Genomic DNA, 115,343 nt, shown 5'->3' with positions numbered 1-115,343 from the left:
AGGATAGGTATTCCTGTAGTCTTTTTGGCATTTTACTACTTACACTGGATAAGCTTTGTTCTTTTTGTCCGCAATTGTTGGGTCAACTTTCTTCCCCTGTGCTTCACGATACTTAAAGAAGTCCATTGCAACTTGTGGGAATAGAGCATAAGAAAGGATATCTTCATCTTGTTGTTTATAAATAGCCATTTCTTTTTCAAGTTTATCAAGTTCTGGAGTGAGTAAGTCAGCAGGTCTACAAGTAATTGGCATTTCATCACCAATAATTTTTTTAACAATTTCTTCTTTGATTGGTACTGGTGTACAACCATACTCCCCACGTACAATCCCTTTAGATTCTTTAGAAACCATTTTGTAACGTTCGCCTGCAAGTACGTTTAGTACAGCTTGTGTTCCTACAATCTGGCTTGTTGGTGTTACAAGTGGTAAGTAACCAAAGTCTGCACGTACTTTTGGAATTTCTTGTAATACTTCATAGTATTTATCTTCTGCATGTTGTTGTTTTAATTGAGATACTAAGTTAGAAAGCATACCACCTGGTACTTGGTAACGAAGTGTATTAATATCTACAGCTAATACTTTTGTATTCATAAGACCGCTTGCAAGTGCTTCTTCACGCATTGGTCTAAAGTACTCAGTGATTTCACTTAATGCTTCTGTATTAATACCTGTATCATATGGTGTACCTTTAAATGTTTCAACTAAAACTTCTGTAGCTGGTTGAGATGTACCCATAGCAAGTGGTGACATAGCTGTATCAATGATATCACATCCTGCTTCAACTGCTTTTAGGTAAGTCATTGAAGCAACCCCACTTGTATAGTGTGTATGAAGTTGAATAGGAAGATTTGTATTTGCTTTTAAAGCTTTTACTAAACGTTCTGCTTCATAAGGTACTAAAAGCCCAGCCATATCTTTAATACAGATAGAATGTGCACCGATATTTTCAATATTTTTAGCCAGTTTAACATAGTATTCCAAAGTATGTACATCACTTAATGTATAAGAAATCGCAACTTGAGCATGACCATTTTCTTTATGTGTTGCCTTTACTGCTGTTTCTAAGTTTCTCATATCATTTAAAGCATCAAAGATACGGATAATATCAATACCATTTGCAATACTTTTTTGTACAAAGTATTCTACTACGTCATCTGCATAATGACGATAACCTAAAATATTTTGTCCTCTAAAAAGCATTTGAAGCTTTGTATTTTTAACTTCTTTACGAATTTTACGAAGTCTTTCCCATGGGTCTTCATTTAAGAAGCGAAGGCAAGCATCAAATGTTGCGCCGCCCCATACTTCCATTGCATGGAAACCAATTTGGTCCATTTTAGAAGCAATTGGTAAAATCTCTTCAGTTGTCATACGTGTTGCAATAAGTGATTGATGCGCATCACGTAAGGTTGTATCCATTATTTTAACAGGTCTTACAATATTCTCTGACATGTAAATGTGCCTCCCTTATTAACCGTAAATTGATAGTAGTACACCCGCTGCAATCGCTGATCCAATAACCCCTGCAACATTTGGACCCATTGCATGCATAAGTAAGAAGTTTGTTGGGCATTCTTCTTGACCCGTTTTTTGAACAACACGTGCAGCCATTGGTACAGCTGATACCCCTGCAGCACCAATAAGTGGATTAATTTTCTTACCACTTGCATAGTACATAATCTTACCAAAGAGTACGCCACCTGTTGTTCCCACGATAAATGCAAATAAACCTAAACATAAAATACCAAGTGTATTCATGTTAAGGAACTTCTCTGCACTTGTTGAAGCACCAACTGAAAGTCCTAATAAAATAGTAATAATAGACATCATTGCATTACTTGCTACATCCGCTAAACGATTTGTAGAAGCAACTTCTTTTAATAAGTTACCAAACATAAGCATACCTACTAAAGTGCCTGCTGATGGTAAAATAAGAGATACAACGATTGTAACAACAATTGGGAACACAATTTTTTCTATTTTAGAAACGGGACGGAGTTGTTCCATCTTGATCATACGTTGTTCTTTAGTTGTAAACAATCTCATAATTGGTGGTTGAATAAGTGGTACAAGCGCCATATATGAATAAGCAGATACTGCAATTGCTCCAAGTAAGTGTGGTGCAAGCTTTGTTGCTACGAAGATAGATGTAGGACCATCTGCGCCACCGATAATACCGATTGATGCAGCTTCTGGACCTGTGAATCCAAGTAAAAGTGCACCTAAGAAAGCTACGAAAATACCAAGTTGGGCTGCAGCACCTAAAAGTAAGCTTTTAGGATTGGCAATAAGTGGACCAAAGTCTGTCATCGCACCTACACCAATGAAAATAAGTGGTGGGAAGATTCCTAACTCTTTACCCATACCTATGTAGTATAAAAGTCCACCTGGTTCTAATTTACCTGTTACTTCATTCATTGCATCATGTGCTGTAATGCCCACGCCTGGTAAGTTAACAAGTAACATCCCAAATGCAATAGGTACAAGTAAAAGTGGTTCAAAGCCTTTTGCAATGGCTAAGTAAAGTAATACACAGGCAATAATAATCATGGCTGCATATTTCCAGTCCATTTGCGCAATACCCGAACTCATGCAGAATTCTTTGACCGCGTCTACGAAGACATTCAATATATTCATTTTTGTTTCCCCCTCTATAGCGTTAGGTCAAAAGATTAGTTAATAGAAACAATCACATCGTTTGCTTCTACCATAGCACCTGAAGATACATTTACAGATGCAATAGTACCTGATGCAGATGCAAAAACTTCATTTTCCATTTTCATAGCTTCTAAAATAGCAACAAGATCACCTTCTTTAATAACTTGACCTACTTTAACTTTTACATCTACGATTTTACCTGGCATTGGCGCAACAACTTTATTTTGACCTGTTGCCGCTGGAGCTGCTGGTGTCACAGGTGCCGCTGCTTTTGGCATCGCTACTGGTGCCACTGGTCTTTGAGCTACTGGCGCTGCTGATGTGCTTACACCTGCACCTAATTCTTCAACTTCTACCTCGTATGTATTCCCATTAACTGTTACTTGAAATTTTCTCATTTTTGAACCCTCCCTATTTTCTTATGCTCTATGTCTGTTAATTTGTCTTAATGAACGAACTTGTAACTGATCTGCTGTTGTACCAAGACTTGCTGCAATAGCTGCTGTAATCACAGCAACAAGTTCAAGCTCTGAAGTTTCATCTACTGCTTCTACAACAAGTACTTCTTCTTGTACTACTGTAACTGCTACTTCTTTATTAGTATCCTTCTTACTCTCAATTGTTGCAACGATCATACCTGTTACTTTGATTAAAGCAATTAATATAAGAAGCACTACGAATACCATTGACACACCGATTAAGAAAACACTTAATCCATCTACCATGGCACCAAAATTCAAACTAAATTCCATTTGGCTCACCTACCTTATACTGTTGGGTGCTTTTTAAGTGTACTTGCCACTTGTTTTGTATAAAGCACTTCAAGGGCAGCAATAACGCGTTTTCTTGTTGCAGCTGGTTCAATAATATCATCAATGTAGCCATGTGCAGCTACTGCATAAACACTACTATGAGTTGCTTCAAATTCAGCAATTTTTTCATTCATTACTGCTACTTTATCTGTAGCTTGTTCAAGTTCTTCCCCATACATGATTTTAACAGCACTTTCACTATTCATTGTAGAAACTTCAGCTGTTGGCCATGCATAAACATAGTCCGCACCTAAATGTTTACTATTCATGAGGGTGTATGCCATTCCATAAGCTTCTTTTAAGATGACATTGACTTTAGGTACAGTGGCATTTGCAAAAGCAAAAGCTAATTTACTAGCTGCCTTAATAATACCCGATTTTTCTGTTTCAACTGTGGATTCAATACGTTCAATTTGAGAGAGGGTTACTAGTGGAATATTGAATGCATCACAGAAATTTACAAACTGAGTTATTTTTTCTATTGCTTGAAGATCAACAGTTTTTTCTGTATTTGCAATCATACCAACTGTTACACCATTCATTCTTGCAAACGCTGTTAAAGCTTTTGCACCGTATTCTTTACTTACTTCTACATATGTACAGTCATCTACAATTGAAGTTACAATGTCTTTGGCATTTGCTACTTCAAAGTCAAATTGATTAAGTGCTTCATCTACACGATTTAAATCATCCACACATTGATAACAAGGTGCTTCATCGTCACTATTTGCAGGTAAGTAACTCATAAGGTTACGTACTTCTCCAATTAACACCTGTTCATCAGCTTGGCCAAAATGTGCAAGTCCGCTTTGACTTAAATGTACATTTGATGCTGCTACTGTATCAAACGATGCTTTTTTATCTTCAAGGGTATTAGGACTATTTAAGTACATCTGTCCATTTTTAGTTGAGATAAATGTAAAGTCAGATAATCCTGTTATAAAGGAAACACCACCTGCACAATCTCCGCATACTACTGAGATTTGTGGAATAAGCCCTGAAGCTTCTGACATTTTACCAAAAATCATTCCATACCCATTTAGTGCTTCAATACTTTCTTCTAGGCGAAGTCCTACTGTATCAATAAAGCCTACAACAGGTGCACCCATTTTGATTGCATCATCATATGTCTTAACAATCTTTTTCGCATGCATTTCCCCTATTGATCCACCTAATACAGCTGGATCTTGGCTATATACATAAACAAGATTGCCTTCGATTGTACCATAGCCACATACTACACCGTCTGCTGGTGCTTGTACTTTTTCCCCTTTACAAGCTGTGGTTTTACTTGTAATGAAAGCACCAATTTCAACGAAACTATTTTCGTCAAGTAAATGTGTAATTCTGTCTCTAGCAGTTAGTTTACCTTTATCTAAAACTGCTTTTTTAGCTGCTTCATCATAACCATTTTGAATGGCTGATTTGTGAGCTTCCAGTTCAGATAATTTTTGTAATGTGCTCATCTGATACCCTCCAATTAGTAAAAAAATTTGAAAAACTAAGTATAAAGATTGCCAATTACAGTATACTAAACAAAAATATAATATACAATATATTTTTATATTATATATTATATTTTGTGACATTTAACTCGACTTTTCAAACAAATCGTTATTTTTTTCTCAAAATTAAGAAACAATTAGGACAAGGCTTTTTTACATTCATTACATTCAAATGTAAAATAGAAAATTCCCTAACATGATAACTTTGCAAAAAGGTTTCAATATGTTCATGTTCATTACGGCCTTCCTCATGCCCTGGATAAGTCATAACAGCTAAAAGACCACCATCTGATAGTTTGTCCATTACCTTTTGTAAGGCTTCTAAAGTGGTTTCTGTATGAGTCACAACACCCTTATCTGCTCCAGGCAAATACCCTAAATTAAATACGGCTAAATCAATTTCGCCTTCTATATACTGCTCTAAATGATGATGAGAATCTAAAATAAGATGTACTTCCTTTGTAGAACTAACTATTTTCTCTCTACTATTATCTAAGGCTTGCTGCTGTATATCAAAGCCATAAAGGGTTGAAACCTGTTCTTGACTATGCAAAAACTCTAGGTCATAACCATTACCTAGAGTTCCGTCCATTGCTGTTAAATTTTGTTTCCCCCACATTTTGAGGTGTTGTTCAATAAGAAGATGTAAGTTATTGGTCATATTACGACTGAGCATTTTATTCACCTAATCCTTTTAAATAATTAACCTCTTGTCTGGTCAGTGGTCTATAAGATCCTGATTCTAAATCGCCAAGTTCAAGTGATCCCATAGATACACGTGTTAAACGTAGGACATCATAACCTACTGCTGCACACATTTTTCTAACTTGTCTATTACGACCTTCATGTATAGTTAAACTGAAAGTTGTTGTTGCACCATTTTGTCGAATAACTTTTGTTTTTGCTGGTGCTGTTAAATAACCATCAATGACTACACCTTGTTGAAGCTTTTGAAGTGTTGATGGACGTATATCACCTTTTACTTTAACAACATAAGTTTTATCTACATGGTGTTTTGGATGTGTGAGGGCATAAGTAAGCTCTCCATCGTTTGTTAAGATAAGAAGTCCTGTTGTATTATAGTCAAGACGTCCTACTGGAAAAATACGATAAGGAATGTTTTTTACTAAGTCTAAAACTGTTGGACGATCTTTTTCATCTGCTACAGATGTAATATAACCTGTTGGTTTATTAAGTAAGTAATATACTAATTGTTCTTCTTCTTGTACAGGCTGATTTTCAAAGAGGACTTCATCCCCTTCCTCTACTTGTACGCCTTGTTCAGTTACAACTTGTCCATTTACTTTTACTTTACCTTCTGCAATATACTGCTCACATTTTCTTCTTGATCCAACGCCACATTGGGCTAAATATTTTTGTAGTCGCATAAATCTACCCTTTCTTTTGTTACCTACTATTTTGTCTGTATTGTATGTCTATGTTATTAGGGTTGTTGCCTATTTATTCTGTGTTTATACCTTTATTTATCTTCTATATTGAAAAACTTCTTGATTTTATCCATCAAAGTAGCCTTCGCTATACTGCGATTTGCTAAAAGCTCTGTTTTTTCAATAATAGTATTGCCACATACCACTTCTAATTTACCTATCACTTGATTTTCTACAATAGGTGCTTCTATTTCATTTGGAAGTGTTTTTTTGATTTCCACACTTGCTTTTTCTTCTGCTGATAATGGCAAAATAATATCTTCTTTTGGATGCACTTCAATTTGTTCTTCTTTTCCTTCTATAACAGGAACAACACCGTAGTTCTCACCATCTTCAATAACTTGATACTTTTTATAGTTATCAAAACCATAATTCATTAATTTGATCACATCTGTATACTTACGTGATTTACCTTTATCATTCCAACCTGCCCCCAGTGAAACACCAATAAGCTCCATACCATCTTTTTTAACGGCACCTACAAAACAGTGACCTGCTTTGTTTGTAAATCCTGTTTTAACACCTTCTGCACCTTGGTATTGACTTAAAAAGCGATTTTTATTTCTAAGTTGATGAGGTTTGCTTCCTTCAACTGTTTCTGTTGGAATGCTTTTTTCAGGTGTTGTAATAATCTCAACAAATTTTGGATTTTCTAAGGCATATGCTGCAATAAGGGCCATATCATAAGCTGTTGCATGATGATTAGGACCATCTAAACCGTTAGGTGTTTCAAAACAAGTATCTTCAGCACCTAATTCTTTTGCTTTTTCGGTCATCATTTCACAAAAGCCTTCTACACTTCCGCCTACATGTTCTGCTACAGCTATAGCTGTATCGTTATGTGATTCTAACATAAGTGAATAAAGTAAGTCACCTAGTTTTTGTTTTTCACCTGTTTGAAGGTTTAATTTTACTTTAGGCGCACGTGCCGCACGGCTAGATACTGTCACAATCTCATCTAATTTACCTGATTCAATGGCTACAATACAAGTCATAATCTTTGTTGTACTCGCCATAGGAAGTGGTTCATGTGCATTTTGTTCATATAAAATACGCTTACTATCCTTCTCTATTAAAACAGATCCTTTTGAATAGATTGTTCCTGGACCTTCACTCGCATAAACACATTGTGTCATTAAAAGTGTTAACGCAACGATACTTTTAAGTCGTTTTTTCATTCTAATCGTCTCCTCAAAACCAATGTATATTCTATGATTCAGCATACCTCATACTATTCCATTTTATACATTTTAATAGGTTTATTAGAGCTTATTCTTTATCGTTTGCATCTGTTTCCTCACTATTTTCTAGCTCATTCTTTAATTGTTCATTGGCTGTTTCTTCAGAAATATAATTCATTTCTTCCTCTATTTCTTTTTTAAAACGCTCAATTAACTCTTCCTTCACTTTAGGAAGTTCTTCAATGTTTTTAAAGCCGAAGTGACGTAAGAAGCTGGTTGTGGTACCAAACAAAATAGGACGTCCAATAACATTGAGCCTTCCTACTTCTTCAATCAAATCATATTCTAAAAGTTTACTAACAGCGTGCTCACATCTTACACCACGAATGTCCTCGATTTGTGCCTTTGTAATCGGCTGAGAATAGGCCACAATTGCCAATGTTTCAAGCAAGGCTTGGGTAAGTAGCTTCTTCACTGGCTTTTGCTTGTAGCGTTGAATATAACCAATATTTCGTGGTACTGTACACATTTGATAACCATTGTCTACTTCTATGATTTCAATGCCACTTCCTGTCTTTTCATACCATTCATTTAGCCTGTAAATTGCCATATGAATGGTAATTTCTTCTGCTTCACAAATTTCTGAGAGCTTGCCACTTGGCACACTATCACCTACATAAAAAAGAATGGATTCTAATGCACTCTCAAGTTCAGTCTTTTGCATCTTCTTTCACTCCTGTAATAATAATATCTGCCAAAGGCTTTTCCTGTACAATTCGAATTTGTTTTTTATGTACTAATTCTAAGATGGACATAAAAGTTACAATACGTTCTACTTTTGGCATACTTACTGTACACAACTCAAAAAAAGATACTCTTCCATTTAACTCTAATAAGTTTAAAATGTAGAGTGCTTTCTGCTCAATTGTATAGGTATCCTTTTTTAATATAGAAGAATCAATTTTCTTAGATTTTTGATGCACCAAAATTTGCTTTTGCTTCATTAAGTTCTGAAAAGCTTCATAAAGTTGCTCAAGGGTAACATCAATTAAGATATCTTCTGTAGTTGGTACGGGTACTTCTATCTTATCGTTACTTTCATGATTTCTAAAACAGAAATCTGAAGAACCATTTTGGCGTTCATCTAATTCATGAGAAACGTACTTAATCTTTTTGTATTCTAATAGCTTTCTAATTAATTCTTCCCTAGGGTCTTCTTCGTTAACCTCTTCATTTTTAGGAGGCTTAGGTAAAAGCATTTTAGATTTAATATAGAGTAAAGTTGCCGCCATCACGATAAATTCACTCATTTGTTCTAATTCAAGTGTATTTGAACTTTCTATATAAGCTAAATACTGGTCTGTAATAGAAGAAATTTCTATATCACAAATACTCATTTTGTTCTTTTCGAGCAAATAAAGGAGTAAGTCCAGAGGACCTTCAAAATCTTCTAATTTAAATGTTACACTCATTCATTTTCTCCTTACTGACAACAATCTATTAACAGTTTAAGCTATTTCGACACCATATTGCAAGATAAACTATAAAAAAGGTAGAGACCTTTTGTTTAGTCTCTACCTTCTAAGGCATATTTATCTAGCTTAATCTGAAATAACGCATCGCCATATAAGGGAGCATATCATTAAATTTAGCTTTACCCACATCAAAAGCTGCTACAAGAGGTGCTTCACCCACCACTTCACCATCTAAGCTATAAACAATGGTTCCAAGCTTTTGATTTTTATAGACTGGTGCGATGACATTTTCATCATCATATTTGATTTCATATGAAAATTCTTTTTCTGTACGATCTTTTGGCACGACAAAGGCCATAGAGTTTTCTATTGTAAACTCTACTGCTTTCATATCACCTTTTTTAACTTTCATACTACCAAGTACTTCACCTACTTCTGGGCCCTTTTTAACTTTGTAGTTTGCAAAACCAAAATCTAAAAGTTGTGCTGCTTCACGGAATCTAATTTTACCATCTTGAGACCCCATAACAACAGCGATTAAGTTCATATCATCACGATTTGCTGTTGCACTTACACAGTGTTTGGCTTGTGGTGTATAACCTGTTTTAAGACCAGTAAGACCATTATACCATTTAATCATTTTATTTGTATTTGTAAGACCAAATTCTGTATCACCTTTACGTGTATGGTGTGTAATGGTGTCCATCCATGTTGTAAGTGTTTTAGAAATCTCTGGGAATTTGCTAATAAGTTCTCTAGACATAAGTGCAACATCATGAGCAGAAGAAACATGTCCATCTACATGTAAACCACAAGCATTTTTAAATGTTGTATGTTCCATACCAAGTTCTTTTGCACGTGCATTCATCATATCTACAAACTGGCTTTCACTTCCACCAATATACTCTGCCATTGCAACAGCAGCATCATTTGCAGATGCAATACATATTGCTTTGACAAGGTCACGTACAGGTTGTTGTTCGCCTTCTTCCATGAAGATTTGAGAACCACCCATACCTGCAGCATGGCTACTTACTGTTACAGGGTCATCCCAATTAATTTTCCCTGCTGCTACTGCTTCATGAATGAGTAAAAGCGTCATAACTTTTGTAATACTAGCAGGTGGAACTTCATCATCCATATTTTTTTCTAGCAAAATTTTGCCACTACTTGCTTCCATAAGTACATAACTTCTAGCTGTTTCAGCCATACCAGCTCCAGTTGCTGCTGGTTCTGCATATACGCTAAATACGCTAGCAAGGGATGTAAGAAGTAGTATGGTAGCAATGATTTTTTTTCTTAACATCTTTCTACCTCCTTACAATTTATTTCTATTATTTGTTATTTACGTCAAAATATACTATGTATTGTAAGAAATTAGTCTACATTTATAAAATAAATATTTTACCCCTTTCACTTTTGCTTAAATGGATTAAGAATGTGTAAACTCCTATTCAGTTAGAACACGTGAAAACTCGCTATCACTCACACACTCGCATAAACCCTTCCTTCATATTCGTTAACACATTCTAAGTCCATTCTGGAAAAAATCTACATGGAGATCACCCACCCATCACCGTACTTTTCTACTCAGCTAGGTAAGTTTTCACTTCCAGTAGTACACCGTGGTGAAGAGATAGAAGTAAATGTTTCTTCTTGGAAGGCAAAACCTTCAAGCATGTGATAAGATCATCCACACGCCCTTACACCTAACCAAGTATTTAATTGATTAAAGGGTATACAAAAAGAGAGAAGATTTTACTCTTCTCTCTGCTTGTATCCTAACGGATAGTTGTATAAATAAGTTGTGGTTTTTCCACTTTATCTTGACTGAATTTATAAGCTTCATAGATGTAACGTATTGCGCCTTCTGTATTAGATTGGTCACTGTAGTAAAGTGTTGCTAGTGAATCACCAGCTTCTACTTGATCACCAATCTTCTTATGCATAATAAGGCCTACACCTAAGTCAATAACACTTTCCTTATTTTCTCTACCTGCACCAAGTACTAAAGCCGCTTTTCCAATAAGCTCTGTTTCAATACTTTCTACAAAACCTGCTTGTTTTGCCACAACTTCCATGTCTTTTGAAGCTGATGGTAAAAGGCTATAATCACGTACTGAATCTGGATTGCCTCCTTGTGAGGCTACCCATTCACAAAGTTTATCCATGGCTTTACCTGAAGCAATAAGTTCTTCTGCAAGTTGAATACCTTCTTCTAATGTTTCAACACGATGTGCTAAAAGGAACATATTTGCTGCAAAAGTCACTGTTAAAAGTGTTAAGTCTTCTGGTCCTTCACCTTTTAATGTTTCAATGGCTTCAATAACTTCTAGACTATTACCAATGGCGTTACCTAAAGGTTGGTTCATATCTGTTACAATACCAATTGTATCACGACCTACTGCTTTACCAATACGCACCATCGTATCTGCAAGTAATTTAGCATCATCTAGTGTTTTCATAAAGGCACCACTTCCACATTTTACATCCAGTACGATTGCATTAGAACCTGCAGCAATTTTCTTAGACATAATAGATGCCGCAATTAAAGATACGTTGTCCACAGTTGCTGTTACATCGCGAAGAGCATAGATTTTTTTATCAGCTGGTGCTAAGTTACCAGTCTGTCCTACAACTGCAACACCATGTTTATTCACATTATTAATAAAGTCATCTAGACCGAGTTCTACTTTGAAACCTGGGAAAGATTCTAATTTATCTACCGTTCCACCTGTATGTCCAAGACCTCTACCTGACATTTTGGCAACTGGTACACCTGCTGCTGCAACTAAAGGTGCAAGTACAATCGTTGTTGTATCACCTACACCACCTGTACTATGTTTATCCACTTTAATACCAGAGATAGCTGATAAATCTAGCATTTGCCCACTTTTAGCCATGCATTCTGTTAAGTGAGCAGTTTCATCATCGTTCATACCTTGGAAGTAAATGGCCATTAAAAGGGCTGACATTTGATAGTCTGGTATGCTTCCATCTGTATAGCCTGTTACAACAAACTGAATTTCTTCATGGTTTAAAGTACCACCTAATTTTTTCTTTTCAATAATGTCATAAATTCTCATGGAATCCTCTCCCTCTTATTTGGATAGTTGTGAATAGAAACTTTCACCAATTTTAAGTGGTTGTAATCCAAAGATTTCGCATACTGTTTGACCAATATCTGCAAAACTATTACGTGTTCCTAAATCACGACCTTCTTTAAGTTGTTTGCTATAAGCAAGTAATGGAACATATTCTCTTGTATGGTCTGTTCCTGGGGTTGTTGGGTCACAGCCATGATCAGCTGTAATGATTAGAAGGTCATCTTCTTTCATTGCAGCCATGATTTCTGGTAAGTAACGGTCAAATTCTTCTAAGCCTTTACCATAGTTTTCCCAATCATTACGATGGCCCCACTTCATATCAAAGTCAACTAAATTTGTAAAGATAAGTCCATGACTATCTTTTTTGATTAAATCAATCGTTTGTTTAATCCCATCTTCGTTTGATTTGGTATGTGTTGCATAAGTTACACCTTGACCTGCAAAAATATCTTCTATTTTACCAACTGCGATTACATCTAAACCTTTTTCTTTAGCATAAACAAGTAAGTTGTCTGCTGGTGGTGTCACTGCATAGTCGTGACGGTTAGGTGTACGTGTAAAGTTGCCTGGTGTTCCTAAAAACGGTCTTGCAATAACACGAGATACTTCGTGCTCACCTTTTAATAGGTTTCTAGCGATTTCACACATTTCATATAATTTTTCAAGTGGAATAATTTCTTCATGTGCAGCAATTTGGAATACACTATCTGCTGATGTATAAACAATAGGATATCCTGTTTTCATATGTTCTTCACCAAGTTCATCTAAAATCGCTGTTCCCGATGCTGTACAGTTTCCAAGTGTTTTAGTACCAATAGCTGCTTCAAAAGCATCCATAATTTCTTTTGGGAAACCATTTGGGTAAGTTGGGAACGGTACTTCAGTATGAATACCAACCATTTCCCAGTGTCCTGTTGTTGTATCTTTTCCTTTTGAAAGTTCACCAAGTCTTGCATAAGTCCCAATAGGTTGATCAGCCTTATCGAGTTCTTGCATCCCTTCAATATTACCAAGTCCTAATTTTGTAAGGTTTGGTAAGCTAAGACCTTTATTCATATTATAAACATGACCAAGTGTATTTGTATCCACGTCACCATATAAATGGGCATCTGGCATAGCACCCATTCCAACACTATCTAAGACAATCCAAATAACTCTGTTCACGTCAATCACATCCTTATCCATATATTTCAATTATTTGGTTATAGTCGTATTGTATACCAAATAACAAAAAAATAACAGGGTTTTATCCCTGTTATTTTCTATTTTATAGTTTATTTAGCTATATGAGTATAAACTTGTGTTGTTGAAATATCCGAATGCCCTAACATTTGTTGAACGGATTTTAAATTTGCCCCATGTTGAATAAGGTGTGCTGCAAATGAATGCCTCAGCATATGTGGTGTAATTTCTGCTTCAATATGTGCATTCTTTGCATAGGTTTTTAATATTTTCCAGAAGCCTTGACGCGTTAATGGTAATCCATTGCAATTAACGAAAAGTGCTTCTTCATGCTGATCGCGAATCATAGCATATCGTACATCTGTTAAATAATTTTTCAATGCAGTAATGGCTGGTTTGCCAATTGGTATACAGCGTTCTTTATTTTGATCCCTACAAATAATATACCCTTGATTGAGGTTAATATCAGTCACCTTTAATGTAATGAGTTCTGTCACTCTTATCCCCGTTGCATAAAGGAGTTCTAGCATGGCTTTATCACGTATTCCTTTAATATCTGTTGTATGTGGTTCATTTAGTAATACAGATATATCATTTTCAGATAAAATTTTCGGCACCTTTTTTGTTATTTTTGGCATTTCAATAGCAACTGCTGGATTTTCATAAGCTTTACCTTCTTTAATGAGATAGAAAAAGAATGCTCGAATAGAAGCTAAGGTTCTTGAAATAGTAGATGAAGATTTATTCAAACTTCTCATATAATCTAAGTATGTTTGAATCCATTCACAACTAATGTCATTCACTTGATCAATTTGATGTTCACTTAAAAATTTAAAGAAATATTTTAAGTCACGCTCATAAGATTGAATGGTATTGACAGATGAATGTTTAACATCATTCAAATAGGATAAGAACAAAGCTAATTCATTTTGCATAAATGTGACCCCCCCTTGTCTATAATATTATTTATATATAGTATAAATATAAATTATTATGTATACAGTAATTATATCTAAAATGATTTTTTTTGTCTAGTAAAATTCATTTTTTTTATAAATTACGCATTATATTTATAAATCTCTATAGGATTTATAGTATTTATAACAATGTGCAATAAATACTTTTATTCAACCTAACTAATTATTCAGAAATTTATAGTCCTGTATTCAAGAAATTGCATAAAGTTTTTTTTACCTCTAAAATTTCAAAGTATAAGTATTAAAGTTATTCTTTTGCAAACTTTTTAAACAATAAAAAAGAGTCTAAGGCTAAATGCCTAAGACTCTTAATCATTTTATATTATTTTTTAAGCTTGTTTAATTCTTCAATTAAAGCATCATTTAATACTTTAATGTATGTTCCCTTCATACCAAGAGAACGTGATTCGATTACACCAGCACTTTCAAACTTGCGAAGTGCATTAACGATAACTGAACGTGTAATACCAACTTTATCAGCAATTTTACTTGCGATAAGTAAACCTTCTGTTCCATCAAGTTTTTCAAAGATGTGGAAGATTGCTTCAAGCTCTGAGTATGATAATGTACCAATTGCAGATTTAACAACTGCGATTTTACGAGCTTCTTCATCTGTTTCATCTTTAAGAGATGTAAGCATTTCAACAGCTACGATTGTTGCACCATATTCAGCAAGAATCATATCTTCTGTTGCATAGCTTCCTTGATTTTTTTGTTTGTAAAGTACGAATGTACCAAGTCTTTGTCCACCTGCTACGATTGGTACAACACACCCAATGTAATTTCCGCTATTTGCACTATCTGCAAAAATAGTTTCCATAGAAATGTTATCTCTTACGTCCATCATAGAGATAAGTTGGTCATTAATTGCATAACCGATATATTGTTCTTCATTAACAATGTCATTTGCAAATAGGTTATGAATACCTAACACCTTGCTTTTATTGCTAATTACTAATACGTTTGATTGAACTACATCACTGATTACTTCGCAAATATCTGAGAAGATTACGCGATCTGATCCTACACGTTGTAATAATCTATTCACTTTGCGCATTTTTTGTAGTAATTCCATTGACATAAATATTCCTCCTTAATAGTTTCTACCGTTAGTATGTTCGAAAAATTTAAACACTATACACTTTATACATTTATCTCCACTAAAAAGACAAAGTTGAATATTCAACTTTGTCCCCCCAAAAAATCATCATTTACACATAAATCATAATATCATAAATAAAAAGAAAACTCAACCCTTTCTTTTACAAAGAATTACATAAGTTTACATTTTTTCTTGTGCATTTTGTTCATTTGTCACTTGTTGACCTTTTTTTCCATAATTACAAGTGTTATTTCGACAAACTACGTGTTTATTTTTGGCTGAACCTTTTTCAATGAGTACATCACCACATACTGGACACTTATCTCCTGTCGGACGTTGCCAAGACATAAAATCGCAATTATCAGAATTATTCTCACACCCATAATAGGTACGGCCTTTTTTCGTTTTCTTAAGGATAACTTCTCCTCCACAAAGAGGACATTTTACGCCAACTTCTTCATACCATGGTTTTGTAAAATTACATTCTGGGAAATTCGGGCACCCTAAGAACTTACCATACTTTCCATAACGTACAACCATATGTGCACCACATTTATCACAAGGAATATCTGTCACTTCTGTTAAATCAATATTTTCTATTTCTGCTTCTGCTTTTAAAACAGTTTTTGCAAAGTTTGGATAGAAGGCTTTTATGATTTCTTTCCATTGTACATTTCCAGATGCAATCTCATCTAATATTTTTTCAAGTTGTGCTGTGAACTCAACATCTACAATTTCATCAAAATGAGAAAGCATAATATTATTTACGACTTCACCAAGTTCAGTTGGATAAAGTACCTTATTTTCTTTTGTTAAGTAGCCTCTTGCAAGCAGAGTGGTAATAGTTGGTGCATAGGTACTTGGACGACCTACCCCATTCTCTTCTAACGTTTTTACAAGACTCGCTTCTGAGTAACGTGCTGGTGGTTGTGTAAAGTGTTGATTAGGTGTGAGTGTAATGCATTCTAATTGATCACCTACATTCACTTTAATCGTAGTAACCTTACCGCTTTGCTCATTTTCAAGTGCATATGCTTTTAAATAACCATCAAAAAGTTGTACAGAGTAAGTTGCTTTAAAAGTATATTCACCATTTTTAATATTAATTGCATGTGATTCATAACGTGCTGGTGTCATCTGACTTCCCACAAATCTACTCCAAATCATTTGATACAGACGATATTGGTCACGGCTTAAATATTCTTTAATTTCTTGTGGCTCATACGTAATATAAGTTGGACGAATTGCCTCATGGGCATCTTGAATCTTAGCTGCTTTAACTTGCTTCTTTGCTGTTCCGTCTTGTACGTACTCTTTACCAAATTTAGATGTAATGTACTCTACTGCTTGTTCTTTAGCTGTTTCTGAAATTCTTACGGAGTCTGTACGGATATAAGTAACAATACCGACTTCCTTCTTACCTATTTTAACCCCTTCATAAAGCTGTTGGGCAATATTCATAGTTTTTTGTGTTGAAAATCCTAAGTGTTTTGCAGCATCTTGTTGCATTGTACTTGTTGTAAAAGGTAACACTGGATTTTTAACACGTTCTGATACTTTTGTTGAAATAACTTCAAAAGGTTGATTCATACAAGCATCCACAATTTTTTGGGCTTCTTGTTCATTTTTGATATCAGCTTTTTTATCACCTATTTTATCAAGTTTTGCTTCAAAACCTTTAGTTTTCCCTTGTTTAAATAAAGATTCTATCGACCAATATTCTTGTTCAATAAACTCTTGAATTTCCTTTTCTCGGTCACAGAGCAGACGTAATGTAACAGATTGAACACGTCCTGCACTTAGACCTTTACGGATTTTCTTCCATAATATCGGGCTAATTTTATACCCTACTAAACGGTCTAGCACCCTTCTAGCTTGTTGTGCATCTACTAGGTCCATATTTACTTCACGTGGATGTTTAATTGCTTCCTTTACAGCTTGTTCTGTAATTTCGTTAAAAGTAATACGGTAAACTTTTTTTCCTTCTAATTTTAAGGCATGATATAGATGCCATGAAATCGCTTCCCCTTCTCTATCGGGGTCAGTTGCGAGATAAATACATTTTGCAGCTTTAGCTTCTTTGCGTAATTTTTGGAGTAAGTCCCCTTTACCACGAATGGTAATATACTTTGGATCAAAGTTATTTTCTACATCAATACCAAGTTGGCTCTTAGGTAAATCTCTAACATGTCCAATAGAAGCTTCTACTTTATAAGTTTTCCCTAGGAATTTACTTATTGTATTTACTTTGGCAGCTGACTCCACAATAACCAAGTTATTTGCCATAATAACCTCCTAATACTCTAATTCAAACGAACATATCGCCTACCAGGTAGACGCATAATAATTCCTTTTATCTCTAATTTTAATAAGATTTTTTCTATCGTTATTTCTGTCATATTCATTTGATTTGCAATATTTACTAATTCTTTAGGTTGCCAACTTAAGTAATCATATACCATTATTTCAACTTTATCAAGTATTTGTGTAGGAATCTTTACACAATTATTTGTAAAATTGGTCATATGAATCGATATTTGAGGCATAATTTCCTGTACAATATCACTCCCACAAGTGACCAATTTCGCACCTGATTGAATAAGTCTATGACTGCCTTTACTCAGTGCACTGTTAAAATTCCCAGGCACTGCAAAAACTTCTCTATTTTGCTCTAAAGCTAAACGTGCAGTGATCAAAGACCCACTTCTTTCAGAAGCTTCTACTACGATCGTACCTAACGTCATTCCACTAATAATGCGATTCCTCTTAGGAAATTGATATGCCCTTGGTTCTGTCGGGGGTACAAATTCTGATACGACACATCCTGTATGCAAAATATCTTGATATAACTTATAGTTTTGCTTAGGATAACAGATATCTACGCTAGTGCCTAAGACTGCTAGTGTCTCTCCTATTTTTAAAGCACCTTTATGTGCTGCTTCATCAATACCTCTTGCCATACCACTTACTACTAAGAAACCTACTTTAGTCAATTCATATCCAAGTTCTATAGCTGCTTGATAACCATATTCTGAACATTTTCTTGAACCCACAATTGCTAGTGCTGGTTTATTGATAAAAGTATTTCCTTTCCAAAATAGAACAAAGGGTGGGTCAACAATCTCTTTTAGATAAATAGGATACTCACTTTCATCTATACCTATGACATGAATCTCTTGTTCTTGTATACTTGTATAGAGTTGTATAACAGTTTTATGATTTTCCTTAGTTGCTTCTATCATGTGTATATTTTCTAAATCTATGCCTAATTCTATATAAATGTTACTATCTGCTTCAAAAAAATTTTTACAACTACCTGTTTCTTGCCACCATTTATATTTGATCTTTTCACTTATTGGTAGTAGATGAAACCATAGGCAATACATCAAAACTTCATTCATTCTATTTTCCATTCAAAAAACTCCTTTAATAAATCTCTAAAAATATGATAAAGATGATTAAAACTCTAAATTTTGGGTTAAAGCTTTAATAGTAATTTTTAGAAAGGATACCCTTATGTTTTGCAAATTAATCAGTTATTGTTTAAATGGTTTAGAATCTGTACAGATGGGAGTAGAAGTTGATCTATGTGACGGGCTCCCTTCTTTTGATATTGTCGGTCTACCTGATAGTGCCGTTCGAGAATCTAAAGAACGTGTTAAAAGTGCTATTAAGAATAGTGGTTATGAATTCCCCATTAAACGCATTACCATAAATTTAGCTCCTGCTGATATTAGAAAAGAAGGAAGTCTTTACGACCTTCCCATTGCTCTTGGAATTTTAGGGTGTATGGGTATCATTGATCCCCTTCATTTTGAAAACAAAATCTTTTTAGGCGAACTTGCTCTAGATGGCACTCTAAGACATGTAAGCAGTGCTATTCCTATTGTTTATGGCAAGGCTCATACACTTCCTTATATTCTCCCCTTTGAAAACGCCTCTGAACTTCAAATTGCTAAACACCAGACTCTACTTTATTTTCATACTTTAAAAGAAGTCGTCGATTATTTATCTAGAAATATACTTCCTACCCAACCACTTCCTAGTTCTCAACTTTCTCCATCTCATTCCTCACTTGATTTCTCACTAGACTTCTCTGATGTACATGGACAAGAAAATGTTAAAAGAGGTTTAATGATCGCTGCTGCTGGTCATCATAACACACTACTTATCGGTCCTCCTGGCTGTGGCAAAACAATGATGGCTAAACGTCTTCCAACAATCTTACCACCTCTTACTGAATCTGAACAAATTGAACTCACTAAAATTTATAGTTTAGCTTCCTATTTGGACGTATCTCTTCCTATTATAAAGCATCCTTTTAGAGCACCTCATCATACAGTTACTCTAGCCGGCCTTGCAGGTGGAGGCAGGCACCCAAAACCTGGAGAATTAAGCCTTGCCCATTTGGGCGTACTCTTCTTAGACGAACTCCTTGAATTTAACAAAAAGACTTTAGAAACTTTACGACAACCACTAGAGGATGGTTGTATTACTTTAGCACGCTCTAATGATCACATGACTTTCCCTGCTCATTTTCTATTTATTGCAGCTACAAACCCTTGTCCATGTGGTTATTACCCTGATACAACAAGATGCCATTGTGATGTTCCTACTATTAGACGCTATCTAAGTAAATTGTCTGGCCCTCTCTTAGACCGTATTGATTTACATTTAGAAATACAACCTGTCTCTTTCTTATCGCTAAAAAAAGGTTCTTGTCTTTCTTCATCCCAAATTCGTGAGTCCGTAAAGCAAGCCCAGGCACGCCAAGAAGAACGTTATAAAGGTGAATCCTTTACTTCTAATCACCAAATCCCTACTCATCTTCTTAGTAAATACTGTCCGCTTGATTCTGATGCAGAGCGTCTTTTAGACCACTGGTTTCAATCCGTAGGCGCAAGCGCTAGAAGCTATGCTAGAATTCTGCGTATAGCTCGAACTATTAGTGATTTAGAAGATAAAGCACTAATTGACGAAGATGTTATGTGTGAAGCCATTGGTTATAGACTACTTGATCGCAAGTTTTATTAAATTCCTTCTATATAAATAGGGAACTATTTCTCTAATGAAATAGTTCCCTATCAATCACCTTATTTATCATGTCTTACATCTCTTGATACCTTTTCAACACCTTTTGTAATTGCTGCAATCACGTCAATTTCCATTTGTGAACTTAGTAAATGACTTTTAGCGATAACTTCACCCTTTTTTGTTGATCCATAATAAGTCGGTAAACTATTTAAAGCAATAGCAGCAATATCCCTTTTACAATAATCACATTTACATATATCTTTATATTCATCTAATACACTATTTAATATTAACTCTACAATATCTTCCGTATAATTTTTTATCCCTTCCATTAGTTCTCCTTATATTATGTATTTAACAACTACCTTCTTAGTATACTAAGAATGACTTAGCATATTTTTTATATTAACCATTACATGATATAACATATTAGATAATAATGCAAATCCTCCCTAATTAGACACAAATAAAAAGAGCTATGCATTAAGATGCAATAACTCTTTTTATTTGTGCTTTTTCTTTTTAATATTTTCAAGTTCTACTATAAATTCATCAATATCTCTAAACTTCTTATAGACTGAAGCAAATCTAATATAAGAAACTTCATCTACTTGCTTAAGATACTCCATAGCAATTTCACCTATTTCAGATGAACTTATTTCTTTTCGTTCAGATGCATAGATTTGGTTTTCGATTTCACTTACCATTGCTTCTATTTGCTCTAAACTAATATGACGCTTATTGCAGGAACGTAAAATACCCTTGAGTAGTTTATCACGGTCAAAAGTTTCTCTTGTTTGGTTAGATTTAATCACCATAATAGGCATACTTTCAATCTTTTCATACGTGGTAAATCTACGCTCACATTTTTCACACTGTCTTCTTCTTCTTATTGACTTATTGTCCTCAGTAGGTCTTGAATTAAGTACTTTAGACATAGCATATCCACAAAAAGGACACTTCATAGGTTATCCTCCTACACATGTATTATACTTTAACATAACATATGTATCTTATTAAAGTCAATATTCATCTGACTTAATTGGCATGCTACCCTGAAGTTCAACCAGTATAATATCTTCTCCGATTTTCTTAATATTTTCCCAAGGAATTAAATATTCTGTTTCTCGTCCAAATAAGCCCATTACTTTTCCTGGTCCAGGTACCACTAATTTTTTAACCTGTCCTGTTGTCCAGTCAATCTCTACGTCACAGATATAACCTAATCTTGCTCCATCTAACGTATTAATAATTTCTTTGTGCTTCATATCACCTATACGCATTCGCTAATTCCCCCTCTACTCTTTTATATATACTTCTTCATATGTTTAAGTGCTGTTTTTTCAAGTCGAGAAACCTGTGCTTGAGAAATACCAATTTCATCAGCAACTTCCATCTGAGTTTTTCCTGCAAAGAAACGTAAAGTTAAAATATGTTTTTCTCTATTATTAAGACGTTTCATTGCTTCTTTTAAAGAAATATTTTCGAGCCAAATATCATCTTGACTCTTCTCGTCACTTACTTGATCCATAATATAAAGGGCATCACTTTCATCATGATATACAGGTTCAAACAAAGAAATAGGATCTTGTATTGCATCTAATGCAAATACAACATCTTCTTTTGGTATACCAAGTTCTGCAGCAATCTCTTGTATATTTGGTTCTTTTGCATTTTGTTTTGTAAGTCTTTCTTTTGCCTGTAAAGCTTTATAAGCCGTATCTCTTAATGAACGACTAACGCGAATAGAGTTGTTATCTCTTAAATAACGTCTGATTTCCCCTATAATCATAGGTACTGCATACGTGGAAAATTTAACATTTTGTGTAACATCAAAGTTATCAATTGCTTTAATGAGCCCAATACAACCGACCTGGAAGAGGTCGTCAACATGCTCTCCCCTGTTGTTAAAACGTTGAATCACACTGAGTACTAGTCTTAAATTTCCGTAAATATACTCTTCCCTAGCGTGTAAATCACCTTCTTCAATGAGTTTAAAAAGGATTTCTTTCTTTTCATTGGAAAGGATGGGTAATTTTGCTGTGTTTACACCACAGATTTCTACTTTATTAATAGCCATGCAGATTCCTCCTAGTCATACCATTAAGTATTACATAAGCATATAAATAAGCATTTCCATCCCATATTATTTTATTCATCCAATCAACTCATTCTAGTTATTTCCTTTTTTAATCTGGATATAATCTTCTTTTCTAATCTTGATATATAAGATTGAGAAATTCCCAGTAAATCAGCAACTTCTTTCTGTGTCTTTTCTTTACCTTGAGTATTAAATCCAAATCTAAGTTCAACAATTTCACGTTCTCTAGAGGATAACTTCTCTAGTGCCTGCTTTAAAAGCGCCTTATCTACTTCATCTTCAATATTACGATAAATAATATCTGATTCCGTCCCCAGAATATCTGATAACAGCAGTTCATTTCCATCCCAATCTACATTAAGCGGTTCATCAATAGAAATTTCTATTTTTAATTTATTGGTACGGCGTAAATACATTAAAATTTCATTTTCAATACACCTTGATGCATAAGTTGCTAACTTAATTTTCTTTTCAGGATTGAAAGTATTAATTGCTTTAATAAGACCAATAGTTCCTATAGATATTAAATCTTCCATACCAATACCTGTATTTTCAAATTTTCTAGCTATGTATACAACAAGTCTTAAATTTCTTTCTATGAGTACATTTTTAACATGCCCTAAAGTTTTTAAATCATCTTTGTATTTAGTAATACACATTACTAAGGATTCTTCTTCTTCTTTTGTAAGAGGTGGTGGTAAAACTTCACTTCCTCCAATATAGTGAACAGGTTGTTTTCTACTTATTATAAACCGTCCAATTATCTTATTTATCCAACCTTTACATTTTGTTAAAAACTTATTCCAAATCATTTTCTGCCCCCTTAAGATACCATCATATAATCAGGATGAATCAATGCTTTATAATCTTGTCCTCCAAAAAGTTCGTGGGATACAATACCTACTACACAATGATCTAATGTCTTTTGAAACATCCCCTTTTCCAAAATAATTTTTTCCATCATAAAGCCTACTAAGATATCTGATTTACAGCCCACACTTTCATAAGGAATGAGATATACTTTTTCATGTCCTCTCTTTTCTAACAAGCCTTCTATGCCTTGTGTCTGGTATATCTGTATCAATTCTTTTTCTTTTGTAGATAAGAGTTCACTGGCTGCCTCATAAGTCATTACTGTAACAGGTTTATGGGTTGTAAGTGTATAGAGACAGTTTCCTGAATCTAAAAATCCATTTACACAGATTTGCTTTCCCTTATGGCTAAGTGTCATTATATATTCAAAATGTGGCATTATAAATCGCCTTCTAATATAAGCACTCATGCCATATAACATCATCAAAACTAATGTACCTATTCCTAAGACAAGTACAAGAGATAAGTTTTGATCTTTACCTTGACTTAGAAACATATAGTAACCATTCCAAATCGCTCCGCCTATCAAAAAAGAAGCAAAATGACATGCAATAAAAGTTTTGAAAAATTCCTTATAGTTTTTTACCTTATATATAATCACAATAGGTATAATAGGAATTAAAAAATCATAAATATAAAATGGTAGTTGACTAAGTATGGGTACCAAGATACTTAAACAATAAAGTAATGCTGCGATAAAACCTCCTACTAGAAAGCGTATTTTAGAAGGAGATTTATTTAGGAAGATAGCAGCACTCATAAAGATCATGCAATCCATTACAAAATTAACTATAAATAACACATCTAAATATATAACTTGCAAGACCCTCCCTCCTTACAGCACTATTGTATAGTATTCCCCTTACAAATTTTGTAAAAACAAAGAAAAGTATAAAAAAAAGATACGACAATTATCGTATCTTTTTTCGTGATTATCTAGATCTTCTTAAGAAGTGTGGAATTTCCACTTGAACTTCTTGTGTTCTACCATATTCTTCTCTTCTAGCTGGAGCTGGTTCTTCTGCTCTTACACGTTGAACTGGTGCTTCTTCAGCTTGTTTTGGTTGTTCAAAACGTTGAGGAATAATTTCTTTATTGTGGAAATCTGTTGCAATAACAGTAATGATAATTTCATCACCAAGTTCTTCATTAATAGATGTACCAAAGATGATTTCTGCATCTGGGTCAACACATTCACAAATAAGGTTTGCTCCCATATTTGCTTCCATAAGGCCAAGTGATTCACCACCTGCCATGTTGATAAGTACACATCTTGCACCGTCAATTGTTGTATCAAGAAGTGGACTGCTAATTGCTTGTTTGATCGCTTCTTCAGCACGATTTTCACCTGAAGCACGACCAATACCCATATGGGCAACACCTTTGTTATTCATAATTGTGCGTACATCGGCAAAGTCAAGGTTGATAACACCTGGATTTGAAATAAGGTCTGCAATACCTTGTACACCTTGTTGAAGTACATCATCCGCCTTGCTAAAAGCTTCAAGCATTGTTGTTTTCTTATCAATAACTTGAAGAATTTTATCATTTGGAATAATTACAAGTGTATCAACTGATTTTTTAAGTTCTTCAATACCTTTTTCAGCATTGAGCATACGTTTTCTACCTTCAAAACCAAAAGGTTTTGTTACAACACCTACAGTTAAGATCCCTTGTTCTTTTGCTATACTTGCAATAACTGGTGCAGCACCTGTACCTGTACCACCACCCATACCAGCTGTAATAAAGAGCATATCTGTTCCTTTAATAGCTTGGATAATTTCTTCACGGCTTTCTTCGGCTGATTTTGTTCCTATTTCTGGATTAGCACCTGCACCTAATCCTCTTGTCATTTTCTCACCGATTTGAATTTTTGTTGGTGCTTGAGAACGTGCTAACGCTTGATGATCTGTATTAATTGTAATAAAGTCTACACTTGCAAGACCTTTTTCGATCATTCTATCTACAGCATTGTTACCACCGCCACCAACACCTATTACTTTAATTTGCGCCCCTTGGCATTCATTTTCCATACAAAATTCGAGCACAACTGACTCCCCCTCTGCTAATTTCTCTTCACTATATTAAGGTTCAATATAATTCAACTTTATGTAGGATAAAAAGTCGTATTAGTCTAATGGTGTAAGTACAGCTTGTCCATGTGCGATAGATGTTAAATCTAATATACCCATAGAATACCCATCATTTACCTTTACTAACCATTTTACCTTTTTGTCAAAATCTCTGATATTACCAATTATAACATCTAATTTATCAACATACAAGTGGATTTCTTCTAGATTTGAAAGGTCTATGCTCGTTACCTTCTCTGTAAAACCATATTTATCGAATACACCCATCATTTCATTCATAGTACTGACCTTTTCTGCATTCTCTGTACCTAGTTTTTCCCCTAACACAAAGTACTCAAATTGTAACCCTTCTAACACTGGAAGCTTAAGTCTTTTTTCTTTACTTTGTTCTAAAACAGTCCCATCTCCGTTAATACATAAATAACTATCATGAAAAGCTACATAACCTAATGGTCTTTTTTCATTCACTTCTACTCTAAGTGTATTCGGAAATTGATATTTTACGTTTGCATGTTCTATAAAAGGTAAGCCTTCAATAGCTTTTTTTGCATCCTTTGTATCAATACTTAAAGGATGCATCCCTTTATCCAGTGCCGCTACCTTTAAAATTTCATTTCCATTATAATAATAGTTTCCAACAAGCTCAATCTCTTGAATATACCATACTGGTAAAAAGAGAATAATAACTACAAATAATATAATTGCTCCAATGCCATAAAGCCATTTAGTAAATTCTACTGTCTTATATTTCTTCATAAGTCCCTCCTCTACTTATCTTAAGTTTTTTTAAAGGGGTTGTTCCACTATAAACCTAGTGTAACAACCCCTTTATTTACTTACTCTTTCGGTTTGCCAATCGCTGACGTTCTCGATATATTAACCAAGATCCCTAAAGATCCTAATAAAATCAAAAGAGCTGTACCACCATAGCTGACCATAGGCAGCTGCATCCCTGTTGTTGGTACGGTATTTGTATTTACGGCTACGTTAATGAGTACTTGTACAGCAATCATTCCTGATATGCCTGTTGCAACAAGTGCACCAAAGAAATCCTGCGCATGTGCTGCAATACTAAATCCTCTTAAAACGAGTACACCATATGCAAGTAAAAGTAATGCCGCACCTACAAGTCCTAATTCTTCACAGATAACTGCAAAGATAATATCATTGTGAGGCTCTGGTATAAAGCCTAGCTTTTGGATGCCTTGCCCAAGCCCTGTTCCAAAGAGTCCACCTGAACCAATAGCATAAAGGGACTGAATTGGCTGATAGCCCCCTCCTACGGGATCGATCCATGGATCTTGCCAAATACGTATACGTGCAAGACGATAAGGTGCTAAAATCTCACCTAATGGTCCTTCAAACTGTACGTTATTTACGGCTATGTAATATACTGCAAATACCACTACGGTACCTACTATAACTAACGCTATGTAATACCACCATTTAGGCGTTGAGATGAAAATAATTAAAAAACCTACAAAAGCAATAACAATTGCAGAACTTAAGTTTTCTTTTGCAACAAGTAATGCCGGAATACCTACAAGTGCAAATGCACCAATAACATAACTCAATTGATCCATCTTCTTACGGTATTTCATAATATAAGTCGCAAGCATAATAATAACCGCAATCTTAACAATCTCTGAAGGTTGGAATTGAATTGGTCCAAGGTTAATCCATCTAGAGGAACCATTAACCTCTGTACCAAATACATAGGCACATCCTACTAAAATCATAGACACCACATAAAGTATACTTGCTAACTTAATATTAGCTAACATACGATAGTTGAAGAAATAGGTTACAAACATCATAGCTCCTATCCCTACAATTCCAAAGATTAATTGCTTTTTAGCAAAATGAAATGCATCTCCAAAGTTTGTCATTCCATGGTAGTGACTGGCACTATAAACCATAACCACTCCAAATCCTACAATGAGCACAATCATTGCAATAAGTAAATAGTCCGGTGAATGCTTGACCGGTGGCTTTTTTCTTTTGGTAAGTGCTTTAGATGTTTCCATTTACATCACCCTTCCAAATGATTCACTATTTCTTTAAATAAATCTCCTCTTTGTTCGTAACTTTCAAACATATCCCAACTTGCGCAAGCTGGTGATAAAAGGACACATTCTTCTTTTTGTGCTTCGCTATAAGCCGCTTTAATCGCTTGTGCAAAAGTTTCATATGCTTCATAAGCTATGAAACCTTGTTTGTTACACTCATCTATAATTTGGTCTTTACATTCACCAATTACGTAAAGCTTCTTAACACGTCCATCAAAAAGTTTTACCCACTCTTCGAAGGAAATCTTTTTATCCATTCCTCCACCAAGTAAGTGAATTGGCTTACTCATTCCTAAAAGACCACGTATAGCAGCATCTACATTAGTTGCTTTTGAGTCATTGTAATAATCTACACCTTTTTTAGTACACACATATTCCAAACGATGTTCTACACCCATGAAGCATTTAAGTTCATCTATGATAATAGAACGTGGTACTCCAAAAGCTGTACATATTGCAATCGCCGCTAGGGCATTTTCTATATTATGCGCCCCAACAATTTTTAATTCTGATACTGCACAAATTCTTTCAGTTTGTTGCCCAATATTTTCATAAAGTGTATCTGCTTCTTTATAAGCCCCTTGTGCTGTTTGCACATCACTATTGAAGGTAATCACATTTGAAGGTGCAAGTTTTTTTGCCTCTTCAAAATAAGGATCTTTTTCATTTAATACAATAGTATCTGCCACCGTCTGATTTTTGAATACATCATACTTGGCCTGACAGTAGTTCTCCATTGTTTTATGTCTATTTAAATGATCTGGTGTAATATTTAAGATAGCAGCCACTTTAGGATGAAAAGTTTTGGTTGTTTCTAATTGAAAACTACTTACTTCCGCTACAACAATTCCATCTTCCGGAATATCTAGTACATCTTCACTAAAAGCTCTACCAATATTACCAACCACATAGGTATGTTTGTTATAAGCTTTCATTATTTCACCAACAAGTGTTGTTGTTGTTGTTTTTCCATTTGTACCTGTAATAGCTACAATAGGTGCTTTACAAAAAGTTGAAGCATATTCTAATTCACCTATAATGTTTTTACCCCTATTTCTTGCTTCTTCCAAGAATGGTAGATCAGTTGGCACTCCTGGGCTTAAAATAATAAGATCATAATCTAAGAGTGATATATTTTCATCCAATTTAAATTGAATGCCCATTGCTCTTAAATCATCAATATCTTGTTGTACGTCTTGGTGGAAATTGCTATATGCCTTTTGGTCATAAACGGTCACTTCACATCCATTACGTTTTGCAAGCTTGCTTGCTGCAAGACCACTTCTTGCGCACCCCACAATAATTACATTTTTATTTTCCATCATCTATGCCCCCTATTATAGTGCAATTAAACCAATTAAACATAACATAGCTGTAATAATAGAAAAAACTGTTACAACCTTTGTTTCTGGCCAACCTGATAACTCAAAATGGTGGTGAATTGGTGCCATTTTGAAGAAACGTTTTTTAGTTTTCTTGAAGTAAGCCACTTGAATAATAACAGATAAGTTTTCAATTACGTAGATGAGTCCTACAATTAAAATAAAGAGTGGCATTTTCATAACAAAAGCCGTTGCAACAACAAAGCCTCCTAAAGCTAATGAACCCGTATCACCCATAAATACTTTTGCCGGATACGTATTAAAGAGTAAGAAGCCAAGTAAGCTTCCTACTGCTGCTCCTGCAATAGGTGTCACTTCACTCAATGTAACAAATGCTACTGCTGCAAAGAATGTCGCTACAAGAACAGTAACACTTGATGCTAGACCATCTAATCCATCTGTTAGGTTAACCGCATTAACTACTGCAATGACACCTACAATAAGAAGTGGCCAATATAAAATACCAACATCTAACATACGTCCATTTGTAAAGGGTAATAAAATTTGAGTGTCTATACCTACATAGAAGTATAATAAGTATGCAAAAATAAAAGTTACTGCAAGCTGACCTATAATTTTCTGCATAGGTGTAAGACCTAAAGAACGCTTTTTAACAATTTTGATGTAGTCATCTAAAAAACCAATAAATCCAAACCCAAGTGTAACAAACAAAATAGTTTGTAATGATTTGTTACCACTTATGAAAAGTAAACTTGTAAGTGTCATACTTATCAAAATAATGATTCCACCCATTGTTGGTGTACCTGATTTTTTAAGATGAGTACTCGGTCCATCATCTCGTACATTTTGCCCAAATTTCAGTCGTTTTAAAAACGGAATGACAAATGGACTGATAACGATGTTTAATAAAAATGCAATAATAACTGCATAAAAAACTTGATTATTCATTATCATTCACCTTTCCTATTGCTTTCACAATCTCTTCAAATTGCATGCCACGTGATGCCTTAAGTAACACGACATCTTCTGATTGAAGAATATTATGAAGGTCAAGAATTAAATCTGTTTTGTCTTTATAGTAGTTTACTATTAAAGTATCTTTTTTATGTTTATTTGCACCATCTGCAATATATTTTGCAAGGTCGCCTACTGCGTAGAGTACATCAATTGGAAGCTCTGCCACATAGTCACCAACTTGTGCGTGAAGCTCTGGAGCAAATTCTCCCATTTCAAACATATCTCCTAAAATTGCAATTTTTCTTCCTTGTGATTCGTATTCAGCTAAAACTTTTAAAGAAGCACACATAGAGTCCACGCTAGCATTATACGCATCATCTAGTACAGTAATACCATTTTTTGTCTTAGAAATATTCATACGCATCTTACTCGGTGTATATAACTTAAGACCTTCTTTAATTTCATCTTGTGTCATACCTAATTTTTCAGCAATAGCAATGGCTACTAAACTGTTATAAACCATATGAATACCAAGTGTTGGTATCACTACATCATATTTGTCATGTGGTGTAATAATCGTTGCATAAGTATCATGTCCCTTTGCTGAAACATTTTCACAACGATAATCGTTGTTTTCTCCTTCACCAAATTTAATCATTGGCCATTTAGTCACTTCTACTTGACTTAATAAATCATTATCTCCATTTAGACAAAGTAACCCATTTTCTTTTAAGCCATCCAGAATTTCCAGTTTAGCTTTTAAAATGCCTTCTCTTGAGCCTAAATTTTCAATGTGGGAAGTTCCTACATTTGTAATAACAGCTACATCTGGTAGTGCTGTAACACTTAAACGATGAATTTCATTAAAATGATTCATTCCCATTTCAATAACTGCTACTTGGTGTTCAGGTCTTAAATTAAATAATGTAAGTGGTAAACCTATCTCATTGTTAAAGTTACCTTGCGTTTTTAAAACATTAAATTTTGCACTAAGAACTGCAGCAATCATATCTTTCGTAGAAGTTTTACCAACACTCCCTGTTACCCCAATAACCGGAATTTCAAATAAACTTCTATAATATGCCGCAAGATCTAACAATGCCTTCTTGGTATCTGCAACAAAAATATGTAACAGACGCTCATCCCTAACTGTTAATTCCTCTGTCAACGTTGCAGTTGCACCAAGTTCTGCCACTGAGGTAATAAAGTCATGTGCGTTAAAGCGTTCCCCCTTTAAAGGAACAAATAAGCTTCCTTCTTTTACTTTTCTTGAATCTGTTTCAATGGCTGTTATAAAGTTATTGCCATCAGGAGGAGTGTTTAAACATCTCCCCCCAATAGCGGCAATAATATCTTGTAAAAGCAGTTTCATTACTCTTCCCCCTGTATAAATGCGCGCACGATTTCTGAATCATCAAAGTGAATAATACGTTCTTTCAAAATTTGATAATTTTCATGTCCCTTTCCTGCAATCAATACAACATCATCTTTTCCTGCACGGTTTAATGCATGGTAAATTGCTTCTTTACGGTCTTCCATTTTAATATAGTCTACTTGATGACGCTTTACGCCTACTTCAACTTGATCTAAGATGGCAAAGGGATCTTCACTTCTTGGATTATCTGATGTAATGATGACTTCATCAGAGTATTTCGCTGCTACTTCTCCCATGAGTGGACGTTTTGTATTATCACGATCACCACCACAACCAAATACTGTGATAATACGACCTTTTGCAAATTGCTTGATGGTTTCAAGTACATTTTCAAGTCCATCTGGTGTATGTGCATAGTCTACAAGTACACTATAGCCTTTTGGTGAAGTGAAAGATTGTACACGACCTGGTACGCCTTTTACACCTTTTAAGTGCTCTACAATAAAGTCCATTGAAAGACCTAATTGTCTAGCAGCACAAATCACTGCAAGTGTATTATAAACTGTAAACTTACCTGGAATTGGAATTTCTACTTTGAACGTTCCTTCATCTGTTGTAAGTGTATAGGTTACACCCTGAGCTGTAATATGAATGTCTGAGGCTCTATAGTCTGCAGGATGATCAATACCATAGGTAATAACTTTACATGTTGCATTCTCCTTCATTACTTGAACATATTCACTATCTTCATTGAGAATACCTACTTCACAACGGTTAAATAATAAAGCTTTCGCTTTTGCATATTCATCCATTGTTTTATGAAAATCTAAATGGTCTTGTGTTAAATTTGTAAACATACCTACTTTAAAAGCACATTCATCTACTCTGTGAAGGGCAAGAGCGTGAGAAGATACTTCCATTAAACAATGACTTACTTCCTCATCTACCATTGTAGCAAGAAGTTTTTGTAGATCTGCTGATTCTGGTGTTGTATGTTGTGATTTTAAAATGGTGCTACCGATACGATTTTCAATGGTACCAATAATACCAATCTTCTTATTGTAAGCTTCTAATAATTGACCAAGTAAAAATGTAATACTTGTTTTACCATTTGTGCCTGTTACCCCAACAAGACTAAGTTTCTTAGAAGGATTGTCATAGAAATTCACTGCAAGACGTGCCATTACAGTACGTGTATTATCTACCTTAATCACTGTAATACCTTCTTTTTTAATTTCTACTTCATCTTCTACCACAATGGTTTTGGCACCATTTTCAATCGCTGCATCAATGTACTTATGTCCATCCGTACTAAACCCCTTAATAGCAATAAAGAGCCCGTTTGTTGTCTTAATACGTGAGTCATATATGATTGAATCAACTTCTTGATTAGGCTGACCCATAATCAAGTCGTAGGAAATATCTTTTAATAACGTTATGAGCTTCATAATGTCCTCCTCATGTAAATATACAAATATCTTAGTTATTATACCATGACTTGCTAGGATTAAAAAGAGAAGTTACTCTGTATATAGAAGAATTTTACTATTTTTATTAATCTCTTCTCCTGGAAGTGGGAATTGGTTAAGCACTAAGTCTCCAGAACCAATAAATTCGACTAAAACTTGTGATGAATTTGCTAAAATTTTGGCATCTTTCAAAGGTAGTGTTCTAAAGTCAGGTACTTTTACTTTTTGAGTCTCATCTAACTTAAGTTCTGCTTCATTATAGACTGGCTCAATACCTAAGTAAGGAAGCGTATTTGCCATAATTGTTTGCATAACTGGACCAGCTACAGCACCACCATAGTAAACACCTTTAGGTTCATCAATCAGAACAAGCCCTATCACTTGAGGGTCATCTGCTGGTGCAAATGCCATAAAGGAAGCAATATATTTTCCAGAACCACGAGGTAATTTTTGTGATGTGGCTGTCTTACCACCAATACGGTAACCTGGAATATAAGTTTTGCTACCTGTTCCTTCACTTACTACACTTTCTAAGATAACACGCATTTGATCACTGGTTTTAGTTGAAATAATTTGTTCTCCTTTATCATACTCAAATGCCTGTAAGACGTTTCCAGAATCATCTACAATTTCTTTCCCAAAATGAGGTGTAATAGTGTATCCACCGTTGATAATAGCTGATGCAGAACTCAGAAGTTGAAGGGGTGTAATTTGAAATGACTGACCAAATGACATAGTTGCAAGTTCTACTGGCCCCATCTTATCTGCTGAGTACATAATACCTACAGCTTCTCCTGGAAGATCAACACCTGTTTTCTTTTTAAATCCAAATTGGACCATATAGTCATGGAATCTAGTTGCACCGATTCTTTCACCTACTTCCATAAATACAGGGTTACAAGAATTCTGTACGCCTTGTACGAAAGTTTGATGTCCATGATTCCTTGGACTTCTCCAACACTTAATCGTACGTCCACCTACTACTTTACTTCCATTACAGTTAAATTCACTTTCTGGTGTAATAACACCACTTTCTAGTCCCATAGCTGATGTAAATACTTTAAATGTAGAACCAGGCTCATAAGTATCATTAATCGTAAAGTTACGCCACATTGCATTTAAGTAATCTTGCTTTTCTTTATATGTATATGTATGCCAGTTGGCAGAAAGCTCGGGATCATTAATGGTAAACGGTTCATTAAGATCATATGTAGGATAGTTGGCCATTGCATAGATTTCGCCATTTTGAGGATTCATCAATACAATACTACCACGTTTGGCTTGTTTCTCTGTTACAACTTTTTCTATTGCTTGTGCTGCATATTCTTGAAGGGTAACATCTAGTGTGGTTACTAAGTTAGTACCATTTTCAGGGTCAATACGTACTTCTACTTCTTCTTCTCTTCTTTCTCCATGTCCATTTGTCTCCATTAAGATTTTACCTTCTGTACCTTTTAGGTAAGAATCATATTGAACTTCTAGGCCTACAATACCTTGGTTATCTTTTCCTACAAATCCAATAACTTGTGCTGCAAGTGAGCCATATGGATAATAACGTTTTGAGTCTTCATCTACTTTAACCCCTGGTAAATTCATATTTCGAATTTCATCTGCAATATCTTTATCTACTTTAGTCTTAATACGTTCAAATGCCACACGCTTGGTAACCTTTTTGTACACTTCGTCATAGTTCATCTCTAGTTTCTCTGATAGAATTTTTGCTACCATTGCAGGGTCTGTTATTTGAGCATGTACGACACCAATAGTGGATACAGAACCACTTTGTGCAAGGACCTTCCCTGTTCGATCGTAAATTGTTCCTCTTGTTGGTGAAATTAATCGGTCCCTTGTATGTTGTTCAAATGCCTTATCTTGTAAAAAGCCTCCCATGCCAATTTGCACATATCCTAGCCTTACAATGAGAGCAATTAAAGCGACGGCAAATAGAACACTACAGATCATAATACGCTTTTTAATCGTTGTTGGTACTTGTTTTTTCACTGCAAAAGCCTCCCTTATAAAAATACATCTTCTATTAAATGTATTTTTATAAGGGAGGCTTTATGCTCATTTATTGCATTGTTTGTACAATTATTTTACTACCCTTTTCAATTTTGGTTCCTGCTTTAGGTACTTGATGGCTAATTGTACCATCGGATGCCCCTTCTAAACTAAAGACACCATCTACTATACGCCTTGCTTCATCTACTGTTAAACCTTCTAGCTCTGGAACAAGAGAAATTTCTTTTCCTTCTTCCGCTTCTAGATAAAGTTTAACTGTATCCTCTAATGGAAGCTTCGTTCCTTCTACTGGATATTGGTTGACGATTTTATTTCCTACCCCTATCACTTCATAGTTAAGGTTTTCAACTTCTAGACGTTTAATACCATCATATAGATCTAAATCTACAACACTTGGCACAATTGACATATCTACAATTGGAAGACTATCATCACCTGTTGGTTCAATGCCTAAGTAAGGGAGTACATTTTCCATAATCTCTTTAAATGCCAATTTAGGTGTCGGATCTGTTTCTCCAATCTCATCAAATAAGACGAGTGCAACTACTTCCGGGTCATCTGCTGGTGCATATCCCATAAAGGATAAGATATGCTTTCCTTCACCACGTGGTAATTTTTCCGCTGTACCTGTTTTACCCCCAACGGAGTAGCCTGGCACAGCAGCTGCCGCACCTGTACCTGTCTTTACTACTGATTCCATATACTGCTGAACTTGACTTGTTGTCGCATCTGAGAAAATTTGACGTCTTACTTGAGGTATTGCCTCACTTAGTACATTGTTTTCATTATCAATCACTTTAGAAACAATATAAGGCTGCATTAAGTTCCCGCCATTAAGTAATGATGAAAATGCCGTAATAAGCTGAACCGGTGTCACTGTAAAAGTCTGTCCAATAGAACTTGTTGCTTTTTGAACTGGTCCTAATCCATTTAAGCTATGAATCATCCCTGCTGCTTCACCTGGTAAAGTAATCTGTGTTGTTTCACCAAATCCAAATTTTACAAAATACTCATAAAAAATCTCATCGGGAATATGTTGACTAATTTCAATCATCGCCGAGTTACAAGAGTTTGCAATAGCTTGTTCTAATGTCTGTACACCATGTCCTTGTCGTTTCCAACATCTAATTTTATCTGGTCCTACTTGACTTACGCCCGTACAGTTATAGTGTGCGCTTAAATCAATCAATCCCTCTTCTATAGCTTCTCCTACTAGAAGCGGTTTAAATGTGGACCCTGGTTCATATGGAATTTGAATATTGTAATTCTTCCATGCACGGTTTAAGGCTGCAGCTTGTTCTTCACTTGTTAGTGCATCCCAAGCCGCTTTACCCATTTGTTCAGTTAAATTAGTATATGTATTAGGGTCATAGTATGGATAAGAATACATACTATAGATTTCGCCTGTTTTAGGATTCATAATAATTGCTGCAGCATTAAGTGGTTTAACCTCTTCTACATACTTATTCATAGTTTGCTCAACATATTGTTGAATCACCTCATCTAAAGTAAGTACAATCGTATCTCCCTTTTGTGGTGCAGCTACTTCTGTTGTCACAATACTTTCCTCTTGTAACTTAGAATAGATACGCCCAGGTTTCCCTAGCATTTCTTGATTATATGCTTGTTCAATTCCATATTGACCTTCCGTCTTGTTGTAAAACCCTATAGTTTGAGCTGCTAAGCTACCTTTTGGATAATTACGCACAAAACTTTCTTCAAAATAAATACCTTTTACTTTAGCATCTTTAAGCATCATCATATCTTCTGCACTAATATCTTTCATCAATATACGATAATGACTATCTGGTGCACCTTCAACAATAGCTTTAATATCCGCTACACTCTTCTTACTATATTCAGCAAGGGTATTATAAGTATGTTCCTGTTGCTCATCTACTAGCTTCAAAATGTTAATCGGATCTAAAATAACATGATAAGAAAGCATACTTGTTGCAATCGTCTTATTATTACGATCTACAATACTTCCTCTTAGAGCATCTACTTCTTTTTCTGTACTCATTAACCTTGATCTTACTTGCTTTTCAAACTCTTCCCCTTTAACAATCTTAAAGTATCCAATACGGTATACTAAAAGTGCTACGCAAAAAAGCATCAGTCCTTTGACCCACCTCATACGTATTTGCATACGTTTCATATAATCTGATTGCTTTGTTCCATAGACGTTTTTCTTCTTTTTGTTTACTTTTTTACTCATTTTCTAGCCTCTTATTCATCATAAACCGTATAACTTTCCTGATCTAAACTTAGATAAACCACTTGATGTGGAAGTGGCTCAGACATATTAAGTTGCTCTTTTGCTACTTGTTGAATATGTTCTAAGTTAAGATTTGCCGCAATTGTAGCTTGTACACTATTGATAGCGCTTTGTGTTTCACGTAACTCCGTATTAATAAGCTTTAACTCACGCTGCTTAATAGCTAAATCTGAAGTTACGCTTACAAAACAAAAAGCGCCTACAAATAGAACAAGTCCACATACAGACATTTTACATCCAAAAATAATATCTTCTTTTGAACGTTTTTGTGGTTTTGGACGTTTTAACGGTGTAGAATCTGGTTTCGTTTCTGGTAAACGATAAGGTGAGTCTAAATAGTTAGGTGCTTCAGATCCGTATTGATAATGATATCTTCGTTTTGGATAGTCAGCCATCTAAATTCCCTCCCGATACTCTATTTTTATAATTTCTCTATAATTCTTAATTTCGCGCTTCTTGCTCTAGGGTTAAATTCAAGTTCTTCTTCTGATGGTAGAATAGGTTTTCTTGTAATCACGCGCACTTGTGGTGTCTTACCACATATACACATTGGTATATTTCTTGGGCATGTACAAGGGTCTTCTAATTCTTTAAAAGTGTGTTTTACAATCCTGTCTTCAATAGAGTGGAATGTAATGATACAAAGTCTTCCACCTTTTTTCAAGTAAGGTACTACATCTAAAATAGTAGGTCTAATAATATCTAATTCTTTATTTACTTCAATACGAATAGCTTGGAATGTACGTTTAGCTGGATGTGGGCCGTCTTTACGTGCTTTTGCTGGAATTGCTCTTTTGATGACATCCACAAGTTCATGTGTTGTTTCAATAGGCTTTTCTTGTCTTGTCTCTACAACAAATTGCGCAATACGTCTAGCCCAATTTTCTTCACCATAAGACTTAATTACTTTAAAGAGTTCATCTTCGCTATATTCATTGACCACTTCATAAGCTGAAAAATCACTTTCCTGATTCATACGCATATCAAGTGGTGCATCATGCATATAAGAAAAACCACGAGAAGGTTCATCTAATTGATGAGAAGATACGCCAAGGTCAATAAGCATCCCATCTATTCCATCTGGAGCATGCTCTTTTAAAATTTCTGCCACCTCTGAAAAGTTATTATGAACCAATGTAACTTGTGGTTTCACATGTGCTAACCTTTCTGTTGAAGCTTTTAGTGCGTTTGTGTCCTGATCGATGCCAATAAAGTGTCCCTTTTCACTTAATCTCTTGCATACTTCTCCAGCGTGTCCAGCACCACCTAGAGTGCCATCAGCATAAGTGCCATCTTCTTTAATATCAAGTCCTTCTATACATTCATTTAATAATACTGATACATGTTCAAAATTCATTGTCATTCACCTCTATATTCCTAATGATTCCATTTGTTCTGCTAAGGCATTTGCATCAAAAGCATCGTCATTATAGGCATCCCACTGACTACTACTCCAAACTTCTATGCGATTTCCCATACCTATAAATACTATGTCTTTTTCTATACTGGAATATACTTTCAAATGACTAGGAATTAAAATTCTTCCTTGTTTATCAGGTGTACATTCTACAGCTCCCGCTAAGAAAAATCGTACAAATTTACGGGCATTCGTATTCGTTAAAGGAAGTTCCTTTAACTTTTGTTCAAAGCTTGTCCATTCATCTTGGGGATAAACAAATAGACATCCATCTAAGCCTTTTGTAAGTATAAAGCTTGTTCCTAGTTGTTCCCTATATTTAGCTGGTACGACAACTCTACTTTTGTCATCTAAACTATATTGGTACTCACCAATGAACATGCCCCACTTCTCCCCCTTTATTCCCCACTTCGAACCACTTTCAACCACTTTCTTCTATTCTATTGCTTTCTAGCTAACATTTCAAGTCATTTTGATTAAAAGATAAAAAAAAACTAGTGCCTAAGGCACTAGTTTAAGCTTTATATTCTCTATAATATCTTACAATTAATTCATCTAGTTGTTGACTGACCTTATAAAGTTCAATCATATCATCTGTATAAGCCGAACTGTTCTCTACTAAACCATTTAGACGTACTTGTAGGTCTACGATTTGTCCTTGTGTTGTATTCATTTTTCAATCCCTCCAAAAGTAAATATTTCTCTGTTTTTCTCTTTATCTCTCTCTATATGTTTTATTATAGTCCTACTTTTGGAATTAATCAACATTAATTTACATTTTTTTGAATTTAATTTTAGATTTATTTCGACACCAAATGATTCCAATAATTCCAGCAACTATAGAAAAGACTGCTACAATTTGTGATGCTGCAATGTTAATACCCGGTACAACCAGTTGGTCTGTTCTAAGTCCTTCAATCCAAAGACGCCCCACACCATAACCAGCTATATAAAGGAAGAAAATCTCTCCATGAGCTTTTTTATACTTCCTATAAATAAGTAAAATAATGAGTAATACAAAATTCCAACATGATTCATAAAGGAAAGTTGGATGTACTTGAATAAACTCTACTCCATTTCTTATAACTGCATTATCAAGCATTGTCTGTGTTATACTTGTCGCTGCCTCATCTCTCATAATCTGCATTGCAAAAAGATTATCGGTGTAGTCACCAAAAGCTTCCTTATTAACAAAGTTACCATAGCGACCAATGGCTTGTCCTACTAATAAACCATAAGCTGCAATATCACCAAACTGCCATAAGTTAATGTGCTTCATACGTGTATAAATGACTGCTACTATAAAAGAAGCAATAATAGCACCGTAAATAGCAATACCTCCTTGTCTCAGATTAAAGATTTCACCTAAGTGTTGACTATAGTACTCCCAATTAAATGCTACAAAGTATGTCCTCGCTCCAATAATGGCAAAAACAATATCATATAGAAGAAAGTCGAAAATATGATCTGGTGAAACACCTTCTTTCTTAGCTATATACATACTGATTGCCAGCCCTAGTAATATTCCTGATGTTAAAATAATGCCATACCAGTAAATTGGAATTCCAAATACAGTAAAGGCAACCTGGTCAATATGAAATGATAGATTTAAATACGGAAAATAAATATTTGGCATATGTTTCCTCCTGTCCGCTTTTTACTTATTATATGCCTGAATAAACATTCTGTAAACAGATGGCTTGCATATTTTCATCTCTTCTTTCCTATAATATACTAATGAATAAGCGTTTATTTCATTGGATTGGAGGGCTAATTATGGCACAGTCAAAACGTCATTACCGTGTAGCAGAACGTACTAAAGAATTAGAGAACCAAGATTTAATCCTTACAAAAGACTCTTTAAGAGAAATGTCATTTTTATTTGGACTTATTTATATCTCTAGTATTTTACTCAGTTTTGCCGTAGGTTATTTTGTCGGAAATAATGATTAAACCCTAAAAACTGCACACTGTTGCAGTTTTTTCTTATAATCGCCATTGCAACCTCATTCCATATCCTTTATAATTTAAAATTAGTGCAATAAGCCATTTATACTTCGGTATACACATAGAAAGGATGAAACAAATGAAATTAGGGATTGTAGGACTACCAAACGTTGGTAAAAGTACATTATTTAACGCACTTACAAAAGCAGGTGCTGAATCAGCAAACTACCCATTCTGTACAATTGAACCAAACGTAGGTGTTGTAGCCGTACCAGATAAAAGATTAGATGTCTTAAAAGAAATGTACAACTCAGAGAAGATCTTACCAGCTGCTGTAGAGTTCGTAGACATTGCAGGTCTTATTAAAGGTGCAAGTAAAGGTGAAGGTTTAGGTAACCAATTTCTTTCACACATCCGTGAAGTAGATGCTATCGTACAAGTTGTAAGATGCTTCGAAAACGACAATATTATTCACGTTGACAAAACCGTTGATCCACTTCGTGATATTGAAACAATCAATTTAGAACTTATCTTCTCAGATATGGAACTTATTGAACGTCGTATTGCTAAAACAAAAAAAGTTGCTAAAAACGACAAAGCATTAGCTGCTGAACTTGTTATTTTAGAAAAAGTATATGCAACTTTAGAAGAAGGACAATCAGCACGTAGCCTTATGGGTGAAGATGCTGATCAAGATGCATTTATTGAATCACTTGGTCTTATCAGTGCAAAACCAGTACTTTATGCTGCAAACGTATCTGAAGACGACTTAATTAGTGGTGAAGATAACGAGTACGTAAAAAAAGTTAAAGCGTTTTCTGCTAGCGAAGGCTCAGAAACATTCGTAATCTGTGCTCAAATCGAACAAGAGCTTGCTGACTTATCTGACGAAGAAAAAGCTGTATTCTTAGAAGACCTTGGCCTCCACAATACTGGTTTTGATCTTCTTGTTGCAGCAAGTTACAAGCTTCTTGGTCTTATCAGCTACTTAACAGCAGGTCCAAAAGAAGTACGTGCTTGGACAATTACAGAGGGTACAAAAGCACCTGGTGCTGCTGGTAAAATCCACTCCGACTTTGAGCGTGGTTTCATCCGTGCTGAAATTGTTAACTTCCATGACTTAGTAGAAGCAGGCTCATACAATGCTGCTCGTGAAAAAGGTCAAGTACGTCTTGAAGGTAAAGAGTACGTTGTTAAAGATGGGGATATCATCCTATTCAGATTCAACGTATAATCTTAATAGAAATAAAAAGAGAGGTTACATCATGTAACCTCTCTTTTTATTTATCCATGTGATGATATTTATCTTCTTGTACTTCTGGTGTTCCACCTTTATTGGTAAACTTAGATAATGTATCTGGTAAATTTGAAACAATACCTGGAACCATATCAATAAGTTTTGACAAACTATCTTGAGCTTTGATATTAATAAGTTGTGTTGTACCATTTTGGATAACAAGCATTGCACTTGGTGTAATACGTGCACCTAAGCCGCCTGCACCTTTATCTGAGTTTCCATCAATACTTTTTTCTTTATCTTTGTTACGTTCTTGTAGTTTAGTTGCAGCTGCCGCACCTGCTCCTACACCAAAGCTTACATCTACAAGTGGTACTAGAATTGTATCCCCAATATGAATAGGTTCACCTACTACTGTTTTTGTATTAATAAAGTGCTCAAGTTGACCTAATAATACTTCTAAATTATTGTTGAGTTTTGAGTCCATCTTCATCTTCCTTTCCAAAGTTCATTATCATTTTAATCATAGTTCTTACTTCTTTATTTAAGATAAATACAAGCATAGGATATAGAAACTTAAATAAGTTTGTGCGCCCTCTCATTTGGATACACCCTTCAAATATAGCTTCTTCAAAATTACCCATAATATTCCCATACGGTGCATAGAATGGATAGAGTGCCATAAGCTTAGCAATCCACAATCCTGTTTCTGATGGATCTTCAAGTCCAAAAAGCACTTCAAAATAAAAACCCCTAGGCTTTAAGGCATACCACCAGCTTTTGAGTAATTTCTTGCATGCTCTAAAGAATGGCCTACGACTATCCGCATACCATAAAGCTTTTAGTTCACTCCATATATCTTTTACACCAATAGGCTTTGTTATTGTTGGATGTTTTTTAGGCTTTTTTTTAGATTCCTTATTAGCCTTTCTATCTATATTTTGTCGTTTCTGCTCTTTGCTATCCACATTTGTAGATATTTCTTTTTGTGTTTTAGTTGAAGTATCCTCTTGTATCTGTGATGCTTGTCCTTCTATGCGGTTTTCTTCGTTTGTGACTGTGTTCTCAGCTACTTCTTCTGTTTGATCTACAGCTTCTTTCCCTATGACTTTGCCTAGATGTACAGCTTCTTCTTCTAAGTCATCAGCAGCACCTAGTAACTTTTTAGAAAGCTTCGGTGTATAGATGCCAAAAAGCTTTAGCTTTAGTTGCTCTTCTCGGTCAGTATCATAATCAATCTGTACAATCCCAAACAGATTCAAACGTATACGTCCTATAAGTTCTTCTCGTTTTTCTCCTTCTAACCAATAACTAATAGGTAAAAAGAGCAACCCTAAAATAATCAGTAGAATAAGCCCAAATAAAATAGCTATAATCCATAATATAATTTTTAATATAAGCCATAATATAGTCATTACCCACCTCTTTACTCTGACTGTAACATATCATAAGATAAGTTTTTAGTGTTATAAAGCTGATCAATCAATGTAACAGTATAGTTAACGAGCCAGGTTTTATCTTTACTAATACCTAAGATAAAACTATTATTATATTTTTTACCAAGTTGATTACACGTAATGATTTCAAATAGATTACCTTCACCTGGTGGTGTACAAAGCACATATATACTTTTTGGCCCTTTATTCTTTTTAATTAATTTAGGATAGAAACGTTTGTAAGGAAGATTAGGGTCTATTTGAATATACCTTGACGTTTTCATGTTCCTCCTCCTTAATTTTAACTAGCATATAGTTTTAGCTAATTATAAATGATTATATCATAAACCATCATATTTTGACTATATGATGCTTTTCATATTTGCAAAATTTTACTATAATAGATAAGGACACTCTAAGTTTTACATCATGGAAAGGAATATTGATATGAAATTATTTGATTTATTTTCTATACCTAAACCTTATCAATTCTACATTCATTTAGGTTTAGCTTTATTTGTAACTTTAGCATTGCTCTTACTGAGCAAAACATTACGTAAAATGATTATTAAATTTTTTACACACTTCGATAACAAAATCCCTAACTTTTTAGAAGAACTGAATATGGCCATTGCTAAACCACTTGATTACTGGCTACGCTTAACCAGTATTTATATTGGTTTATTGATGTCGCCCTTTGTCATCTATACACATTTCACTCAGACTGAACTGTATATCAACGAAACGCTCCAACTTAGCTTTGCCATTTTCCCAACTACCTTAGTACATACCCTCTATGGACTTATTTGTATTGCTCTAATTACTTGGGGAACCTATAATAGTGTCAATCTCTATGAAATGGCCCTTGTTGGTATTGGTTCAAGATTTACCACACTTGATCATACCTTACTCATTCGCTTTACTTCTAAAATTATTCGTTTAGCCATCATTATATTAGGTGCTATGCTCATGATTTCTCAACTTAATATAAATATTGCTGGTATTCTTACTGGAGTTGGGTTAGGAGGAGTTGCCTTTACATTTATTGCAAAAGATACCTTAACCAATATTATGAGCGGTGTTGTCCTTATGGTTGATAGGCCTTTCACCATAGGTGATTGGGTACAATGTGGTTCTATTGAAGGAATCATTGAAGATGTAAGCTTTAGAAGTACACGTATTCGTACTTTTGAGCAAGGTTTAGTCATTGTGCCTAATGCTACTCTTGCTAACGATAACATTCTTAACTGGTCTACTATGCCAAAAAGACGTGTTCGCTTTTCTTTAGGTGTAACCTACTCAACATCAAGACAGAAGTTAGAGCTTCTTATGAGCAAGCTCAAAGAAAGTCTAGCTCAATTTGATACAATTGAAAAGGATACTAGCCTTGTTTACTTTGATGACTTCGGCGACTTCTCTTTAAATATTATTGTCCTTTTCTACACTTTCCAAACCGATTTAAAAAGTTATTCTGCTCTCAAGCAACAAGTTAACTTAGAAATCATGCGTCTGGCTGAGGAACTAGATGTGGATATTGCTTTTCCAACACAAACTATTCAAATTCAAAATTCAGAACAATAATAAAAAGCTGCCATTGGCAGCTTTTTATTATTATCATTTTTATTTAAGTTCACTTCTTCTCTAAAAAGCTATTACACCAACACTCAAAAGTTTTATGCATATGACAAGGGCTATCCCCCTGAATGAGTATAATGATATAGTTGATTATAGATGATACATTACATTATTTCAATAAATCGCCTCTAGTATCTTGAGTATCTCTAAGTATTTAATTTGTATCCCTTTATCTGCTGCTTCTTCTTCAAAAAATGCTGTTTGCTGATTAATTGCCTCTAAGACGTCCACTGGTAACTTACTTATACCAAAGCCGTATACAACCTCATTTTCTTTAGCTATATGTCTTTCTAAAAGATGGGTATAACTCACTGCATTAGCAATCACATCTAATTTACTCTCTTCATCACCCTCTTTAACACGTTCTAGCGCCTCTCCTAATTCTTTCACATATAACCTTCCTAGATCATGCTCCACATACATGCCATTACGAATCAGTTTACTTCCTAATGGCCCTAAACGATTCTCCATTTCTGCAAATAAGAACTTCTCCTCTTTACCATGATGATGACTATCTGCATAATTCATAATAAAATCAATGATCATCTTAAAATGCTCAAAATTAATAGGTTCACCTTGTAAAATTCTATTGCATGCTTTACGGATTATTTTTAGCATACGCCTAATCTCTTCGTGTTCTTGTTTCATGATCTCAATACTTGTTATCACTTGATTATCATTTATCTTATTCATATCATTCTCCTTTTCTTACTTTCTATGTGTAATATGCATCCATCTTACATCATTCTTGATGAACAGGAGGTAGCCATAGCTACATTTTGAACACGTTCTTTTCTTTGGCATGTCCTATGAACCCCATTTAACTACCCTATCTTCTCGTCACATCTTCTATTGGATCATGTCATATTTTGCTCTTGTCTCCCGTATATTTTATTATTAATGATTAAAATAAATTAATATATGGAGTATTTATGAAGAAATTAAGTAATGATTTATTAAACTGTACACAAATAAGCGATTTAGCAAAGCTCATTCACACCACCATTAAACCTGGGAAAGTCTACTCAGCCAATACAGCTTATTGCGTCTTAAAAGATGCCGATACTGTACTCTTTCCTCAGGTAGGAAAAAAGTGTAACTTAAGTAACTTGTTGATTAAAACAGGTCTTGATCATCATGGCAATCCACTTCTTCTTATTTGTGAATATGATTCTACAGGTACCGATGACAATGTTTATTTGAGAGTATTTTGGGGAAAATATTACGATACCCTTTCTTATGTTCGAGCACAATTTACTTCAAATAGCTTTTTTACAACTATAGATGGTAATATTCAGGCCTATTACCCCCATTATGAGCCCATTAAAGGACATAGCGAACTTTGCTTCCTAGATATTATCGCCAAAGACATTTCCATGACACGTAGAGGTATGGGAAGTTTTTTAGTACAAACTCTACTCAAAGAAATTATTCCTTATCTCAACACCCATCATAGACCTATTAATGATCCTATAAAATATGTTTTAGTTAATGCTGTACCTTATGGTATTCTTCAAAATGCTTTAACACAGCAAGACCGCATTCATTTCTACGAAAAAAATGGTTTCATCCTATTGGGTAACAAGGGAATTTATGAAATTTAATTTTTTGATTGTACTACAGGGAGAATTTTATTTCTCTATTTGTTAGTTTGTATACTTTTCTATCTTTCACTTGTGCACTTTGTTAGTCTTTCCTCATTTTATGTCAAATCTAGAAATTAACTTTCCTGATTTCGAAGAAAGATTTTTGAAAATACAATCTTTTTATTAGACAAATCCTTGAAAATTATTTTATATATTTAGTCAATTGCAACAAACCTTCCATTCACATATAATAAATTTATCAAAATATAAAAGTATAGAGTGACTACATTCTAGATACTAGTCTCCTATACTACTAGGAAAGAAGCTTGAAAACTTTTGTCTCCCCTCCCAAAAGCAAACAACTTTTTCTTAGACATCCCTACTTTGACGGTGACATCACAGTAGCCGGATGAATATGTTTTACAAGAATTCATGTTTATACAATTAACAACACTTACTTATTTAAAAAGTTTAAATGAAACGGATAGCCAACTTATGGGTTACAAACTACTAGATCATGAATGGTGTAAAGTCCTATGACCTCTTTCATCAACCAGATACTAGGTACTTTAGTAAGAACGAGAACTGGCTAGGAAGGGACTAAATAACTATTTACATACCGTTGTTGTTGATTACTTATTTCATGTATTCTACATACATTTGTCACCTATAAAAGCCAACTTAAGTTTGCCTGTATTCTGGAGGGGAAAAGGCAGCTTAGGTTGGCTTTTGTTGTGTAAACTAATGTTATATTTCTTGTTCTGTCATCAAATAATCCATAGAAAAATTTAAAGATACAGAGGTTACATTTCTGCAACCTCTTTTCTTATGCCGAAAATAAAAAAGGCAAGTTCATGAGTTTCCTCAATCTCTTGCCTATTAAATCCTTATTAAGTTGTTAACCAAGTCTATACGCCGGGGTATGTTTAGCTCATAGTTATTGTTTTATTTGTAGTCCAAAATACAGTATAGATAAGGCCTCATGATCCACTTCAAAGCATTGTGCTTTCTATGTTCTGCAAAAAGCAGGACAATAAGTGGTTATAGCCTTATTTTTTAGAACTACACTAATCTATAACAAGGAGTATAACAATGACTGAAATGTCCCAACTCACGACCTATTTTGAAGAATATTTAGGCTACCTTTCTGCCGAAAAAAACGTGTCCAAATACACATTAGATAATTACACAAGTGATTTTAAGATTTTTACCCACTTCTTATTACTCAAGAGTCTCCCCCTTGATATGAGTAAAATTAAAACTCGAGATTTACGAAACTATCTAATCTACCTAAAAAACGATAAAGAATACCAGAACGAATCTATTCGTCGCAAAGTCAATGCTCTAAGAAGCTTCTTTTACTTTCTTACAGAACAAGAATACATTGACAAAAATCCTTCTTTGTCTATTCATGCTCCAAAACGTGTAGAACGCCTTCCCATTTATATGACTGAATTTGAGCTCAATTTATTTCTGAAAACGATTGAATCAACAGGTCTTAAAAATGCTTTACACGATTTTTGCTTTTTTAAATTATTGGCATATACTGGTCTGCGTCGCCAAGAAGCTATAAACCTTAATTGGAGTGATATTAACTTCGGAAATAACACTATTACTGTTAATATGGGAAAATGTAAGAAATCCCGAGTTGTTCCTATGCCCGAATCTTTATCTGAAAAGCTCTGGGAATACCTGCAAACAAGGCTTCCATTATCTACTCAAGCAGTATTTTTAAGTGAAGCTGGCAACCGTATATCCCCTTCTATTACTGGAACGCGTTTTACTAAGTATCTTAAACGTTCAGGTCTTACAGGTAAGGGATTTACCATGCACAAACTTCGTCATACTTATGCCTCTCATCTAGTATTAGCAGGTGTCGATTTATTAAGTGTTCAACAATTATTAGGTCATTCAGATCTTAATTCAACTCAAGTTTATACGCATATTAATACCCAACATTTAAAAAAACAAATTGAGAAATCACCTTTTAGATAACTAAGGTCATAAGCACTGACCTAGCTACTTTATATCATTATCTTCTTTTCAATTCATCTATTTTCACAGTTATTAATCTTGTAAAATTTGTTTTGACTCGAATACCTATTTTTTCTGTAAAGTTTTAATAATATTATTGTTGACTTAGTATCTCCTCACAGACTTTTCTCACCATATAATTAGGATCAACAGCTGCTTTTTGTAGTAAGTAATCAGCTATTGATTTTGCCATTTTGTGATTTTTAGCAGTTAACCTAATAATACCATTCTTAATATAAACATTATCTGAATCCATTAACTGAATTAATTGATTCGAAATAATACTCTGGTTATTATTATTACGAAGCAATTGGAACAGTATTCTAATTGCTTTCCATCGCAAATCTACTTGATTAGACTTACACCATGTTAGGACTTGTTGTAGAAGAAGTATTTCAACATTTTGTGGTATTTCTTCTTCATCAGCTTCTAAAAATGTTAAAATTATTTTACTTACTTGTAATTGTGTAGGGATATCGTCTACCAAAAAAGGCAACATTTCCATCATAGGTTGATATATATCTTCTCCGAAGCAATTATATAAGAATAATATAGAAAACTTAAGTGCTATTATAGATAGATTAGACATTAAGACTTTTCCATCTTCAGTAATCTCTTTATTATCTTTTAATTTTTCTATTATTACTTCATTATGTATCATTAATTGAGGGAATCTTTTGCATAAAAATATTAAAAGTTCTATTGCATCACACTTTTCTTCTATCGTTTGTCTTTTTGATAACAATGTATTGCTTGCAGCAGAAAATGTAGCATTTAATAATTCTTCACTATATATATTATCCGAATTAGTTATAATAGATTTTATTATTATATGAGCACGATCCCCATATCCTGAATAGGTTCCATTTTCCCCCTGTTTCATATTACGCTTATTAATTTTATCAATATACTTACTAATAAACAAAGGCATTTCTTTATCATCTTCTGATGTCTCAAGCTTATAATCTTCCTCATAGAATTTAGGCATCTCTTTTCTTATAGTCTCATCAAGTTCTTGTGTAAGAATTTTGTCTTGTTTACGTAAACACTGTAACAAATACCCTAAATTATTTGAATGATTACGTTTTTCTTCATCCTCTACAACCATTCTAATTTGCTCAATCAATCGTTCACATACTATATGATTTAACTGCGAAAGCTTAATATGCTGTCCTATTAGCTTAAATAACCCATCTTCCCATCTAACTCTACCTCTCTCTAAAAACTTACAACATATATCTACCAATCTATTTGGATCTATTCTTCTTGCAACCCCATCTAAGGCACTAATTATATGTCCACCCAATAAGATACAAGCTTTATCATCTTCTAACCAATCATTTATAAACTCACTAACTTGGTCTATTATATTATCAAAATCCTTGTCTGCCAAGAAGTAGCCCACACTTTTCAGTGCTTCAAGATTACTAATTTGACGTTGATATTCTATAGGGTGATTATTAGTAAAATTAAAAATATCAAGTGCATCCTTTGCATTCATTTTTCCAAGTATATCTTCTGCTTCATAAATGATTCCATCAATTTCTTTTGTATTACAGTTAATCAAAGTGGTTTTTAGTAGTAATACACGTATCTCCCAGTTAGAATATTGTTGACATAAATGAAAAGTTAAAAACTTTATCCTGTCATAGATCTTCATTATATGAGTTAATGATCCATTAAACATAGAAATAACATAAATATTAGAAATTAAATCTGTATAATAACTTAAATTTTTTCCAAACGAATATGTATATGGAGATTTAATTTTTTCATTTAATGAATCAGCAATATACATTTCATTTAATTCTTTATCAAACCTATCTAATAACGGATAATATAAAGCATGTTCACTATTATTAATCTCATCTTGATGTTTATATACAAAATATTCATTTTGAAATTGACTGAGAAAAATATTTTGATTACGTAGGTCAATCAGAATATCCTTTATAATCCAATCTGGAAATAATTGATTCTTTGCCATATCAAGAGCTTGTTCTAGCAATCTAATACATTCCTCCAAATTCCCTTGAAAATATGCCTGTATAGCTTCCCAACGTTTTTTGACAAGACTATGATACTCTGTATCTTGATATACCTCTAAATCTTTTAAAAAAAGTCCAGTATTAAATTCTTGAATAGATTTGTTTTCAAAAAGAATAGTAAGAAATTTACAATACCAGCCATCTAACGAATTAGTATTTTCTATTTCTTTTCCATACCCTTGTAACATCTTTAAAAAATATACCTTGCATTTATCAATATTAGCAATAGTATTTTTAGTTGCAATCGTTGCTTCTAAGCCAAAAGATAATGAAATTGATGATTCTATAGTTTCTTCTATCTTTTCTACATTTTCCAATCTCCCTTTACAGTATTTCTTATATATGCCTATTAAATCACTAATTAAATCTTGTGCACCACTAGTAATAAACTCTTCAAATGAATGAATCACCCTACTCTTTGCAAAATTATATCCCATAATACTTTCTTGCAATGGTGTTTTTTCTGTTGAGTCTTTGTCACAAAAATAATATAATGCTTTTATCTTATACTTATTAACACAATCTATTTCTATCTGAACTCCTGGCCGTATTCCATCTTTATTATCAATGAGGAATATACATACGTCGCATTCCTCAAGCGCACTACTATAATGCTCACCTGCAGATATAATGGATGCTCCTTCACCTTCAAAAAGATATACAGTAGCTATGCCCGTTGATTCAATCAATGCTTTTAAAGCTGCTCTAGCTATATTGTAGTTTTCATAGCCCTCTCCACAGGCAGAACTAATAAATACTTTAATTTTTTCTTTTGTATAAATCATAAAATCCTCCCTCTTTTTCGAATCATTTCTCTATAAATCTCTTCTATTCTATAATAAAGATATTATGTCCCGTTCAAACAAGAGTACATGTACTTTCCACTATTAACTTTTAATAGTTTAACAGTTGTCTTACCCTCTCTATCAAATCACTGTCTTTCTATAACTATTCTATCACCTATTTTACAAGAATCTGCATAATATGATTCAGCGAAATGTTTTCTTGTTTTGTTACCATCATCGAAAATTAAATATTAGTTGATGCTACCTTCTCTATTTCTATATCTATCATCTTCTATCTATGTCATTAGTTACTATGATATCAAAATAATCAGCCACACCGACTACTTTAATCCCTTTGAATGAGCTTATTTAATTCCTTCCTAAAAAATCACTATTTCATATTAACTCACTACACTCCTCCGTTAAATAATCTTATTCTGTTATAATTATCTATACCTTATCATATTTTTTAAATTTTGAAAATGATATTCCCTAGAATGAAAGCACCCAAGGTTAATGACCTTGAGTGCTTTCATTCTAGGGAATATTAATTCTAATTATTTTCAATTAACCTTTTGCAATCTCTATATAAAGTTGCATATGATTTTTCTGTCACACTTGCCACCATGCATCTAGGGTACTCCTTTAACATCGCCACTGCTAACTCTCTTTTCGTAAGTATTCGAAGTTCTTTATTAAGATTCCAGATTTCTAATAATTTTTTTCTTATTTGTTCATACTGACTCTTATCTTTTATCGGTTTAATATAGGGTGAATAGTGTTGTATAACATCTTCTACCTTTTTGCCTTTACTTAAATGATGCCATAATGTTGCTATTGGTATCCTAGTCTTTTCAGAAATCTCTTTGATAAGCATTGGTTCCCCTTGATACTCATATTGCCTATTATTACGTTTATTTTTGTTTTGCTCTGCTAATGTAATAAATCTACAGTTAGCAGGAGTATAGTGTCCATCTGTATCAATTCTATCTAAAGAAAGTCCTTGTTTATAGCCATTACGCATACACCAGTGATAAAAGTATTCAAATTCTAACCATTCATCTGCTACTTTGATACCTCGCCCCCCATAATAAATATTACTCTTATCCTCACATCGTGACTTCATCGCACTCCAGACTGAGTATAAAGGGTGCTTACATAATCCATGTTTTTTTCTGTTCCTGCCCGCTTTAATTTGTAAACAACCACAACTTTTTACTGCCCCTGCTTTAAGAGAAGTCCCCCTTACAGTTTTTCTTCTTCCACATTCACACTGGCACCTGTAGTAAGTATATCCACCTTTTTGATAATCTACATCTATTACCTGTAGTCTTCCATACTTCTCTCCTGTTAAATCTTTCTTAATCTTTAGTGGCCTTTTTATTAATTCCTTATTTTGCAATTTTATTTAACACCTCTACATTTTAGTGTTACCAACTGAAAGTACATCTTATAACCCCAGTTCATCTCTATCTATCAACATTATATTTACTTTTTTATGTATTTCAAGTTATTTTAAAGGGTTATAAAAAATTTATTTTTGTACTCCTTTTATGAATTTTTATCATTCCTTTTATCCACCTCTTCTTTTATATGTCAATAGGATTTAATTTATATTTGTAGATTAATTGCTTTACTTAAGCATTATTTAATAATTCTTTCTGTACTTTTATCTAATATACATTAGAATTGCTTTTTAAGGAATATAAATATGAGTTAGTCGTGCAAAAAAACATCTTAATTAATAAGCCTTATTCCTTGTTAAATAAGCAATTACTCTCATCACGATACTAGGAGGTCCTATATGATACACACACTACAATTTTACTGTTACACAACTTTAGAAGAAATAAGAGATTTGGAAAAGTATTACTCTTTAAGCATTCACGAAGTTCTTCTCAAAGTAGAAGCATGTTATGAAGGAATAAAAATGAACCTTAAACAATTAAATTTTAGCAAAGAATATATATGCTACTTGTTTGTTGATGCAATAAAGCTTTTAGGTAAGGCTGATATCAATCAATCAGACTATCCTGCCCTTGAAAATAGGCTTAATGATCTAAAAAAAAGTCTTTTGTTTAATCTAGACAAAGAGCTAGTTCTACTAAGGATTGATTATCGACTTGATGTTGTAATTAAAGACGAGAATATACGTCATTATCTATTTAACCTATTTGCAAAGAATAAAGAGTACTTCAAACATCTAAAACGTTGTGAAGGCAAAAAGAAATCTATCCATTCTGTAGGCGAAAAATATCAAACTAGCCTATATTATAACTCTAAAAGTATAGTAGCTGTTGTCTATGATAAACCTAAAGAACGGGAATTTAAGCATCAACCGCTTCAAAACCACGAAAAAAATGTTTTAAGATTCGAACTTCGGTTACATAATAATCATTTAAAACATCTGAAACGCAATCACCATATAGAAAAAACACTAAAAAATTATATGAATGAAGATATGTACAAAAAATATATGACAAACTACATACTACAAATTTTTTATCCTGGCGATTTTTATACTATTCGCAAAGCACGAACAATTATCCAAGCCTCTTCCCTAAAAGATTATGACAAAAAAGACTTGAATAACTTCTTAATTCAAGTATCAAAATATGGTATGGAACCTCTAATTAAACAGCGACATACAACTTCCCCTTATGGATTAAGTCGTTATAAGCTAAAAAAAATATTAAATCAATTAGAGGCACTAAATATTAATCCTGTTCTAATACCTGTAAATGCCCAAATACCTAGTCATATACCTAATCCTTTAAAGATTTTACATTCTCCTCATAAATAAAGTAGAGGACAGATTAATCTGTCCCCTACTTCTTATGATTATACACAAATTCCACTAAGGCCTGTGAGACTAAGTCTTGAACTTTTAAATAACTATACTGCTGCTCACATAGTTGAATGAATTCACTATAAATAACATCATTTATTTTTATATTCCTATTAGAAAAAGTACTTTCTCTATCGTAAATACGTTTGTCTAAATCAACATTTTTATTTGAGCACGTTTCAATCATCTTCTTTAAATGTTCTAAATTTTCCTCTAAGAATATAAATGTATCATTATTTATTGCTTGATTTAATTCATACGTTTCTTCAGTATCTGTTAAATACTTACAGTAACGTTTTATTGATTTTATATAAATATATTTTTCATCAGCCATAACTGAAGAAATTTTACTTTTAGATATACCTATCTCCTCTGCAATTTGATCAAATGTCTTATTTTGCAATTGTTCGTTGATATACGCCACTTGCTCTTCTATAGGTGCACTCAAAAATTTTTCATTGTTCATATGTACAACTCCTTTCTACCTGTAAACTCATAATAAAGGCTTTCTGTATTATACATATCAACTGAAATAATATAACTAAAATATGCTTAATAATTAATATCTTTTTTTAATAAAGTGTGTATTCACCTAATAGGCCATATACTCACTTATATCTATTCTACTATTTCAATAATTCTTCTGCCATTTTGTGATTCTACCAAGTAAACATTTATTTTGCTTTTTTTATTCCTTCTTTCAAATTCATAAAGAATATTATCTTCTACTACACTTTTCTCATCTACATCAAATAAATATTCTAAATCCATGTCTTCATACATCTTCATTTACCTCTTTAAGCCATTATTTATATACTGATAATATGTATATCTTTATAGATTTTATCAGTATATATTTATTTTCCTAACCACTATCCCTATGCTATATATCTTATATTATACATACAGTATTCATACTTTATTTGCATACTTTCGCTATTTAATTTCTGTTTGTTGCAAACATACCGCTCTTACTTAATATAATTTTGCCTGAAAATTAGTTCTAAGTTTTCTAATATTCTCCCCATCAATATCTTCATTTCTTTACCTGCTTGTGTCAACTGCATCCCCCATGATTAACCTTCTCTTATTCGTGTAACTACCATCTTTATCGCTCTATACTATGCATTATAAAAACATTCTAGAACATATTAGCATGTCGTTCAGCTTGTCCGGCTAAAAGACATGCTATTTCAATCTTTTTCTACCACTCTAATGTACTTATATATTGTTGTTCTGCTCATACCACATAGCTTAGCTAATTCGGTCAAATTAATATTCTTATTTTTATACCTTGGATAGGTCCTTAAGAAAACTAATGGTATATTTTCCTCAGTAGTTTTAGGCCTCCCAATCTTCTTACCTTTTGCTACTGCATTTGCCATTCCACTTCTAACTCGCTCACTAATCATATTTCTTTCTAACTCTGCAAAAACTCCCATCATTTTTAGCATTCCCTCAGTCATTACATCTAATCTCCCATTTGTACAGTCAACAACAAAGGAACCTATGATGAGCTTTAGCTGTTTTATTCTTATAATTTCTATGATCTCACATAACTGCTTAGTACTACGAGTAATTCTGCTTACCTCAGTCGTAATAATTACATCTCCAACATCAACTTTGTCTAACATCCTATTCAGTTCAATCCGGTCCTCCTTAGTTCCCTAGCATATTCAACATGAATGTCTTTTCGCTTTACCCCTTGTTCCTCTAAGCATCTAATTTGATAACTGACATCTTGTTTGCCTTCATACGTGCTACATCGTGCATATCCATACAACATGAAAATCACCCTCTTATTTTTCCTAATCTATTCAAATTGCAAACATCGTCATCTTGTTTTTACTATTCCTGCTGAGCTTAGAAAATTCTTTCGCCTTGATAGATTCTTATTGGATCTTCTTTTTAAAACTTCTAGCCAAACTTTGTTTGCGTGGTTTTATAAACTCAATAAATCAGAGCATTTTACACCTAGCTTTATCTCTACTCTCCATACCTTTGTCCGTGACCTTAAATGGAATACTCATATTCATATGATTCTTACTGAAGGTGCCTCTGGTAATCATACGGTTTGGCGTCATATTCAGCATATTCCTTTTACTATGCTTGGTCGTCGCTTTCAAGCTACACTCCTTCATCTACTACATAAGTATTTAGGACAAGATTTTTACTCTCTCAAGCCCTTTTTGTTTGAAAGATATAAGGATAGCTTTTATGTCTATGCTAAAAAGGAGAAAGTTTCTATTGTCAAAATCTCCATTGATTACATCATTCGCTATACTGGTAAACCTGTTATGGCACAATCTCGTATTTTAGATTATGACGGGCAGCTTGTTACTTCTTATTATGATCGTCATGAAGATGGTAAACTATTATGGACTTTATGCTAAAGAGCATCAGCACTCCTCCAAACTCTTTCGTCTAACTTCTTCTAGTAAGAAAAAGTTTTGGCAAATGCATTCTAACTGGCGTATGCAGATACTCCTTGCCTTTGGCAACAATCCTCTTCGCTGTTCTTGTGGGCATACACTAGAACTACTCGATATTTTTATCCCTAAATCATCTCCTCTTCTTAATTATATGCCGTCTCCACCTTATACTCTTTCTTAGCAAAGGAGGATTTGTATATGAATATTCTAGAAGTTTTTTCAAAAGAAGATGATTTAGTAGAGTTTGTTTGCACTAAATGTGGCTACAACCTATGGGTTATACGTTTTATTGTAGAAGAATTAGAAGAGGATAATATTTTTAGTGGCTTACCTTCCTCTACACCACCACAACCTTTTTGCCAAATTTGTGATGGTACAATGACACCTGTTTCTTATACTGGAATACAAGGTGCTACTTATAAATATAAAAAATAACTTTTCACCAAAGATTTATTTGTTATACCCTTTTTTAGTTGTCTAAACTTTATAGGCAACTTTTTATTGGGTAGGAAAAACGAAATTTCCTACCCAATAAAAAACAAGTAGGCTAAATCGGCCTACCTATTTTTTATACATTGCTATGCATTCTCTAATATTCCGATATATTCTGATTTTGTCAGGTTAACCCTTGCCATTACTCACCATATAACCAAAAGTTGGTCAATATTATCCATCTTGCCACGAGCAATTGATCCTTATTATATAATTTTCTGATACTTAATTTGGTAATCTTTACCATAAATATTAATCAGTCCATGAGCAAATATTTCTGAGTTTAATTTATTGCAATAATTTCCTACCTAACTTTTAAGTACTTTCTATATCTACCAAAAGTAATGTATGATACTGTATCTATTTTTATTAGGTTTTACTTTATTATTTATTTCTAAAACTTAATTTGCTCATTGTTATAATAATTTATTACTCCATGTGTATCTCTTTTAAATTTAATATTTTGCCATTCTATTCCAAAACTATTCATTTTATGAATAAACATTTTTTCTAAACTATTATCACATGTTGAGAAGAAAAATTGATTAAATACCCCCTCTTCTATATTAAGCTGATATTTAATTATTTCTACTAAGCTAAGTACATTCATATCATCCATACTATTAGTTATATCATCTAAAAAATATGTTTTAAATACGGTTTCATTTGTTCGTCTAAATGCATTTCCTAAAAAGAGGGCAATCATAAATGTGCTTAATTGTCCTTCACTTAATATATTCAATATATTAACATTTTTATCATCTTGTATAGTTGTGCCAGCATTTACCTTGGCTCTATCTCTGACTATTTTAAATTCACCAATACTAGTGTGTTTAATTATCTTGTAAAATATTTTATATAAATATTCACCAACACTATGTAATTCTTCTGCTTCCAGTACAGAAAGTTTACTCCTAATTATATCAATTTTGTTTTTAATTTGTGTGTTTTGAGTTGTTAACTCTAAAATTCTACTATTTATACTTTCATTTTCTTTAACTGTTTTAATGATTTCATTTTCTAAATCTATTATTTCTTTATTTTTACATATTTTTTCTAATACAATCCATTTCTCTCTAAATAATTCAAATTCAAAATCTAATTGCTCATAATATTTTGCTGTTTCAATATAACTATTTAATTTTACTAAACTATTTTGATAGTTCATGTTATCAACTAACTCTATTTCTTCCAAACCTAAAAGATTTAAATAATTACATACTTCTTCTTGAATCTTTTTTTCATGCTCACTGCTAATAATTTGGGATTTAATACTATTTTGGTATTCCAACAAAATAGCATCATCTATTATACTACTAACATAATCAATACCTAGTTGCTTACATAAGTCAAACACCTCTTTTGTATTGTTATATATTTCTTCGAATTCTTTGAGTTTTATTTCTTTTTCTTCTATTTTCTTGTTTAAATTTTGTTTAGCTTCTTCCTTTAATTCTAATAGTAATTTATTATATTCTTCTTGTTTAGCCTTTAGCTTTAATTTTAAAGTCCCAATATCACTTCTTGCTTTTCTTAAATATACCTCTGCTTCTTTAGTTATGTCATCATACTCAATAGACGAAAACCCTTCCTTACCACATACAGGACATCTGTCCCCTTCCTTTTGAAATAAAATAAGACTTTGTTTTTCTCCAACAATATCTGATAATACCTTAATTATATTGTTTCCTGCTTGTTTATCCTTTATTATTTCCTCAACATTTAATATTTCCTGCTTGAGATTAGAAACTATTTCTATTTGATTTTCTTCAAAAATTCTAACTGAGATATTTGTCAACAACGTTTTTAATTCTTCTCTTTTGTTGACTAAATTTTCACATGTTAAACTAGATGTAAATTCTTGTAATTGTCTGATCTCTTGTGATAAAATATCAATACATTCATTATTGTAGAGCTTAAGCTCAATAGCTTTATTAGTTACTTCTCTATTTTCATTATACTTACTCAACAAAGTTTCAAAGAGTATTATTTTATGCTTCAAAATATTGTTATATTTTAATGTATTTAGTGAATTACTTAGCTTTTTATAACCTACTTCCTTAAGACTCTTTTTTTGCTGCATTAGTACTTCCATGGGTTCGCTTATTAGGTCCACTTTTTCATCTATGAATATTTTCTTTAAAGGATAATTTTTTTCTTCTGAATTAGCTCCTTTCAGTGCTTGCAACTTACTGTTTTTTTGCTTTAGCTGATCTTCAGAAATTAATTTTCCTTTTTCTTGATCAATTAAGTCTATATTCCATTTTTGAGCACATTCCAATACTTCAATTATTGTATTTTCTTTTTCCCTATTCTTTAAAAAATCATCGAATTGGTTTTTTACATCTTCTCTTTTCATATTCATAAATCGATAGGCCTTTTGTGTATCGCATACATGGTACTGATAAAAAGAATCTTCTTTAATTAGTTTAATTAGTTCCTGTCTATTTTCTTCAGACAGTTCTCCTGAGATTTCCAGTTCTGATTCTATATCTAATTTATCATCTTTTTGTTTTCTTATAATATGTATAACTTGACCATTTATATCAATTTCTAACTCCACCTTAATGTATTCTTCACTGGAGCACGTTCTATTTTTAATAATTCCTGCATTATTCTCTTGTCTATTTCTCTCTGTTTTGGTTGTATTTCTTTCATTAAAGTTATTTTCAATTCTTCTAATTCTTCCAGTAATCCCCCACTCAATTGCTTCTATAATTGTTGTCTTGCCATATCCATTCGGTCCTGATATAAGAATAAATTTACTATCTCTAAAGTCAAATTCTACCTTTTCTTTATATGTTTTAAAATTTTCTATCTTAACTTTATTGATTCTCATCATTATTAACCCACCTATTAATTAACTTCATTTTATTAGAGTCCATATCTTCTATCACATACATAAACTTCATTACTTCTTCATTAGGTAGAATCTCTTCAAGTTCTTTTTCCAACGTATATAATATTTCTGATCCTGTTTTATTTATGGCTTCAAAATAAAATGGTAGTAATAATTCATCTTGATTTAGTATATTTCCACTCTCATCACATTCTATAAATATTTTTCTACATATTGTAGATGATTTTTCATTTTCTTGAATCAATTCTACTGAATTATTCTCTTTCTTGTATAACATAATTAAACTAATATTGTACTTCAAATACTCAATACTTTCTCTGAACTCATCGCCAAAATTAATAAAGTCACTTATGATATATTGCCACTCTTTAATTATACTTAGTATATCATCAGCTCTTTCTCTTATATCTAGAATTAAAAATAATTCATTCTGTGATTTATGCATATATGCTGCTATCAATGGTTCTATTTTACTTCCATCCTCTTTACAAAATGCAGAAATTGCTTCATCTAATAATAGCGAATATTTTTTACTATTTTCAAAATAATTATTAATTTTCACCATAACCCTTTCTCTCCTCCATCAATTTTACATCTTTTTCCAAAAATACACTTATTACATTCTTCTAAGTCTCCCATTTGTTCATCTGTTTTAATACATTCCAAGCATTCAATATAAAATCTCTCTTCAGTTGAAATTTTATCTATTGCCTGTTCCTCATCACCACTAACAATATCCGTAGCATCCCAAGTGTAACTTTTTAAACCTCTATGTTTCCCTCTATAGTACCATTTGCTAGGCCTTTTCTTACATTCATGAATTTTTCTAAACACATTACTCACTGATCGGCTTTCACTTCCTGGAATTTGGTAGCCCATGATAATAATATTTTCTACTTCATTAGGTAAATTAAATGCAATGTACTCTTGGATATTTTCATCAATATATTGACCAAAATTATAACACTTGATATTCATTAATATTTTCCAGCAATTCAAAATATAACACTTGAAATTATTTTTATTCTCTATCAATAACTTTATTTCTTTCTTTAAATCTACATCATTAAAGTTTATTGTTCTAGAATTTGTAATTGTAAGCAAAAATTTATGCCTTCCCTCATCATTATCAAAAAGTTTTTTTAGATAAATAAGGGTCGATTCAAATAGTTGTTTATATCTTTTTAAAATATCTTCTTCTATGCTGGCATCTTCCTCTAACTCAGAATAGATTTCATTTACAGATGCATATACATACATCCACATTTGTGAAATAATCACACTATTATCAACTACAAATAATTTTAATGTTTTTTCTTCTAGTTCTTTTTTATTTCTTGCTCGTGTACTAAATCCCCTATCATTATCATATCCTTCTTGGATATATAAAAGTGCTGTACCTAATAATATATCTTTTATTTCTTCTTCATCTAAATCAATCTCTCCTATTTTATCTTTGAAATATTCATACAAAACATCACTTACTTGTTCACGATATTTAGTAATCTCCTCTTTATATTCCACTTGATATGCACAATAAAATTTCTTTATTTTATTTTCGCTCCCTAGTATTTCTATTACGTATTTTATTCTCTCCCATTTATCCTCTATCTTTTTCAATTGATCCTTAATATTGATTTTATCAATTTCTTTTTTCTCTATCTTTACCTCTACAGTATCTTCTATAGTTCCTGCTACTTCTTCTGTAGTTCTTGTTGCTTCTTGTACAGCTTCTATCTTAACGCTAGCACCTTCTGCTTCTCCTTTAGCCCATATTTCTTCTTTGACTATTTTTGATTGTTCTGTAGTTTCTATTATTTTTTTCCCCTCAATTGCATTCTTAACATCTTGGTACTTTTGTTTAGTCACGGGCGTCTTCTTATGTATTGCTAAATATAAACTTGCTTGTATATTTTCCAACTCACACAGTAAGTAGTCATAATATAACTCTTTGTATATTTCATCATATTTGGGACTGGTTTTTGGATAGTATTTTACTTGAATAATATGTATATTTTTTTTATCTATATAACAAACATCTTCTATCCATTCAGATAATAAATATTCATGCTGACCACTAATTAATTTTTCTATAGCTAATAAATCTTGAAATATAAAACCACGTATCTTCGAACTCGCATCTCGCTTCTTGTCATAATCATGCATTTCATTAATAACATCTTTCATTTGCTTCTCCCTCAACACCATTTTAAAATATATTAAAGATATATTTATACTTTAATACATTTAATTATAACAATTGTTGCGACATACTTCTACAAAATTACACGTGTTCCAATACTAATCATTCCCTCACTCATCTTCCATCATTGTCATATCGTTAACACTATACTATGTGGATAGATTTACTCCCCCTATTTACCTTTTAATTACATCTACTCTAAATATTTGAATCAAGTCCTATATATGACTAAATATGAATAAGCTAGTATACTCATACCTGCCCTTCGTAAATTTTTATGTATTTACTTACAGGCTGTCTACTTATATCACACAACCTTTCAAATTCTACTTGATTAATCTGTTTTGCTTTATATTTTGGATAATGCTTAATAAAGTTACCCGGTAAATTTTCAATGATTGTAGTAGGTCTTACCCACTACCTTCCCCTTTGTAATTACGTTTTGCACACGACTCCTTATTCTTTGACTAATCATATTACGTTCTATCTCTGCAAAGACACCCATTATTATCAGCATTTCTTCAATCATTAGATCTAACTCACCTTTGCTACAGTCTACTACAAATGCTCCAATAATTAATTTAAGATTTCTCTCTAGCACTATTTCTATTATTTTACATAATTGCTTTGTACTTCTTGTAATACGTGATACTTCTTTAGTCGCTATGGTGTCTCCTTGTTGCACAACGTTTAATAGCTTAATTCAATTCTATCCTACCTACTTTTGTACTACTTTCATATTCTCAATATATATTCTTCTCATCTATAATTCCTAGCGCTTTAAGTTTTCTTTTGTATCTTGTAATATCATGTTTACTTTCATCTGTTAAACATCTAGTACATCCGTATACTTCCATTAACATAGCTTCCTTTTATTAGACTTAAGTTAAAGTTATCGTAGCTTCTTACGTTTCATTTATCAACAAAAAGGTTATTTTGATTTCTTTAACATTTTCATTCCATATATTAAACTTTTATAAGCCTTTTTTAGCTCTCTCAGATGTCAACGATAACAAATGTTTTCTTTTACACCTTGATATGCTTCAACAATGTCCCTCTATATCCTATCAAAATTGTACTTAAGTTCCCCTTTTATCTTGTAATTATATAAGTTGCATTTATATACCTTTTCATCTTCAAATTTTCTTAAAAACATGCACTGAAAATATCATCTATTTCAGCAGTTCTTTAACTTAAGCAAAGAATATTTTTAATCACTACCTATAACAATATAAAAGTTTTTATCGCTTTAGTCTATTCTCTATAACATATAGCATCCTTTCTAGAGTAAGCTCTTACAGTAAGTGTACCTCCTCTAAAAAGATACCTTAATGCTATTAAGTTTTACTAAAGGTATTCTAATTTGCTACTTCCAAAAATCTAACTAACTAAAAAGAGTATACGAATAACTTATTCAAGTTACTCGTATACTCTTTCTATAGCTTATTTTATTGTTTTTAACCAATCCATTGGTGTATCTGAGGCTCCTGTTAAGTTAACTAGCATCTCACATACTCTATACTGACCTATCTTAAAAAGTGAAAGGTTATAAGTATTGTAAATTAATTCATACATATTTTTTGATGGTAACTTATCTAGTCCACATTCTACAATAATTTCTAATTTTTTATTATAGTAATCTTCACTCTGTACATAAAATGCTGGTGCAAAGACGTAACTCCATGAAGCTGAACTAATTCCATTCTGTGTCATCACTTTCATGAAACTGGTAGTATATTGTAATACCCCTCCTGTCAGGATTTCTTCTGCCAAAACAGCTTCTTCTCCCCACATCGTAAGTGGTGGACAGTCTTCCCACATGTGGTTTCCACGTGAAATCCCACAATCCTCTCTACAAGCTGTTGAAAGTCTCAAGAAGCAGTACTGAATAATTGTAGCCTGAAGTTTAGGGTCTACTGGAACAGTCGTATCTACTTGAAGCATGTTGTATTTTTTGTAAAGTTCATCTTTGATAAGTAAATTACGATTGCTTTTCACGGCAAAATCAACTCTATTACCATCATTTGATTTTACTCTATCATGTCCATCTTTTAAAAATTGTGGCTTATAATTAGGAGGCATTTCTTCTCCTGTATATGATGTCTGATGCACCCCTAGCATTTCCATAATAAATTTAATAATATCTTCTTGTTGTTCTTCAGTTGCATTAGAATATGCTTCTTGAATAATCTTTTCATGTGCAGCACAAGGGTCTTCATTAAGCATTACCTTTAATTGTTCACTTAAATCTTCATCAAAAATTTTCTCTGCAAGATTGTACTCATAATATTCATCAATTTGTTCAAATGCTCCCATAGGAACCACTTTAGCATCTGGATTTAAAAGCTCTATAGAATCTTCTAATATAGATCCCTTGGAGAGTTTTTTACGTAATTTATTGACAAAACATTGGATATGTTCCGTTGCTTTTGCTTTAATACTTGGATATCTTTCTCGTTTAGAAATAGCTGCCCTATCTCCAAAAACATAAAGAATACGTGCAGATGCTAATGTATCAACCATTTTATCTAATGATACTTCAAACTCATCCTCATTTTGTGATCTTAAAGTAAAAATGAATACATCGATATCCGCTAAATTTTGAAGCCCTTCAACATGTCCTGATACTCCTGGACAATCCATGAGCTCAAGAAACTCAGAATCTCCCATAATTTCTATAGCAAATTCGCTTGCATGGGTTACAATTTCAATTCTATCTGTTTTAGGATTCCATTTCTCCCTAGGTTGCCTTGAATTTTCATGCCCCTCTTTATATCTATCGTTCACTTTAGCATTATGCAAAAAACTTTTAACACCTTCTGGTGTAAATGGCTCCCATATTCCATTTAAAGAGGATTCTTCACTAACAAAACGAATGATATTAGCTGTTTCATCTAATTCTTTAAGCAGCGTCACACATATATTAATTTCTGTAAAATCACCTCCTCCACCCGTGAAATATGTATCATACAATGACTTAGCTCTCATAAAGCGTGATAAGATTCTACTTTTACCTGTTCTTGACGGCCCTACTATTGCTATTTTTTTCCCTCTCATAGCTCCATTCATTTGTTTTCCTCCTAGTCTTTGTTTAAATATTTCTAGATATTGAGGTTTGCATCTTAACCATGCCTCGATTTCCCAAACATTAAAAATAGGTCCTGATTTTAACTCTATAATAGGGGATGGAAAATCCTTATATCGTTTCCGCCAATTGATTACTGACGAAGCAGTTACCCCTGTTGCTTCTGCTATTTCATATATACCAACAAGCTTAGTTTTCATTCGAAGCTCCCTCTTATTATGTATTTTTCAATTAATAAGCTTTTTCATGCTTGTTAACTTTATTAACATACATATATTATCATGTTCATCAAATGAATTCAACCTATTTTATTGGTTTAATTCTTTATTTTTCTCATCATTTTTTTATAACATAAGTAATCATTTATTAATACTTTTTCCTTTATCCCTTTATAATTAAGGAACTGCTAAATTTATAAATTAAAATATATTACTAAATTTATTTTAAACTTGATTGATTTACTAATATTAATACAATCCTTATATACTAATTAAAACAGAAATGAGGCATTGAATAATGACAAAAATAATTACTTACACTCAAGCACTTAAAAAATTTAGCCATTTTCTATATGTTGAAGGTTGTGCAACTAGTACTGCTAAAGCCTATCTCTCCGACATGCAGCTCTTTGAATACTTTCTTAAGCATAAGTTAAAAAATAAGATTAGATATCTCAATAACTTAACAACTTGTGAGATTCAACAATACAAAGATTTTCTGTTTACTTATATTGATATGGGAAAATATGATATCACAACTATTCAGCGTAAATTCAATACACTAAAAACTTTCTTTCGGTATCTAAACAAAACTTATGGTATTGAAAATATTTTAATTGATGATAGATGGGGTAACAAAGGAATGGCAAAAAAATTTAAAATTCGTGCTGGCGAAGATTCTCTACCTCTTACAATTGACTCCTCTGATATCAATACATTGCTAAAGTGTATTAGCTCAAGCACAGATAAACTTAAATATAGAGACCTTACAATCTTCATAATGCTTATAACAACTGGTGCAAGACGTTCCGACGTCCTTTCTCTTAAATGGTCTCATATAAATTTCTATAAAGATGAACTTAGGCTTATACATATCAAAAATTGTAATGGTGGTATTGTAAAGCTTCCCCCTTTGCTAAAATCAGCATTAAGTAAGCTTCTTGCCTTATCCTCTTTTACAGATGAATATGTATTTATGAGTAGACAAGGTAACCCTTTATCAGAAAGTGCATTTAATGATCTGTTTCACAAATGGATAAGTAAATCAAATATTCAGCATCACTATACTCGTAATATTATACCTCATGCCTTTCGTCACACATTTATTACAGACTGTATTCGCAAAGATATTAGCTCTGAAAAGATTATCGAGTACACAGGACATACCAGTAGCGATGCTCTAATAGTCTATAAACATCTAGTCCCTAAAGATCATGAATCGATTGCTAATTTACATACAGATACATTAAGTTCTCTTTATCTTTAATACATAAAACAGAAAACACCCTCGTCTAATCTTTTGATTAATGAGGGTGTTTTCTATGGTAAATTTTACCGTATAATTAGTTCATTAAAATATCTTTTATGGTATATAATAACTTTTACAAAGCAATGACATGACACATTATAATCCGGCTATAGATTTATGGATGCAAAATCCTAGACAATAAGTAAAATAGCCCAAGGCTATAAGCCTTGAGCTACTTTACTCGTTGTTAACCAAATCTATACGCCGGGTTCTGTATTTGACGGTCATCTATCTCGACATACAGTTACCTGCATGCTCTAGCAACCTACCTAAGACGTGACGAGCAGCCACATATGTCTTGATCCGGTCTTGCTCCAGGTGGGGTTTACATGGCTATCTTAGTCACCTAAGACACGGTGAGCTCTTACCTCACCTTTCCACCCTTTCCTACTGAAACCAGCAGGTGGTTTATTTCTGTTGCACTTTCCTTAGAGTCGCCTCCACTGGGGGTTACCCAGCACCTTTGCTCTATGGAGCCCGGACGTTCCTCATCTACAGCCTTTCGACTTTGTAGACGCGACCATCTGACTTACTTAACAACTTTAATACAATACCATATTCCTTAACGTGTGTCAACTAGTGAAAGCAACTTCCACCAATAAATTCACGAATAATAGATGTTCTTGGAATATCTTCTGTATCTGCTGTTAAGAAATACTCTAAGAATTTAAGCAGACGTTTCGCTTCACTATAGTATGGAGACTTGCGATCAATACCAAATAAAAGTGGTTCTGCTTTTTGTTTGAGAACGGCTAGCTCATAGATTAAAACCGTATTAAACATGACATCTGCTTCTTCTTGGAATGGGAAAATATTGCGATTTTCACCACGTCTTACAGAAGACCATTGTGCAAGGGTTTGTTCCGCACTCATGCCACGATATTGGTTATCACGGATCATACGACGGATTAAACGTGTATCTGTAGTTGGAATACGATTATGGTAATCTACATTAAGCTGTGTTAAACAACTTACGTAAATTTTAAATTTATTCTCTCTTGGAATGGCATAGCTTAAACGTTCATTTAAACCATGAATGCCTTCTATCACCAATACATCTTCTTCTCCAAGTGCAAGTTTATGCCCTTTGTATTCACGTTGTCCTGTCTTGAAGTTAAACGTAGGAATTTCTACAGTTTCACCTTTTATCAATTTAGACATATGCTCATTGAATAACTGGATATCAATAGCTTCTAGAGCTTCAAAGTCGTATTTTCCATCTTCATCTAATGGTGTCTGATCTCGGTTAACAAAATAATCATCTATAGAAATCACATGTAGGTTAAGCCCATTTACACGTAGCTGAATACATAATCTTTGAGCAAAAGTTGTTTTACCTGAAGATGATGGCCCTGCTATCATGACTAATCTTACATTAGATTGCTTCGCAATTTGATCTGCTATTCCTGCTATTTTCTTTTCGTGTAATGCTTCTGATACACGAATCAAGTCTGGTAAGCGCCCCTGGGTAATAACCTTATTTAAAGAAGCTACAATATCCACATCTAAAATACGTGCCCATTTTTCAGATTCACGGAATACTGCTGATAATTTAGGTTGTGGTACAAACTTAGCAAGCTCTGTTGGATTTGCTTCGTCTGGGAATAGAAGAATAAATCCATGTGCATAAGGTTGAAGTTTGAAACAAGTTACTTGCTCTACAGATGGCATCATATAACCATAGAAATAATTATCTACCCCATCTAGATGATATACATTAATCGTAGATGTTCTTCTATATTTAAAAAGTGCTTCTTTGTCTGGCATCTCTAAGGTATTAAATAACTTTAATGCTTCATCAATAGGTACTGTAGTCTTTGTAATAGGAAGTGCTTTGGCCACCATTTCTCGCATACAAGCTTCTATACGTGCTAAATTGGTAGGTGTGCAATCTGCCATTTGGTCAAATTCGCAGAAGTATCCACCTGTAATATGATGATTAACAAGTACGGTAACATGTGGGAAACATTTCTGAGTTGCTGCAATTAATAAAAATGTTGCCGTACGTTGATAAATGCGCATCCCATCTTTTTGTGAGAGATTTACAAAGCTTACATCTTGTAAGTCTTCTTCTATCTTAATGTAAAGTTCACGAAGTACATTACCTACACGTGCTGCCACAATCGGCGTACTACTCTCTAGCTGATATGTTTTTGCTAAGGTTGCAAATGTTGTGCCTTTTTGAACTTCTATACTACGACCATCGTTAAATTGAATTTTTACCATCTTCTATGCCCCCTTTTATCGTCTTTAAACTGTTTTAAAGGTTTCACCATCTACTGTAGAACATAATATTTCTAACTTATCGCAATGTATTTCTAAATAATTTTTAATTAATGGCATTGCAACATTTTCTGAAGCATAATGCCCTACATCTATAACAGTAAGTCCTCTATTTAATGCATTTTGTGCTTCATGGAAAGTGACATCTCCTGTAATATAAACCTCAGCTTTCGCTGCTGCTACACCAATAAAAGAGGAACCACTTCCTGAACACAATGCAATTTTTGATACTTTCCCTTCCATCTTACCTGTTAATCTTACATAGGGAATATTGAAAACTTGTTTGAGTTTATTAATCAGTGCTTCTATCTCTATTGGTTCACACATACCTACTCGGCCTAAGCCTTCTGTCTCGGCAATATTTTCAAGTGTAAATACGTCATAAGCGATTTCTTCGTAAGGATGAACTTGCTTCACTGCGTCCATAATAGAAGATAAGTCTTTTGGATGAATCATACATTCTATTTTAACCTCTTCTACCGTTTCTAAATCACCTTGTGAGCCAATATAAGGCTTACTACCTTCTAATGGCATAAAAGTACCTTTACCTTGTGTACCAAATGTACAGCCTTTATAGTTGCCTATTGTACACTGATTGGTGTTTACAAGAGCATCTCTTACCACATTATAGTGGGTTTGTGGTACATAAATAACTAATTTTTGAAGTGAGGTACGTGCAGTTGTTGCCAATGCACTTACACTTTTTAGTTCAAGCTGTTTAGCTAAATAGTCATTGATACCACCTTTAGCAATATCTAAGTTAGTATGCATCGCATACACTGCGATGTCATGTTTAACTAACTTTTGAATCATCTGACCCATAACGGTGTCATAGTCAATCCCTGTGATGGGCTTAAAGAAACAAGGATGATGAGTTACAATAAGCTCTACGCCCTTTTCTATTGCTTCATCTATAACATCAAGATTTAAATCTAAAGCACAAAGAACACGTGAAATCTGTTGTCCACGCCCACCAATCATCAGCCCAACATGGTCCCATTTTTCTGCTAAATGAGTAGGCGCTAATTGTTCAAGACATGTCATCACATCTTTTAATGTATACATTTTAATGCCTCCTCTATTAAAGTATTCACCTCAGTCAATTCTGCTATACGTTCTGTAGCCTGGTCGCCCTCAATTTTTTTAAGTTTTTCAATAATATCAGTATACCCTTTACTTTTATGTTGTAACCAATCTTTATATAAACTTGATCCTTCTTCTAAAAGATATTTCCCATATTCATAGTCCACAATGTTGTTATAGTTTTCTTCACCTGGCACTGCTACAATAATGTTATAGTACTTACCTTCTTCTTCTAAGAACTTTTCTTGTTCAATTTTAAAACCAATTTGATGAAGATATCTGCGTATTTCAGGAATATTATTTTGTGGCTGTAAAATTAAAATTTTCATTGATTTTACAAGTTCTAAGTCTAACTCTAAAATATCATGAACTAAGTAACCGCCCATACCTGCAATAACAACCGTATCCATTCCATCTTCTATTTTAATAGTTTGAAGGCCACTTCCCTGTCTTGTTTCAATGGTTGTTAGGCCGTATTTATCCATATTACGTTTAGCGCTTTCTAGTGGACCTTTGTTAATATCACTAGCAATGGCATAACTTACTTTTTTATTAAGTGTTAAATAAATTGGGATATACCCATGATCTGTTCCAACATCTACAAGTCTAGCTCCTTCTGGTACTAAGCTTGCAATAGCTCCTAATCTTTTTGATAATTGCACATTTACACCTCTTTACTTTATGTCTGTTTATTTAAGTCAATAGAAAATAGAAGTTGAAGACTCAACTTCTATTCTAAATAATCTTTTAGTTTTTTACTACGACTTGGATGACGTAATTTACGAAGCGCTTTTGCTTCAATTTGTCGAATACGCTCACGTGTTACATTAAATTCTTTCCCTACTTCTTCAAGGGTTCTTGCCCTACCGTCATCTAAGCCAAAGCGAAGTTTGAGTACTTTTTGTTCTCTTTCAGTTAATGTATCTAACACTTCTATCAGTTGTTCTTTTAGAAGAGTGAAGGCTGCAGCCTCAGAAGGAATAGGTACATCGTCATCTGCTATAAAATCACCTAAATGGCTATCTTCTTCTTCACCAATTGGTGTTTCTAAAGATACAGGTTCTTGTGAAATCTTCATAATGTCGCGTACTTTACTCACTGACATATCCATTGCTTGTGCAATTTCTTCTGGTTGTGGGTCACGACCATATTCTTGTAAGAGTTGTCTTGAGACACGCATTAAGCGATTGATTGTCTCAACCATATGTACTGGAATGCGAATCGTACGAGCTTGATCCGCAATTGCCCTTGTGATGGCTTGCCTAATCCACCATGTTGCATAAGTACTAAACTTATAGCCTTTGCTGTAGTCAAACTTTTCTACCGCTTTAATAAGCCCTAAGTTTCCTTCTTGAATAAGGTCTAAAAATAGCATACCACGCCCTACATAACGTTTGGCAATGCTTACAACAAGCCTTAAGTTGGCTTCGGCTAATCGCTTTCTAGCTTCTTCATCCCCTTCTTCCATACGTCTTGCCAGTTCAATTTCTTCTTCAGCTGATAAAAGAGGTACTTTCCCAATTTCCTTTAAGTACATCCTTACTGGATCATCCATACTGATACCTGCAGGCAAAGTAAAGTCAAGACTCGCTTCTTCGTCTAAATCACTCATACTTCCCATGATATCAATATTATGAGCTTCTAAAAACTCATATATTTGTTCAACTTTGCTAGCTTCTAACTCAAAATCGGTAAAGGCATCTGCAATGTCTGATTGCTCTAAAACGCCTTTTTTCTCCTTAGCCAGTATCATCAGTTGTTCCAGTCTCGATTTAAAAGTTACTTTTTGCTCTGTAGCCTCTTTTACTATCATTTATCCTTCTCCTATTCTAACCATTTATAAAATCAATATGCAGCTTATCAATGCCACGCTTCTTGATAAGTAACGCTTGCACTTCTTGGATATCTGCAGTTGTTTTAAGCCTTTTTTCTATATAGTTACTATTTAGCCTTTTAATGGTCTCAACTAACATCTTATGCATCAAATCTTCATCTTCATACCTTGCATCTTTTTTCATAAATACAGTAGAAATAATTTTTTGCTCTTTAACATCTGTATAACGATTGTTAAAGTAACTTGCATCTACTTCTCTTCCTTCACTGCGGGCTTTTAATAAAGCTGCTGCAAGTTCACGGATAAGTCCTTCTTCAAACAAATCTGCCTCAATATAGGACGCGATATATGAATAGATATTAGGATAGTTATAGACTGCACATAAGAACTCTAGTTGCATTGGAATTGTACCTGTTCCTAGTTGTTCTTTTACTTGTGGCGCTTGTTTGACTGGGATGTTCTGCTTTGCCACAAAGTATTTTTTGATTTCAGCTTCTAAAGCATCTAGACTAACTTGATACTTCATCGCAATCTCTTTTGTATAAATGTTTTGCTCAATACTACTTTCTAAGTTTCCAAGTAACTTTGCAATTTCTTGTAAAAACTTCACCCGCTCATCTGGTAAATCAAGATGATATTGGCTTTCGATTTCTTTAATTCTAAACCAAACATGACTTTCTGCTTCCTCTAGGAGCTTGCGCATTTCATCTGCTCCATGCTTTTTCAAGAATTCATCTGGGTCTTTACTATCTTCAAGCTGTAGAACTTTAACTTGGATACCTTGTGAACGCAGTATTGGAATGGCACGTAATGCGGCTTTCTTACCTGCCCCATCACTATCATATAAAATAACCACTTGCTCTGTATGGCGTTTCAAAAGCCTTGCATGCCCTTCCGTAAAAGCTGTACCAAGTGAAGCAACCGTTTGTGTAAAACCTGCTACATGCATGGCGATAACATCCATATAACCTTCTACTAAAATGTAATACGGGTGTTTTTCTTGTCTTGCAATATGAAGCCCATAGAGTGTACGACTTTTGTCAAAAAGTAGACTTTCGGGTGAATTTAAATACTTAGGCTGCCCTTCTCCAAGAATACGCCCTCCAAAAGCTACAACTTTTTTATTGATGTTAAAAATAGGGAACATGACACGGTCTGAAAAACGATCAAAGACGACACCTTTTGATTTACTTTTAATAAATAACCCACTTTCAACTAAATCTTCATCTTCATACCCTTCTTGCTTCATCATACGATAAAAGATGTTATAATCCGCAGGTGCGTAACCTAAACCAAAATGTTTAATTACTTCTTGTGAAATGCCTCTTTGATAGAAATAATTTAATGCATGCTCATTTTCTCTTTGATTTAAACTGTAATAATAATATCTTGCTGCTTTCTTATAGATTTCAAGAAAAAGTGCTTTTTTATTGGCTCTTCCTCCATCATCATATTGTTTTTCCATCCCATCAAGATCAATATGGGCTTTTTCAGCTAAAAATTGTACTGCTTCTGGAAACGTCATATTTTCCTTCTGCATCACAAATGTAAAAACATTTCCTCCTGCACCACATCCAAAGCAATAATACATTTGTTTATCATCACTTACAGAAAAAGACGGTGTTTTTTCATTATGAAAAGGACAAAGTCCTACATGTGAACTTCCCTTCCTTGTTAAGGCAGTATATTCGGAAATGATAGATATAATATCACTCTGTTCCCTGATCTTTTCGATAATCTCGTCAGAATAATACATCTAGCTTCCTCTTTTCTATATAATCTAATAAATATTCCACGATGTCGGGAAAAATAACTCACAATAAGCATGGAGTGCATAACGATCTGTCATCCCAGCGATATAATCACAGACAACTTTCATTTTATCTTCTCCGTCTTCAAGTTCTTTCAAGTAGTTTTGTGGTAGTTTATCAGGTTTATCCATATAATATTCATACAATTGTTTGACCACATGTTTCGCCTTTTGTTCCTGCTCTTTGGCTGCTGAACCTACATAGACATGCTTAAATAAAAAGGCTCTAAGTCCTTTAAAAGCAATCTCTACTTGTTCACTCATTCTAATTTGTGGCAAACCATAGCTATTTTCAATAATATCCTTGATAAGGGTATCAATTCTTTTAGAAGAGGTTTCTCCTAATACGGATCGGTACATTTCAGGTATATCTGATACTTCTAGTACTTGACCTCTTATAGCATCATCAATATCATGGTTCACATAGGCAATCTTATCGGAGATTTGAACAATTTTTCCTTCTAATGTAGCAGGATTCCCTTTTGTTTGATGATTCATAATCCCATCTCTAACTTCCCATGTCAAATTAAGACCACGACCTTTATTTTCAATGTACTCTACAACACGTAAACTTTGATAATTATGATGAAATTGATGATTTGTAAGTTCTTGTAGCATAAATTCGCCAGTATGACCAAAAGGTGTATGCCCTAAGTCATGTCCTAATGCAATAGCTTCTACTAAATCTTCATTTAATCTTAAAGCTCTTGCAAGTGTTCTCGAAATTTGCGCTACTTCCAATGTATGTGTAAGTCTTGTTCGATAATGGTCACCTTCTGGTGATATAAAAACCTGTGTTTTATGAGCAAGACGTCTAAAAGCTTTAGAATGCAAAATTCTATCTCTGTCTCGTTGAAAAGCTGTACGCACTTCACATTCTTCATCCATACGTACTCTCCCCTTTGAATAACGAGCCTTTTGACTAAACGACTGTAAGTAATCTATTTCAAACTGTTCTTGAATTTGTCGTTGACACACCTTTATCGCCTCCTTACACACTATAATTATACGACATAAACGACCGATTTCCTCTTTTTTTAATAATTTTCCTTGACAAAGGAATAAATTCTATAAATAAGGCGTCACCGCACCTATAGCTGTTGCAAAAACAGCATGCTCTGGAATAATAAATTGTATGCCATGAATCTGTCCAATACCATTTAAAATAGATTGTGCACTAGACAATGTAGCGAGTGAACCTATTATGATAATGTGTTTGATTGGCGTATTTTGACAAGCAAACACTGCCATCATACCCACTGTTTGAAAAATCATATTCATAAGTCCAAGTGCAATATCCTCTTCTTGTACGCCACTTTTTACTAATCCAAAGTTAGATGCTGTAGCGTCTTGAGGCAAAGAAGGAATAAGTTCATGAGTAATATCTTGGATTACTAAATCAACCTTGCCTAAGTTTCCCTTTTCTCCCATTGTTGCAACCACATGACTATCTCTTTTGTCTATGAGCAAAGATGCTAATCCCATTAAGGTTCCACCTCCGACGCCACTTCCACCAATATGATTCACTTTGCCATTTTGTACACGTACAAAAGCTGTTCCTGTTCCCATACTTACAACTAAAGCCTCTTCCATCTTGACAAGTTTTGTCCCACCCAACCCTATGGCTTCAAATTCTTTAACTTTATACGTTGGGATATCATAAATATTATCTTCTATAAAAGATGCACCTACACCTGTTAAAACAATTTTTACTACCTCTTTTAAAGAACACTGATAGGTCTTTAAAAAATTACCTATTGCACCATACAAAGAAGTCATTTGATCTGTTGCACACACTTGTAAAGTACCTATTAGGGTCTTATTTTGTCTATATCCAACAATTTTCGTGGTTGTTCCACCTACATCTACACCTAATATAATTTGTGTCATCTTTTCAACCTCATTTCTTTATATGAAGCCATTATAGCATATAGAACTTGGAAAAGCCTATCTTTACATCAATTTAACAATCAACAAATGTATAATAACGCTTATTGTTTTCTCTTTCCTTACTCTATACAAAAAATAACCTAGAAAGGTATTATCCTTTCTAGGTTATTTCAATCCGATCTTATTTATTTTTAATAGCAGATTGAGCTGCTGCTAAACGTGCGATTGGTACACGGAATGGAGAACAAGATACGTAGTTTAATCCTACTTTGTGGCAGAATTCGATTGATGATGGATCTCCACCATGTTCACCACAAATACCAAGTTTGATGTTTGGTCTTGTGCTACGTCCTTTTTCTGCTGCCATTTGTACAAGAGCACCAACACCTGTTTGGTCAAGTCTTGCAAATGGATCTGATTCATACACACCTTTTCCGTAGTAGTCTTCTAAGAATTTACCAGCATCATCACGTGAGAACCCAAATGTCATTTGTGTTAAATCATTTGTACCGAATGAGAAGAACTCTGCTTCAGTAGCAATTTGATCAGCTGTTACAGCAGCACGTGGAATTTCGATCATTGTACCAACATGGTATTCAAGTTCTACACCTGCAGCTTCAATTGCTTTGTTAGCTGCTGCTACTACAACTTCTTTAACATATTTTAATTCTTTGATTTCACCAACAAGTGGAATCATGATTTCTGGAACAATGTTAAATCCTTTTTCAGCTTTTACTTGAAGTGCTGCTTCAATGATAGCACGTGCTTGCATTTCTGCGATTTCTGGATAAGAAACAGCAAGACGACATCCACGGTGCCCCATCATTGGGTTGAATTCATGAAGTGATTCAACTGTAGCTTTAAGATCTTCGAATGTGATACCCATTTCTTTTGCAAGTTCTGTGATGTCTTCATCTGAATGTGGTAAGAATTCATGTAATGGTGGGTCAAGAAGACGTACTGTCACAGGTCTTTCTTCCATTGCTTCATAAATACCTACGAAATCACCTTTTTGAAGTGGAAGAAGTGCATCAAGTGCTTCTCTTCTTTCTTCTTCTGTTTTAGCAACGATCATACGACGCATTTTCATGATACGATCTTCTTCAAAGAACATATGCTCTGTACGGCAAAGACCGATACCTTCAGCACCAAATCTTACAGCATTTTGTGCATCTTTTGGAGAGTCAGCGTTTGTACGTACTTTAAGTGTGCGATATTTATCTGCCCATGCCATGAATGTTTCAAAATCACCTGTGATTTCTGGTTCTACTGTATCTACATCTTCTCCATAGATATTACCTGTTGAACCATCTAATGAGATATAATCTCCTTCACCAAATGTCATACCACCAAGTGTGAATGTTTTAGCTTCTTCATCAATTTTAATTTCTCCACATCCAGATACACAGCATGTACCCATACCACGAGCAACTACAGCTGCATGTGATGTCATACCGCCACGTACTGTTAAGATACCACGAGCTGCTGCCATACCTTCAATATCTTCTGGTGATGTTTCAAGACGAACAAGGATTACGCGTTCTCCTCTTGCTCCAGCTTCTTTTGCCTCATCCGCTGTAAAGTATACTTTACCAGCCGCTGCACCAGGAGATGCAGGAAGTGCTTTTCCGATTACTTTAGCTGCTTTAAGTGCTGCACTATCAAACATTGGGTGAAGTAATTGATCAAGTTGTTTTGGTTCTACACGAAGCACTGCTGTTTCTTCTGTGATTTGACCTTCAGCAACTAAATCTACAGCAATTCTTAAAGCTGCTGCTGCTGTTCTTTTTCCATTACGTGTTTGTAAGAAGTAAAGTTTACCATCTTCAACAGTGAACTCCATATCTTGCATGTCGTGGAAGTGATTTTCAAGTTTATTTGAAATTTCCATGAACTCTTTATATACTGCTGGCATATCTTGTTCAAGTTGTGAAATGTGGTTTGGTGTTCTAATACCAGCAACTACGTCTTCACCTTGAGCATTGATTAAGTATTCGCCGTAAATAGCATTCTCTCCAGTAGATGGGTTTCTTGTGAATGCAACACCTGTACCTGATGTTTCACCCATATTACCGAATACCATCATTTGTACGTTTACTGCTGTACCCCAATCTGATGGATAATCATTCATTCTTCTATAAACAATAGCACGTGGGTTCATCCATGAACGGAATACTGCTTTAATAGATTCCATTAATTGTGTTTCAGGTTCTTGTGGGAAGTCTACCCCTTTAACTTCTTTGTATAAAGCTTTGAAACGAACAACCATTTCTTTTAAGTCGTTTGCATCAAGATCTGTATCAAGTGTAACGCCTTTTTCTTCTTTCATTCCATCAATGATTTTTTCGAAACGTGGTTTTGGAATTTCCATTACTACGTCTGAGAACATTTGAATGAAACGACGGTATGAGTCATATGCAAATCTTTCATTTTGAGTTTTAGTTGCAAGGCCAACTACAGCTTCATCATTAAGACCTAAGTTAAGAACTGTATCCATCATACCTGGCATTGATACTCTAGCCCCTGAACGAACTGATACTAAAAGTGGGTTTGTATTATCACCGAATTTTTTACCAGAGATTTCTTCAAGTTCTGTTAAAGCAACTTTAATTTGATCTTGAATTTCTTCTGATAAACTTTGGTTATTGTTATAGTATTCTGTACAAGCTTCTGTTGTAACAGTAAATCCTTGTGGAATTGGTAATCCTAATTGTGTCATCTCTGCAAGATTTGCACCTTTACCACCAAGAAGATTTTTATTTTGACCATTTCCCTCTTTAAACATATATACCCATTTTTGGCTCATGTATGTACCCTCCTAGATTTTCATTAGAAATTGTTATAACTATTTTTGCGACGAATAGTAAATAACTAATTTTTCTGGTTTCGGTATCATTATATCATAAAATATTGATTTTAAAATAGTTTTTTATTATTTTATAATCAATTTTGTTATTTTGATAATTTGTACACAAAAATAAAATATTTTTTTATCTATATCTGCTGATTTTTTTCATTATTATCCTACTTTTTTAACATATATAAATAAATAAGTGCTTTTTATTTACTTTTATAAATTTTATGATTATTTTAGTTTAGTTTAAAAATAATAAACAAAAGTCCTAGAACAGAACGTTCTAGGACTTTTGTTTATTATTTTTAGGAATTAAAATTCCATTTTACTTTCAATATAGTTTACAAGATCTGCAATTGCTACACGTTCTTGTGCCATTGTATCACGATCTCTTACTGTTACCATTTGGTCTTCTCTAGAATCGAAGTCAAAAGTAATACAGAATGGTGTACCGATTTCATCTTGTCTTCTATAACGTTTACCAATTGAACCACTTTCATCGTACTCTACGTTGAAGTGTTTAAGTAATGTATGGTAAACAGCTGTTGCTTCTTCTGATAATTTTTTAGAAAGTGGAAGGATAGCAGCTTTTACTGGTGCAAGAGCTGGATGGAATCTAAATACTGTACGTGTATCGCCATCTTCAAGTGTTTCTTCGTCATAAGCTTCACAGAGGAATGCTAATGTTACACGGTCAGCACCAAGTGATGGTTCAATACAGTATGGAACATATTTCTCATTTGTTGTTTGATCGAAGTAAAGCATTTCTTCACCTGAATGTGCACTATGTTGTTTAAGGTCATAATCTGTACGAGATGCAATACCCCAAAGTTCTCCCCATCCGAATGGGAATAAGAATTCGATATCACTTGTTGCATTACTATAGTGTGAAAGTTCTTCTGCTGAATGGTCACGCATACGCATATTTTCTGGTTTAACACCTAAGTTAAGGATCCAGTCTTTACAGTAATTTTTCCAGTAATCAAACCATTCTAATTCTGTACCTGGTTTGCAGAAGAATTCAAGTTCCATCTGTTCAAATTCACGTGTTCTAAAGATGAAGTTACCTGGTGTAATTTCATTTCTAAATGATTTACCAATTTGACCAATACCAAATGGAATTTTCTTTCTACTTGTACGTTGTACATTTTTGAAGTTAACAAAGATTCCTTGAGCTGTTTCTGGTCTTAAATAAACAGTATTTTTAGAGTCTTCAGTTACACCTTGGAATGTTTTGAACATAAGGTTGAATTGGCGAATGTCTGTAAAGTCGTGTGCACCACATGTTGGACATGGAATTTGATTATCAGCGATAAATTGTTGCATTTGCTCATTTGACCAACCATCAACAACAAGATCTTCACCTTTTTCATGCATGAAATCTTCAATAATTTTATCTGAACGGAAACGTTCTTTACATGCTTTACAATCCATAAGTGGGTCACTAAATCCACCTACGTGGCCTGAAGCTACCCATACTTGTGGATTCATAAGGATTGCACAGTCAACACCTACGTTATATGCACTCTCTTGGATGAATTTTTTCCACCAAGCTTTTTTAACATTATTCTTAAGTTCTACACCTAATGGGCCGTAATCCCAAGTATTTGCAAGTCCTCCATAAATTTCTGAACCTGGATATACAAATCCTCTAGATTTTGCTACAGCAACAACCTGTTGCATTGATTTTTCTTGCATAATCTTATCCTCCTAATAAAAATAAATATAAAAAAACCTTCCGCCCTTGCTTAACGCAAGGGACGAAAGGTAACTTCCGCGGTTCCACCCTAATTGGATAATAAATATCCCACTTTCATATATTGCTCCAAAGCGCCTTCATAAAATGAACTCGTAACTGGCTTACACTCTCCCAGTCTCGCTAAAACGTTCTTCTTCTATTACTCCTCTTTATCATTGCAACCATAAATATGCATTTATGACTATAATGTAACAAAAAGCCTCTTATGTGTCAAGTCTCCTTTATTCTTTTATAGTCACAATTAGGTGAAGTTGTGGTTCTTCACCTGGATTTACAATGTCTATATGCTCATTATCTTTCATCTGTGCCATAAGTGTTTCTTTGAAATTCTCTTTAGATAATGGCTGTAACGTATAATGGATAATGGCATTTTCTTGCCAACTGGTGAATGTTATTTGATTCTCTTTACAATAACCTGTTATAAATTCACCAAACTGTTCTAAATCCTCGATTGTAATATTCCATTGTTCTTCTTCAAGGGACATTGGCATCACTTGACTCTCCATGCTAAATGGCGCAATTTCTTGTACTGGTGCTACTTGGTTTTTTACTAAATCTTCTGATTGCATTCTAGAAGATGCAACTTGTGGTGCTTGTTCTATTGGTGCACCATCAAGTTCTTGCCCTGTTCCCCTAGGTACAAGTGCAATGCCTATAATAAGTGCAGCAGCAAGTCCTGAAGCATAAGTTAAAAATCTGTAAGGATGTTTTTTATTTTTAGGTAGTTCTGTAACTACTGTAGTTGTTGCTGCAGTTTGCTTATTGGTTATAGCTAATTCATCCATTAAATTTTCATGTAGTCTTTCATGGAAGCCTTCTGGTAATGGAGCTTCCTCCATCTCATTTAATCCTCCCATTATGAGTTGCATCATTTCTAACGTTTCCTGACATGTAGGGCAAGCTTTAAGATGTGCTTCAAGCTGCATTTTTTCGTCATATGATAAGGCATCATCTAAATAAGGGGATATTAATTCTTGGTAATCTTCACATTTCATATGTTGCCCTCCTTCTTAATAGTTTGACGAAAGAAAGACTTATAAGGTTCCTTATTTTGCATTAAAATCTCTTTCATTGCTAAACGTGCTCTTGAAAGCCTAGATTTTACGGTCCCTTTATTCATTTCCAATGTTTCTGCTATTTCATCATAGCTATAGCCTTCTACATCTCTTAAAATCAGAATCTGTTTATACTCTTCTTTAACCTCTTTTAAGGCTTGTTCCATAATATCCTTTAAAGCGAGCTGATCTACATGCTCACTCATTACATCATGTTTAGGGGCCTCATCTAATACCCATTCATTTTCTGAATCCTTAGAGGGCTGATACAAAGACACTTCACCTTCTAAACGACTTTTTCTTTTTCTAATTAAATCTAAGCACTGATTAGTAGCAATACGATACATCCATGTGCTAAACTTAGAGTTCCCTTCAAAGGTTTTAAGCTGTCTCCAAAGCTTCACACAAACTTCTTGCGCACCATCAAATGCTTCCTGTTCATCGCCTAGCATTTTTAAACAAATATTATAAATATGCTTTTCATAACTTAGCATCAACGTTTCAAAAGCTGCAACATCACCCTGCTTGGCTTTCTCAATTAAGTTTCTTTCTATTATTTCATCCAAAAGACTGACTCCTTTCCTACCCAAATCATAGCCTTTTTCGCATCTTCACTATCATATCATATTTCCATATTTATTACATCTTATTCTCAATTTTTTAGATAACAGCATCATTTATTGGTAAAATATGCTTGCACCACTTTTCAATTTATGCTATACTAAACAAGCATCAAGCGGATGTGGCGGAACTGGCAGACGCAGCAGACTCAAAATCTGCCGATGGTAACATCGTAAGGGTTCGATTCCCTTTATCCGCATCATTTAAAAAAGAGGTTATAGTTTTGGACTATAACCTCTTTTTTTATTAGCTTTCTGTTGTTATACTTAAATGAAAATGGTCTAAATGTTTTATAAAGTTAGTTGGACATAATCATACACATTTAATATAAAAATGAACTGCTGATAAATTTATTACCAGCAGTTCATTTTTATCTCTTTTCTTTTTTGATCCCACATATTATCTTTTCTTAAATCCAAATACATCTGATACCCTTTTTTCAAGATATATTTTTCATCGGAAAACTTCATGAGATGATACGCTTCATGAAATTTGTAATATCCACTATCCATAAAATGCTCTTCTCTTTGTGGTTTGCTATAAAAGCTCTGTGCACGCATTAAATACCAATGTACAGTTTTACTTACAAGGTCTTCTTTCCCTTGAAAAGTATATTGAGTAGACCCAATGTACTCTACTATTTCTGCATCCACACCTGATTCTTCCTTTACTTCTCTAATTGCGGTCATTTCATTGCTTTCGCCGTATTCAACAGTTCCTTTAGGAAGTACCCAACCAACATACTTATATTCCCTTCTCCCTTTGAAATCTTTATAAAGAGCAAGGACTTTCCCCTTATGCACGACAACGCCACCGCAACTGACAGTTTCAATCATAAAGCCACCTGTCTTTCTTTTATACTCTAGTTGATTTTAGTATAGCTTGTTTCTTCTTATTTTTCAACCAAATCCAAATGGCTATTCATTTTTATAAGCATTTAAAATCTCATTACTTACGTTTAACGCTTTAGCACCTTGGCCACCTTGTTCTACAACAACTGCAAATACAATACTTTCCTTATTGCCTTCTTTAGGTTCTGCAAAGCCGACAAACAGTGAATGATCTGCACCTGTTTCATTTTGAGCTGTACCTGTTTTCCCACCAATTACCAAATCGTTTCTATAAATTCGATTTCCTGTACCATTTGTTACTACATTAATCATCATTTCTCTTAAAGTTTTACAAAGCTTTTCGTCTAAATAAGTTCCTTCATATTGTGGAAGGTTTTTAAGACCTACATTCCCTTTATTATTAAGGGAATAATCTATAATATATGGAGACATGAGCACACCATCGTTATAAACAATAGAGGCAATCATTGCTAAATGAAGTGGAGATACAAGTGTCTCACCTTGTCCCATATAGGTAGCCATTTTGTTGAATGTATCACTTTGGTCATTTAATTTAAATAAACTTTGCTTGTAATCTATTTGAGCACCAAGAGCACGATTGAATAATAACTCTGTTGCAACTTTTCTTAGTTCACCTGCAGAAATTTGCTCACTTAAAGATACAAAATAAGTATTACATGAAACAGTAAAGGCTGATTCTAAGTTTACCTTTCCATGAACCTTTCCATTATTACATTTAATCTCATGGCCATCTTTTGAGATAACGCCCTTACACTCATACTCATAATCAAAAGCACTATCACCAAGTTGTTGCAGATACGCAATGGTTGTAAGTATTTTAAAGGTAGAACCTGGTGGATATAGCCCCTGTGTTGCTCGATTAAGAAGTACACTGCGATCTGTATCTTCTACTAAATCATTCCAGTTCTCACCAATTGTATTCGGATTAAAGCCCGGATTAGAGTAAAGTGCTCTAATCTTACCTGTGCGTGGTTCAATAACAACTGCTGCTCCACGATAATCACCTAGTCCATCACGGCATGCTTGCTGCAACTTATGGTCTAGTGTTAAATACACATCATGCCCTTGAAACTTTTCCTCTGCAAAAGCAAAGGCAAAAATTGATTTAAGATTGTAGTTAGGATAAAGAAGCTCTACATTAGCTCTCGACTCAACACCTGTTTTATCATGCCCTACATAACCTACAGCATGGGCATAAGTTTTTCCATAAGGATATTCCCTTATTCCATTTTCACTGGTTGCAAGCACAACACCATTTGTATCTAAAATCTTTCCTCTTACGACTTCGTTTTCTAGATGGTCTAATCTTTTATTATATGGATTTACAATAAGCTTCTTACTTTCTACGACTGTAAAATAGCCTACATAAGCTGCTACCCCTATAAAAAGTAGGATAAAAACAGCAGCTACACGGTAGATGTAACGATTATTCTTCAATTTCTTTCCCTTCCTTTCTTGCAAACTTAAGTGTTTTGCGTACAAAGTAGGTGACGATCCCCATCATGCCTAAGCATACAAACAAAGAAGTTCCACCATAACTCACAAAAGGTAGGGTAATTCCTGTTAAAGGAATAAGTTTGAGAACACCGCCTACAATAATTAAAGTTTGTAAGCCAATAATCACAACAAAACCAATACATAAAAATTTTTCAAAATCATGTAATTGAATCAGTGCCCCTTTTAAACCTTGCAATATAAGACCTAAAATAGCTAGAAGGACAACAATCCCTACTATATTGCCTAATTCTTCGCAAAGAGCAGCAAAAATATAGTCTGTTGTTACAATTGGGATTTTATTAGGAATACCACGGGTTAATCCACTTCCAAACCATCCCCATGTACCAATAGCAAAAAGCCCTTGGACAACTTGATAACCATTCCCTGCAATATCTGCCCATGGATCAATCCATGCCTCTACTCGGACACGCACATGCCCAAAACAAAAATACGCTAGTATTGCTGCCACTGCGCCCCCTGCTATACCTATTAACGGTAAGAACGCATTTTTGGTTCCAATATAAAGCATAATCAGGAAGGTTAATCCGTATAAAAGTGCTCCGCCTAAATCTCTTTGAAAAACAAGCATTAACAAAATAGCACCTGTAAATACAATAGACTGGAAGATTATGCTTAACTTATGACTCTTAAACTCGAATTCATCAAAATGAGCAGCTAAAAAGAGAACAAAGGTAACCTTCCCAAACTCAGAAGGCTGAAAACCAAAACCTGCAATTTCTACCCAGTTCATGGCACCATATTTAGATTCTCCAAAGATAAATGGTAATATAATCATACCTAGTGTCAAGAACATATACAGTAATTTATATTTAGGTTGTAGCATTTTTCCAAAAATAGTTGGTAAAAACATAGCAATACACATACCAAGTATAAACCATACAATTTGTTTAGTTGCTTCAGCATGATTAAGACGTTCTAACATAATATAGCTTATGTCTACTAAGAAAAAGATAATATACCAGATAACCATTTCATCTTGTCTTTTAAGTCTTTTAAGTAACCACTTAATAAAGATAAATGCAGCAGCTAAAATCACACTGTTAAAGATGATCCCCTGTCTCATAGCAAGACTCGGCGCCTTACCAAATAAAATAGCGGTTCCCCCTAAGTGGAAAAAGAGGATGCATGAAAACATAAGTGAATGCTTATAAATAGGCTGTCCAAGTGAATAACTGATAAATGGCTTCATAAAACTAAAAATCAGCACAATAAAAAGTATTGCAAATCCTGCAAATACAAATCGACTCAGTAAAATCATCAACTCTAAATAGGCCATTTCATCACCTCTTTTTCTTTAGTCTATAGGCTTTAAGAAACTTGCTTTTTGACTAGCAAAAGTTACTTTTTTACCATTCAATAAACTTTCTAAAACTTCTTTTGTTTCCTTGGCATTTTCTTCAGTGAACCAAATACGATAAACCATTAAAGACATATTTTGTAAGTACTTTTCTGGTTCTATAAGAAGCGGTTCATGCATTAAAATTTGCATTTTACAACCTACACAATCTGTTGTAAGTGGCCAGATAGCCCCTTTACGATCACGCAAACTATATTTTCCAGTTTGTTTTTTCTTTTGACAAAGCTCATGGTTACCTAGTACACATTGTTCTGTTGTCATTACAGGCAATCTACCATAGATAATGGTTTCAAGTGGACCTTCTAAGCATTCTAACTCTTCTTTTGCAAGTTCTGCTGAAGTAGTTATACGTGTTACGCCATTTTCACTCCATTGATAAACCGCTTCATTATTCATTACATTTAAATTATAATCAATGACCTTCTCTTTGTGACTAGACATCAATATATAAAAGACTCCTAATGTACGAATGACATAGCCTGTTAAGCCACTTGCTTCAAAGCTTGGCAAGCTTTTTTTAATTCTCTCAAGTGCCTTTTCTTTTGTAATTGCCGGAAACACAATATACATTGGTTTCCCCTTTGCCTCACAAAGCTCTAAAGCCTCTTGCATTTTTCGATCATTATATTGCCATTCCCAATACACTGCTTGAAGTTGTGGGTAATCAAGCACTACTTGAAGTTGTTCTATGGTACGTACTTGTGCATGGTAACTTGGCTTTCCTTCATAACGCTGATTGCTATCTGGTGTATAAGGCGCATAGGTTTTTTGCGTACCACTTTCACAAATTAAAGCCTCTAAATGAGCCACTGCTTCGCGGCGTAATTCATTCAACTTACTAATAGTCATATACACATCATCATCCCACTCTGCATCTACATGAGTAAGCTCAAAAGATGTGGTCCCAAGTTTTGAAAGTTTCTCTATTGCTACTTCTTTTGTAAGAGGTGCACTTTGAGCCGCTTCTAAGATTTCGCCTAGGGCTGTTGCCTCAAGCCCTTCATAAAAGAGTGTAAAGCTTACTGGCTCACCCAATTTTCCAACAAGTTTTCCTTGTACAGGTACTTTACGTTGTGCCTTTTCATAGGTTTTTCGTAAAGCTTTAAGAAGTGTATTATTTTTAGATAGGTAAACTGGACTTTTCTCATCTACCCAATCTTCTACGCGTACAGTAAAGGTCTGCCCACCTGGATAGACTTTTGAAATCCCTGTTCCTGTATGTTTTTTCTTATTCCAAATTTCAAGCCCATCTCCTGGGTTTAATGTTTTTTCTGTATAAATGGTTGCAAGCTTATTACGTTTATCGTATTTTACAATATGTCCTACGCGAAGCCCAATATTTTTTGGTGTCTTCTCTGTCATCATATCAAGGCCTGCTTTTTTAAAGTAGTAGCCTTCTGAGAAACCACCACGGTTAAATATTGATTGAAGCATTTCAATATCTTCTTGTTCTACTTTATAGTGTTTTGGATCCTTTAAAGCTAGATCCACATATTTACGATAAACACGTGTGACAGATGCCACATACTCTGGAGACTTCATACGCCCTTCCATTTTGAATGAATCAATACCTATCTCAATAAGTTGTGGTAAGAAACTAAGACTATAAAGGTCCTTCGGGCTTAAGAAATAAGTAGATTTAATCTTTTCTTCACCATCTTCTAATAAGTCGTATGTCATACGACATGGTTGTGCACAGCGCCCACGATTTCCACTTCTGCCTCCAATTTGACTGCTAAACAAGCATTGTCCAGAGTATGAATAGCAAAGAGCACCATGGATAAATGTTTCTATTTCAATATCTACAGCATCTTTTATTTGTTTAATTTCTTCAAGTTGCATTTCTCTTGCAAGTACAACACGTTTAAAACCAAATGCTTTTAAGAAAAGCACATCTTCTAAACTATGTGCACTCATTTGTGTACTTGCATGGAGTTCAATCTGTGGGAAGTAACGCTTAACAAGATAAGCAACTCCAAGATCTTGGACAATCACCGCATCTACACCAAGTCTTGCTAAACTTTCTAAGTACTGCATCAGTTCAGGAAGCTCGTCTTCTTTAATTAAAGTATTTACTGTAATATGTGTTTTCACTCCACGAAGTTTGCAATAGTTTACGATTTTTTCGAGTTCATCTTCATCAAAGTTATCTGCAAATTGTCTTGCATTAAAAACTTTTCCTCCTACGAAGATAGCGTTGGCCCCATTCTCAATAGCCGCTAAAGCATTTTCAAACTTGCCAACTGGTGCTAATAATTCTACTTGTCTCACACTGTGTCCTTCTTTCTTTTTTCATCATAAAAGGGGTAACTTAACAGCACCCCCTTCAATAAGTTCTATTTTCTTCTTTTCATGATTTTAAGCCTGTTCATTTCAAGTGACATTTCTTCAATACGTTCGAGAAGCGCCAAATTTTCTGCATTACATTTCTCTAATTCTTGACTAAATCTTTCTAAATCTGTTTTCATTTTTAAATACTCATCTGCCATATTCAGTGCTGCCATCATATGCTTTTGAGCAGAACTAAGCTTGTGCATGGGATCTTGTTTATGAATTTCTAATACTTTTTGATCTAATACACTTGCCACCTTTTGAATATGTTCTTGTGATTCATTTCCTTGTAATGCAAAAACTTGTCCCCCGATAATGACCTCTACTTTATTCTTTGTCATATTGAACACCCCATTATAAATGGCTATGCCTATTAGTATTTTTTGTCATTATAACATATCTATATTCAAAAAACTATCTTAACTCCTCTGGAATTTGCAAAAAATTCTTTGCACTTTCTGTCAGCATACGTCCTCTAGGCGTACGCTGGAGCAAGCCTTGTTGCATCAGGTAAGGTTCATACACATCTTCTAGTGTTTCTCTTTCTTCCCCGATAGTTGCTGCAAGGGTCTCAAGACCAACTGGCCCACCTTTAAATTGATTCCAGATTGTATTTAGAATGCGTCGATCGATTTCATCTAATCCCTGTGTATCAATATTTAATAATTTTAAAGACGCAAGTGCAGTTTCTTCAGTAATCATGCTGTCGTATTTAATACTTACAATATCACGTACACGTTTTAAGAGACGGTTTGCAAGCCTAGGTGTGCCTCTAGAGCACTTTCCAATTTCTCTTGCACCTTCTGTAGTAATCCCCACCCCTAAAATACGTGCTGTACGCTCTACAATTTGCATGAGTTCCTCTAAAGAATAATACTCAAGACGTTGCACTATTCCAAAACGGTCACGAAGTGGAGAACTTAACATCCCTGCTCTTGTTGTCGCACCAACTAATGTAAATGGTGGCAAAGAAAGACGGATTGACTTAGCTGTTGGACCTTTCCCCACAACAATATCTATATGATAATCTTCCATTGCAGAGTAAAGTACTTCTTCTACCTGACGTGGCATACGATGAATTTCATCAATAAACAGCAAATCACCTGGTTGTAGCCCATTTAAAATCGCTGCAATATCTCCTGGTTTCTCAATGGCAGGACCCGCTGTCACTTTAAGTTTAACACCCATTTCATTAGCTATAACCCCTGCAAGTGTTGTCTTCCCTAGTCCTGGTGGTCCATAAAGTAGTACATGATCAAGTGCTTCTCCCCTGCCTTTTGCTGCCTCAATAAAGATTTTAAGATTTTCTTTAATGGTACTTTGCCCTATATATTCATCAAGTGTCAGGGGTCTAATATTATTTTCTATGTCTGTGTCTTCAATGTGTAAGTCTGCTGACATCATACGTGTTTCCATCTAATCTCCCCCCTAATTTGTAAGTAATGCTAAAGCCTTTTTAATAATCACTTCAGTTGTATCATTGTAATCAAAGATTGCTTGAACAGCTTTTCTCGCTTCAGTTAATGGGAAGCCTAAAGCCTCAAGTGCTTCAATGGCTTCTTCTTTAGCTTGTCCTGTTGATGCTGGTAAACCTTTTTCTAAATGAGATAAATCTGGCATTGCAAGTTTTTGAACCACATCTTTAAGTTCTAAAATAATACGCTGAGCAGTCTTTGGCCCAATACCACTTACCTTACCTAATGCCTTATGGTCTTGCATCATAATAATTTCAATGAGATGATCTACATCATATAAATTCATCATTTGCAACGCTGTCTTTGGCCCAATACCATTTACGCCCACTAACTTTTTAAAAAGTTCTTTCTGCTGCACCGTTACAAAACCATATAAATCATGAGCATCTTCTTTAATATTTTCATAAATATAAAGCTTAACATTTTTGCCTCTTTGTAACGCACTGGCATTTTGCTCATAGGGTACAAAAACTTCATATCCCATTTGTCCTACTTCTATCCATATATCATTATCATGTATCTCTGTAATTTCACCTTTTAAATACGCAATCATAACTTCTCCTTCAAAAAGAACATTTGTTCTTATTGTACACCAATCCACCTTAATAGTCTAGCCTTGTTGCATCTCTCATCCCCTGTTATATATGAAAAGGCCGTTGCAACTTGTGTGCAACAGCCCCCTTCATTCTATTTGTCAGTTGGCATATATTTAAGTGGATGTAACTTGCCATCTGGTGTTTGAATTTTTGTGTTTGATAATTGACCTTTGAAATTTGATCTAAAGATTTGTAAGTATTGCTCACGTAATTTAGCTTGTTCATCAAGTTCAGTTGGTGTTAAACCTTCTTCTTTCTTTTTCTTCGCAAGTTCATTAATACGTGCAATAAGTTTATCCATTTCCATTTTTCATTACCTCTCTTATTTGGCTTTAAACCATGTCCCTACTTCTTCACCATCTAGAATATTGTAGAGTACATTGATGTCATCTCCTAAAGCAACAACTGTATGTGTCTCATTTGCTTTAGCTATCTTAGCGGCTGTAATCTTAGTTGTCATACCACCTGTTCCAAATTTAGAACCTGTATCTTTGCCTAATCCTTCAATATCTGAAGTAATTGCTTCTACTTCTTTGATTAAAGTCGCATCTTTATTTTCTTTTGGATTATCTGTATAAAGACCATCAATATCTGTAAGTAAGATAAGTAAATCCCCATCTACTAATTCTGCAACCATAGCAGATAAGGTATCATTATCTCCAAAGCGATAACCTTCAATTTGAGCTGTAGAAATACAGTCATTTTCATTAATGATTGGTATAACCCCTAATTTTAATAGAGCAAACAAAGTATTTTTAGCATTTTGATTTTTAATTGGATCTTCAATCACATCTTTTGTAAGAAGGACTTGTGCAATAACCTGATTATATTCCCCAAAGAATTTCTCATAGATTTGCATTAAAATTGCTTGCCCTACTGCTGCTGTTGCTTGTTTCATCTCAAGCTCTTGCGGTCTTTCTGTAAGACCAAGTCTTCTTGTTCCTACACCAATAGCACCAGATGATACTAATATGATTTCCTTACCTTGATGATTTAAATCTGTTAAAACACGTGCTAATTTTTCCATTTTGTTAAGATTGGTTTGACCATTTGGATGTGTGAGTGATGATGTACCAATTTTAACAATAATACGATTGCTCTCTAAAAGATCACTTCTCATAATTTCCTCCCGCTACTTCCTGCCTATCTATAGTTTCGCTTGAGCTGGCAACGAACTAGCTGCTAATTTTTCTATTTCTTCAGTGCCTTCATTTAGGCATGTCAGACTTGCCATTGTATGTTTCTTTGTAATTGTAATTGCTTGAATCCCCGGTGTATCACGTTTTGCCTTTTCTTCAATCAATGTTGTTGGAACAATAGCTGAACGTCCATCTGTTCTAACACATTTTATAAAGGCTTCTTCGCCAATCACGCACATACCTACACATGCACTCTTACCATAATAAGCTTTCACAAGTTTTTTACGGTTTGTCTTTGTCTCATAAACATTTAAAGGTACACGTGCAATCTTGCCTGTTTCAAATCCAAATAAAATAGATCCTGTATAATCTAAGGTTGGATGCACATACATAATCGTTTCATCTGGTTCTAAATCTAAAATATTAGGTAAGTATACACCAAACTGGCTGGCTTTACAATCTTCGATTTCATACGTTTTTATTTTATACACATTACACTTATTCGTAAAGAATAAAAGCTCACTCTTATTGGCTGTTTCAACTTCTTGGATAATTGTATCGTTATCCTTCATTTTTTGTTCACCACTACTACGTAAAGAAGCTAATGAGATTTTTTTCAAATATTGATGTTCTGTAAAGAAGATTTTTAAGTTGTAGTCTTCAATGAGTGCATCACTTGGTAAGGCTTCTTCTTTATTAGGCTCAATAAGCGTTGTACGTCTTGGTGCACTGTATTTTTTCTTAGTTTGTTTAAGTTCGTCACTAATAACTTTTTTAAGTTTTTTATCACTTTCAATAATCTCAGATAAACGTGCAATTTCTTGCTCTAATTTATCAACATCTTGTAAGGTATTTAAAATATATTGTTTATTTAAGTGGCGTAATTTGATTTCTGCTACAAACTCTGCTTGAAGCTCTGTTAAATCAAAAGCGCGCATCAAGTTTGGAATAACTTGATTTTCTTTTTCTGTATGCCTAATAATTTCAATTGCTTTATCAATATCAAATAAGATTTGTTTAAGACCTAATAAGAGATGATGTCTCTTTTGCATCTTCTCAATATTAAAGGTAAACTTACGAATGAGACAATCCTTTCTAAATCTTACCCATTCTTCAATAATACTTTTAACACCTAGTACTTTTGGTGCACCATCAATAAGAACATTAAAGTTGCAACTAAATGAATCTTCTAATGTTGTAAGCTTAAAGAGTTTTTGCATAACTATACTTGGGTCTGCTGAACGTTTTAAGTCTACAGTCAGCTTAAGACCTGATAAGTCCGTTTCATCACGTACATCCGAAACCTCTTTGATTTTACCCACTTTAACAGCTTCTTCAATTTTATCGATAATAGCTTCTACTGTTGTTGTATAAGGAATCTCTGTAATCTCAATACAATTTTCCTTTTTAACATATTGATATTTCCCACGCATTCTAAAAGAACCGCGTCCACTATTTAAAATATGGCGCATATCTTCTTTGTTATAGAAAATTTCTCCACCTGTTGAAAAGTCTGGTGCTAAAATGTAATCTGCAATATCTATATCTTGATCTTTAAGATAAGCAATCGTTGCATCACATACCTCTTCTAAGTTGAAACTACAAATATTGCTTGCCATCCCTACTGCAATCCCCTGATTTGGATTGACTAAAATATTAGGAAAAGTTACAGGTAAAAGTGTTGGTTCTTTCATCTTACCATCATAGTTGTCTACAAAGACAACTGAGTTTTCTTCAATATCTCTAAACAGTTCTTCACAAATATCACTTAATTTTGCTTCTGTATAACGTGAAGCCGCATAAGCCATATCACGTGAATAAACCTTACCAAAGTTTCCTTTTGAATCTACAAATGGGGTATTCAGTGCTGCATACCCTTTTGTTAAACGTACCATCGTCTCATAAATAGCAGAATCTCCATGAGGGTTAAGCTTCATTGTTTGCCCTACAATATTGGCTGACTTTGTCCTTGCTGATTTTAGCAATGACATTTTATACATCGTATAGAGTAACTTACGATGAGATGGTTTAAATCCATCAATTTCAGGCAGGGCACGTGAGACAATAACACTCATGGCATAAGGCATATAGTTAGACTCTAACGTCTCAGATATATTCTGCTTAATAATCTTTTCATCCATCATAGACCCTCCCTTCTTAACTCATATCCAATTGATCTAAATATTCGTGCCCTACTTCTGCAATAAAGGCCTTTCTTGCAGCTAAGTTATCACCGAGCAATCTTTCAAAGACTTCTTGTGTACGCTCAGCATCTTCTGGCATGACTTGAATCAGTCTTCTTGATTCAGGATTCATAGTTGTTTCCCACATCATCTCAGGATCATTTTCACCTAGTCCTTTTGAACGTTGAATGGTATATTTAGACTTAATTTTATCTAGGATTTGTACTTTTTCATAATCAGAATACGCAAAGTATGTTTTATCTTTTGTATTGATTTCATACAATGGTGTCTCTGCAATAAATACTTTTCCCTCTTTAATGAGTGTTGGTACAAGGGCATAAAGCATCGCCAAGATAAGTGTACGAATTTGGAATCCGTCCACGTCGGCATCTGTACAGATTACGACTTTTTGCCATCTTAAATTATCTAACTCAAAAGTATGCAATTCTTTATTATGTTTGCTTGTAATTTCTACTCCACAACCTAAAACTTTTAAAAGATCAATAATGATATCACTTTTAAAGATTTTGTCATAGTCGGATTTTAAGCAGTTAAGAATTTTCCCTCTTACAGCCATAATCCCTTGAAATTCTGCATTTCTTCCAAGTTTACATGAACCAAGAGCTGAATCACCTTCTACGATGTAAAGTTCACGTTTTGTCACATCTTTTGTACGACAGTCTACAAACTTTTTAATACGATTTGTAATATCAATTGTCCCACCTAATTGTTTACGCACATTAATGCGCGTACGTTCTGCTTTTTCACGACTACGTTTATTAACTAAGACTTGCTTAGCTATACGTGTTGCTTCGTCTTTGTTTTCAATAAAGTAAATGGCTAAATAATCTTTTAAGAAGTCTTGCATTGCTTCTTGAATAAATTTATTAGTAATTGCTTTTTTGGTTTGGTTCTCATAGCTGGTAATGGTTGAAAAAGAATTTGTAATTAAGATTAAACTATCTTGAATATCTACAAAAGTAATCTTCTTCTCATCTTTGTTATAAAGATTTTCATTTTTTAAATATTGATCGATACTGTAGACAAAAGCATTTTTGATTGCTTTGTCTGGTGCACCACCATATTCTAAGTAACTAGAGTTGTGATAGTATTCAAGTAAGGTTGCTTCATTACAAAATGTAAAGGCTATTTCAAACTTCACACGATACTCTGGTCTGTCTGGACTGTCTTGTCCTCTTGTTTCTTGCTTAACAAGAACCATTTCTGTAAATTGCTTACCATCTGCTACTTCTTTAACATAACCTAAAATACCATCTGGATAAACATAGGTACTCTTTTCTTCTCTAATTTGATCATCAAAATTAAAAGTAATTCCTTGATTGACAATCGCTTGTCTTTTTAAAACATTATGGAAGTACTCACTACTAATATGAATATCTGCAAAAACATCTTTATCCGGTTTCCAGTGAATACGTGTTCCTGTTGTTTTATAGTTGGCTTTTTGTTTGCGAAGTCCCCCTATATTTTCACCCTTCTCAAAGTGAAGTTCATAAGCATAGCCATCTACATGTACTTCTACGTCCATGAACTCAGAACTGTACTGTGTTGCACATGCCCCAAGACCATTGAGGCCTAAACTAAATTCATAATTTTGACCCTCGTTATTGTTGTATTTCCCCCCTGCATAAAGCTCGCAAAAAATAAGATCCCAGTTGTAACGGCCTTCCTTCTCATTGTAATCAAGAGGCATACCACGGCCATAGTCTTGTATGATAATAGAGTGATCTTTGCAAAGTGTCACATCAATCACATTGCCATATCCCTCTTTTGCTTCGTCAATCGCATTGGATAAAATCTCAAATACGGAATGCTGACATCCTTCAATCCCGTCAGAACCAAATATAACGGACGGACGCAATCTAACTCTGTCTGCACCTTTCAGTGAGGAAATACTTTGATTTCCATAATTATCTTTTTTCATATTTTATCACCTGCACAATTATTCTCATTTTAATACTGTAAAATATGCTTTAAATCTTGTCAAGTTTTGCTCCCGATAAAAAAGTAGCTATAGTTACGATTTTACCACATCAAACACTTGTTCTATCTACATATTCTACCGGATAAAAAAAGAGGCTAAGGCGCCTCTTTTTCATCTAGATCTAAACTTACATAAACTGTAAAGCATACAGCTATAAGTAAAAATCCTGTTATAATTTCATACATAATTAAGCCCCTAGCCAAAGGATGTACGGGGACATAATCGCCATATCCAACAGAAGCTATTGTAATCAAACTTAAGTAAAGCGCTGTAAAAGGGCTTTTTAATGGTTGATTAAATAAGCCACTTGTTAGTCTATATTCTAGATAATGTGTATCGAGTAAAAAGTATAAAATAGCATATTGAATGGTTAGCTCAATAAAACTTCTAAATGCCATACTCACCCTCTCATGATACTCTAAACCATTCTTTTGACGTTTAGAAGGGATAAGCTTATCAAAAACATCTTTAATAAATGCCATAAAAATTTCATTGACTCTTGAGAGTGACCATAAAGGTATGATAATCAAAAATACTTTTTTTATTCCTGTATAGTTTAGCCATCCATTTTCAGCAATCAGTAAGAGTAACATAACGATGGAAATGCCAAAATAGGTTTTATTGAGACGTCTTACACGCCTTCCCCTATCTTGCTGATGAATGGCCTTTTGTTTGTAGCGCTCACTAAAAAATAAGGTTGGAGAAAGACACCATTTAAGGACATGTTGAAATTTAGTCATTTTGAGCCATAACTTCTTGAACGGTTAAAATCTCTGGTGGATTATAACACGCTTCATAATTTTGAACTTCAATATTTTCAATGTATACAGGCTCTATAAGTGAATACTCACCAGATACGCCTTTGTCTTGTAACGTATCTAGTTGCTCCATACCTTCTAATACGCGACCAAACGCTGCAAACTTACCATCCAATTGCCAATCATCTTCTAATAAAACAAAAAATTGGCTACCCTCTGTGTTAAAGTTACGTCCTCTTGCCATAGATAATGTACCACGTTTATGCTTTAAACGATTATTTACCCCATTGTACTTACACTCACTTTTTATATAGTACCCAGGAAATCCTTTTCCATTCCCAATAGGATCACCTATTTGAATAAGATAATCTGGGATCACACGATTGACTTGAGTGCCAATATAATAATCAGATAATGCCAAATAAATAAAGTTATTGACTGTATTCGGTGCTTCCTCTGGGTACAATTCAACTTTAAACTGAGTATTATTACTTAAATATATAGTTACAATAGGGTGTTCTTCCACATTAGAACTACTAACCTCTATTGTACGATTCATAATAAATAACGTTAAACATATACACACAATACTTAAACAAAATACTATCTTCTTCACTTCAATCCTCTTTCATCTGTATTTTGTTATAGTATTGGAGATTGTTTGAATTTTTATACTTCTATGCGATGCATTTTTCGTTCTATAAAGCTATAAAGAATCTTGATTTCATCAATATTTTCTTTATGAATATTAAAAATTTCTTTTTCTTGTTGACTGTTCTTATAGGCTCTTAAAGCTTGAATAATCTCATTTTCTTCATAAAGCATACCTACTTTTGTATAGAGAATACTTCCATTTATAATTAAGTAATACTTATAAAATAGTGTGCCTTCAATAGGGAGTCTCCCTATGACATTTTGCGAACATAGTTTATTCGTCATTTGCTCTATACCACGAATATAATTTATAGATTTTAAGTAACCATAAAACTGCTGTGCCTTTTCAAATTCCCACTTTTCAGAATAGGTTTCAATTTGCTTCATAAGCATACTTGGCAAAGAACTTCCGGGACTAAGTAACTCATGGATAAACTCTATGCGTTTCTTCCGCTCTGCTTCTTTGCAATAGCCTTGACACTTATTAAAAACAACTTTCGCACATGCCTCTTCTTGTATTTTGCAATCCATAAAAGGGTATTGGCTTTTAAAGAATTCCTCTGCTTGCCTACTTAAACTGGGATGGGTAAGTGGTCCAATAATACGTAGCGCTGTATCTGGTTTTGTTCTGCTCCATCTCAATCTATAATGAGGCCCATCTTCTAATATAAGATACCCATATCGCTCGGTCTGCATCAGTGCTGTATTGTACAATGGGCGATATGCTTTAATCCATTTACATTCTAAAAGCAAAGCATCTAGTTCTGTATCTGTATAAAATACTTCTACATCCCATAGCCATGCAAGCATCTGCTTAATTTTATTATTTCTTTTAATTTCTTTGGCTAAATAAGAGTTTATTCGCTTTTTAAGGGCAATAGATTTCCCAATATACAAGATATTCCCCTTTTCGTCAAGCATTTTATAAACCCCTGGTCTATCTAAAATGGTCTGAAGTTTATTTTTTATATTTTTTCGGTTCATCATAATATTAGTATGTACAATGTAGACGTAAAAAAACAGGATGACGTATCATCCTGTTTTTATGTGTATTATTCTTGTGTTTCGTCTTCTAAGTCACCGAAGAATAAATCGTCGAATTCACCAGCTACTTTTTCGTATTCTTCGTCTGATGTAATTTCATCTAATTTGATGTCTTCTCCATCTTCTGAATAACGGTAGATAAGAACTTCTTCTTCATCTTGTGGTGCTAAAGCAATATATTCAATATCGTCAACTTCGAAAATACCTAATACGTCACATGCAACTTCTTTGTTTTCATCTTCGAATGTTACGTAGATTACTGGTTCTTCGTGTCCGCCACAACCGCATCCTTCATGAGCGTGATCGTGTCCGCCTCCACAGCATCCTTCATCGTGTGAACATCCACATGTTTTGTTTTCTTCCATTGTACTAGTCTCCCTTCTTGTTTAAAAGAACTATAGTCCCATTATAGCATTAGAGTGAAATTTTTCCAACTAAAACTTTACAAGTTCTCGCGGATTACACGCTCTGCATTGCCATAACAGATTTTATCAATGATACGTGAACTAAATAAACGTGTCATACTACTTTTAAGTTTATCCATTTCTTCGCAGTTACATACATCTAAATTGCAACTTATTCCATCAAAATCTGTTCCTAGTGCTAATACATCTTCTCCAACTTGATTATAGATATATGCCATATTAGCAATCATATGGTCTATCTTACTATTATCTGAGTTATTTAAGAAATAGCTATAGAAGTTGGTTCCAACTATTCCACCACTATTTGCAATAATGCCTAACCCCTGATCAGTCACATTACGCGTATGATTATAGTAACCTCTTGCATTAGAGTGAGAGGCAATGATTGGCTTTTTGTAAAGCTCAGTTATATCTTTAAAAGCTGCTTCTGATAAATGAGAAATATCAAGCAAAATAGGTACCTCATTTAATCCACTAATTAGGTCACGCCCCTTCTGTGTAAGCCCTTTATCAATAGAATGAGGTGCACCTAAGCGATTTTCATAGTTCCACGTTAAAGTCATTAACGTAATCCCCATATTCACCAATGTTTCAATAGGATTTTCTAAACCTGCAATTGCTTCTCCTTCTTCAAGAGATAAAAAGGCAGCAATCTTCTTCTCCTCTTTGCAGCGTAAATAATCTTGATAGGTTCTAGCTATACTTATATCTTTTTCATTTTTCTTAACTTCTTCTATGAAGTAGTCATACATATTCTTGAAATAACTAAAAAGATCTTCTTCACTATCTGGTTTCATTTCAATAAAGAAAGCAAACCACTGTGCGAGATAGTGGCTTGCTTTCATCTTTTGAATGTCTACATGATAGTCATTGTGAAGAAGAGAAGTCTTATTTGCATAAATAAGACTTGCTGTATCACAGTGCAAATCAATATATGACATTAATTATTCACCTACTTTTTCAGGCGCTTCGTATGTTTTTCCTTGTGTATCTACTGTCATTGATTTAATGACAACTGGACTAAGTGGTTTATCCATATGATTTGTTTTTGTTGTAGCAATGTAATCTACAACATCTAATCCTTCAATCACTTTACCAAAAGCTGCATATTGACCATCTAAATGTGGTGAGTTTTCATGCATAATGAAGAATTGTGAACCTGCTGAGTTAGGACTCATTGCACGTGCCATAGAAAGAACACCTTTAGCATGTTTTAAATCATTTTTAAAGCCATTTCCACTGAATTCACCTTTGATGCAGTAGCCAGGACCACCTGTACCTGTACCTTGTGGGCAACCACCTTGAATCATGAATCCACGGATAACACGGTGGAATGTAAGACCATCATAGTATCCTTTTTGCACTAAGCTAATAAAGTTATTTACAGTGTTAGGTGCAACTTCTGGATAAAGTTCTGCTTTCATTACACTGCCATCGTCCATAGTAATTGTTACGATTGGATTTAAATTTTCCATGTTAAACACTTCCTTTTTTCTTATCTAGTTAATTATTATGCATTAATTAGGAACGCAATATACGCTTTTCTCATTTCATAGAGATCCACTTTACTTGTAATTTCCCATGGTGCATGCATGCTATGAACTGGTACACCACAGTCAATAACATCCATACCATAGCTTGCTAAAATATATGCAATTGTACCGCCACCACCAAGGTCAATACGACCAAGCTCAGCTGTTTGCCAAGTTACATTATTTTCAGCCATAATTTTTCTAAGGTATGCCATGTACTCTGCATTGGCTTCATTTGAACCAGATTTTCCACGAGAACCTGTATACTTCATGAATACAACACCTTTACCAAAGTATGCTGCATTATTTTTTTCAAGTACTGATGGATAGTTTGGATCATGTCCTGCAGTTACATCTGAAGAAAGCATTTTTGAACGTGCTAAAGTTCTTCTTACAAGAATATTAGAATCACCTTCTGTTAAAGCAAGTAATTCTGCTACTGTGTTTTCAAAGAATTTAGATTGCATACCAGATGCACCTACGCTACCAATTTCTTCTTTATCTACAAGGATTGTACCTGTTGTACGTTTTGGATTTGTTACTTCAAGTTGTGCTTCAAATGATGCATAACCACAAACTCTATCATCTTGGCCATATCCCATAACCATACTTCTATCTAAGCCATAGTCACGAGCAGGACCAGCTGGTACGATTTGAAGTTCTGCTGATACGAAGTCTTCTTCTGTAATGCCGTATTTGTCATTAAGAAGTTTTAAGATATTTGCTTTAACTTTATCTTTTTCTTCTCCATCAAGTGGCAATGTTCCTAAACAAATGTTAAGATCTTCCCCTGCAATCGCATCAGAAAGTTTCTTTTGCATTTGTTCACCTGAAAGGTGGATAAGTAAGTCTGAAATACCTACAACTGGATCTGTTTCATCTTCACCTATACAAACATTTACAACTTCGCCACATTGTTTTACAACTGTACCATGAATAGCTAGTGGTAATGCTACCCATTGATATTTTTTAACACCACCATAGTAGTGTGTTTTGAACATTGCAAAGTTTGAATCTTCATAAAGTGGATTTGGTTTAAGGTCAAGTCTTGGTGAGTCAAGATGTGCACCAAGTAAGTTCATACCATTTGATAATGGTTCACTACCCATACAGAACATAAGTAATGTTTTGTCACAGTAGTTTGCGTAAACTTTATCCCCTGCTTGAAGTTTTTGGCCTTTTTGAATGTATTCTTCAAGATCTACATAACCATGTGCTTTTGCTTCTTCAATCATTGATTTTACACATTCGCGCTCTGTTTTGTTCTCAGAAATAAATTTTCTATAGCGTTCACCATAAGCAAAAAGTGCTTTTTTGTCTTCTTCAGTATACGCATCCCATGCACACTTATATTCTTTTTTTAAGTCTGACATTTTCGTTCCTCCTTGAGTTTTTCTAAATGTAATTGTCTTCATTATTTTATCATATTACCTATCATATTCCAAATTTAATTTAGATTTAATTTTATTCACTAGTTAATCCAAACAGATGTTCCAAGAGGCATTGTTTCATAGAGCCATTTGCTATCTTCTGGTGAAAGTCTCAAGCAACCATGTGAAGCTCTTTCACCTAATGATTCCATACCACTTATTATATATTTTCCTTCTACATCATAGAGTACAGAATGGTAGAGATAATCTCCAAATAAAAGCAACGCATTTTTACACCTATAACCTTTATTCATTCCAAAAGCAGGTACATAAGCACTCACTTTAAATTCCCCTGTAGGTGTAGGCGTTTTATTAAGCCCTGATGAAGTTGCCATTCTTCTAATCAACTTCCATTCTCCACTTTGCTTTTTAAAAACATAGGTTGTTTGACGATAAAGATCGGTCCATATATAGTAAGGGCTACTGCTTATTTTACTCAAACTATTAAAATAGGCTTCTATGACTTCTGTAGGCACTTGCTCTTTACAAGCTTTAGGTGATGCAGGTATAGATACACTACTCCAAGGCACTGTAATCTTTTTACCATTTTTTATGAGATGATAAGATTGTCCATCCTCAGCTGCCCATACCACAACTTTTTCACCTTTTTCAAACCCATTTGTTGCGTATTTCATAGTCCCAATAATTTGTGTCGCTGGGAAAAGCTGACTTACGAAAGTATTTACATCACTGTTTTGATTCTTTACGTAATTACTCATCACATTTGTAATATGTTGTCCATAGCTTTTATAAGGGATTGTTAAATTTAATTTTTCCCTTTGTATAGCTTTTACCATTGTACTCGTATGTATAACCTTTTCATCTAAACCATATAATTCCTCAATCAGAGGATAGGTTTCTCCTGGCTGTAAATCCTCAATTTTCAAACTTTCTTCTATAAAGTTTTTTCCATTCCAAAATACACTAATTATTTCTACATTCACAGGTAGAGTAGCTGTATTTGTTATTTTGTTTGGTGCAAGAGATACTCCTTCTGATCTATAAATACCATTAGGTACAAGGGTACATTTATTCTCCTGAACAACTAAGTCAAAATACTCGCCTGTACTTCTAAGTGGTACTAAAACTTCATCTCCCATTTTCAAGCTATATGTAAGTACATTTCCTATATACACTTTTTGCCCATTATACTTAGCAATTTGAGTAGTTAATGCTTTTGACTTATTTTCTGGTTCTCCTACTTGTTGCCCTAAATATTCGTATTCTAACTTCAGTACACCTTCTTGTTCTGAAATATTAAATCCCATTGTTCGTAGATCGGATAAGCAAATATAATTCACATCACCTAAAGTATATAACGTATAAATACCATTTTTATCATAAGCTTGTAGACTACTTTTCTTTATAAAACCTGCCGGTACTTCTTTTAAAAATGGATGAGTCATCTTACTCCTATTAAATTGTGCAACTAATTCCATTACGCTTTCATATACTACATTAGAAACCGTCTCTAATTTTTCTAAATCATTGATCCACAATCCTTCATATTTAAGACGTTCAATATATCCATTACTTTGTTCAATTTTTATAGGTGATAAATTTAAACGATAGCAAATCATTTGAGCAAATAAGGGCGGTGTTAAAAAGCTTTGTTCTCCTTTCATTGTATCTAAACGTGTTATATAAGGCTGCCATCTTACATCTTGTCCCACATATTCAAATGTCATAGGCCATTCATTTGATGGCTGTATCACTTCTTTTATTTCTTCTGAATTTTCTATAGATGGATCTTGGGTAACCCCTTCAAATGAATCATCTATTTGATTTTGATGGGTATCTTCTATGGTTTGTACCACTACATTTTGAATATTTTCCCCATACACCCACTGAATTGGCTGAATCATGAGTGTACCTGTCAAACTCCATAGCATAAATTTTCTATAGTTCATTTTACTAACTCCTCATCCCATTTTTTTCCATTTTAGTATAACAAAACTAATTCTCCTCTTCAAGTTGTATACAAAATTAAAATGATTGAATTGTAGAGTCAAAATAGTTATAATTTTATATAAATATATAAAGGAGGAAAAAGATGAAGAAACACAAAATAATACGGCGTAAAATGTACAATTTACTCCTTTGCCTATTTCTTATTATTTTGGCAGCCTGTGGAGGCATTCTAGCTTTTTCAAAAACTTATAGCTATAGTTTTCATATTATTGATGAAAATAATATGCGCCCTATGTCTTCAACCATTCGCGAATTATCTTTGACTATCACCTCTTCTACTACCATGGATGATGTCGCAAGCAAGTTATATGCTGAAGGTTTTATTGGAAATAAATTTTGGTTCAAACTAGAATCTAAGCTATATAGCTATGACGATTGCCTTATACCGGGTACTTATCATATTGCTAGTACTATGACAAATGTTGAAATGCTTAAACTCTTTACAACCATACCAAAAGCTGAAGACGAAGTTCAGTTTACAATTCCTGAAGGCTTTAGCGTCTTACAAATTGCTAATCGATTAGATGATAAAAATATTGTTTCAAAAGAAGACTTTCTTGATGCAATCAATAATAAAACTTTTGATTATCCTTTTTTAAGAGATCTTCCAGAAAATACACAATATCGTCTAGAAGGTTATTTGTTTCCCGATACCTATACCATCCATAAAGGTGCTTCAGCGGAAGAAATTATTATGATGATGCTTAATCGCTTTGCAGAAATCTCTAGTCGTTATACCCAGTACTTATATAGTTCTAACTATACGTTATACGATATTTTAACCATTGCTTCTATTATTGAACGTGAAGCAAAACTTGATGAAGAAAGAGCAACAATCTCTGGCGTTATTTATAACCGTCTCAACAATGAAATGCCTCTTCAAATGTGTTCAACCGTACAATATGCTATGGAAAAACGTAAAGTTACTTTAACAAGTGAAGATTTAACGGTTGATTCTCCTTATAATACTTATCTTTACTCTGGCTTACCTGTTGGGCCTATTTGTTGCCCTGGTGAAAACGCTCTAGAAGCTGCATTTATACCTGAAGAAAATGACTTTTTCTACTTTGTACTAAAAAATTCTTCTGAAGGTTCACATGCTTTTAGCAGTACCGCTGAGGAACATGCAAGCTATAAAGCTCAGTACAAGCAATCCCAAGATGTAAATTTTATTGATTAGATGCATAAAAGAAGAGGCAATAAAGCCTCTTCTTTTATGCATCTACACACATCTAGCAAACTTATTTTATTACCTTGTTTATCTACTTCTGATAAGGCCTGACAGCTATTTCTTATTAAGTTCTTGGAATAATTTTTTAAGTGCTTTCTTCTCAATCCTTGATACATATGACCTAGAGATACCCATTTCTTCCGCTATTTCTCTTTGTGTTTTTTCCTCTGTATTGTCTAATCCATATCTTAATCTTAATATGAGCTTCTCTCTAGGCTTAAGTACGTGGCCAATTTTATCATACAATTTTTTTACTTCTATTCCAAAATCAACTTGATCAAAAATAGATTCATTCTCTGTACACAATACATCGAGTAAATTTATCTCATTTCCTTCTTTATCTACTCCAATGGGAGAATGAAGAGATGTCTCATTTTTCTGTTTCTTCGTTGAGCGAATGCTCATCAAAATCTCATTTTCAATACATCTTGCAGCATAGGTTGCAAGTCTTGTTCCTTTTGAAGTATCAAAAGAAGTAATTCCTTTAATTAAGCCAATGGTACCGATAGAGATTAAATCATCCATATCTTTATTCAAATTGCTATACTTCTTAACAATGTGTGCCACTAAGCGTAAATTACGTTCAATGAGAATATTCTTTGCCTGGTCGTTTCCTGCACTTAGCTCATCCAAATAGTATTTTTCTTCTTCAGCTGTTAAAGGTTGCGGAAAAGAAGAAATGCTACTAAAATAAGAAAAACAAAAAAAAGGCAACATTTCGGCACACCTCCATAAAAAATGGGTTCATACTTATTGTATGAAGGTGTTACCAAAATGTGCCCGTACAATTTGATTTTTATTTTTTCTAGCTTATACTTTTTTTAAGACTCTTTTTAAAGAGGTTGTTCTTTACGTAAAAGAGCTGGTACACTTATTTCTTCTTCTACTTTAAATTTCACGATTTGAAGTGGATGTGGTGCAGATTCTATTGTATTTCCCTCTTCATCCCACATTTCTTCAATTTTAACACTAATAAATGGTCTATCTGGTAATAAAATTTCCACTGTATCCCCTACAGAGAATTTTCTACGTTGCTCAATAGTTACCATTTGTGTTTCTTTATCGTAATCAATAACCATTCCTGAGAAGTCATAGTTACGTACATAAGAGTTATGTGTATACGTTTGATCCTCTGAAGTAGGTTTATGCTCATAGAATCCTGTTGAGAACTCTCTATGGCTTGCTTTACCTACTTCTTGAAGGAAGTAGCCTCTTTTCGCTTCAAAAGCTTCTGGATTTTCTAAGTAAGTATCTATTGCTTCACGATATGCTTTTATCACTGTTGCAGCATAAAGTGGTGTTTTCATACGCCCTTCAATTTTAAAGCTATAGATACCACTTTCAACAAGTTCTGGAATATATTCGATCATACAAAGATCACGTGAGTTGTAGATGTAAGTACCACGCTCATTTTCTTCTACTGGCATATACTCACCTGGACGTGTTTCTTCTACTACATGGTATTTCCATCTACATGGTTGTGCACATTCACCGTGGTTTGCATCACGATTTGTCATGTAATTACTTAGAAGACATCTTCCTGAGTATGCCATACACATTGCACCATGTACAAAGGCCTCAAGTTCAATACTTTCTGGTAAATGATCATGAATTGTTTTGATTTCTGGGAAAGATAATTCACGTGCAAGTACAATACGTTGTGCACCTTGTGCTGCCCAGAACTTAGCTGTATGGTAGTTAGTATTGTTTGCCTGTGTTGAAATATGAATCTCCATATTTGGAACAGCTTCTTTAGCTATCGCAAATACCCCTGGATCTGCTACAATAATCGCATCTGCACCCATTTCTTCAATTTCCATGAAGTATTCTTTCATCCCTTCAAAGTCATCATTGTGAGCGAAAATATTGGCTGTAACGTAAACTTGTACATTATGGTCATGAGCAAATTTAATTCCTTCACGCATTTCATCTGGTGTAAAGTTTTTAGCTTTAGCACGTAGGCCATAGCTTCCTCCACCCATATAAACTGCATCTGCTCCATATAATACTGCTATTTTTAAAGTTTCTAAACTACCTGCTGGTGCAAGTAATTCTACTTTTTTCTTTTTCATTATTGTTCCTCCTACTTTTTATAACTTAATGCTACACCGTCTCCAATAGGAATAACACTGCTGGTTAGACGATCATCATGTGTGATGGTATAAAGAAAATCTCTTAATCTTGCATGGGTTGTACGTTGTCTACGATCAATTAAATATCTTGACCTTGCTACTGTACCTTTGTGAAGTACATTATCAGTAATGAGTATACCGCCTGGACGTAATACACGAATACAGTGAGGCAAGAAATTAATATATTGTCCTTTAGCACAATCCATAAAAACAACATCATACTTTTCATCTTCTAATGTGGTCAGTACTTCTGCTGCATCGCCTTCTATAATTTGAATTTTATCTTCTAAACCGGCGCGTTTTATATTTTTTGAAGCTGTTTCATACATATATGAAAAACGTTCAATTGTTGTAATTTGACCTTCCTCTTCTAAAAACTGGCTCATAAGCATTGCCGAATAGCCTACTGCTGCCCCAATCTCAAGAATTTGTTTAGGTTTATGCATGGTTAAAAGTACTTTCATAAAATCTGCTACTTCTGGTTTTATAATTGGCCATGTTTCCTTTTCACATGCTATTAACTGTTCAATTTCTAGCAACACACCCTCTGGTGGTGTATGTAGTGCACGAATATATTGAACGATATAATCATAATTGATTTCACTCATTGTTTTATCCTTTCTAATGCCAAATTAGGCAGGCTCAACTAGTCCTTCTCTATTCTATAAAAAAACCTAGCAAAATGCTAGGTTTTTTTTATACTTCCATTATAATCGGTAAAATCATAGGACTACGTTTTGTTTTTTGCCATACAAATTCTTTTAAATCATCTTTAACAATGGTCTTAATTTGTGACCATTCTACAATATGTTTTGTCTCACAGCGATCTAATGCTTTACGAACAACTACTCTCGCAGCATCCATAAGATTTTCTGCTTCTCGTACATACACGAAACCACGTGATATAATATCTGGTCCTGCTACCACTATACCTGATTCACGTTCTAGTGTCATGACAACAATTAATAAACCATCTTGAGATAAGTGCTTACGGTCACGTAAAACGATATTTCCTACATCACCAACACCTAAGCCATCTACTAATATTTGACCTGAAGGTACAGTACCTGTTATCTTACAACTTTCACGAGTAAGCTCAATTACATCACCTACTGAAGCAAGTACGATATTGTCTTTGGGCATCCCCATTTCTACTGCGAGTTCTGCATGTTTTTGTAAATGCCTATATTCCCCATGAACAGGAATAAAATACTTTGGTCTTACCAATGCATGAATCAATTTTAATTCTTCCTGAGCCGCATGGCCTGATACATGTGTATCCTCTTGTATAACTGTTGCACCTTTTTTTGCTAGTTCATTGACTACTTTTGAAACTGTTTTTTCATTTCCTGGAATAGGTGTAGAGCTTAAAATAACTACATCACCTGGTTTAATTTCAAGTTGACGATGCTCTGAGGCTGCCATACGTGATAAGGCTGCCATTGGTTCACCTTGACTACCAGTCATAATAATAACAATTTGTTCATCATTATAACGTTTTACATCATTGACATCAATTAAAGTTCCTTCTGGAATATCTAAATAGCCTAATTCACTAGCTGTCTTTGCTACATTCACCATACTACGTCCTATTATAGCAACTTTACGTTTGAACTTATCTGCTGCATTAATAATTTGCTGAACACGATCTACATTAGAAGCAAAGGTTGCAACCATGATACGTTTATCTTGAGCTTTGTTAAAAATATCTTCAAACCTTAGTCCAACCATCTTTTCTGATTGAGTAAATCCTAAGCGTCCTACATTCGTACTATCTGCTAATAATGCTAATACACCTTTCTTACCAAGCTCCGCTAAACGATGAAGGTCAATACTTTCTCCGCGGATTGGTGTATAGTCTACTTTAAAATCTCCTGTATGGATAATAGTACCTACTGGCGTCCAAATAGATAACATCACTGCATCTGCAATACTATGATTTGATCTGATAAATTCTATTTTAAAACTATTACCTAATTTAATTGTTTCACCTTGTGTGACATTGTGACGTTCTGTTGTGCGTAATAAATTGTGTTCTTTAAGTTTATTTTCTACTAAACCAATGGTAAGGCGTGTTCCATATAAAGGAACATTAAGCTCTTGTAAAATATAGGGTAAAGCACCAATATGATCTTCATGTCCATGTGTCAGTACAATCCCTCTAATTTTTTCATAGTTTTTAGTTAAATAAGTCACATCTGGAATCACTAAATCAATTCCTAGCATTTCGTCTTCTGGGAAAGCTAAGCCACAATCGACAACGATAATATCTTCTTCATATTCAAACGCTGTCATATTTTTACCTATCTCACCCAGACCACCCAGAGGAATAATGCGTAACTTATTTTTTGCTTTTCTGGGCACCAAAACTACACCTCCATTTTACATATTTTTTGCACACGTTTCACAATAACCATAAAAAGTAACATTATGATTCATTACTTTAAAATTGTATTTATCTTCAATATGGGATTCGATTTCAGCAAGCAAATCATTTTCTACCTCAAATACTTTATTACATTTTGAACAAATCAAATGATGATGATGATGGTTTTCTTGATGACTTAGCTCAAATCTACTGCATCCTTCATCAAAATAAAGTTTATCGATAATGCCCATTTCCTCAAAAAGTTGTACTGTACGATAAACGGTTGCAAGGCCAATTTCAGGATAGCGTGCTTTAACTAAGGTATAAAGTTCTTCAGTAGAAAGATGCTTTTCACAATTTTCTACTAAAATATCTAATACTGCCCTACGTTGTGTTGTTAACTTACAACCTTTTTCCTTAAGTCTCTCTTTAAATGTTGCTGCATTCATCTTATTCGCCCCTCTAACCAATTCTTTTCCTTAATGTGTTTTATTAAATTTCGATATCGTATTCATCACTTTCCATAAGCGTTAAAGCTGCTTTTTGGAATTCATTATCATCTTCTACTAGCTCATAAGTAATCTCGTCACCATCATCAATAATTTCTTTTAAGATGGTTGCGTTATCTTCTTCATCAGCTACTAATAAGTATTTGTGACCATCAATTACAGCATAATCAACGAGCTCAAATAAAATTGTTTCACCTGTTAATTCATCAAAAAATTCTATTTTTTCCATAGTAATCCCCTTTTAGTAATGTGCATCTAAATAATTTTGTAAAATTAGTCCAGCTGCCATTTTATCAATAACTTTTTTCCTCTTTTGCCTACTCATATCTGCACTAATCATAAGATTTTCTGCTTCCATTGTTGTAAGACGTTCATCCCATAATTCCACAGGTAAATTTAAGCTTGCTTCTAGTTTTTTCTTAAAGACAACTGTATGCTCACATCTTTCACCTTCAGTGTTATTCATATTCTTTGGATAGCCTAATACAATCTTTTCTACTTTATATTCTATACAAATCTCTTGTATTCTATTTATGGTTGGTTTGAGATTATAAGTATCAGTTCGTCTAATAATTTCTAAGCCTTGTGCTGTTAAACCTAAAGGATCACTTACAGCTACGCCTGTCGTTTTTGTTCCAAAATCTAGTCCTAATATGCGCAAATTCGAATAACCTCCTATACGTGGTCCTTCATCTTATTTTTTTAAATAATAAGCTACAAGTTCCTCTAATATTTCGTCTCTTTCTAGTTTTCTAATCTTATTGCGTGCTCCATTGTGACTTGTAATATAGGTAGGATCTCCTGACATAATATATCCTACAATTTGATTAATAGGATTATATCCTTTTTCATTTAATGCCATATAAACATCCATTAATATATCACGTGTTGATGCCTTTTCAGGCATATCAAAATGAAATTGCACAGTTTCGTTAAAATTCTTCATTTGCATCACCTTCCAATATTTACACTTTCTATCTTAGCTATATGATAATACAATCCTAGCCTATATGCAAATACAAAATCATCGCATTAATCGATACATTTTCCTTCTAAAGCTTCTCCTACTTTACATTCAACATGTACAGTTTTTAAAGTATTCACGAGGTTGTCTGATGTCACTACTTCTACCTTAATGTAATTACTTGTATAACCATGTGCCTTACCTGCTTCTGACTTTTCAAATAAGACTTCCATATTTGTTTCTACAAATTGTTCCATAAAAGCATGTTGTGATGCATCTGTTATCACTTTTAGTGCTTTAAGGCGCTCATCTTTTGCTTGACTATCTAATTGCTCTTTCATCTTTGCTGCTACTGTGCCTTCACGTACTGAGTATGGGAATAGATGAACTTGAGCAAAACCTATTTCACGTGTAAATTGAGCTGTTTCTTCAAATTCTTCTTTTGTTTCTCCAGGGAACCCTACAATAATGTCCGTTGTAATCGCTACATCTGGCCAGATCCTTCTCAGTTCTTCAACACTTTGTCTATATTCTTCAGTTGTGTACTTACGATTCATACGTTTCAGTACGGTATCCGAACCACTTTGTAAAGAAAGATGGAAATGATGACAAAGCTTAGGAAGTTTTGCGATAGCTTCTAAAAATTCCTGTGTAACAACAACTGGCTCAATAGAACTTAATCTGATACGTTCCAATCCTTCTAAATCATGAATAGCAGAAATAGCCTCAATAAGCGATGTATTACCTAAATCTTTCCCATAAGAAGCTACATGTATTCCTGTTAAGATAATTTCTTTAAAACCAGCTTCTATAAGTCGTTTAGCCTCTTGAATTACATTTTCTATTTTACGGCTACGAATTTTTCCTCTTACATAAGGAATAATACAGTAAGTGCAATAATTATTGCAGCCCTCTTGAATTTTTAAATAGGCCCTTGTATGTTCGCCCATATTACTAATATGCAGTTCTTCAAATTCTTCTACATCCATAATATTACCAACAAAGTTATATTCTTCTTGATTCATCTTATAGTTTTCTACAAGTTGAATAATTTCATTTCGCTTATTAGTTCCTACAATTAAATCTACCTCTGGTACATCTATTTTAATTTGTTCACCAGCTGCTTGTGCATAGCATCCCATAGCAATTAAAACACTATTAGGATTCAATTTTTTAGTTTTTCTAAGCATTTGTCTACATTTACGATCACTTAAGTGGGTTACTGTACATGTATTAACAATATAAACATCTGCTTTTTCATCAAATGCAACTTCTTCATAACCTTCAGCTTTAAATAATTCTACAACTGCTTCTGTATCATATTGGTTAACTTTACATCCTAAAGTAAATGTACTAATTCTTTTTGGTTGGAAATCCATATATTTGCCTCCATCTATCTCTTTAAATAATTTTATATATTAAGGAAGTAACTTATTTTTATAATCTACTTTTATCCTTTTATTCTTTATTAGTATACTATACATAACACTCTTGTCAAAGGCAACAAAAGGTAGAGTTTATCCTCTACCTAATCTAATAACCTTATTTAGATTTTTCTTCTTTTTAATCATAATTATATACTTTTATATTTATAGGATATTATTTGCATGTTTTGTGTATTTAATTATGCTTATATTACTCTTTATATAGAAGGTTACATACAAAAAAAGAGACTAGCTCCCCAGTTAGTCTCTTTTTCTCCCTGATAATCTTCTTTACCTATTAATATCTATTTATGTAACCCTTACTTCCCCTACACCTATTAAAACATAACATATGTTATTATTTCAACGTTTTTTATTTAATAATATTAATTTCAGTACATTTTTATTACTGTTTACTACATTTTTTGTCCATTTATACCCTTTATATTATATTCTATTAATGTTATCTCTTTATCTCTATATCTTTTGAAGAGAGTAAACCCTTATTCAAGGCAATGTGTCCCCTTAACAACCCTTTTTTTAATGCACATTGCCTTTCTTTTGTATTTTTACACATAAGATATTTTTTAGGACTACTTTTTTTATACTTTTTTCATATAATCTATTCTTTTAATAAACTACTTTTTTCCATATATTTCATACCATTGACGACATTTAATTAATTTATACCCTTTATTTAGGAGTAGAAATCAACTGATGATTCATTTGAATCTCTTACAAATAGATTGTCTATAGTATTTGTTTTATCATTATCATGTTTATATCCTTGCTCGTCACTACATACTTTTGATATTGCTTCTTTTAAGAGATCGGCATATTGCTTATTATATTTAGCTACTGCATTTGCCTGAAAACTAGCTTGTTCTATAAGTTTCTGAGCAGTCTGCTTATCTTTTGCATTCTTTAGTTGATTTTTCAGATTTTCTGCCTCTTGTTTTGCTTTCTCAGCATCTTTAAGCAATTGTGGATTTACTTTTTCTAAATATGCTCTTTCTTCTTTTGTTAAGCTTTCTCCCTTAGCTAGCTTTTTCGCTAGATTTTCTGCTTTAAATTGTTCTTCATATACTTTAGATAAGTCATTAAGGTATAGAGCCCTGTCTAGTGCTTGATTATTTGCTCGTTCATTCCAGAGTTTATCTTGTTCCTCTGTAGTTTTATTCACTTTATTATGTAGATTCAATGCTTCTGCATAACTCATATTAGTACTAATTTTCATATCTAATTTCTCCTCTTTCAAATTTTATATTGATATTTGTTTACTAATACTATCGGTTTTATCATAAAATAAATATATACCTTTGTACTTCTACATAATAGTAATTATTTTATTTTATCGTTTAAATTGATAATTAAAAAGAAAGGTAACTTGGATTTTATCAGGTTACCTTTCTTTCTATAGCATGTTACATTGTTGTATTTTTAATAAGGAGGAATTTGTTCTAGTTTTAAATACAGCCCTAGCAATTATTTAATAAATTAAGAAGGGTTCTCCTAACCTACTTCTTAGTTTATCTACGGTTTTATATTTATCCTCTTCTGTTGTTACAGTGTCTATTGCACCAATTCCAACAATCCCAATGGCAGTCCCAATTCCAGTCATCATCCCCTGAATTTACGCCTCTAATACATCCTCTATCTTCTAACTCATCAAATTTACGATCTAATGCTTCGGCGTCTTCTCTGATATCTTTAATAAGTCGATTTATGTCATTAACTAATGGTCGACAATTACGTACCCCTCTTACACTTTCTCCTCTTACTCTTTCTTCTCTTACTTCTTCATTACGCCAATCGTTACATCTTCTACAATTACAAGCCATTATAACATCTCCTTTCTTAAATTGTTTTACAATAATAATTTATGCAACACTGGACAAGGATGTTCCTAAAATATTTAGGTAAAAAAATAAAAGGTAGGGCCAAGGCTCTACCTTTTATTTCTATTTGCTTCTTAAATAACTATTTGGTTAGATGACTTTTATTATAGTTGATATTCCATTTGAATGACCAGGGCTTATTTTTTTCTGTTGTATAGTGCTTTTCAGTGTATTTATTATATGTATTTTATGTAATTTATGAATAGATTTTTGTCAGCTAAACTTTTTAGTTCCATAATAGTACCATATATTTTATCATAGTTCAACAAAGCCAATGACTTAAAACATATTATTGTACTTTTACTTGGATAACAGGTACACCATCATAACCAATATCAATCTTCCCATCTCTGAGATCTTGTAGCTTTACATAGTTGTGTCCATCTTTTTCTATAGCTTCAACATTCTTTTCCACACCATTGAGTTTAATTTTAACTTTTTTAATCACTTCTTTATCCTCCTTTAAAAATAGTTTTTTTTCAGCTTCTCTTCTTCTTACTAGACCAGAGAGTACCTTTCCTCCTCCTTTATTCCAACGTAGGAACTCATCTGCTGCACCTAACACATCTCCTTTATTAAGTTTCTTGAGCAAATCACTTTTTTGAAGTGCACCAGCTCCACAGTTATATGTAAAACTTACAAGAGCATCATATTGATTTTGATTCAACTTTGTATAGGTAACATATTTATTCACTGCATTTTCATACGACTTAAGATTTTTAACAAGGAGATCATCTGCCTGTTGCTGAGTTATGCTCATGCCTTCATGTGGCTTAACCCCATTAATAGGCTCTGTAGTTCCCCACCCAATAGTCCACACTCCAGCTGGGCATTTATATGCTTTAAGGTAACACCCCTCAAATGATTTTATAAGGTCAATTCCAATCTTAGATATATTCATTATTAAGCGCCTACTTTCTGTTTGATTTCTTTAACATCGTCTTGAATGTCATCCAGCTTGCTTGCATAAATAGCTATTGTCTCTATTGCTTTCTGATTTACCATTCTACTTTCTGCAAGTTCTACATAAAGCTTGTCCTTATCTGCTACTTGTTGCTGCCATAATTTCCATACAAAAAAACCACATGCCACCATTACAAAAATAGGAACACCTAAACTTGCAATTAAACTTTCTACTGTTGATACGTCCATAACAAACCTCTTTTCTCTTATGTATTAAAAGGCATAAAAAATAACACTATCTCTAGTGCCTTTTCTATGCCTTATTTACTTTCTCAAATCATTCTTTGTCTGCCAACTGTGCTTGATACATTTTCCATATAAAAAATCCACATGCGCCTACCATTACAATAGGAATTCCTAAACTACTTACTAGTGTCTGAATTACATCTATATCCATATTTTTCTCCTCCTACAGCAAAAAAAGATGATAACTATTAAGTTAATCATCTTTTTTTGCTTATTTTTGTCTCACTTCTAGAAAGCTTAAAAACTCCCTCTCTTTTATACTCTCTATCTCAATTCTATATATAGTATCTCTTAGTATTTTGTTAATATAAATTATCATTTCACCTTCCTCTATACTCTTTCCACACACCTGTACTTCTTCAGCATATATAGATAAATAAATAGGTGTATGATGATTCTACACTCTAATAATAATTTTCTCTCCATTACTTTGATATATTTTAATGAGTTCATTAGAATTGTGAGAAACATATATTTTCCTTAGAATATGCAATGAATC

General features: G+C 33.8%; 106 protein-coding genes, 1 tRNA gene and 1 other RNA gene. 13 read left to right on the top strand and 95 right to left on the bottom strand.

What is annotated here, in order from left to right; genetic code table 11:
- Window positions 1-39 precede the first annotated feature (39 nt).
- The 11 genes from PBV87_RS13485 to PBV87_RS13435 all read right to left on the bottom strand — a co-directional run bounded on the left by PBV87_RS13485 (window position 40) and on the right by PBV87_RS13435 (window position 10,385).
- The gene (locus PBV87_RS13485; RefSeq protein ID WP_271012614.1) at window positions 40-1,452 is read right to left on the bottom strand and encodes an oxaloacetate decarboxylase subunit alpha; all 1,413 of its coding nucleotides are present in this window, start codon (window positions 1,450-1,452) and stop codon (window positions 40-42) included.
- 18 nt (window positions 1,453-1,470) lie between these two features.
- Window positions 1,471-2,592, bottom strand: a complete 1,122-nt coding sequence (locus PBV87_RS13480) for a sodium ion-translocating decarboxylase subunit beta (RefSeq protein ID WP_334291895.1) — start codon at window positions 2,590-2,592, stop codon at window positions 1,471-1,473.
- A gap of 80 nt (window positions 2,593-2,672) precedes the next feature.
- Window positions 2,673-3,056, bottom strand: coding sequence for a biotin/lipoyl-containing protein (locus PBV87_RS13475; RefSeq protein ID WP_271012613.1), 384 nt, complete (start codon window positions 3,054-3,056; stop codon window positions 2,673-2,675).
- Window positions 3,057-3,077: 21 nt separating this feature from the next.
- Entirely contained in the window at window positions 3,078-3,410 is a 333-nt protein-coding gene (locus PBV87_RS13470) for an OadG family protein (RefSeq protein WP_271012612.1), read from the bottom strand.
- A gap of 14 nt (window positions 3,411-3,424) precedes the next feature.
- The gene (locus PBV87_RS13465; protein WP_271012611.1) at window positions 3,425-4,936 is read right to left on the bottom strand and encodes an acyl-CoA carboxylase subunit beta; all 1,512 of its coding nucleotides are present in this window, start codon (window positions 4,934-4,936) and stop codon (window positions 3,425-3,427) included.
- Between the two features lie 148 nt (window positions 4,937-5,084).
- Complete coding sequence (mnmM, locus tag PBV87_RS13460; protein WP_053985140.1) at window positions 5,085-5,651, bottom strand: tRNA 5-(aminomethyl)-2-thiouridylate-methyltransferase MnmM; 567 nt, start codon at window positions 5,649-5,651, stop codon at window positions 5,085-5,087.
- Window position 5,652: 1 nt separating this feature from the next.
- Window positions 5,653-6,363, bottom strand: a complete 711-nt coding sequence (locus PBV87_RS13455; RefSeq protein ID WP_053985141.1) for a pseudouridine synthase — start codon at window positions 6,361-6,363, stop codon at window positions 5,653-5,655.
- A 92-nt stretch (window positions 6,364-6,455) separates the two neighbouring features.
- A complete protein-coding gene (locus PBV87_RS13450) occupies window positions 6,456-7,601 on the bottom strand; it encodes a D-alanyl-D-alanine carboxypeptidase family protein (RefSeq protein ID WP_271012610.1) in 1,146 nt (381 codons plus the stop codon).
- Between the two features lie 91 nt (window positions 7,602-7,692).
- Window positions 7,693-8,328: an SMC-Scp complex subunit ScpB gene (gene scpB, locus PBV87_RS13445; protein ID WP_082238808.1), complete on the bottom strand. Its 636-nt coding sequence runs from the start codon at window positions 8,326-8,328 to the stop codon at window positions 7,693-7,695.
- Window positions 8,315-9,076, bottom strand: a complete 762-nt coding sequence (locus PBV87_RS13440) for a segregation and condensation protein A (protein ID WP_053985143.1) — start codon at window positions 9,074-9,076, stop codon at window positions 8,315-8,317. Before PBV87_RS13440 ends, scpB begins: the two co-directional genes overlap by 14 nt.
- A 124-nt stretch (window positions 9,077-9,200) precedes the next feature.
- On the bottom strand, window positions 9,201-10,385 hold the full coding sequence (locus tag PBV87_RS13435) for a D-alanyl-D-alanine carboxypeptidase family protein (RefSeq protein WP_271012609.1): 1,185 nt from the start codon (window positions 10,383-10,385) through the stop codon (window positions 9,201-9,203).
- Between the two features lie 249 nt (window positions 10,386-10,634).
- Between PBV87_RS13435 and PBV87_RS13430 the strand changes: the two genes are divergently transcribed.
- Window positions 10,635-10,763, top strand: coding sequence for a hypothetical protein (locus PBV87_RS13430; RefSeq protein ID WP_271012608.1), 129 nt, complete (start codon window positions 10,635-10,637; stop codon window positions 10,761-10,763).
- 97 nt (window positions 10,764-10,860) lie between these two features.
- On the opposite strand, the gene PBV87_RS13425 is transcribed toward PBV87_RS13430, so the two are convergent.
- The 6 genes from PBV87_RS13425 to dprA form a co-directional block, all read right to left on the bottom strand.
- Window positions 10,861-12,165, bottom strand: coding sequence for a pyrimidine-nucleoside phosphorylase (locus PBV87_RS13425; RefSeq protein WP_271012607.1), 1,305 nt, complete (start codon window positions 12,163-12,165; stop codon window positions 10,861-10,863).
- 15 nt (window positions 12,166-12,180) lie between these two features.
- On the bottom strand, window positions 12,181-13,350 hold the full coding sequence (locus PBV87_RS13420; RefSeq protein ID WP_330373803.1) for a phosphopentomutase: 1,170 nt from the start codon (window positions 13,348-13,350) through the stop codon (window positions 12,181-12,183).
- Window positions 13,351-13,460: 110 nt separating this feature from the next.
- Window positions 13,461-14,303 carry a site-specific tyrosine recombinase XerD gene (gene xerD / locus PBV87_RS13415; RefSeq protein ID WP_271012606.1) on the bottom strand — a complete coding sequence of 281 codons (843 nt, stop codon included), beginning with the start codon at window positions 14,301-14,303 and terminating at the stop codon, window positions 13,461-13,463.
- 364 nt (window positions 14,304-14,667) lie between these two features.
- The gene (gene codY / locus PBV87_RS13410; RefSeq protein WP_053985148.1) at window positions 14,668-15,426 is read right to left on the bottom strand and encodes a GTP-sensing pleiotropic transcriptional regulator CodY; all 759 of its coding nucleotides are present in this window, start codon (window positions 15,424-15,426) and stop codon (window positions 14,668-14,670) included.
- A gap of 201 nt (window positions 15,427-15,627) precedes the next feature.
- Window positions 15,628-17,733 (bottom strand): type I DNA topoisomerase, encoded by a 2,106-nt coding sequence (gene topA, locus PBV87_RS13405; RefSeq protein WP_053985149.1) that lies wholly within the window; start codon window positions 17,731-17,733, stop codon window positions 15,628-15,630.
- A gap of 17 nt (window positions 17,734-17,750) precedes the next feature.
- Window positions 17,751-18,860, bottom strand: coding sequence for a DNA-processing protein DprA (gene dprA, locus PBV87_RS13400; RefSeq protein ID WP_271012605.1), 1,110 nt, complete (start codon window positions 18,858-18,860; stop codon window positions 17,751-17,753).
- 103 nt (window positions 18,861-18,963) lie between these two features.
- Here dprA and PBV87_RS13395 point away from each other — a divergent pair, with 103 nt between their 5' ends.
- Window positions 18,964-20,481 carry a YifB family Mg chelatase-like AAA ATPase gene (locus PBV87_RS13395; RefSeq protein WP_271012604.1) on the top strand — a complete coding sequence of 506 codons (1,518 nt, stop codon included), beginning with the start codon at window positions 18,964-18,966 and terminating at the stop codon, window positions 20,479-20,481.
- Between the two features lie 59 nt (window positions 20,482-20,540).
- Here PBV87_RS13395 and PBV87_RS13390 read toward each other — a convergent pair whose 3' ends face one another.
- The 20 genes from PBV87_RS13390 to lgt form a co-directional block, all read right to left on the bottom strand.
- Window positions 20,541-20,813 carry a late competence development ComFB family protein gene (locus tag PBV87_RS13390; RefSeq protein WP_053985152.1) on the bottom strand — a complete coding sequence of 91 codons (273 nt, stop codon included), beginning with the start codon at window positions 20,811-20,813 and terminating at the stop codon, window positions 20,541-20,543.
- Between the two features lie 171 nt (window positions 20,814-20,984).
- Window positions 20,985-21,446, bottom strand: coding sequence for a transcriptional regulator NrdR (gene nrdR / locus PBV87_RS13385; RefSeq protein ID WP_053985153.1), 462 nt, complete (start codon window positions 21,444-21,446; stop codon window positions 20,985-20,987).
- Between the two features lie 57 nt (window positions 21,447-21,503).
- Window positions 21,504-21,764, bottom strand: a complete 261-nt coding sequence (locus PBV87_RS13380; RefSeq protein ID WP_053985154.1) for a YlmC/YmxH family sporulation protein — start codon at window positions 21,762-21,764, stop codon at window positions 21,504-21,506.
- Window positions 21,765-21,787: 23 nt separating this feature from the next.
- Window positions 21,788-22,561, bottom strand: coding sequence for an RNA polymerase sporulation sigma factor SigG (sigG, locus tag PBV87_RS13375; protein WP_053985155.1), 774 nt, complete (start codon window positions 22,559-22,561; stop codon window positions 21,788-21,790).
- 83 nt (window positions 22,562-22,644) lie between these two features.
- Window positions 22,645-23,394, bottom strand: coding sequence for an RNA polymerase sporulation sigma factor SigE (gene sigE / locus PBV87_RS13370; protein WP_053985156.1), 750 nt, complete (start codon window positions 23,392-23,394; stop codon window positions 22,645-22,647).
- Between the two features lie 11 nt (window positions 23,395-23,405).
- Window positions 23,406-24,278, bottom strand: a complete 873-nt coding sequence (locus PBV87_RS13365; RefSeq protein ID WP_053985157.1) for a sigma-E processing peptidase SpoIIGA — start codon at window positions 24,276-24,278, stop codon at window positions 23,406-23,408.
- A 109-nt stretch (window positions 24,279-24,387) separates the two neighbouring features.
- Entirely contained in the window at window positions 24,388-25,503 is a 1,116-nt protein-coding gene (ftsZ, locus tag PBV87_RS13360; protein WP_053985158.1) for a cell division protein FtsZ, read from the bottom strand.
- Between the two features lie 81 nt (window positions 25,504-25,584).
- Complete coding sequence (locus PBV87_RS13355) at window positions 25,585-26,304, bottom strand: cell division protein FtsQ/DivIB (RefSeq protein ID WP_271012603.1); 720 nt, start codon at window positions 26,302-26,304, stop codon at window positions 25,585-25,587.
- Window positions 26,305-26,384: 80 nt separating this feature from the next.
- Window positions 26,385-27,575, bottom strand: coding sequence for an FtsW/RodA/SpoVE family cell cycle protein (locus PBV87_RS13350; RefSeq protein ID WP_053985160.1), 1,191 nt, complete (start codon window positions 27,573-27,575; stop codon window positions 26,385-26,387).
- A gap of 5 nt (window positions 27,576-27,580) precedes the next feature.
- Window positions 27,581-28,939, bottom strand: a complete 1,359-nt coding sequence (gene murD, locus PBV87_RS13345; protein WP_271012602.1) for a UDP-N-acetylmuramoyl-L-alanine--D-glutamate ligase — start codon at window positions 28,937-28,939, stop codon at window positions 27,581-27,583.
- A 15-nt stretch (window positions 28,940-28,954) separates the two neighbouring features.
- On the bottom strand, window positions 28,955-29,908 hold the full coding sequence (gene mraY / locus PBV87_RS13340; protein ID WP_053985162.1) for a phospho-N-acetylmuramoyl-pentapeptide-transferase: 954 nt from the start codon (window positions 29,906-29,908) through the stop codon (window positions 28,955-28,957).
- A complete protein-coding gene (locus tag PBV87_RS13335) occupies window positions 29,901-31,289 on the bottom strand; it encodes a UDP-N-acetylmuramoyl-tripeptide--D-alanyl-D-alanine ligase (protein ID WP_271012601.1) in 1,389 nt (462 codons plus the stop codon). The genes mraY and PBV87_RS13335 overlap by 8 nt, the downstream gene beginning before the upstream one ends.
- Complete coding sequence (locus PBV87_RS13330; protein WP_053985164.1) at window positions 31,289-32,740, bottom strand: UDP-N-acetylmuramoyl-L-alanyl-D-glutamate--2,6-diaminopimelate ligase; 1,452 nt, start codon at window positions 32,738-32,740, stop codon at window positions 31,289-31,291. Before PBV87_RS13330 ends, PBV87_RS13335 begins: the two co-directional genes overlap by 1 nt.
- A gap of 72 nt (window positions 32,741-32,812) precedes the next feature.
- Window positions 32,813-34,723 (bottom strand): penicillin-binding transpeptidase domain-containing protein, encoded by a 1,911-nt coding sequence (locus tag PBV87_RS13325; RefSeq protein ID WP_053986343.1) that lies wholly within the window; start codon window positions 34,721-34,723, stop codon window positions 32,813-32,815.
- A gap of 109 nt (window positions 34,724-34,832) precedes the next feature.
- Entirely contained in the window at window positions 34,833-37,001 is a 2,169-nt protein-coding gene (locus PBV87_RS13320) for a penicillin-binding transpeptidase domain-containing protein (protein ID WP_053985165.1), read from the bottom strand.
- A gap of 11 nt (window positions 37,002-37,012) precedes the next feature.
- The gene (locus tag PBV87_RS13315) at window positions 37,013-37,456 is read right to left on the bottom strand and encodes an FtsB/FtsL family cell division protein (protein ID WP_053985166.1); all 444 of its coding nucleotides are present in this window, start codon (window positions 37,454-37,456) and stop codon (window positions 37,013-37,015) included.
- 26 nt (window positions 37,457-37,482) lie between these two features.
- Window positions 37,483-38,418, bottom strand: a complete 936-nt coding sequence (gene rsmH, locus PBV87_RS13310) for a 16S rRNA (cytosine(1402)-N(4))-methyltransferase RsmH (protein WP_053985167.1) — start codon at window positions 38,416-38,418, stop codon at window positions 37,483-37,485.
- Window positions 38,419-38,430: 12 nt separating this feature from the next.
- Complete coding sequence (gene mraZ / locus PBV87_RS13305; protein ID WP_053985168.1) at window positions 38,431-38,859, bottom strand: division/cell wall cluster transcriptional repressor MraZ; 429 nt, start codon at window positions 38,857-38,859, stop codon at window positions 38,431-38,433.
- 133 nt (window positions 38,860-38,992) lie between these two features.
- The gene (locus PBV87_RS13300) at window positions 38,993-39,151 is read right to left on the bottom strand and encodes an aspartyl-phosphate phosphatase Spo0E family protein (RefSeq protein WP_082238809.1); all 159 of its coding nucleotides are present in this window, start codon (window positions 39,149-39,151) and stop codon (window positions 38,993-38,995) included.
- A gap of 99 nt (window positions 39,152-39,250) precedes the next feature.
- A complete protein-coding gene (gene lgt, locus PBV87_RS13295) occupies window positions 39,251-40,114 on the bottom strand; it encodes a prolipoprotein diacylglyceryl transferase (protein WP_053985169.1) in 864 nt (287 codons plus the stop codon).
- A 140-nt stretch (window positions 40,115-40,254) separates the two neighbouring features.
- On the opposite strand from lgt, the gene PBV87_RS13290 reads away from it, so the two are divergent.
- Together PBV87_RS13290 and ychF are read left to right on the top strand one after the other, a co-directional pair.
- Window positions 40,255-40,431, top strand: coding sequence for a hypothetical protein (locus PBV87_RS13290; RefSeq protein WP_154668839.1), 177 nt, complete (start codon window positions 40,255-40,257; stop codon window positions 40,429-40,431).
- 133 nt (window positions 40,432-40,564) lie between these two features.
- Window positions 40,565-41,659, top strand: a complete 1,095-nt coding sequence (gene ychF, locus PBV87_RS13285) for a redox-regulated ATPase YchF (protein ID WP_053985170.1) — start codon at window positions 40,565-40,567, stop codon at window positions 41,657-41,659.
- Window positions 41,660-41,705: 46 nt separating this feature from the next.
- Here ychF and PBV87_RS13280 read toward each other — a convergent pair whose 3' ends face one another.
- The 3 genes from PBV87_RS13280 to PBV87_RS13270 are packed head-to-tail and all read right to left on the bottom strand — an operon-like array spanning window position 41,706 to window position 43,382.
- The gene (locus PBV87_RS13280) at window positions 41,706-42,149 is read right to left on the bottom strand and encodes a GerW family sporulation protein (protein ID WP_053985171.1); all 444 of its coding nucleotides are present in this window, start codon (window positions 42,147-42,149) and stop codon (window positions 41,706-41,708) included.
- Entirely contained in the window at window positions 42,127-43,077 is a 951-nt protein-coding gene (locus PBV87_RS13275; protein ID WP_271012600.1) for a hypothetical protein, read from the bottom strand. The genes PBV87_RS13280 and PBV87_RS13275 overlap by 23 nt, the downstream gene beginning before the upstream one ends.
- Before the next feature lie 11 nt (window positions 43,078-43,088).
- A complete protein-coding gene (locus PBV87_RS13270; protein ID WP_053985173.1) occupies window positions 43,089-43,382 on the bottom strand; it encodes a hypothetical protein in 294 nt (97 codons plus the stop codon).
- A gap of 163 nt (window positions 43,383-43,545) precedes the next feature.
- Between PBV87_RS13270 and PBV87_RS13265 the strand changes: the two genes are divergently transcribed.
- A complete protein-coding gene (locus PBV87_RS13265; protein ID WP_053985174.1) occupies window positions 43,546-44,679 on the top strand; it encodes a mechanosensitive ion channel family protein in 1,134 nt (377 codons plus the stop codon).
- Between the two features lie 168 nt (window positions 44,680-44,847).
- Here the strand turns inward: PBV87_RS13265 and PBV87_RS13260 are convergent, their stop codons facing one another.
- Window positions 44,848-45,426 carry a hemerythrin domain-containing protein gene (locus PBV87_RS13260; protein ID WP_301335093.1) on the bottom strand — a complete coding sequence of 193 codons (579 nt, stop codon included), beginning with the start codon at window positions 45,424-45,426 and terminating at the stop codon, window positions 44,848-44,850.
- Window positions 45,427-45,665: 239 nt separating this feature from the next.
- Here PBV87_RS13260 and PBV87_RS13255 point away from each other — a divergent pair, with 239 nt between their 5' ends.
- Together PBV87_RS13255 and PBV87_RS13250 are read left to right on the top strand one after the other, a co-directional pair.
- On the top strand, window positions 45,666-46,337 hold the full coding sequence (locus tag PBV87_RS13255; RefSeq protein ID WP_271012599.1) for a hypothetical protein: 672 nt from the start codon (window positions 45,666-45,668) through the stop codon (window positions 46,335-46,337).
- Between the two features lie 1,074 nt (window positions 46,338-47,411).
- A complete protein-coding gene (locus tag PBV87_RS13250; protein ID WP_271012598.1) occupies window positions 47,412-48,314 on the top strand; it encodes a tyrosine-type recombinase/integrase in 903 nt (300 codons plus the stop codon).
- Window positions 48,315-48,447: 133 nt separating this feature from the next.
- On the opposite strand, the gene PBV87_RS13245 is transcribed toward PBV87_RS13250, so the two are convergent.
- Window positions 48,448-51,186, bottom strand: a complete 2,739-nt coding sequence (locus PBV87_RS13245) for a hypothetical protein (protein WP_271012597.1) — start codon at window positions 51,184-51,186, stop codon at window positions 48,448-48,450.
- Window positions 51,187-51,739: 553 nt separating this feature from the next.
- Window positions 51,740-52,588, bottom strand: coding sequence for a hypothetical protein (locus tag PBV87_RS13240; RefSeq protein ID WP_271012596.1), 849 nt, complete (start codon window positions 52,586-52,588; stop codon window positions 51,740-51,742).
- A gap of 402 nt (window positions 52,589-52,990) precedes the next feature.
- Between PBV87_RS13240 and PBV87_RS13235 the strand changes: the two genes are divergently transcribed.
- Complete coding sequence (locus tag PBV87_RS13235) at window positions 52,991-53,989, top strand: phage/plasmid replication domain-containing protein (protein WP_271012595.1); 999 nt, start codon at window positions 52,991-52,993, stop codon at window positions 53,987-53,989.
- A gap of 25 nt (window positions 53,990-54,014) precedes the next feature.
- On the opposite strand, the gene PBV87_RS13230 is transcribed toward PBV87_RS13235, so the two are convergent.
- From PBV87_RS13230 to PBV87_RS13220, 3 genes are all read right to left on the bottom strand, one after another.
- On the bottom strand, window positions 54,015-54,500 hold the full coding sequence (locus PBV87_RS13230) for a hypothetical protein (RefSeq protein WP_271012594.1): 486 nt from the start codon (window positions 54,498-54,500) through the stop codon (window positions 54,015-54,017).
- 152 nt (window positions 54,501-54,652) lie between these two features.
- Entirely contained in the window at window positions 54,653-54,817 is a 165-nt protein-coding gene (locus PBV87_RS13225; protein ID WP_271012593.1) for a hypothetical protein, read from the bottom strand.
- Between the two features lie 410 nt (window positions 54,818-55,227).
- Window positions 55,228-55,668 carry a recombinase family protein gene (locus PBV87_RS13220; protein WP_334305094.1) on the bottom strand — a complete coding sequence of 147 codons (441 nt, stop codon included), beginning with the start codon at window positions 55,666-55,668 and terminating at the stop codon, window positions 55,228-55,230.
- Between the two features lie 150 nt (window positions 55,669-55,818).
- Between PBV87_RS13220 and PBV87_RS13215 the strand changes: the two genes are divergently transcribed.
- Together PBV87_RS13215 and PBV87_RS13210 are read left to right on the top strand one after the other, a co-directional pair.
- Window positions 55,819-56,427, top strand: coding sequence for an IS91 family transposase (locus PBV87_RS13215; RefSeq protein ID WP_271012592.1), 609 nt, complete (start codon window positions 55,819-55,821; stop codon window positions 56,425-56,427).
- Between the two features lie 237 nt (window positions 56,428-56,664).
- A complete protein-coding gene (locus PBV87_RS13210) occupies window positions 56,665-56,901 on the top strand; it encodes a hypothetical protein (protein ID WP_271012591.1) in 237 nt (78 codons plus the stop codon).
- A 451-nt stretch (window positions 56,902-57,352) separates the two neighbouring features.
- On the opposite strand, the gene PBV87_RS13205 is transcribed toward PBV87_RS13210, so the two are convergent.
- The 5 genes from PBV87_RS13205 to PBV87_RS13185 form a co-directional block, all read right to left on the bottom strand.
- A complete protein-coding gene (locus PBV87_RS13205) occupies window positions 57,353-59,800 on the bottom strand; it encodes an AAA family ATPase (RefSeq protein WP_271012590.1) in 2,448 nt (815 codons plus the stop codon).
- Entirely contained in the window at window positions 59,784-60,383 is a 600-nt protein-coding gene (locus PBV87_RS13200; protein WP_271012589.1) for a hypothetical protein, read from the bottom strand. The genes PBV87_RS13205 and PBV87_RS13200 overlap by 17 nt, the downstream gene beginning before the upstream one ends.
- On the bottom strand, window positions 60,377-62,005 hold the full coding sequence (locus PBV87_RS13195; protein ID WP_271012588.1) for a hypothetical protein: 1,629 nt from the start codon (window positions 62,003-62,005) through the stop codon (window positions 60,377-60,379). Before PBV87_RS13195 ends, PBV87_RS13200 begins: the two co-directional genes overlap by 7 nt.
- A 407-nt stretch (window positions 62,006-62,412) precedes the next feature.
- Window positions 62,413-62,706 (bottom strand): recombinase family protein, encoded by a 294-nt coding sequence (locus PBV87_RS22900; RefSeq protein ID WP_334305093.1) that lies wholly within the window; start codon window positions 62,704-62,706, stop codon window positions 62,413-62,415.
- 758 nt (window positions 62,707-63,464) lie between these two features.
- Window positions 63,465-65,306, bottom strand: coding sequence for a helix-turn-helix transcriptional regulator (locus PBV87_RS13185; protein WP_271012587.1), 1,842 nt, complete (start codon window positions 65,304-65,306; stop codon window positions 63,465-63,467).
- Between the two features lie 316 nt (window positions 65,307-65,622).
- Between PBV87_RS13185 and PBV87_RS13180 the strand changes: the two genes are divergently transcribed.
- On the top strand, window positions 65,623-66,591 hold the full coding sequence (locus PBV87_RS13180; RefSeq protein ID WP_271012586.1) for a tyrosine-type recombinase/integrase: 969 nt from the start codon (window positions 65,623-65,625) through the stop codon (window positions 66,589-66,591).
- 226 nt (window positions 66,592-66,817) lie between these two features.
- Here PBV87_RS13180 and rnpB read toward each other — a convergent pair.
- From rnpB to PBV87_RS13120, 12 genes are all read right to left on the bottom strand, one after another.
- Window positions 66,818-67,169, bottom strand: an RNA gene (rnpB, locus tag PBV87_RS13175) — RNase P RNA component class A.
- 40 nt (window positions 67,170-67,209) lie between these two features.
- Entirely contained in the window at window positions 67,210-68,859 is a 1,650-nt protein-coding gene (locus tag PBV87_RS13170; RefSeq protein ID WP_271012585.1) for a nucleoside kinase, read from the bottom strand.
- Between the two features lie 24 nt (window positions 68,860-68,883).
- Complete coding sequence (locus PBV87_RS13165; protein WP_053985178.1) at window positions 68,884-69,981, bottom strand: Nif3-like dinuclear metal center hexameric protein; 1,098 nt, start codon at window positions 69,979-69,981, stop codon at window positions 68,884-68,886.
- Window positions 69,969-70,661, bottom strand: a complete 693-nt coding sequence (locus PBV87_RS13160) for a tRNA (adenine(22)-N(1))-methyltransferase (protein WP_271012584.1) — start codon at window positions 70,659-70,661, stop codon at window positions 69,969-69,971. Before PBV87_RS13160 ends, PBV87_RS13165 begins: the two co-directional genes overlap by 13 nt.
- Window positions 70,662-70,729: 68 nt before the next feature.
- Window positions 70,730-71,812 carry an RNA polymerase sigma factor RpoD gene (rpoD, locus tag PBV87_RS13155; RefSeq protein ID WP_053985180.1) on the bottom strand — a complete coding sequence of 361 codons (1,083 nt, stop codon included), beginning with the start codon at window positions 71,810-71,812 and terminating at the stop codon, window positions 70,730-70,732.
- Between the two features lie 16 nt (window positions 71,813-71,828).
- Window positions 71,829-73,589, bottom strand: a complete 1,761-nt coding sequence (gene dnaG, locus PBV87_RS13150) for a DNA primase (protein WP_271012583.1) — start codon at window positions 73,587-73,589, stop codon at window positions 71,829-71,831.
- 24 nt (window positions 73,590-73,613) lie between these two features.
- Window positions 73,614-74,621 carry a deoxyguanosinetriphosphate triphosphohydrolase gene (locus PBV87_RS13145; protein ID WP_271012582.1) on the bottom strand — a complete coding sequence of 336 codons (1,008 nt, stop codon included), beginning with the start codon at window positions 74,619-74,621 and terminating at the stop codon, window positions 73,614-73,616.
- A gap of 90 nt (window positions 74,622-74,711) precedes the next feature.
- Window positions 74,712-75,533, bottom strand: a complete 822-nt coding sequence (gene coaW, locus PBV87_RS13140) for a type II pantothenate kinase (RefSeq protein ID WP_271012581.1) — start codon at window positions 75,531-75,533, stop codon at window positions 74,712-74,714.
- Window positions 75,534-75,714: 181 nt separating this feature from the next.
- Window positions 75,715-78,339, bottom strand: a complete 2,625-nt coding sequence (gene ppdK, locus PBV87_RS13135) for a pyruvate, phosphate dikinase (protein ID WP_053985183.1) — start codon at window positions 78,337-78,339, stop codon at window positions 75,715-75,717.
- A gap of 360 nt (window positions 78,340-78,699) precedes the next feature.
- On the bottom strand, window positions 78,700-80,085 hold the full coding sequence (locus PBV87_RS13130) for a glycine--tRNA ligase (protein ID WP_053985184.1): 1,386 nt from the start codon (window positions 80,083-80,085) through the stop codon (window positions 78,700-78,702).
- Window positions 80,086-80,367: 282 nt separating this feature from the next.
- Window positions 80,368-81,141: an anti-sigma factor family protein gene (locus PBV87_RS13125; RefSeq protein WP_053985185.1), complete on the bottom strand. Its 774-nt coding sequence runs from the start codon at window positions 81,139-81,141 to the stop codon at window positions 80,368-80,370.
- A complete protein-coding gene (locus PBV87_RS13120) occupies window positions 81,138-81,767 on the bottom strand; it encodes an RNA polymerase sigma factor (protein ID WP_242847683.1) in 630 nt (209 codons plus the stop codon). Before PBV87_RS13120 ends, PBV87_RS13125 begins: the two co-directional genes overlap by 4 nt.
- Window positions 81,768-81,937: 170 nt before the next feature.
- Between PBV87_RS13120 and PBV87_RS13115 the strand changes: the two genes are divergently transcribed.
- Window positions 81,938-82,021 (top strand) — tRNA-Leu (locus PBV87_RS13115).
- A gap of 154 nt (window positions 82,022-82,175) precedes the next feature.
- Here the strand turns inward: PBV87_RS13115 and PBV87_RS13110 are convergent.
- The 19 genes from PBV87_RS13110 to PBV87_RS13020 all read right to left on the bottom strand — a co-directional run bounded on the left by PBV87_RS13110 (window position 82,176) and on the right by PBV87_RS13020 (window position 103,048).
- Window positions 82,176-82,658, bottom strand: a complete 483-nt coding sequence (locus tag PBV87_RS13110; protein WP_053985186.1) for an NUDIX hydrolase — start codon at window positions 82,656-82,658, stop codon at window positions 82,176-82,178.
- Window positions 82,659-82,739: 81 nt separating this feature from the next.
- Window positions 82,740-84,131 (bottom strand): penicillin-binding transpeptidase domain-containing protein, encoded by a 1,392-nt coding sequence (locus PBV87_RS13105; protein WP_053985187.1) that lies wholly within the window; start codon window positions 84,129-84,131, stop codon window positions 82,740-82,742.
- Window positions 84,121-85,488, bottom strand: a complete 1,368-nt coding sequence (locus tag PBV87_RS13100) for an FtsW/RodA/SpoVE family cell cycle protein (RefSeq protein ID WP_271012580.1) — start codon at window positions 85,486-85,488, stop codon at window positions 84,121-84,123. The genes PBV87_RS13105 and PBV87_RS13100 overlap by 11 nt, the downstream gene beginning before the upstream one ends.
- Before the next feature lie 18 nt (window positions 85,489-85,506).
- Window positions 85,507-87,840 (bottom strand): U32 family peptidase, encoded by a 2,334-nt coding sequence (locus PBV87_RS13095; RefSeq protein ID WP_271012579.1) that lies wholly within the window; start codon window positions 87,838-87,840, stop codon window positions 85,507-85,509.
- A 65-nt stretch (window positions 87,841-87,905) separates the two neighbouring features.
- Window positions 87,906-88,241, bottom strand: a complete 336-nt coding sequence (locus PBV87_RS13090) for a cell division protein ZapA (RefSeq protein ID WP_053985190.1) — start codon at window positions 88,239-88,241, stop codon at window positions 87,906-87,908.
- A 73-nt stretch (window positions 88,242-88,314) separates the two neighbouring features.
- Window positions 88,315-89,316, bottom strand: a complete 1,002-nt coding sequence (gene ruvB / locus PBV87_RS13085; protein WP_053985191.1) for a Holliday junction branch migration DNA helicase RuvB — start codon at window positions 89,314-89,316, stop codon at window positions 88,315-88,317.
- Window positions 89,317-89,328: 12 nt separating this feature from the next.
- Window positions 89,329-89,976 carry a Holliday junction branch migration protein RuvA gene (gene ruvA, locus PBV87_RS13080; RefSeq protein ID WP_198524926.1) on the bottom strand — a complete coding sequence of 216 codons (648 nt, stop codon included), beginning with the start codon at window positions 89,974-89,976 and terminating at the stop codon, window positions 89,329-89,331.
- Window positions 89,977-90,062: 86 nt separating this feature from the next.
- Window positions 90,063-90,278: a DUF896 domain-containing protein gene (locus tag PBV87_RS13075; RefSeq protein ID WP_053985193.1), complete on the bottom strand. Its 216-nt coding sequence runs from the start codon at window positions 90,276-90,278 to the stop codon at window positions 90,063-90,065.
- A 15-nt stretch (window positions 90,279-90,293) separates the two neighbouring features.
- Entirely contained in the window at window positions 90,294-91,091 is a 798-nt protein-coding gene (gene proB / locus PBV87_RS13070; protein WP_053985194.1) for a glutamate 5-kinase, read from the bottom strand.
- Between the two features lie 27 nt (window positions 91,092-91,118).
- On the bottom strand, window positions 91,119-93,251 hold the full coding sequence (locus PBV87_RS13065) for a DNA gyrase subunit A (protein ID WP_082238812.1): 2,133 nt from the start codon (window positions 93,249-93,251) through the stop codon (window positions 91,119-91,121).
- A gap of 16 nt (window positions 93,252-93,267) precedes the next feature.
- Window positions 93,268-95,235: a DNA gyrase/topoisomerase IV subunit B gene (locus tag PBV87_RS13060; RefSeq protein WP_053985196.1), complete on the bottom strand. Its 1,968-nt coding sequence runs from the start codon at window positions 95,233-95,235 to the stop codon at window positions 93,268-93,270.
- A gap of 155 nt (window positions 95,236-95,390) precedes the next feature.
- A complete protein-coding gene (locus PBV87_RS13055) occupies window positions 95,391-96,035 on the bottom strand; it encodes a potassium channel family protein (protein WP_053985197.1) in 645 nt (214 codons plus the stop codon).
- A complete protein-coding gene (locus tag PBV87_RS13050; protein ID WP_053985198.1) occupies window positions 96,028-96,669 on the bottom strand; it encodes a peptidylprolyl isomerase in 642 nt (213 codons plus the stop codon). The genes PBV87_RS13055 and PBV87_RS13050 overlap by 8 nt, the downstream gene beginning before the upstream one ends.
- A gap of 53 nt (window positions 96,670-96,722) precedes the next feature.
- Entirely contained in the window at window positions 96,723-97,691 is a 969-nt protein-coding gene (locus PBV87_RS13045) for a GIY-YIG nuclease family protein (protein ID WP_330680425.1), read from the bottom strand.
- Window positions 97,692-97,759: 68 nt separating this feature from the next.
- Window positions 97,760-98,116: a DUF1292 domain-containing protein gene (locus PBV87_RS13040; protein ID WP_082238814.1), complete on the bottom strand. Its 357-nt coding sequence runs from the start codon at window positions 98,114-98,116 to the stop codon at window positions 97,760-97,762.
- A 77-nt stretch (window positions 98,117-98,193) separates the two neighbouring features.
- Entirely contained in the window at window positions 98,194-99,117 is a 924-nt protein-coding gene (locus PBV87_RS13035) for a dipeptidase (protein ID WP_053985200.1), read from the bottom strand.
- Between the two features lie 3 nt (window positions 99,118-99,120).
- Window positions 99,121-99,651 (bottom strand): peptidylprolyl isomerase, encoded by a 531-nt coding sequence (locus tag PBV87_RS13030; RefSeq protein ID WP_053985201.1) that lies wholly within the window; start codon window positions 99,649-99,651, stop codon window positions 99,121-99,123.
- A gap of 35 nt (window positions 99,652-99,686) precedes the next feature.
- On the bottom strand, window positions 99,687-101,081 hold the full coding sequence (locus PBV87_RS13025) for an aminopeptidase (RefSeq protein ID WP_271012577.1): 1,395 nt from the start codon (window positions 101,079-101,081) through the stop codon (window positions 99,687-99,689).
- 98 nt (window positions 101,082-101,179) lie between these two features.
- Window positions 101,180-103,048, bottom strand: coding sequence for a L,D-transpeptidase (locus tag PBV87_RS13020; RefSeq protein WP_271012576.1), 1,869 nt, complete (start codon window positions 103,046-103,048; stop codon window positions 101,180-101,182).
- Between the two features lie 143 nt (window positions 103,049-103,191).
- Between PBV87_RS13020 and mltG the strand changes: the two genes are divergently transcribed.
- The gene (mltG, locus tag PBV87_RS13015; RefSeq protein ID WP_271012575.1) at window positions 103,192-104,289 is read left to right on the top strand and encodes an endolytic transglycosylase MltG; all 1,098 of its coding nucleotides are present in this window, start codon (window positions 103,192-103,194) and stop codon (window positions 104,287-104,289) included.
- Between the two features lie 105 nt (window positions 104,290-104,394).
- On the opposite strand, the gene sigK is transcribed toward mltG, so the two are convergent.
- The 13 genes from sigK to PBV87_RS12950 form a co-directional block, all read right to left on the bottom strand.
- Window positions 104,395-105,057: an RNA polymerase sporulation sigma factor SigK gene (gene sigK, locus PBV87_RS13010; RefSeq protein WP_053985205.1), complete on the bottom strand. Its 663-nt coding sequence runs from the start codon at window positions 105,055-105,057 to the stop codon at window positions 104,395-104,397.
- A 116-nt stretch (window positions 105,058-105,173) separates the two neighbouring features.
- Window positions 105,174-106,412, bottom strand: coding sequence for a peptidase U32 family protein (locus PBV87_RS13005; protein ID WP_271012574.1), 1,239 nt, complete (start codon window positions 106,410-106,412; stop codon window positions 105,174-105,176).
- Window positions 106,413-106,423: 11 nt separating this feature from the next.
- The gene (locus PBV87_RS13000; RefSeq protein WP_271012573.1) at window positions 106,424-107,080 is read right to left on the bottom strand and encodes an O-methyltransferase; all 657 of its coding nucleotides are present in this window, start codon (window positions 107,078-107,080) and stop codon (window positions 106,424-106,426) included.
- Between the two features lie 88 nt (window positions 107,081-107,168).
- A complete protein-coding gene (locus PBV87_RS12995) occupies window positions 107,169-108,836 on the bottom strand; it encodes a ribonuclease J (RefSeq protein ID WP_330680413.1) in 1,668 nt (555 codons plus the stop codon).
- An 18-nt stretch (window positions 108,837-108,854) separates the two neighbouring features.
- Complete coding sequence (locus PBV87_RS12990; protein ID WP_053985209.1) at window positions 108,855-109,289, bottom strand: Fur family transcriptional regulator; 435 nt, start codon at window positions 109,287-109,289, stop codon at window positions 108,855-108,857.
- Window positions 109,290-109,332: 43 nt separating this feature from the next.
- Entirely contained in the window at window positions 109,333-109,578 is a 246-nt protein-coding gene (locus tag PBV87_RS12985) for a DUF1292 domain-containing protein (protein ID WP_053985210.1), read from the bottom strand.
- Between the two features lie 12 nt (window positions 109,579-109,590).
- Entirely contained in the window at window positions 109,591-110,010 is a 420-nt protein-coding gene (gene ruvX, locus PBV87_RS12980; protein WP_053985211.1) for a Holliday junction resolvase RuvX, read from the bottom strand.
- Window positions 110,011-110,043: 33 nt separating this feature from the next.
- The gene (locus PBV87_RS12975) at window positions 110,044-110,295 is read right to left on the bottom strand and encodes an IreB family regulatory phosphoprotein (protein ID WP_053985212.1); all 252 of its coding nucleotides are present in this window, start codon (window positions 110,293-110,295) and stop codon (window positions 110,044-110,046) included.
- Between the two features lie 86 nt (window positions 110,296-110,381).
- Window positions 110,382-111,692 carry a tRNA (N(6)-L-threonylcarbamoyladenosine(37)-C(2))-methylthiotransferase MtaB gene (mtaB, locus tag PBV87_RS12970; RefSeq protein WP_271012571.1) on the bottom strand — a complete coding sequence of 437 codons (1,311 nt, stop codon included), beginning with the start codon at window positions 111,690-111,692 and terminating at the stop codon, window positions 110,382-110,384.
- Window positions 111,693-112,434: 742 nt separating this feature from the next.
- Complete coding sequence (locus tag PBV87_RS12965; RefSeq protein ID WP_053985214.1) at window positions 112,435-112,974, bottom strand: hypothetical protein; 540 nt, start codon at window positions 112,972-112,974, stop codon at window positions 112,435-112,437.
- 310 nt (window positions 112,975-113,284) lie between these two features.
- Window positions 113,285-113,578, bottom strand: a complete 294-nt coding sequence (locus tag PBV87_RS12960) for a hypothetical protein (protein ID WP_053985215.1) — start codon at window positions 113,576-113,578, stop codon at window positions 113,285-113,287.
- 346 nt (window positions 113,579-113,924) lie between these two features.
- Window positions 113,925-114,536 (bottom strand): lysozyme, encoded by a 612-nt coding sequence (locus PBV87_RS12955; protein WP_271012570.1) that lies wholly within the window; start codon window positions 114,534-114,536, stop codon window positions 113,925-113,927.
- Window positions 114,537-114,538: 2 nt separating this feature from the next.
- Window positions 114,539-114,787 (bottom strand): hypothetical protein, encoded by a 249-nt coding sequence (locus PBV87_RS12950; protein WP_271012569.1) that lies wholly within the window; start codon window positions 114,785-114,787, stop codon window positions 114,539-114,541.
- Window positions 114,788-115,343: the final 556 nt, after the last annotated feature.

Origin of the sequence: Holtiella tumoricola, from assembly GCF_027857615.1 — a bacterium.
In the GTDB taxonomy this organism is placed as follows: Bacteria; Bacillota; Clostridia; order Lachnospirales; family Cellulosilyticaceae; genus Holtiella; species Holtiella tumoricola.
This window is presented reverse-complemented; position numbering and strand designations above follow the sequence as displayed.

What these genes read in the sequence shown, in the direction of transcription:
- PBV87_RS13440 (WP_053985143.1), bottom strand. Translation starts at nt 9,076, where the DNA reads ATGAGTGTAACATTTAAATTAGAAGATTTTGAAGGTCCTCTGGACTTA.
- PBV87_RS13200 (WP_271012589.1), bottom strand. Translation starts at nt 60,383, where the DNA reads ATGGTGAAAATTAATAATTATTTTGAAAATAGTAAAAAATATTCGCTA.
- PBV87_RS12975 (WP_053985212.1), bottom strand. Translation starts at nt 110,295, where the DNA reads ATGAAGAATTTTAACGAAACTGTGCAATTTCATTTTGATATGCCTGAA.
- sigG (WP_053985155.1), bottom strand. Translation starts at nt 22,561, where the DNA reads ATGGCTATTAATAAAGTAGAAATCTGTGGTGTAAACACAGCAAAATTA.
- PBV87_RS13225 (WP_271012593.1), bottom strand. Translation starts at nt 54,817, where the DNA reads ATGTATGAAGACATGGATTTAGAATATTTATTTGATGTAGATGAGAAA.
- PBV87_RS13455 (WP_053985141.1), bottom strand. Translation starts at nt 6,363, where the DNA reads ATGCGACTACAAAAATATTTAGCCCAATGTGGCGTTGGATCAAGAAGA.
- PBV87_RS13270 (WP_053985173.1), bottom strand. Translation starts at nt 43,382, where the DNA reads ATGAAAACGTCAAGGTATATTCAAATAGACCCTAATCTTCCTTACAAA.
- PBV87_RS13475 (WP_271012613.1), bottom strand. Translation starts at nt 3,056, where the DNA reads ATGAGAAAATTTCAAGTAACAGTTAATGGGAATACATACGAGGTAGAA.
- PBV87_RS13485 (WP_271012614.1), bottom strand. Translation starts at nt 1,452, where the DNA reads ATGTCAGAGAATATTGTAAGACCTGTTAAAATAATGGATACAACCTTA.
- PBV87_RS13220 (WP_334305094.1), bottom strand. Translation starts at nt 55,668, where the DNA reads ATGTTAGACAAAGTTGATGTTGGAGATGTAATTATTACGACTGAGGTA.
- PBV87_RS13265 (WP_053985174.1), top strand. Translation starts at nt 43,546, where the DNA reads ATGAAATTATTTGATTTATTTTCTATACCTAAACCTTATCAATTCTAC.
- PBV87_RS13100 (WP_271012580.1), bottom strand. Translation starts at nt 85,488, where the DNA reads ATGGCCTATTTAGAGTTGATGATTTTACTGAGTCGATTTGTATTTGCA.
- PBV87_RS13025 (WP_271012577.1), bottom strand. Translation starts at nt 101,081, where the DNA reads ATGTCAGACTTAAAAAAAGAATATAAGTGTGCATGGGATGCGTATACT.
- PBV87_RS13180 (WP_271012586.1), top strand. Translation starts at nt 65,623, where the DNA reads ATGACAAAAATAATTACTTACACTCAAGCACTTAAAAAATTTAGCCAT.
- PBV87_RS13465 (WP_271012611.1), bottom strand. Translation starts at nt 4,936, where the DNA reads ATGAGCACATTACAAAAATTATCTGAACTGGAAGCTCACAAATCAGCC.
- dnaG (WP_271012583.1), bottom strand. Translation starts at nt 73,589, where the DNA reads ATGTATTATTCTGACGAGATTATCGAAAAGATCAGGGAACAGAGTGAT.
- PBV87_RS13390 (WP_053985152.1), bottom strand. Translation starts at nt 20,813, where the DNA reads ATGGAAGGGATAAAAAATTATACGGAAGATATTGTAGAGTTAATATTA.
- PBV87_RS13430 (WP_271012608.1), top strand. Translation starts at nt 10,635, where the DNA reads ATGGAGATCACCCACCCATCACCGTACTTTTCTACTCAGCTAGGTAAG.
- PBV87_RS13395 (WP_271012604.1), top strand. Translation starts at nt 18,964, where the DNA reads ATGTTTTGCAAATTAATCAGTTATTGTTTAAATGGTTTAGAATCTGTA.
- sigE (WP_053985156.1), bottom strand. Translation starts at nt 23,394, where the DNA reads ATGATTTGGAATAAGTTTTTAACAAAATGTAAAGGTTGGATAAATAAG.
- proB (WP_053985194.1), bottom strand. Translation starts at nt 91,091, where the DNA reads ATGAGAAGTGATCTTTTAGAGAGCAATCGTATTATTGTTAAAATTGGT.
- PBV87_RS13185 (WP_271012587.1), bottom strand. Translation starts at nt 65,306, where the DNA reads ATGAAAACTAAGCTTGTTGGTATATATGAAATAGCAGAAGCAACAGGG.
- xerD (WP_271012606.1), bottom strand. Translation starts at nt 14,303, where the DNA reads ATGCAAAATGAATTAGCTTTGTTCTTATCCTATTTGAATGATGTTAAA.
- PBV87_RS13005 (WP_271012574.1), bottom strand. Translation starts at nt 106,412, where the DNA reads ATGAAAAAGAAAAAAGTAGAATTACTTGCACCAGCAGGTAGTTTAGAA.
- PBV87_RS13020 (WP_271012576.1), bottom strand. Translation starts at nt 103,048, where the DNA reads ATGAACTATAGAAAATTTATGCTATGGAGTTTGACAGGTACACTCATG.
- PBV87_RS13215 (WP_271012592.1), top strand. Translation starts at nt 55,819, where the DNA reads ATGAAAATCACCCTCTTATTTTTCCTAATCTATTCAAATTGCAAACAT.
- PBV87_RS13435 (WP_271012609.1), bottom strand. Translation starts at nt 10,385, where the DNA reads ATGTTAAGAAAAAAAATCATTGCTACCATACTACTTCTTACATCCCTT.
- PBV87_RS13125 (WP_053985185.1), bottom strand. Translation starts at nt 81,141, where the DNA reads ATGAAATGTGAAGATTACCAAGAATTAATATCCCCTTATTTAGATGAT.
- PBV87_RS13275 (WP_271012600.1), bottom strand. Translation starts at nt 43,077, where the DNA reads ATGACTATATTATGGCTTATATTAAAAATTATATTATGGATTATAGCT.
- PBV87_RS13255 (WP_271012599.1), top strand. Translation starts at nt 45,666, where the DNA reads ATGAAGAAATTAAGTAATGATTTATTAAACTGTACACAAATAAGCGAT.
- ppdK (WP_053985183.1), bottom strand. Translation starts at nt 78,339, where the DNA reads ATGAGCCAAAAATGGGTATATATGTTTAAAGAGGGAAATGGTCAAAAT.
- dprA (WP_271012605.1), bottom strand. Translation starts at nt 18,860, where the DNA reads ATGGAAAATAGAATGAATGAAGTTTTGATGTATTGCCTATGGTTTCAT.
- PBV87_RS12965 (WP_053985214.1), bottom strand. Translation starts at nt 112,974, where the DNA reads ATGAAAATTAGTACTAATATGAGTTATGCAGAAGCATTGAATCTACAT.
- coaW (WP_271012581.1), bottom strand. Translation starts at nt 75,533, where the DNA reads ATGACACAAATTATATTAGGTGTAGATGTAGGTGGAACAACCACGAAA.
- PBV87_RS13350 (WP_053985160.1), bottom strand. Translation starts at nt 27,575, where the DNA reads ATGGAAACATCTAAAGCACTTACCAAAAGAAAAAAGCCACCGGTCAAG.
- PBV87_RS13480 (WP_334291895.1), bottom strand. Translation starts at nt 2,592, where the DNA reads ATGAGTTCGGGTATTGCGCAAATGGACTGGAAATATGCAGCCATGATT.
- PBV87_RS13380 (WP_053985154.1), bottom strand. Translation starts at nt 21,764, where the DNA reads ATGCGTATAGGTGATATGAAGCACAAAGAAATTATTAATACGTTAGAT.
- PBV87_RS13325 (WP_053986343.1), bottom strand. Translation starts at nt 34,723, where the DNA reads ATGATCTGTAGTGTTCTATTTGCCGTCGCTTTAATTGCTCTCATTGTA.
- PBV87_RS13075 (WP_053985193.1), bottom strand. Translation starts at nt 90,278, where the DNA reads ATGGAAATGGATAAACTTATTGCACGTATTAATGAACTTGCGAAGAAA.
- PBV87_RS13110 (WP_053985186.1), bottom strand. Translation starts at nt 82,658, where the DNA reads ATGATTGAAACTGTCAGTTGCGGTGGCGTTGTCGTGCATAAGGGGAAA.
- mraY (WP_053985162.1), bottom strand. Translation starts at nt 29,908, where the DNA reads ATGAATAATCAAGTTTTTTATGCAGTTATTATTGCATTTTTATTAAAC.
- ruvB (WP_053985191.1), bottom strand. Translation starts at nt 89,316, where the DNA reads ATGGAAACACGTATGATGTCAGCAGACTTACACATTGAAGACACAGAC.
- ychF (WP_053985170.1), top strand. Translation starts at nt 40,565, where the DNA reads ATGAAATTAGGGATTGTAGGACTACCAAACGTTGGTAAAAGTACATTA.
- scpB (WP_082238808.1), bottom strand. Translation starts at nt 8,328, where the DNA reads ATGCAAAAGACTGAACTTGAGAGTGCATTAGAATCCATTCTTTTTTAT.
- PBV87_RS13290 (WP_154668839.1), top strand. Translation starts at nt 40,255, where the DNA reads ATGGCACAGTCAAAACGTCATTACCGTGTAGCAGAACGTACTAAAGAA.
- PBV87_RS13210 (WP_271012591.1), top strand. Translation starts at nt 56,665, where the DNA reads ATGAATATTCTAGAAGTTTTTTCAAAAGAAGATGATTTAGTAGAGTTT.
- PBV87_RS13450 (WP_271012610.1), bottom strand. Translation starts at nt 7,601, where the DNA reads ATGAAAAAACGACTTAAAAGTATCGTTGCGTTAACACTTTTAATGACA.
- mnmM (WP_053985140.1), bottom strand. Translation starts at nt 5,651, where the DNA reads ATGCTCAGTCGTAATATGACCAATAACTTACATCTTCTTATTGAACAA.
- PBV87_RS12955 (WP_271012570.1), bottom strand. Translation starts at nt 114,536, where the DNA reads ATGAATATATCTAAGATTGGAATTGACCTTATAAAATCATTTGAGGGG.
- sigK (WP_053985205.1), bottom strand. Translation starts at nt 105,057, where the DNA reads ATGTTGCCTTTTTTTTGTTTTTCTTATTTTAGTAGCATTTCTTCTTTT.
- PBV87_RS13335 (WP_271012601.1), bottom strand. Translation starts at nt 31,289, where the DNA reads ATGAAACTGCTTTTACAAGATATTATTGCCGCTATTGGGGGGAGATGT.
- PBV87_RS13040 (WP_082238814.1), bottom strand. Translation starts at nt 98,116, where the DNA reads ATGGAAGAAAACAAAACATGTGGATGTTCACACGATGAAGGATGCTGT.
- PBV87_RS13165 (WP_053985178.1), bottom strand. Translation starts at nt 69,981, where the DNA reads ATGTATACATTAAAAGATGTGATGACATGTCTTGAACAATTAGCGCCT.
- PBV87_RS13230 (WP_271012594.1), bottom strand. Translation starts at nt 54,500, where the DNA reads ATGAACAATGAAAAATTTTTGAGTGCACCTATAGAAGAGCAAGTGGCG.
- PBV87_RS13130 (WP_053985184.1), bottom strand. Translation starts at nt 80,085, where the DNA reads ATGCAAGAAAAATCAATGCAACAGGTTGTTGCTGTAGCAAAATCTAGA.
- PBV87_RS13205 (WP_271012590.1), bottom strand. Translation starts at nt 59,800, where the DNA reads ATGATGAGAATCAATAAAGTTAAGATAGAAAATTTTAAAACATATAAA.
- PBV87_RS13090 (WP_053985190.1), bottom strand. Translation starts at nt 88,241, where the DNA reads ATGACAAAGAATAAAGTAGAGGTCATTATCGGGGGACAAGTTTTTGCA.
- PBV87_RS13000 (WP_271012573.1), bottom strand. Translation starts at nt 107,080, where the DNA reads ATGAGTGAAATCAATTATGATTATATCGTTCAATATATTCGTGCACTA.
- PBV87_RS13195 (WP_271012588.1), bottom strand. Translation starts at nt 62,005, where the DNA reads ATGAAAGATGTTATTAATGAAATGCATGATTATGACAAGAAGCGAGAT.
- PBV87_RS13320 (WP_053985165.1), bottom strand. Translation starts at nt 37,001, where the DNA reads ATGAGTAAAAAAGTAAACAAAAAGAAGAAAAACGTCTATGGAACAAAG.
- PBV87_RS12960 (WP_053985215.1), bottom strand. Translation starts at nt 113,578, where the DNA reads ATGGCTTGTAATTGTAGAAGATGTAACGATTGGCGTAATGAAGAAGTA.
- PBV87_RS13425 (WP_271012607.1), bottom strand. Translation starts at nt 12,165, where the DNA reads ATGAGAATTTATGACATTATTGAAAAGAAAAAATTAGGTGGTACTTTA.
- mtaB (WP_271012571.1), bottom strand. Translation starts at nt 111,692, where the DNA reads ATGGATTTCCAACCAAAAAGAATTAGTACATTTACTTTAGGATGTAAA.
- PBV87_RS13170 (WP_271012585.1), bottom strand. Translation starts at nt 68,859, where the DNA reads ATGGTAAAAATTCAATTTAACGATGGTCGTAGTATAGAAGTTCAAAAA.
- PBV87_RS13330 (WP_053985164.1), bottom strand. Translation starts at nt 32,740, where the DNA reads ATGAAGCTCATAACGTTATTAAAAGATATTTCCTACGACTTGATTATG.
- PBV87_RS13355 (WP_271012603.1), bottom strand. Translation starts at nt 26,304, where the DNA reads ATGAAGAAATATAAGACAGTAGAATTTACTAAATGGCTTTATGGCATT.
- PBV87_RS13235 (WP_271012595.1), top strand. Translation starts at nt 52,991, where the DNA reads ATGATACACACACTACAATTTTACTGTTACACAACTTTAGAAGAAATA.
- PBV87_RS13045 (WP_330680425.1), bottom strand. Translation starts at nt 97,691, where the DNA reads ATGAACCGAAAAAATATAAAAAATAAACTTCAGACCATTTTAGATAGA.
- PBV87_RS13250 (WP_271012598.1), top strand. Translation starts at nt 47,412, where the DNA reads ATGACTGAAATGTCCCAACTCACGACCTATTTTGAAGAATATTTAGGC.
- PBV87_RS13260 (WP_301335093.1), bottom strand. Translation starts at nt 45,426, where the DNA reads ATGAATAAGATAAATGATAATCAAGTGATAACAAGTATTGAGATCATG.
- PBV87_RS13055 (WP_053985197.1), bottom strand. Translation starts at nt 96,035, where the DNA reads ATGACTAAATTTCAACATGTCCTTAAATGGTGTCTTTCTCCAACCTTA.
- PBV87_RS13060 (WP_053985196.1), bottom strand. Translation starts at nt 95,235, where the DNA reads ATGAAAAAAGATAATTATGGAAATCAAAGTATTTCCTCACTGAAAGGT.
- PBV87_RS13470 (WP_271012612.1), bottom strand. Translation starts at nt 3,410, where the DNA reads ATGGAATTTAGTTTGAATTTTGGTGCCATGGTAGATGGATTAAGTGTT.
- PBV87_RS12990 (WP_053985209.1), bottom strand. Translation starts at nt 109,289, where the DNA reads ATGAATGCAGCAACATTTAAAGAGAGACTTAAGGAAAAAGGTTGTAAG.
- codY (WP_053985148.1), bottom strand. Translation starts at nt 15,426, where the DNA reads ATGTCAATGGAATTACTACAAAAAATGCGCAAAGTGAATAGATTATTA.
- PBV87_RS13035 (WP_053985200.1), bottom strand. Translation starts at nt 99,117, where the DNA reads ATGTCATATATTGATTTGCACTGTGATACAGCAAGTCTTATTTATGCA.
- PBV87_RS12985 (WP_053985210.1), bottom strand. Translation starts at nt 109,578, where the DNA reads ATGGAAAAAATAGAATTTTTTGATGAATTAACAGGTGAAACAATTTTA.
- mltG (WP_271012575.1), top strand. Translation starts at nt 103,192, where the DNA reads ATGAAGAAACACAAAATAATACGGCGTAAAATGTACAATTTACTCCTT.
- nrdR (WP_053985153.1), bottom strand. Translation starts at nt 21,446, where the DNA reads ATGAAGTGTCCTTTTTGTGGATATGCTATGTCTAAAGTACTTAATTCA.
- PBV87_RS13315 (WP_053985166.1), bottom strand. Translation starts at nt 37,456, where the DNA reads ATGGCTGACTATCCAAAACGAAGATATCATTATCAATACGGATCTGAA.
- PBV87_RS13300 (WP_082238809.1), bottom strand. Translation starts at nt 39,151, where the DNA reads ATGAATACAACACAAGGACAAATCGTAGACCTACAAGTACGTCTAAAT.
- mraZ (WP_053985168.1), bottom strand. Translation starts at nt 38,859, where the DNA reads ATGTTCATTGGTGAGTACCAATATAGTTTAGATGACAAAAGTAGAGTT.
- rsmH (WP_053985167.1), bottom strand. Translation starts at nt 38,418, where the DNA reads ATGAATTTTGAACATGTATCAGTATTATTAAATGAATGTATAGAAGGA.
- lgt (WP_053985169.1), bottom strand. Translation starts at nt 40,114, where the DNA reads ATGCCAAATATTTATTTTCCGTATTTAAATCTATCATTTCATATTGAC.
- PBV87_RS13065 (WP_082238812.1), bottom strand. Translation starts at nt 93,251, where the DNA reads ATGGATGAAAAGATTATTAAGCAGAATATATCTGAGACGTTAGAGTCT.
- topA (WP_053985149.1), bottom strand. Translation starts at nt 17,733, where the DNA reads ATGGCAAATAACTTGGTTATTGTGGAGTCAGCTGCCAAAGTAAATACA.
- PBV87_RS13280 (WP_053985171.1), bottom strand. Translation starts at nt 42,149, where the DNA reads ATGGACTCAAAACTCAACAATAATTTAGAAGTATTATTAGGTCAACTT.
- PBV87_RS12950 (WP_271012569.1), bottom strand. Translation starts at nt 114,787, where the DNA reads ATGGACGTATCAACAGTAGAAAGTTTAATTGCAAGTTTAGGTGTTCCT.
- PBV87_RS13245 (WP_271012597.1), bottom strand. Translation starts at nt 51,186, where the DNA reads ATGATTTATACAAAAGAAAAAATTAAAGTATTTATTAGTTCTGCCTGT.
- PBV87_RS13030 (WP_053985201.1), bottom strand. Translation starts at nt 99,651, where the DNA reads ATGGAAAATTTAAATCCAATCGTAACAATTACTATGGACGATGGCAGT.
- murD (WP_271012602.1), bottom strand. Translation starts at nt 28,939, where the DNA reads ATGGAAAATAAAAATGTAATTATTGTGGGGTGCGCAAGAAGTGGTCTT.
- rpoD (WP_053985180.1), bottom strand. Translation starts at nt 71,812, where the DNA reads ATGATAGTAAAAGAGGCTACAGAGCAAAAAGTAACTTTTAAATCGAGA.